The sequence below is a fragment of the Streptomyces erythrochromogenes genome (assembly GCF_036170895.1).
Taxonomy (GTDB): domain Bacteria; phylum Actinomycetota; class Actinomycetes; order Streptomycetales; family Streptomycetaceae; genus Streptomyces; species Streptomyces erythrochromogenes.
This window is the reverse complement of sequence record NZ_CP108036.1, coordinates 681,659-792,927: the sequence shown is the minus strand read 5'-3', so window position 1 is coordinate 792,927 and position 111,269 is coordinate 681,659. Positions and strand designations below refer to the sequence as shown.

At 73.0% G+C, this 111,269-nt stretch carries 110 protein-coding genes and 2 pseudogenes (2 of these 112 running past the window's edge); 61 read left to right on the top strand and 51 right to left on the bottom strand.

Annotated features, from left to right (window positions below):
- The 4 genes in view from OHA91_RS03820 to OHA91_RS03805 are tightly spaced (at most 1 nt apart) and all read right to left on the bottom strand, a layout consistent with a single transcriptional unit that may run on beyond the window.
- Positions 1-111 carry the start of an acetate--CoA ligase family protein gene (locus tag OHA91_RS03820; protein ID WP_328738578.1) on the bottom strand. It extends 1,974 nt beyond the left edge of the window, so only the first 111 of its 2,085 coding nucleotides appear in the window; the start codon lies at positions 109-111; its stop codon lies off the left edge, out of view.
- Between the two features lies 1 nt (position 112).
- Positions 113-304, bottom strand: a complete 192-nt coding sequence (locus tag OHA91_RS03815) for a ferredoxin (protein ID WP_136228079.1) — start codon at positions 302-304, stop codon at positions 113-115.
- Entirely contained in the window at positions 301-1,680 is a 1,380-nt protein-coding gene (locus OHA91_RS03810; protein ID WP_328738577.1) for an NADH-ubiquinone oxidoreductase-F iron-sulfur binding region domain-containing protein, read from the bottom strand. Before OHA91_RS03810 ends, OHA91_RS03815 begins: the two co-directional genes overlap by 4 nt.
- Complete coding sequence (locus OHA91_RS03805; RefSeq protein WP_328738576.1) at positions 1,677-2,093, bottom strand: hypothetical protein; 417 nt, start codon at positions 2,091-2,093, stop codon at positions 1,677-1,679. The genes OHA91_RS03810 and OHA91_RS03805 overlap by 4 nt, the downstream gene beginning before the upstream one ends.
- Positions 2,094-2,484: 391 nt before the next feature.
- Between OHA91_RS03805 and OHA91_RS03800 the strand changes: the two genes are divergently transcribed.
- The 7 genes from OHA91_RS03800 (at position 2,485) to OHA91_RS03770 (ending at position 10,870) form a co-directional block, all read left to right on the top strand.
- Positions 2,485-3,843, top strand: a complete 1,359-nt coding sequence (locus OHA91_RS03800) for an aromatic ring-hydroxylating oxygenase subunit alpha (RefSeq protein WP_328738575.1) — start codon at positions 2,485-2,487, stop codon at positions 3,841-3,843.
- Positions 3,844-4,105: 262 nt separating this feature from the next.
- Positions 4,106-5,236, top strand: coding sequence for a polyamine ABC transporter substrate-binding protein (locus tag OHA91_RS03795; RefSeq protein ID WP_328738574.1), 1,131 nt, complete (start codon positions 4,106-4,108; stop codon positions 5,234-5,236).
- Between the two features lie 33 nt (positions 5,237-5,269).
- The gene (locus OHA91_RS03790) at positions 5,270-6,058 is read left to right on the top strand and encodes an ABC transporter permease (protein ID WP_328738573.1); all 789 of its coding nucleotides are present in this window, start codon (positions 5,270-5,272) and stop codon (positions 6,056-6,058) included.
- Positions 6,055-6,978: an ABC transporter permease gene (locus tag OHA91_RS03785; protein ID WP_328738572.1), complete on the top strand. Its 924-nt coding sequence runs from the start codon at positions 6,055-6,057 to the stop codon at positions 6,976-6,978. Before OHA91_RS03790 ends, OHA91_RS03785 begins: the two co-directional genes overlap by 4 nt.
- A gap of 5 nt (positions 6,979-6,983) precedes the next feature.
- Positions 6,984-8,081, top strand: coding sequence for an ABC transporter ATP-binding protein (locus tag OHA91_RS03780; RefSeq protein ID WP_266495435.1), 1,098 nt, complete (start codon positions 6,984-6,986; stop codon positions 8,079-8,081).
- 25 nt (positions 8,082-8,106) lie between these two features.
- On the top strand, positions 8,107-9,441 hold the full coding sequence (locus OHA91_RS03775) for a flavin monoamine oxidase family protein (RefSeq protein WP_328738571.1): 1,335 nt from the start codon (positions 8,107-8,109) through the stop codon (positions 9,439-9,441).
- The gene (locus OHA91_RS03770) at positions 9,434-10,870 is read left to right on the top strand and encodes an aminobutyraldehyde dehydrogenase (protein ID WP_328738570.1); all 1,437 of its coding nucleotides are present in this window, start codon (positions 9,434-9,436) and stop codon (positions 10,868-10,870) included. Before OHA91_RS03775 ends, OHA91_RS03770 begins: the two co-directional genes overlap by 8 nt.
- 23 nt (positions 10,871-10,893) lie before the next feature.
- Here the strand turns inward: OHA91_RS03770 and OHA91_RS03765 are convergent, their stop codons facing one another.
- Positions 10,894-11,877 carry an aldo/keto reductase gene (locus tag OHA91_RS03765; RefSeq protein WP_328738569.1) on the bottom strand — a complete coding sequence of 328 codons (984 nt, stop codon included), beginning with the start codon at positions 11,875-11,877 and terminating at the stop codon, positions 10,894-10,896.
- A gap of 102 nt (positions 11,878-11,979) precedes the next feature.
- On the opposite strand from OHA91_RS03765, the gene OHA91_RS03760 reads away from it, so the two are divergent.
- Positions 11,980-12,561 (top strand): TetR family transcriptional regulator, encoded by a 582-nt coding sequence (locus tag OHA91_RS03760; protein ID WP_328738568.1) that lies wholly within the window; start codon positions 11,980-11,982, stop codon positions 12,559-12,561.
- Positions 12,562-13,046: 485 nt separating this feature from the next.
- Here the strand turns inward: OHA91_RS03760 and OHA91_RS03755 are convergent, their stop codons facing one another.
- A complete protein-coding gene (locus OHA91_RS03755) occupies positions 13,047-13,484 on the bottom strand; it encodes a hypothetical protein (RefSeq protein WP_266495448.1) in 438 nt (145 codons plus the stop codon).
- Between the two features lie 344 nt (positions 13,485-13,828).
- Here OHA91_RS03755 and OHA91_RS03750 point away from each other — a divergent pair, with 344 nt between their 5' ends.
- From OHA91_RS03750 to OHA91_RS03730, 5 genes are all read left to right on the top strand, one after another.
- Positions 13,829-15,241, top strand: a complete 1,413-nt coding sequence (locus tag OHA91_RS03750; protein WP_266495450.1) for a family 2B encapsulin nanocompartment shell protein — start codon at positions 13,829-13,831, stop codon at positions 15,239-15,241.
- A 94-nt stretch (positions 15,242-15,335) separates the two neighbouring features.
- A complete protein-coding gene (locus OHA91_RS03745; protein ID WP_266495452.1) occupies positions 15,336-16,715 on the top strand; it encodes a family 2 encapsulin nanocompartment cargo protein terpene cyclase in 1,380 nt (459 codons plus the stop codon).
- Positions 16,716-16,717: 2 nt separating this feature from the next.
- A complete protein-coding gene (locus OHA91_RS03740) occupies positions 16,718-17,614 on the top strand; it encodes a geranyl diphosphate 2-C-methyltransferase (protein WP_266495454.1) in 897 nt (298 codons plus the stop codon).
- A 218-nt stretch (positions 17,615-17,832) separates the two neighbouring features.
- Positions 17,833-18,771 (top strand): NAD-dependent epimerase/dehydratase family protein, encoded by a 939-nt coding sequence (locus tag OHA91_RS03735; protein ID WP_328738567.1) that lies wholly within the window; start codon positions 17,833-17,835, stop codon positions 18,769-18,771.
- Positions 18,772-18,827: 56 nt separating this feature from the next.
- Positions 18,828-22,124: an aminotransferase class I/II-fold pyridoxal phosphate-dependent enzyme gene (locus tag OHA91_RS03730; protein ID WP_408059225.1), complete on the top strand. Its 3,297-nt coding sequence runs from the start codon at positions 18,828-18,830 to the stop codon at positions 22,122-22,124.
- A gap of 10 nt (positions 22,125-22,134) precedes the next feature.
- Here the strand turns inward: OHA91_RS03730 and OHA91_RS03725 are convergent, their stop codons facing one another.
- The 13 genes from OHA91_RS03725 to OHA91_RS03665 all read right to left on the bottom strand — a co-directional run bounded on the left by OHA91_RS03725 (position 22,135) and on the right by OHA91_RS03665 (position 35,785).
- The gene (locus OHA91_RS03725) at positions 22,135-22,716 is read right to left on the bottom strand and encodes a toxin (RefSeq protein ID WP_328738565.1); all 582 of its coding nucleotides are present in this window, start codon (positions 22,714-22,716) and stop codon (positions 22,135-22,137) included.
- Positions 22,713-23,165, bottom strand: coding sequence for a helix-turn-helix domain-containing protein (locus OHA91_RS03720; protein ID WP_266495463.1), 453 nt, complete (start codon positions 23,163-23,165; stop codon positions 22,713-22,715). The genes OHA91_RS03725 and OHA91_RS03720 overlap by 4 nt, the downstream gene beginning before the upstream one ends.
- Positions 23,166-23,464: 299 nt before the next feature.
- A complete protein-coding gene (locus tag OHA91_RS03715; RefSeq protein WP_328738564.1) occupies positions 23,465-24,640 on the bottom strand; it encodes an MAB_1171c family putative transporter in 1,176 nt (391 codons plus the stop codon).
- Between the two features lies 1 nt (position 24,641).
- Positions 24,642-25,367, bottom strand: coding sequence for a TetR-like C-terminal domain-containing protein (locus tag OHA91_RS03710; protein WP_328738563.1), 726 nt, complete (start codon positions 25,365-25,367; stop codon positions 24,642-24,644).
- 263 nt (positions 25,368-25,630) lie between these two features.
- Positions 25,631-28,186 (bottom strand): discoidin domain-containing protein, encoded by a 2,556-nt coding sequence (locus OHA91_RS03705; protein WP_328738562.1) that lies wholly within the window; start codon positions 28,184-28,186, stop codon positions 25,631-25,633.
- 125 nt (positions 28,187-28,311) lie between these two features.
- Complete coding sequence (locus OHA91_RS03700; protein ID WP_266495472.1) at positions 28,312-29,964, bottom strand: carboxylesterase/lipase family protein; 1,653 nt, start codon at positions 29,962-29,964, stop codon at positions 28,312-28,314.
- A gap of 106 nt (positions 29,965-30,070) precedes the next feature.
- On the bottom strand, positions 30,071-32,455 hold the full coding sequence (locus OHA91_RS03695) for an excinuclease ABC subunit UvrA (RefSeq protein WP_328738561.1): 2,385 nt from the start codon (positions 32,453-32,455) through the stop codon (positions 30,071-30,073).
- Between the two features lie 85 nt (positions 32,456-32,540).
- Entirely contained in the window at positions 32,541-32,954 is a 414-nt protein-coding gene (locus OHA91_RS03690) for a VOC family protein (RefSeq protein WP_030027260.1), read from the bottom strand.
- A 10-nt stretch (positions 32,955-32,964) separates the two neighbouring features.
- Complete coding sequence (locus tag OHA91_RS03685) at positions 32,965-33,432, bottom strand: AraC family transcriptional regulator (protein ID WP_328738560.1); 468 nt, start codon at positions 33,430-33,432, stop codon at positions 32,965-32,967.
- A gap of 39 nt (positions 33,433-33,471) precedes the next feature.
- Positions 33,472-34,566: a carboxylate-amine ligase gene (locus OHA91_RS03680; RefSeq protein ID WP_266495482.1), complete on the bottom strand. Its 1,095-nt coding sequence runs from the start codon at positions 34,564-34,566 to the stop codon at positions 33,472-33,474.
- A gap of 54 nt (positions 34,567-34,620) precedes the next feature.
- Complete coding sequence (locus OHA91_RS03675) at positions 34,621-34,869, bottom strand: hypothetical protein (RefSeq protein WP_266495484.1); 249 nt, start codon at positions 34,867-34,869, stop codon at positions 34,621-34,623.
- 28 nt (positions 34,870-34,897) lie between these two features.
- Entirely contained in the window at positions 34,898-35,221 is a 324-nt protein-coding gene (locus OHA91_RS03670; RefSeq protein ID WP_266495487.1) for a plasmid stabilization protein, read from the bottom strand.
- 105 nt (positions 35,222-35,326) lie between these two features.
- The gene (locus OHA91_RS03665) at positions 35,327-35,785 is read right to left on the bottom strand and encodes a DUF5133 domain-containing protein (RefSeq protein WP_266495490.1); all 459 of its coding nucleotides are present in this window, start codon (positions 35,783-35,785) and stop codon (positions 35,327-35,329) included.
- A gap of 169 nt (positions 35,786-35,954) precedes the next feature.
- On the opposite strand from OHA91_RS03665, the gene OHA91_RS03660 reads away from it, so the two are divergent.
- The 4 genes from OHA91_RS03660 (at position 35,955) to OHA91_RS03645 (ending at position 38,706) form a co-directional block, all read left to right on the top strand.
- Positions 35,955-36,848, top strand: coding sequence for a YwqG family protein (locus tag OHA91_RS03660; protein WP_266495492.1), 894 nt, complete (start codon positions 35,955-35,957; stop codon positions 36,846-36,848).
- 42 nt (positions 36,849-36,890) lie between these two features.
- Entirely contained in the window at positions 36,891-37,397 is a 507-nt protein-coding gene (locus OHA91_RS03655; RefSeq protein ID WP_266495493.1) for a GNAT family N-acetyltransferase, read from the top strand.
- A gap of 310 nt (positions 37,398-37,707) precedes the next feature.
- Positions 37,708-38,133, top strand: coding sequence for a YjbQ family protein (locus OHA91_RS03650; protein WP_266495495.1), 426 nt, complete (start codon positions 37,708-37,710; stop codon positions 38,131-38,133).
- Positions 38,134-38,262: 129 nt separating this feature from the next.
- Positions 38,263-38,706 carry a hypothetical protein gene (locus tag OHA91_RS03645; RefSeq protein WP_266495497.1) on the top strand — a complete coding sequence of 148 codons (444 nt, stop codon included), beginning with the start codon at positions 38,263-38,265 and terminating at the stop codon, positions 38,704-38,706.
- A gap of 64 nt (positions 38,707-38,770) precedes the next feature.
- Here OHA91_RS03645 and OHA91_RS03640 read toward each other — a convergent pair whose 3' ends face one another.
- A complete protein-coding gene (locus tag OHA91_RS03640) occupies positions 38,771-39,148 on the bottom strand; it encodes a hypothetical protein (protein WP_266495498.1) in 378 nt (125 codons plus the stop codon).
- Positions 39,149-39,403: 255 nt separating this feature from the next.
- Between OHA91_RS03640 and OHA91_RS03635 the strand changes: the two genes are divergently transcribed.
- From OHA91_RS03635 to OHA91_RS03620, 4 genes are all read left to right on the top strand, one after another.
- Positions 39,404-40,282, top strand: a complete 879-nt coding sequence (locus tag OHA91_RS03635; protein ID WP_266495500.1) for a YhjD/YihY/BrkB family envelope integrity protein — start codon at positions 39,404-39,406, stop codon at positions 40,280-40,282.
- An 88-nt stretch (positions 40,283-40,370) separates the two neighbouring features.
- Positions 40,371-43,046 carry a LuxR C-terminal-related transcriptional regulator gene (locus tag OHA91_RS03630; protein ID WP_328738559.1) on the top strand — a complete coding sequence of 892 codons (2,676 nt, stop codon included), beginning with the start codon at positions 40,371-40,373 and terminating at the stop codon, positions 43,044-43,046.
- Between the two features lie 130 nt (positions 43,047-43,176).
- Positions 43,177-43,374 carry a hypothetical protein gene (locus OHA91_RS03625; RefSeq protein ID WP_030662027.1) on the top strand — a complete coding sequence of 66 codons (198 nt, stop codon included), beginning with the start codon at positions 43,177-43,179 and terminating at the stop codon, positions 43,372-43,374.
- A 124-nt stretch (positions 43,375-43,498) separates the two neighbouring features.
- Positions 43,499-43,957, top strand: coding sequence for a DUF7144 family membrane protein (locus OHA91_RS03620; protein ID WP_266495516.1), 459 nt, complete (start codon positions 43,499-43,501; stop codon positions 43,955-43,957).
- A 75-nt stretch (positions 43,958-44,032) separates the two neighbouring features.
- Here the strand turns inward: OHA91_RS03620 and OHA91_RS03615 are convergent, their stop codons facing one another.
- The 4 genes from OHA91_RS03615 to OHA91_RS03600 are packed head-to-tail and all read right to left on the bottom strand — an operon-like array spanning position 44,033 to position 49,891.
- A complete protein-coding gene (locus tag OHA91_RS03615) occupies positions 44,033-45,022 on the bottom strand; it encodes a hypothetical protein (protein ID WP_266495518.1) in 990 nt (329 codons plus the stop codon).
- Positions 45,019-47,025 (bottom strand): ferritin-like domain-containing protein, encoded by a 2,007-nt coding sequence (locus OHA91_RS03610; RefSeq protein ID WP_328738558.1) that lies wholly within the window; start codon positions 47,023-47,025, stop codon positions 45,019-45,021. Before OHA91_RS03610 ends, OHA91_RS03615 begins: the two co-directional genes overlap by 4 nt.
- An 11-nt stretch (positions 47,026-47,036) precedes the next feature.
- Positions 47,037-48,464 carry a radical SAM/SPASM domain-containing protein gene (locus OHA91_RS03605; protein WP_328738557.1) on the bottom strand — a complete coding sequence of 476 codons (1,428 nt, stop codon included), beginning with the start codon at positions 48,462-48,464 and terminating at the stop codon, positions 47,037-47,039.
- A complete protein-coding gene (locus OHA91_RS03600; protein ID WP_266495528.1) occupies positions 48,461-49,891 on the bottom strand; it encodes a hypothetical protein in 1,431 nt (476 codons plus the stop codon). Before OHA91_RS03600 ends, OHA91_RS03605 begins: the two co-directional genes overlap by 4 nt.
- A 532-nt stretch (positions 49,892-50,423) precedes the next feature.
- On the opposite strand from OHA91_RS03600, the gene OHA91_RS03595 reads away from it, so the two are divergent.
- The gene (locus tag OHA91_RS03595) at positions 50,424-50,663 is read left to right on the top strand and encodes a chaplin (protein ID WP_308288989.1); all 240 of its coding nucleotides are present in this window, start codon (positions 50,424-50,426) and stop codon (positions 50,661-50,663) included.
- A 66-nt stretch (positions 50,664-50,729) separates the two neighbouring features.
- On the opposite strand, the gene OHA91_RS03590 is transcribed toward OHA91_RS03595, so the two are convergent.
- Both OHA91_RS03590 and OHA91_RS03585 read right to left on the bottom strand, forming a co-directional pair.
- A complete protein-coding gene (locus tag OHA91_RS03590) occupies positions 50,730-51,476 on the bottom strand; it encodes a carbonic anhydrase (RefSeq protein ID WP_328738556.1) in 747 nt (248 codons plus the stop codon).
- Positions 51,477-51,596: 120 nt separating this feature from the next.
- Positions 51,597-51,920, bottom strand: coding sequence for a helix-turn-helix transcriptional regulator (locus OHA91_RS03585; protein WP_266495534.1), 324 nt, complete (start codon positions 51,918-51,920; stop codon positions 51,597-51,599).
- Positions 51,921-52,174: 254 nt separating this feature from the next.
- Between OHA91_RS03585 and OHA91_RS03580 the strand changes: the two genes are divergently transcribed.
- Positions 52,175-52,822: a hypothetical protein gene (locus tag OHA91_RS03580; protein WP_266495537.1), complete on the top strand. Its 648-nt coding sequence runs from the start codon at positions 52,175-52,177 to the stop codon at positions 52,820-52,822.
- A gap of 27 nt (positions 52,823-52,849) precedes the next feature.
- On the opposite strand, the gene OHA91_RS03575 is transcribed toward OHA91_RS03580, so the two are convergent.
- Positions 52,850-54,334: a cellulose binding domain-containing protein gene (locus OHA91_RS03575; protein ID WP_266495539.1), complete on the bottom strand. Its 1,485-nt coding sequence runs from the start codon at positions 54,332-54,334 to the stop codon at positions 52,850-52,852.
- A 227-nt stretch (positions 54,335-54,561) separates the two neighbouring features.
- Here OHA91_RS03575 and OHA91_RS03570 point away from each other — a divergent pair, with 227 nt between their 5' ends.
- Both OHA91_RS03570 and OHA91_RS03565 read left to right on the top strand, forming a co-directional pair.
- Positions 54,562-54,837 carry a hypothetical protein gene (locus tag OHA91_RS03570; protein ID WP_266495542.1) on the top strand — a complete coding sequence of 92 codons (276 nt, stop codon included), beginning with the start codon at positions 54,562-54,564 and terminating at the stop codon, positions 54,835-54,837.
- A gap of 177 nt (positions 54,838-55,014) precedes the next feature.
- A complete protein-coding gene (locus OHA91_RS03565) occupies positions 55,015-55,173 on the top strand; it encodes a hypothetical protein (protein ID WP_266495546.1) in 159 nt (52 codons plus the stop codon).
- 130 nt (positions 55,174-55,303) lie between these two features.
- On the opposite strand, the gene OHA91_RS03560 is transcribed toward OHA91_RS03565, so the two are convergent.
- The 3 genes from OHA91_RS03560 to OHA91_RS03550 all read right to left on the bottom strand — a co-directional run bounded on the left by OHA91_RS03560 (position 55,304) and on the right by OHA91_RS03550 (position 57,783).
- Positions 55,304-55,675, bottom strand: a complete 372-nt coding sequence (locus tag OHA91_RS03560) for a VOC family protein (RefSeq protein WP_266495547.1) — start codon at positions 55,673-55,675, stop codon at positions 55,304-55,306.
- Between the two features lie 46 nt (positions 55,676-55,721).
- Positions 55,722-56,843: a PP2C family protein-serine/threonine phosphatase gene (locus tag OHA91_RS03555; protein ID WP_266495550.1), complete on the bottom strand. Its 1,122-nt coding sequence runs from the start codon at positions 56,841-56,843 to the stop codon at positions 55,722-55,724.
- A gap of 118 nt (positions 56,844-56,961) precedes the next feature.
- Positions 56,962-57,783: a LysR substrate-binding domain-containing protein gene (locus tag OHA91_RS03550; RefSeq protein ID WP_266495551.1), complete on the bottom strand. Its 822-nt coding sequence runs from the start codon at positions 57,781-57,783 to the stop codon at positions 56,962-56,964.
- 58 nt (positions 57,784-57,841) lie between these two features.
- Here OHA91_RS03550 and OHA91_RS03545 point away from each other — a divergent pair, with 58 nt between their 5' ends.
- Positions 57,842-58,243 carry a DUF5997 family protein gene (locus OHA91_RS03545; RefSeq protein ID WP_266495552.1) on the top strand — a complete coding sequence of 134 codons (402 nt, stop codon included), beginning with the start codon at positions 57,842-57,844 and terminating at the stop codon, positions 58,241-58,243.
- Positions 58,244-58,346: 103 nt separating this feature from the next.
- On the opposite strand, the gene OHA91_RS03540 is transcribed toward OHA91_RS03545, so the two are convergent.
- Both OHA91_RS03540 and OHA91_RS03535 read right to left on the bottom strand, forming a co-directional pair.
- Entirely contained in the window at positions 58,347-58,922 is a 576-nt protein-coding gene (locus OHA91_RS03540; protein WP_266495553.1) for a YdeI/OmpD-associated family protein, read from the bottom strand.
- Between the two features lie 44 nt (positions 58,923-58,966).
- Positions 58,967-59,422 carry a DoxX family protein gene (locus tag OHA91_RS03535; RefSeq protein ID WP_136228123.1) on the bottom strand — a complete coding sequence of 152 codons (456 nt, stop codon included), beginning with the start codon at positions 59,420-59,422 and terminating at the stop codon, positions 58,967-58,969.
- A 400-nt stretch (positions 59,423-59,822) separates the two neighbouring features.
- Between OHA91_RS03535 and OHA91_RS03530 the strand changes: the two genes are divergently transcribed.
- The 5 genes from OHA91_RS03530 to OHA91_RS03510 all read left to right on the top strand — a co-directional run bounded on the left by OHA91_RS03530 (position 59,823) and on the right by OHA91_RS03510 (position 64,795).
- Entirely contained in the window at positions 59,823-60,791 is a 969-nt protein-coding gene (locus OHA91_RS03530; RefSeq protein ID WP_266495557.1) for a tellurite resistance/C4-dicarboxylate transporter family protein, read from the top strand.
- A 49-nt stretch (positions 60,792-60,840) separates the two neighbouring features.
- The gene (locus OHA91_RS03525) at positions 60,841-61,275 is read left to right on the top strand and encodes a VOC family protein (RefSeq protein WP_266495559.1); all 435 of its coding nucleotides are present in this window, start codon (positions 60,841-60,843) and stop codon (positions 61,273-61,275) included.
- Between the two features lie 88 nt (positions 61,276-61,363).
- Complete coding sequence (locus OHA91_RS03520) at positions 61,364-62,050, top strand: Rossmann-fold NAD(P)-binding domain-containing protein (RefSeq protein WP_266495562.1); 687 nt, start codon at positions 61,364-61,366, stop codon at positions 62,048-62,050.
- A 57-nt stretch (positions 62,051-62,107) separates the two neighbouring features.
- Positions 62,108-64,429 carry a phosphatase domain-containing protein gene (locus tag OHA91_RS03515; RefSeq protein WP_266495564.1) on the top strand — a complete coding sequence of 774 codons (2,322 nt, stop codon included), beginning with the start codon at positions 62,108-62,110 and terminating at the stop codon, positions 64,427-64,429.
- Positions 64,430-64,438: 9 nt separating this feature from the next.
- The gene (locus OHA91_RS03510; protein ID WP_266495567.1) at positions 64,439-64,795 is read left to right on the top strand and encodes an NYN domain-containing protein; all 357 of its coding nucleotides are present in this window, start codon (positions 64,439-64,441) and stop codon (positions 64,793-64,795) included.
- Between the two features lie 16 nt (positions 64,796-64,811).
- Here OHA91_RS03510 and OHA91_RS03505 read toward each other — a convergent pair whose 3' ends face one another.
- A complete protein-coding gene (locus tag OHA91_RS03505; RefSeq protein ID WP_328738555.1) occupies positions 64,812-65,354 on the bottom strand; it encodes an SH3 domain-containing protein in 543 nt (180 codons plus the stop codon).
- Positions 65,355-65,710: 356 nt separating this feature from the next.
- Here OHA91_RS03505 and OHA91_RS03500 point away from each other — a divergent pair, with 356 nt between their 5' ends.
- From OHA91_RS03500 to OHA91_RS03465, 8 genes and pseudogenes are all read left to right on the top strand, one after another.
- Positions 65,711-66,370 (top strand): sensor histidine kinase, encoded by a 660-nt coding sequence (locus OHA91_RS03500; RefSeq protein WP_266495573.1) that lies wholly within the window; start codon positions 65,711-65,713, stop codon positions 66,368-66,370.
- A 120-nt stretch (positions 66,371-66,490) separates the two neighbouring features.
- Positions 66,491-67,150, top strand: a complete 660-nt coding sequence (locus OHA91_RS03495) for a response regulator transcription factor (RefSeq protein WP_328738554.1) — start codon at positions 66,491-66,493, stop codon at positions 67,148-67,150.
- A 99-nt stretch (positions 67,151-67,249) separates the two neighbouring features.
- A complete protein-coding gene (locus tag OHA91_RS03490) occupies positions 67,250-67,624 on the top strand; it encodes a YbjQ family protein (RefSeq protein WP_030843377.1) in 375 nt (124 codons plus the stop codon).
- Positions 67,625-67,669: 45 nt separating this feature from the next.
- The gene (locus OHA91_RS03485; protein ID WP_328738553.1) at positions 67,670-68,299 is read left to right on the top strand and encodes a class I SAM-dependent methyltransferase; all 630 of its coding nucleotides are present in this window, start codon (positions 67,670-67,672) and stop codon (positions 68,297-68,299) included.
- 73 nt (positions 68,300-68,372) lie between these two features.
- Positions 68,373-69,395 (top strand): annotated as a pseudogene (locus OHA91_RS03480) (aminotransferase-like domain-containing protein); the annotation flags it as partial.
- 44 nt (positions 69,396-69,439) lie between these two features.
- The gene (locus tag OHA91_RS03475) at positions 69,440-69,895 is read left to right on the top strand and encodes an LPXTG cell wall anchor domain-containing protein (protein ID WP_266495591.1); all 456 of its coding nucleotides are present in this window, start codon (positions 69,440-69,442) and stop codon (positions 69,893-69,895) included.
- A gap of 8 nt (positions 69,896-69,903) precedes the next feature.
- A complete protein-coding gene (locus tag OHA91_RS03470) occupies positions 69,904-70,587 on the top strand; it encodes an RNA polymerase sigma factor (protein ID WP_266495594.1) in 684 nt (227 codons plus the stop codon).
- A complete protein-coding gene (locus OHA91_RS03465; RefSeq protein WP_328738552.1) occupies positions 70,584-71,099 on the top strand; it encodes a hypothetical protein in 516 nt (171 codons plus the stop codon). Before OHA91_RS03470 ends, OHA91_RS03465 begins: the two co-directional genes overlap by 4 nt.
- Positions 71,100-71,143: 44 nt before the next feature.
- Here OHA91_RS03465 and OHA91_RS03460 read toward each other — a convergent pair whose 3' ends face one another.
- Positions 71,144-71,599 (bottom strand): MarR family winged helix-turn-helix transcriptional regulator, encoded by a 456-nt coding sequence (locus OHA91_RS03460; protein ID WP_266495600.1) that lies wholly within the window; start codon positions 71,597-71,599, stop codon positions 71,144-71,146.
- A gap of 214 nt (positions 71,600-71,813) precedes the next feature.
- On the opposite strand from OHA91_RS03460, the gene OHA91_RS03455 reads away from it, so the two are divergent.
- The 3 genes from OHA91_RS03455 (at position 71,814) to OHA91_RS03445 (ending at position 75,194) form a co-directional block, all read left to right on the top strand.
- Positions 71,814-73,043 (top strand): MFS transporter, encoded by a 1,230-nt coding sequence (locus tag OHA91_RS03455; protein ID WP_328738551.1) that lies wholly within the window; start codon positions 71,814-71,816, stop codon positions 73,041-73,043.
- A 40-nt stretch (positions 73,044-73,083) separates the two neighbouring features.
- On the top strand, positions 73,084-73,512 hold the full coding sequence (locus OHA91_RS03450) for a GlcG/HbpS family heme-binding protein (RefSeq protein ID WP_328738550.1): 429 nt from the start codon (positions 73,084-73,086) through the stop codon (positions 73,510-73,512).
- 74 nt (positions 73,513-73,586) lie between these two features.
- On the top strand, positions 73,587-75,194 hold the full coding sequence (locus OHA91_RS03445; protein ID WP_328738549.1) for a beta-N-acetylhexosaminidase: 1,608 nt from the start codon (positions 73,587-73,589) through the stop codon (positions 75,192-75,194).
- A gap of 10 nt (positions 75,195-75,204) precedes the next feature.
- On the opposite strand, the gene OHA91_RS03440 is transcribed toward OHA91_RS03445, so the two are convergent.
- Together OHA91_RS03440 and OHA91_RS03435 are read right to left on the bottom strand one after the other, a co-directional pair.
- Complete coding sequence (locus tag OHA91_RS03440) at positions 75,205-75,507, bottom strand: DUF3040 domain-containing protein (RefSeq protein WP_266496910.1); 303 nt, start codon at positions 75,505-75,507, stop codon at positions 75,205-75,207.
- 113 nt (positions 75,508-75,620) lie between these two features.
- A complete protein-coding gene (locus OHA91_RS03435) occupies positions 75,621-76,445 on the bottom strand; it encodes an endonuclease I family protein (protein WP_266495610.1) in 825 nt (274 codons plus the stop codon).
- Between the two features lie 219 nt (positions 76,446-76,664).
- Between OHA91_RS03435 and OHA91_RS03430 the strand changes: the two genes are divergently transcribed.
- Positions 76,665-77,231: a DJ-1/PfpI family protein gene (locus OHA91_RS03430; protein WP_266495612.1), complete on the top strand. Its 567-nt coding sequence runs from the start codon at positions 76,665-76,667 to the stop codon at positions 77,229-77,231.
- Between the two features lie 76 nt (positions 77,232-77,307).
- Here the strand turns inward: OHA91_RS03430 and OHA91_RS03425 are convergent, their stop codons facing one another.
- Positions 77,308-78,120, bottom strand: coding sequence for a glutamate ABC transporter substrate-binding protein (locus tag OHA91_RS03425; protein WP_266495614.1), 813 nt, complete (start codon positions 78,118-78,120; stop codon positions 77,308-77,310).
- A 217-nt stretch (positions 78,121-78,337) separates the two neighbouring features.
- On the opposite strand from OHA91_RS03425, the gene OHA91_RS03420 reads away from it, so the two are divergent.
- Together OHA91_RS03420 and OHA91_RS03415 are read left to right on the top strand one after the other, a co-directional pair.
- Positions 78,338-79,453 carry a hypothetical protein gene (locus tag OHA91_RS03420; RefSeq protein ID WP_266495616.1) on the top strand — a complete coding sequence of 372 codons (1,116 nt, stop codon included), beginning with the start codon at positions 78,338-78,340 and terminating at the stop codon, positions 79,451-79,453.
- 154 nt (positions 79,454-79,607) lie between these two features.
- The gene (locus tag OHA91_RS03415; RefSeq protein ID WP_266495618.1) at positions 79,608-80,147 is read left to right on the top strand and encodes a TerD family protein; all 540 of its coding nucleotides are present in this window, start codon (positions 79,608-79,610) and stop codon (positions 80,145-80,147) included.
- A gap of 151 nt (positions 80,148-80,298) precedes the next feature.
- Here the strand turns inward: OHA91_RS03415 and OHA91_RS03410 are convergent, their stop codons facing one another.
- Positions 80,299-80,931 (bottom strand): TetR/AcrR family transcriptional regulator, encoded by a 633-nt coding sequence (locus OHA91_RS03410; RefSeq protein ID WP_328738548.1) that lies wholly within the window; start codon positions 80,929-80,931, stop codon positions 80,299-80,301.
- Positions 80,932-81,084: 153 nt separating this feature from the next.
- Between OHA91_RS03410 and OHA91_RS03405 the strand changes: the two genes are divergently transcribed.
- The 8 genes and pseudogenes from OHA91_RS03405 (at position 81,085) to OHA91_RS03370 (ending at position 91,172) form a co-directional block, all read left to right on the top strand.
- Positions 81,085-81,990, top strand: a complete 906-nt coding sequence (locus OHA91_RS03405; RefSeq protein WP_266495622.1) for a phosphatase PAP2 family protein — start codon at positions 81,085-81,087, stop codon at positions 81,988-81,990.
- The gene (locus tag OHA91_RS03400) at positions 81,987-82,886 is read left to right on the top strand and encodes a DMT family transporter (RefSeq protein ID WP_328738547.1); all 900 of its coding nucleotides are present in this window, start codon (positions 81,987-81,989) and stop codon (positions 82,884-82,886) included. The genes OHA91_RS03405 and OHA91_RS03400 overlap by 4 nt, the downstream gene beginning before the upstream one ends.
- 193 nt (positions 82,887-83,079) lie before the next feature.
- Complete coding sequence (gene rraA / locus OHA91_RS03395) at positions 83,080-83,559, top strand: ribonuclease E activity regulator RraA (RefSeq protein ID WP_266495628.1); 480 nt, start codon at positions 83,080-83,082, stop codon at positions 83,557-83,559.
- Between the two features lie 72 nt (positions 83,560-83,631).
- Positions 83,632-84,431, top strand: a pseudogene (locus OHA91_RS03390) (peptide-N4-asparagine amidase); the annotation flags it as partial.
- 692 nt (positions 84,432-85,123) lie between these two features.
- A complete protein-coding gene (locus OHA91_RS03385) occupies positions 85,124-85,981 on the top strand; it encodes a DUF1206 domain-containing protein (protein WP_266495631.1) in 858 nt (285 codons plus the stop codon).
- 984 nt (positions 85,982-86,965) lie between these two features.
- A complete protein-coding gene (locus OHA91_RS03380) occupies positions 86,966-89,299 on the top strand; it encodes an Orn/Lys/Arg family decarboxylase (protein WP_266495634.1) in 2,334 nt (777 codons plus the stop codon).
- Positions 89,300-89,999: 700 nt separating this feature from the next.
- Positions 90,000-90,590, top strand: coding sequence for a hypothetical protein (locus OHA91_RS03375; RefSeq protein ID WP_328738546.1), 591 nt, complete (start codon positions 90,000-90,002; stop codon positions 90,588-90,590).
- 204 nt (positions 90,591-90,794) lie between these two features.
- Positions 90,795-91,172 (top strand): hypothetical protein, encoded by a 378-nt coding sequence (locus OHA91_RS03370; RefSeq protein WP_328738545.1) that lies wholly within the window; start codon positions 90,795-90,797, stop codon positions 91,170-91,172.
- A 567-nt stretch (positions 91,173-91,739) separates the two neighbouring features.
- Here the strand turns inward: OHA91_RS03370 and OHA91_RS03365 are convergent.
- From OHA91_RS03365 to OHA91_RS03330, 8 genes are all read right to left on the bottom strand, one after another.
- Positions 91,740-92,000, bottom strand: a complete 261-nt coding sequence (locus tag OHA91_RS03365) for an isoamylase early set domain-containing protein (protein ID WP_328741064.1) — start codon at positions 91,998-92,000, stop codon at positions 91,740-91,742.
- 179 nt (positions 92,001-92,179) lie between these two features.
- A complete protein-coding gene (locus OHA91_RS03360; RefSeq protein WP_328738544.1) occupies positions 92,180-93,055 on the bottom strand; it encodes an IS5 family transposase in 876 nt (291 codons plus the stop codon).
- A gap of 903 nt (positions 93,056-93,958) precedes the next feature.
- Positions 93,959-95,653 (bottom strand): alkaline phosphatase D family protein, encoded by a 1,695-nt coding sequence (locus OHA91_RS03355; protein WP_328738543.1) that lies wholly within the window; start codon positions 95,651-95,653, stop codon positions 93,959-93,961.
- A gap of 267 nt (positions 95,654-95,920) precedes the next feature.
- The gene (locus OHA91_RS03350; RefSeq protein WP_328738542.1) at positions 95,921-96,118 is read right to left on the bottom strand and encodes a hypothetical protein; all 198 of its coding nucleotides are present in this window, start codon (positions 96,116-96,118) and stop codon (positions 95,921-95,923) included.
- Between the two features lie 442 nt (positions 96,119-96,560).
- Positions 96,561-96,941, bottom strand: a complete 381-nt coding sequence (locus tag OHA91_RS03345; protein ID WP_328738541.1) for a hypothetical protein — start codon at positions 96,939-96,941, stop codon at positions 96,561-96,563.
- Positions 96,942-97,098: 157 nt separating this feature from the next.
- Positions 97,099-97,401, bottom strand: a complete 303-nt coding sequence (locus tag OHA91_RS03340) for a hypothetical protein (protein WP_328738540.1) — start codon at positions 97,399-97,401, stop codon at positions 97,099-97,101.
- 79 nt (positions 97,402-97,480) lie between these two features.
- A complete protein-coding gene (locus tag OHA91_RS03335) occupies positions 97,481-97,747 on the bottom strand; it encodes a DUF4235 domain-containing protein (protein ID WP_328738539.1) in 267 nt (88 codons plus the stop codon).
- Entirely contained in the window at positions 97,744-98,208 is a 465-nt protein-coding gene (locus OHA91_RS03330) for a DUF3618 domain-containing protein (protein WP_266495658.1), read from the bottom strand. The genes OHA91_RS03335 and OHA91_RS03330 overlap by 4 nt, the downstream gene beginning before the upstream one ends.
- A 276-nt stretch (positions 98,209-98,484) precedes the next feature.
- Here OHA91_RS03330 and OHA91_RS03325 point away from each other — a divergent pair, with 276 nt between their 5' ends.
- Positions 98,485-98,769: a chaplin gene (locus OHA91_RS03325; RefSeq protein ID WP_266495661.1), complete on the top strand. Its 285-nt coding sequence runs from the start codon at positions 98,485-98,487 to the stop codon at positions 98,767-98,769.
- Between the two features lie 245 nt (positions 98,770-99,014).
- Here OHA91_RS03325 and OHA91_RS03320 read toward each other — a convergent pair whose 3' ends face one another.
- The gene (locus OHA91_RS03320; RefSeq protein ID WP_328741063.1) at positions 99,015-99,947 is read right to left on the bottom strand and encodes a tyrosine-type recombinase/integrase; all 933 of its coding nucleotides are present in this window, start codon (positions 99,945-99,947) and stop codon (positions 99,015-99,017) included.
- Positions 99,948-100,070: 123 nt separating this feature from the next.
- Here OHA91_RS03320 and OHA91_RS03315 point away from each other — a divergent pair, with 123 nt between their 5' ends.
- Together OHA91_RS03315 and OHA91_RS03310 are read left to right on the top strand one after the other, a co-directional pair.
- Positions 100,071-101,765, top strand: a complete 1,695-nt coding sequence (locus OHA91_RS03315; protein WP_328738538.1) for a serine/threonine-protein kinase — start codon at positions 100,071-100,073, stop codon at positions 101,763-101,765.
- Positions 101,766-101,835: 70 nt separating this feature from the next.
- On the top strand, positions 101,836-102,756 hold the full coding sequence (locus OHA91_RS03310) for a squalene/phytoene synthase family protein (protein WP_328738537.1): 921 nt from the start codon (positions 101,836-101,838) through the stop codon (positions 102,754-102,756).
- Here OHA91_RS03310 and OHA91_RS03305 read toward each other — a convergent pair.
- On the bottom strand, positions 102,753-103,496 hold the full coding sequence (locus tag OHA91_RS03305) for a LysM peptidoglycan-binding domain-containing protein (RefSeq protein ID WP_328738536.1): 744 nt from the start codon (positions 103,494-103,496) through the stop codon (positions 102,753-102,755). The two genes, OHA91_RS03310 and OHA91_RS03305, sit on opposite strands and share 4 nt — an antisense overlap.
- 415 nt (positions 103,497-103,911) lie before the next feature.
- Positions 103,912-104,895 carry a dihydrodipicolinate synthase family protein gene (locus tag OHA91_RS03300; protein WP_266495682.1) on the bottom strand — a complete coding sequence of 328 codons (984 nt, stop codon included), beginning with the start codon at positions 104,893-104,895 and terminating at the stop codon, positions 103,912-103,914.
- A 71-nt stretch (positions 104,896-104,966) separates the two neighbouring features.
- On the opposite strand from OHA91_RS03300, the gene OHA91_RS03295 reads away from it, so the two are divergent.
- The 3 genes from OHA91_RS03295 (at position 104,967) to OHA91_RS03285 (ending at position 108,659) form a co-directional block, all read left to right on the top strand.
- Positions 104,967-105,983 (top strand): LysR substrate-binding domain-containing protein, encoded by a 1,017-nt coding sequence (locus OHA91_RS03295; RefSeq protein WP_328738535.1) that lies wholly within the window; start codon positions 104,967-104,969, stop codon positions 105,981-105,983.
- Positions 105,984-106,056: 73 nt separating this feature from the next.
- Complete coding sequence (locus OHA91_RS03290) at positions 106,057-107,142, top strand: S-(hydroxymethyl)mycothiol dehydrogenase (RefSeq protein ID WP_328738534.1); 1,086 nt, start codon at positions 106,057-106,059, stop codon at positions 107,140-107,142.
- A gap of 212 nt (positions 107,143-107,354) precedes the next feature.
- On the top strand, positions 107,355-108,659 hold the full coding sequence (locus tag OHA91_RS03285; RefSeq protein WP_266496914.1) for an alpha/beta fold hydrolase: 1,305 nt from the start codon (positions 107,355-107,357) through the stop codon (positions 108,657-108,659).
- Between the two features lie 22 nt (positions 108,660-108,681).
- Here the strand turns inward: OHA91_RS03285 and OHA91_RS03280 are convergent, their stop codons facing one another.
- Positions 108,682-109,500: an MBL fold metallo-hydrolase gene (locus OHA91_RS03280; protein WP_328738533.1), complete on the bottom strand. Its 819-nt coding sequence runs from the start codon at positions 109,498-109,500 to the stop codon at positions 108,682-108,684.
- An 18-nt stretch (positions 109,501-109,518) separates the two neighbouring features.
- Between OHA91_RS03280 and OHA91_RS03275 the strand changes: the two genes are divergently transcribed.
- Both OHA91_RS03275 and OHA91_RS03270 read left to right on the top strand, forming a co-directional pair.
- Complete coding sequence (locus OHA91_RS03275; protein ID WP_328738532.1) at positions 109,519-110,283, top strand: PIG-L deacetylase family protein; 765 nt, start codon at positions 109,519-109,521, stop codon at positions 110,281-110,283.
- A 69-nt stretch (positions 110,284-110,352) separates the two neighbouring features.
- Positions 110,353-111,186: an enoyl-CoA hydratase/isomerase family protein gene (locus tag OHA91_RS03270; protein ID WP_328738531.1), complete on the top strand. Its 834-nt coding sequence runs from the start codon at positions 110,353-110,355 to the stop codon at positions 111,184-111,186.
- Between the two features lie 29 nt (positions 111,187-111,215).
- Here the strand turns inward: OHA91_RS03270 and OHA91_RS03265 are convergent, their stop codons facing one another.
- Positions 111,216-111,269 carry the final stretch of an SDR family oxidoreductase gene (locus tag OHA91_RS03265; RefSeq protein ID WP_328738530.1) on the bottom strand. It continues 888 nt past the right edge of the window, so 54 of the gene's 942 nt are visible here — the last part of the coding sequence; the start codon falls outside the window, past its right edge — the gene reads right to left on this strand; the stop codon is at positions 111,216-111,218.

Sequence of the window (111,269 nt, the reverse complement as noted above, 5' to 3'; positions counted from 1 at the left end):
TGCGCGCAGGGCCTGGGAGGCGACGGCGTGCCCGTACTTCGCCGGATCGTCGCTGGCGCCGACGACGGCGACTGAGGCGGGGTCGAAGAGGGGGGTCAGATCACGTCCCATGTCATCCCTCCACGCGGAGGGCGGAGTTGGGGCAGCTGTCGGCGCAGGCCCGGGCGGTGTCCTCGGCGCCGGGAGGGACGATGACGGCGATGACGTTCGCATAGCCCCATTCGTCGAGTTCGACCAGGTCGGGGGCGTGCTCCTGGCACAGTCCGTAGCCCTGGCAGCGGGTGGAGTCCAGCAGGAGTTTCACGGCGTTCCTTTCAGCGCGGGCAGCGCCGTCGGCAGGGGGACGGGCAGGCGTGCGGGAAGGGGTACGGGAGAGGCGCCCGTCGGAGGGCCCGCGACCTCCGGCACGGCGACGGTGAGGCGGTGGCGGCCCTCCGCGGGCGCGGCGGCCGCGCACACCGGGCACGGCGCGGCGAGATGGGCGCGGACGTGCCCGGGGAAGGCCCGGAGCAGGCTGCCCGCGATGCCGGCGGCGGCGTCGAGCAGCCCGCAGGCCCCGCGCCCGCGCAGGCCCCGCGACCAGCGGTCGAGGCGGTCTGCGGTGTCCGGGCCGGCGGTCCCGGCGGCGAGTGCGTGCAGGGCGTCGCCGACCGCCGAGGTGCCGGAGACGCACACCCCGCACTGCCGGGCGCTCTCGGCCGCGAGGTGGGCGGCCGCATCGGCGGCGCAGGCCACCGGGCACCCGCCGGGGGCGAGGAAGCGGATCGCGCCGCAGCCGAGGGCGGTGCCCGCGGCGGTGAGCGCGCCGGGTTCGAGGGGCAGGTCCAGTGCGCGGGCGTCGACGAGTCCGCCGAACAGTCCGCCCATCAGCGCCCCCGCCGCGTCGGGGACACCGTGCCGGGAGGCCAGGGTGCGCAGCGGGATCCCGTACGGGACTTCGGTGAGCACCGGCCCGGCCGGACCGCCGGAGAGCGTCACCAGGGTGCCGCGGGCGATGTCGAGGCGCAGGTCGGGCCGGGCGGCGGTGAGTGCGATCCGGGCGAGCGTCTCGACGTTGGAGACCAGGGTGGGGGCGCCGCCGACCCCCTGCTCGAACGGGCGGGGCGGCTTGGCGGCGGGGAGGGCCGGTCCGCCGTCGATCCGGCGGACCACAGCCGTCTCCTCGCCGGCGACGTACGTGTGGTCGGTCTCGACGACCTCGACCGGCAGCGGCGGCGGATGCTCGGCGAGGGCCCGGCGCACGCTCTCGCCCGCGGCCGGGTCGGAGAGGTAGACGAAGCCGCGGACCGCGCCGGTGACCGCGGCGGCGCGGGCGAGGCCGTCGAGGACCAGGTGCGGCCGGGCCCGCAGCAGCCAGCGGTCCTTGGCCGAGCCGGGTTCGCCCTCCTCGCCGTTGGCGACGACGACCGGACGGCCGCTGAGCTCGTCGCGGCCTCCGCGGTCGTCGCGGCAGCCGTTGTCGCGTACGGAGCGGAGTTTGACGGCGGCGGGGAAGCCGGCCCCGCCGCGGCCGCGCAGGTCGGAGGCGGCGAGGTGGGCGAGCAGTTCACCGGGGCCGGTGTGCGTGCCGTAGCCGCCCGCGGCGCGGTAGGCGTCGGCGCTCTCGCCGATGTCCGGAGCCGTCCCGAGGACGGTGCCCGGCGGCTGCGCCGCGGGGAGTCGGATCGTGGTCGTGGTCATCGGCTGCCTCCTGTCCGGGTGTGGGTGCGCAGGGCCCGTACGGCGCCCTCCAGCGCGGTGCGGTCCGTCGCGGTGCGGCCGTATCCCGGTCCGGGGAGGCCGATGAGCATGCGGTGGTGGTCGAGGACGACCTCGCCGGCGAGCAGGGCGGCGGCCCGGTCGCCGGTGCGGGACCCGGCGGCGACGCCGGTCACCAGGTCGGTGACCTCGGCGAGGTAGCGCAGCCAGCTGTGCCGGCTGCCGCGCAGGATCAGGCGCTCCACGCGGCGGCGCTCGGCGGGGGCCAGCTCTTCAGCCGTCCGCGGGGTGGCGGTGCCGGGCAATGAGGCGCGCAGGGCGGCGACCGCCGTGGGGAGTTCTCGCTCCGGTTCGGGGGTGAGCCCGAGCCAGTCCAGACGCCGACGACCGCTCATGCGTGCCTCCGGGGGTGGGATGCCGCCGTCGACCCGGCGCCCGGCCGGGAGCCCGGTCGGCGGGGGATCGGGGGATCGAGGGGTGCGGGCCCGGGCGGGGCCGGGACGGGCCGCCCGGTCTGCCTCCGCCCCGGTGAACAGGGCGAACGCGGAGCAGCGCCGGGCGGGCGACAGGAAAGCACGTTTGCTGACCGATCGGTCAGGCAAGAATCACGCTAGCTGACCGATCGGTCAGTGAACAAGTCTTGACCCGGCGGAAACAAGCCAGCAATCTGACTGTCCAATCGGTCAGCCCGGTCCCGGCTTCCGCCCGGACCGCCTGTCCACTGCTGGGTCGTCTCGACATCGAACGCCGATACCGATCGCCGCACGGCGGCACGGAGGAGTCACGATGCATTCCCGAGCTCCCGAAACACCGACGACGGGCCACACCGGCCGCTCCGCACCCCCCGGCCGCTCCGCACCCCCCGGCCGCTCCGCGCCCCCCGGCCCCTCCGCACCCCCCGGCCGCACCGACGACGCCGGCCGCACCGGCCCGCCGGGCCGGGCCGCCGCGCCCGCCCCCGGCACCCGGGCCCCCGAAACCCCGGCCCCCGGCACCGGGACCCCGGACACCCCGGCCCCCGAAATCCCGGCCTCCGACCCACCCGGCACCGCGCTCCCGGCGCGCTACTACACCGACCCCGCCATCGCCGCCGCCGAGAAACGGCACGTGTTCGGCGCGTCGTGGCAGCTCGTCTGCCACGAGTCCGACCTGCCGGACCCGGGATCCCGCCTCGCCGCCACCGTCGCGGACCGGGAGGTCGTGGTGGTCCGCACCGAGGACGGCGGCCTCGCCGCCCACCTCAACGTCTGCCGGCACCGCGGAACACGCCTGGTCACCAACCCCGAACCGGCCGGCAAGGCGATCCGCTGCCCCTACCACGGCTGGACGTACCGCCTCGACGGAAGCCTGGTCGGCGCCCCGGAAGCCCGGCAGATCCCCTGCCTCGACAAGCCGCGCCTCGGCCTGTTCCCGGCCCGCGTCGAGTCCTTCCTCGGCTTCGTCTTCGTCAACCTCGACCCCGGTGCCGTGCCGCTGGCGAAGAGCTGCGCGGGCCTCGCGGAGGCGGTCGGCCACTACGCCGGAGCCGACCTGGTCCCCGTCGGCCGGGCCCGAATCCACGACCTGGCCGGCGCCGAAGTGCAGCAGGCCAACTGGAAGGTGGCCGTCGACAACTACCTGGAGGGCTACCACGTCCCGGTGGCCCACCCCGGCCTGATGCGCCTGCTCGACTACCAGGGCTACACCTGCGAGATCGAGGAGTCCTACGCGCTGTTCGCCTCGCCGCTGCGCGACAAGCCGTCCTCGAACTGGGCCGAGCGCCTCTACCAGCGCATCGCCGCCCCCATGCCCGGCCTCGCCGAGGCCGACCGCCGCATCTGGCGGTACGCGGTCATCTACCCCAACACCCTCATCGACTTCTACCCCGACCACGTGCTGGCCTGGACGGCGCTGCCCACCGCGGTGGACCGCGTGGCCGTGCCCGGTGCGTTCTACACCCGCCGCGGCACCGGCCTGCGCACCCGGCTGGCCCGCCGCCTGAACATCCACATCGGCTGGATCACCAACGACGAGGACGCCGAGCTGGTCGCCCGCGTCCAGAAGGGGCTCTCCACACCCGGATTCGAGCCCGGACCCCTCTCGCGCCGCGAGTCGGCGGTGGGCTGGTTCGCCGGCCGCATCAGGTCCGACCTCGACACCCCCTAGACCGGGCCGGCCCGCGAATCCGGGCACGCCCGCCCTTCCGGCCGGCTTCGCCTCCGGCGCGCGATCGGCGGCACGGACGCCGCCCGCCGCCCGATCCGGCCCCGTGCCCACCGGCCGCACCGCCCCACCGCCCCACCGTCCGCACGGCGCCCGCGTACGGCCCGTACGACGACGGCACCGCCCGCACAGCGCCCCGCCCGACCGAGCCCCCCACCTCCCGCTCGTTCCCGCCGTCCCCCCGCGGCCCTACGGAGAGGACCCCATGTCCCCCGAGGCACTCCCCCCGACCAGACGCCAGTTCCTGCGCGTCGGCACCGCCGCCGCTCTCGCCCTCACGGCCGCCGGCTGCGGCTTCGCCTCCGAAGACGACCCGGCCGGCCGGGCCACCGCCGAAACCCCCGTCGACGCCAAGGTCGACGGCGACCTCGTCTACTTCAACTGGGCCGACTTCGTCGACCCGGCCGTCTTCGAAGGCTTCCAGAAGGAGTACGGCGTCAAGGTCGTCCAGTCGAACTACGACTCCATGGAGGGCATGGCCGCCAAGCTCAACGCCGGGAACCGCTACGACGTCATCTTCCCCACCGCGAAATGGGCGCAGCGCCTCGCGACCGGCGGCAGGCTGCGCAGGATCGACCACTCCAAACTGCGCAACGCCGAGCCGGTCTTCGGCGGGTACGGCTACTTCGCGGACCCCTGGTACGACCCGCGCTCGGCCCACACCGTGCCCTTCACCATGTACAAGACCGGCATCGGCTGGCGCCGGGACCGGCTCGGCGACCTGACGGGGTCCTGGCACGACCTGTGGAACGACAAGGCCAAGGGCAAGGTCTTCGTCCTCGACGACCGCGACGAGGTGCTCGGCCTGGGCGCGCTCAAGCTCGGCCTCGACCTCACCACCGGCGACCACGGCGATCTCGCCCGCGTCACCGACACCCTGCGCTCGCTCCGCCCCCGCCTGCGCGGATTCTCCAGCGACAGCTACAACAACCTGCTCAACGGCAACGCCGACATGACCCAGGCCTGGAGCGGCGACATGGCCGCCATGCTCGCCCAGGCCGAGGACCCGGCCGTCTTCGGGTTCGAAGTCGCCCGCGAGGGCGCCCCCGTCAACTCCGACTGCTACGCCATCCCCGCCAACGCGCAGCACCCCGGCACCGCGATGCTCTTCATCGACTACATGCTCCGCCCGGAGAACGTGAAGAAGAACATCGAGTACATCGGCTACCCGATGCCGGTCCGCGGCACCGAGGACACCTACGCCGCGCTCGTAGAGCCCTTCCCCCAGTGCCTGGTGACCGCAGACGACCTCAAGGCCGACCTCTTCTTCCGCAACGGCGACGCCCGGGCCGAACAGGCCCGCGACGCCGCCTGGACCGACGTGAAGGCCGGCTGACATGGCGCGTACGAACGGGACGCGGCCGCGGCTGTGGACCTGGCTCCTGCTCCCCGGCACCCTCTGGATGACCGGCTTCCTGGTCGCCTCCCTCCTCCTGGTGGCCACCCTCGCCCTCGGCACCACCGACCCCTCGGCAACCCGCGCTTCGGGTTCAACCCCGACAACCTCACCGCGCTCGCCGACCCGGCCTACCGCACCGTCCTGCTGCGCTCCCTCGGCTACGCGTTGATCACCTGTCTCATCTGCCTGGCCGTGGCCTACCCGGTCGCCTACGCCATCGCCCTGCGCGGCGGACGCTTCAAGAACCTGCTGATCGCCGCGATCGTCGTCCCGTTCTTCGCCAACTACCTGGTACGGATGTACGGCTGGTCCGTCGTCCTCTCCGACGACGGCACGAAGGTCCTCCAGACCGGCGCGGGGGTCGTCGCGGGACTCGTCTACGGCTTCGTCGTCTTCATGATCATCCCGCTGTACGCGGCGATGGAACGCATGGACACCTCGCTCATCGAGGCCGGCCGCGACCTCTACGGCGGCCCCCTGCGCACCTTCCTCTACGTCACCGTCCCCGCCACCCGACAGGGAGCGGCCGCCGGCTGCGTCCTCGTCTTCCTGCCCGCCATGGGCGACTTCGTCAGCGCCCAGCTCATGGGAGGACCCGACCAGATCATGATCGGCAACCTGATCCAGGACAAGTTCTTCCAGGGCCAGAACTGGCCGCTCGGCTCGGCCCTCACCATGCTCCTGATGGTCGTCCTGTTCCTCGGGATGCTCGGCTACCTGCGCCGCACCCGCAAGGACGAGGCGGAGGCGGCTCGATGAGCACCGGTAGCACGACGAGCACCCCGAGCACCGCGAACGCCCCGAGCACCGCGAACGCCCCGAGGGCCGCGAGCACTCCGAGTGCTCCGAAACGGCGGCGGCGCCGCCGCACGGCCGAGCGCAGGCCCCGCTTCGCCATCGCCGTCACCGCCGTCTTCTTCGCCCTCCTCTACCTCCCCGTCGGCGTCGTCGTCCTGTTCTCCTTCAACTCCCAGAAGTCCCTGACCGTCTTCGAGGACTTCAGCCTCCGCTGGTACACCGCGTTCCTCCAGGACGACGTCATCCTCGACTCGCTGGGCATGAGCCTGCAGGTCTCCCTCGTCGCCATGGCCGGCTCACTCGTCCTCGGCGTGGCCCTGGCCCTGGGCCTCGTACGCAGCCGGAGCCGCCTCCGCTCCTTCGCAGGCCTGGTCATGCTCGTCCCGCTCATCACCCCGGAGATCGTCACCGGCGTCGCGGCGATGCTCCTCTTCAAGGGCCTCGGCATCACCCTGTCCACCACCACCGTGATGCTCGCCGAGATCACCTTCTCCATCTCCTACGTGACGGTCATCCTCCGCTCCCGCATCGCCGCCCTGAACCCCGAGGTCGAGGAAGCCGCGATGGACCTCGGCGCCACCCGCCGGCAGGCACTGCGCCTGGTCACGCTGCCCGCACTGCTCCCCAGCATCCTCGCGTCCGCGGTACTGATCTTCGCCCTCGTCTTCGACGACTTCGTCCTCGCCTACTTCACCACCGGCGTCGACCCGCAGCCGCTGTCCGTGCGCATCTACTCGGCGATCCGGTTCGGCGTGCAGCCCACCATCAACGCCGTCGGCACCCTGATGCTCGCCGGATCCGTCGGCCTCATCGTCCTCGCCCTCGCCATACCGCGCCTGTTCGGACGCCGCGGCGGCCTCGACCTGCTCTCCGGGAAGTGACACCCATGCACCCGACCCCCGTGCACCCGACCCCCGCCGTCCGGCTCGACCACGTCAGCAAGCGGTACCCCGCCGCGGACGACGCCTACGCCGTGCACGACGTCGCACTCGACATCGCCCAGGGCGAGTTCTTCTCCCTCCTCGGCCCCTCCGGCTGCGGGAAGACCACCCTGCTGCGGATGATCGGCGGCTTCACCGACCCCACCGGGGGCAGCGTCCTGCTCGACGGCGAGGACGTCACCGGCCTGCCGCCCAACAAGCGCAACGTCAACACCGTCTTCCAGAGCTACGCCCTCTTCGACCACCTCTCGCTCGCCGACAACGTCGCCTTCGGCCTCAAGCGCAAGGGCGTCGGCCGCGCCGAGACACGCGAGCGGGTCACCGCCATGCTCGACCTCGTCCAGCTCGGACACCTCGCGGCCCGCAAGCCGCCCACCCTCTCCGGCGGCCAGAGGCAGCGCGTCGCCCTCGCCCGCGCCCTGGTCAACCGGCCCCAAGTGCTGCTGCTCGACGAGCCGCTGGCCGCCCTCGACCTCAAACTCCGCCGGCACATGCAGGTCGAGCTCAAGCAGATCCAGCGCGAGGTCGGCATCACCTTCGTCTTCGTCACCCACGACCAGGACGAGGCCCTCACCATGTCGGACCGGCTCGCCGTCATGAACGACGGCCGCGTCGAGCAGTGCGGAACCCCCGAGGACGTCTACGAGCGGCCCACCAGCAGCTTCACCGCCTCCTTCATGGGCACCTCCAACCTCGTCCCCGGCACCTACCGCTCCGGCCGCGTCGTCCTCGACGCCGGCCCCGAACTGCCCGTCGGCGACCGGCCGTCCGTCACCGACGGCAGCAGCGTGAGCCTGTCGATCCGCCCCGAGAAGATCTGGCTGTCCGACCTCGAACCCGACATGGCTCGGGTCGGCGGCGTCGTCCGGGAGACCGTCTACTGCGGCCCGACCACCACCTACCTCATCGAACTGGCTCCCGGCGTCACGGTGTCCGTACTGGAGCAGAACACCGTCCGCTCCCGCATGGAGGACCGCTGGAGCGGCGGCGAGCACGTCGAGATCGGCTGGAAGCCCGAACACTGCCTGGTCCTCGACCGATGACGGCCCCCGACCGGAGGAACACCCCATGAACCACGACGTCATCGTGCTCGGCGCCGGCCTGGCCGGCCTCGCCGCCGCACGCGACCTCGCCGCCGGCGGAGCCGACGTCCTCGTCGTCGAGGCCCGCGACCGGGTCGGCGGACGCGTCGAGCAGACCGAACTCCCCGACGGACGGCTGGTCCAGCTCGGCGGAGAGGTCGTCGGCCGCGCCCACACCGCGTACACGACCCTGGCGGCCGAACTCGGCCTCACCCTCGTCCCCAGCTACGTCGCCGAACCGGGCGCCCTCACCCGCGCCACCCCCGAAGGGGTCTGCGAGGGCGAGGCGCCCCACTGGTTCGGCCCCGGCGACGACACCTGCCACCGCAAGGTCACCGCCGCCTTCTGCGCCCTCGCCCGGACCGTCGACCCCGTCGACCCCTGGGCCCACCCCGACGCCGCCGCCCTCGACGGGTTCTCCGTCGGCGACTGGCTGCGCGCCGAGGGTGCGACCCCCGCCGTCGTCCGCCTCTGGGAGATCGGCCAGCTCGCCCTCGCCGACGGCTCCTACGAGCGCACCTCCCTGCTCGCCGCCCTGCGCAAGCACGCCGCCGTACCGGCCACCGGAACCGGCACCGGCCCGGACCACTACGACTACGAGGCCTGGGAGGGCCTGCGGGTGGCCGAGGGCTCCGCGACGGTCGCCCTGCGCATGGCAGCCGGCCTCGGCGGCCGGATCCGCACCGGCTCGCCCGTCGAGGCCGTCACGATCCGCCGCCCCGGCCACTGCACCGTACGGCTGACCGGCGGCGAGACCCTCACCGCCGGCGCGGTCGTCAGCGCCCTTCCCGTCGGCCCGCTCCGCTCGGTCACCGTCACCGGCGTCTCCGAGGAACGGCTCACCTCCCTGCACCGCCAACGCCACGCCCTCGCCGCCAAGTTCGTCGCCACCTACGCCCGGCCGTTCTGGCGGGACCGGGGCCGCAGCGGCCTCTCCGAATGCGAAGGGGTCCTCGGCAGCACCTGGCCGCAGAGCGACGGCGTCCTCTCCGCCCTCGTCCCGCCCGAGAGGCTCGCCGTCCTGCTCGGCACACCCACCGCGCTGCGCACCGGTGAACTCCTCGCCGACATCGCACGCCTCTACGGCGAAGAAGCGCACCGCCCGCTCGCCACCCACATCCGGATGTGGGGCACCGATCCGTGGACCCAGGGGTACGTCACCCAGTGGACACCCGGCGACGTCACGGCCGTCGGCCCCCGCCACGGCACCCATGAACCGCCCTTCTACGTCTGCGGATCCGACCAGTGGGTGGCCGGCTACATGGAGGGCGCCGTACGCACCGGACGCGCCGCGGCCCGAGAGGCGCTCCGCCGTGGCTGACACCGACACCGACACCGCCATCGTGCTCAACCACATCGCGGGCGCGGACCGGCCCGCCGCCGGCGGCGAGACGATGGAGCTGATCGACCCAGCCACCGGCCGGGTCCACCGCCGCGCCCCGCGCTCCGGCCGAGCCGACACCGACGCCGCCTGCGCGGCCGCCGCTGCGGCGTACGCGCACTGGTCCACGACCACCCCCGCCATACGGCAACGCGCCCTGCTCGGCATCGCCGACGCCATCGAGGAGCACGCCGAGGCCCTCGTCGCCGCCGAGACCGGCGACACGGGCAAACCGGCCCGCCTGTTCAGGACCGAGGAACTGCCCGCCATCGTCGACAGCGTCCGCTTCTTCGCGGGCGCCGCCCGCAACCTGCCGGGCGCCGCCGCCGGCGAGTACACCGAAGGCCGCACCTCCCTCCTGCGCCGCGAACCGGTCGGGGTCTGCGCCCAGATCACCCCGTGGAACTACCCGCTGATGATGGCCGTGTGGAAGATCGCCCCGGCGATCGCCGCGGGCAACACGACCGTGCTCAAGCCCGCCGACACCACACCCACGTCGACCGCGCTCCTCGCCCGCATCGCAGCCGGGCACCTGCCGCCCGGCGTGCTCAACGTGGTCTGCGGTGACCGCGACACTGGCCGCGATCTCGTCGCCCACCGCGACGTCGCGCTCGTCGCGGTCACCGGCAGCGTGCGGGCGGGCCGGCAGATCGCGGCGGCCGCGGCCGTCGACCTCAAACGCGTCCACCTGGAGCTCGGCGGGAACGCCCCGGTGCTCATCCACGACGACGTGGACGTCGAGGCCACCGCCGAAGCCCTCGCCGCCGTCGCCTACTACAACGCCGGCCAGGACTGCACCGCGCCCACCCGCTTCCTGGTGCACCACCGGATCCACGACGCGTTCCTGGCCGCCTTCGCGGAGCGGACGCGCGCCCTGCGCACCGGCGGCCCGGACGAGCCGGACGCCGACTTCGGCCCCCTCAACAACGCCGCGCAGCTGGCCTCGGTACGGGAGCTGCTCGGCCGGCTGCCGGACCGCGCCGAGATCCTCGCCGGCGGCGCCCACCTGCCGGGGCCCGGCTTCTTCCACGAGCCCACCCTCGTCGCGGGCGTGCGCCAGGGCGACGAGATCGTGCAGGAGGAGATCTTCGGTCCCGTCGTGACCGTCCAGTCCTTCACCGACGAGGAGGAGGCCCTGGAACTGGCCGACGGCGTCCGGCACGGACTCGCCGCCAGCGTGTGGACCACCGACCACGACCGGGCGATGCGGGCGACCCGGGCCCTGCACACCGGCATCGTCTGGGTGAACACCCACGGCACCACCGTCTCCGAGATGCCGCACGGCGGGGTCAAGGACTCGGGCTACGGCAGCGACCTGTCCATGGCGGGCCTCCTGGACTACACCCGGGTCAAGCACGTCATGCTGTGAGCCCGCCAGCACCCTCCGCCCGGTCAGCCGTTCAGGGAGGCCATCAGCTCGGGTGCGTAACGGTCGCCCGAGGCCACGCCGTGCGGTGCGACGGCGTCGATCGCGGCCAGTTCGGCCGGGGTGATCGTCACGCCGGTGGCGGCGAGGTTCTCCTCCAGGTAGGTGCGGCGCTTGGTGCCCGGGATGGGCACCGCGCCCTGGTGCAGGGTCCAGGCCAGGGCGAGCTGCGAGGGCGTCACGCCCTTCTCGGCGGCGAGCCGGCGGACCTGGTCCACGACGGCCAGGTTCCGCCGGAAGTTCTCGCCCTGGAAGCGCGGGTCGGTGCGGCGGAAGTCGTCCGCCGCGAAGTCGTCGGGGCTGGTGATGGCGCCGGAGAGGAACCCGCGGCCGAGCGGGGAGTAGGCGACGAGCCCGATCCCCAGTTCGCGGAGGGTGTCGAGGACGCCGTCGTGCTCGATGCCGCGCTCGAAGAGGCTGTACTCGGTCTGTACGGCGGCCAGCGGGTGCACGGCGTGGGCGCGGGCGATCGTGGCGGGGGAGACCTCGCACAGGCCGATGTGGCGGACCTTGCCGGCCTCGACCAGCCCGGCCAGCGCGCCCAGGCTCTCCTCGATCGGCACGTTCGGGTCGACGCGGTGCAGGTAGTAGAGGTCGATGTGGTCGGTGCCCAGGTGGCGCAGGGAGCGGTCGGCCGACCGGCGGATGTACTCGGGTGTTCCGTTGTGGCCGAGGAAAGCGCCCTCGTCGGTGAACTCGACCCCGGTCTTCGTGGCCACGACGGCGGCCTCGCGGCGCCCGGCCAGGGCCTTGCCGAGCAGCTGCTCGTTGCGGAAGGGCCCGTAGCCCTCGGCGGTGTCCAGAAGGGTGACGCCGAGCTCCAGGGCGCGGTCGATCGTGGCGAGGGACTCGGTCTCGTCGGTGGCGCCGTAGTGGGCGCTCATGCCCATCAGCCCGAGGCCCTCGGCCCCGACCTCGAGTCCCTGGCGGCCCAGTGCGCGCATCTCCATGGTGTGCTCCTCGAAAGAAAGTAACTAACCGGATAGATAGAGTCTGCGACGCGTCGGTGTCCGTTGTCAATAACCAGATAGTTACTTGCTAGGCTGCGGGCCATGGCACGGGATTCCAACGCGACCAAGGCGCGCCTGCTCGACGCGGCCTTCTCCGAGTTCGCGGCGTACGGCATCGCCGGTGCGCGCGTCGACCGCATCGCCGAGACCGCGCAGGCGAACAAGCGGCTCATCTACGTCTACTACGGCAACAAGGAGCAGCTCTTCGACGCCGTGCTCCAGCGGGCCCTGGAGACGGGATCGGAATCCGTCCCCTTCGACGCCGACGACCTGCCCGGCTACGCGGGAGCCGTCTTCGACCACCTCGTCGAGCGGCCCGAGCTGATGCGCCTCGTGCTGTGGAAGCAACTGGAACGCCCCGGGTCCACGGGGGCGGAAGCCGAGTCCTACGCGGGCAAGATCGCGGCCGTGCGGCAGGCGCAGGAAGCGGGCCGGATCGACGCGGGCATCGCCCCCGCGGACGTGCTGACGCTGGTCATCGGCCTGTCACAGGCCTGGTTCGGGGCGGTGGGCGGCCCGGCGGCGGGAGCCGAGGGCGCCGGCTGGGCCGCCGAGCGGCTCGCCGGCCACCGGGCGGCCGTGGTGGAGTCCGTACGCCGGATCACCGCGCCCCGGGCCGCCTGACGCCCGACGCCTGACCTCCGCCGTCAGCGGTGCGGTCCGGCGAACTCCGTCGGCGTCCGCTCGTACCGCCCGCCGAAGCCCACGCGGACGGCGTCTTTGAACGGGAACTCCGACGGGGCCCCTGCCACCGCTCTTCCGGCGCATGCCGTTCCACGTGCACGGTGGCCAGGCCGAAGGCCGGGGGCGGCCTGAGCCCGGGCGGCAGGCCGTCCGGCGGGAGCGTGGGCCCCGGCGTCCGGCCACCCCCCCCCGCGCAGCACCCGTACGGCCGGGCCTCCTCGGCACCGCGTGCACGGACCTTGGTGACGCCGCCGGTGCGGACCGCCGACGAGGCCGTGGCCGTACTGCGCAGGCCGCGTCCCCCGATCCCGCCGCCCGACCCCGCCGGCTACAGCGACTGCACCCCGTTCTAGGTCCTGTCGTCAAAGTAGCCGCGGGCCAGGCGGGACTTTGACGACAGGACCCAGGGGTGTCTTGGCCTGCGCTCAGCAGCCCGGTCGCGAGAGCAGTTCGGCCACCTGGCGGGCGGTCTTCTCGCCCGCCCGCTGCTTGATCAGGCCCTCCTTGGCGGCGCCGCGGACGCGGACCGCGGTGGCCTGCGGTCCGGCGCCCGTCAGCGTCACGGTGACCAGGACCGGGTTCATGTTGCCGAACCCGCCGCCGACGAGGGCCCGTACGACCCGGGCCCCGGCGGGGGGTTCCGCGCCCGCGGTCCGCACCGGGGTGCCCAGGCGCAGGAGGACGTCGGCCGCGCGGGCCGCGGCCTCGCTCGGCGACAGGCCGAGCGACAGCTCGACCTCGTGCACGTTCTTCTTCAGCCGCCGCGCCGCGAACGCCGCACCGCGGCGTCCGCCGGAGCCGCCGCCGGTGGCGCCCACCGCGCCCAGCGCCTGCGCCAGTATCAGGTCTTCGTCGTCCGTCACGGCGACAGCGTACGCGGTCACCCTGACACGGGCCCCGCGCGCTGAGCAGCGCGCTGACAACCTGCCTTGTGGGTGCGGAAGTTGACGGCCCTCAGCGGCCTTGGCGGAAAGTGCGCGGCACGTGTGTCCGAAACCGCCGAGGCAGTGGTCAAACACGCCTCAGCTCAAGATCACCGAATCGAGGTAATCCCTACCTCTTCCCAGGGGGGATCCGGTTCGCCGGCCGTTAGTGTGCTTCCGGATCTAGAGGGATTGCCCGGGTATTCACCCTATTTTTCTTCTTTCACTGGTGACGTGCACACGCATGCGCTGATCACCGCCCGCACGAAGGAGAGCCCTGCGCGATGACCGTGGACACCAGCCCAGAGGCGCAGCTGGAGCCGACCCAGCAGACCAGTCTGGGCACGGCGGCCGCCCGCAACCTTGCCACCACGACCAAGTCCGCCCCGCAGATGCAGGAGATCACCTCCCGGTGGCTGCTGAGGACGCTCCCCTGGGTGGAGACCAAGGGCGGCACCTACCGTGTCAACCGCCGCCTGACCTACACCGTCGGTGACGGCCGCATCGAGTTCGTCCAGGACGGGGCCGACGTCCGGGTGATCCCGCGCGAACTCGGCGAACTCGCCCTGCTGCGCGGCTTCGAGGACGAGCAGGTGCTGGTCACGCTCGCCGACCGGTGCGTCCAGCGCGACTTCCGCGCCGGCGAGGTGCTGGTCGAGCGCGGGGCCGCCGCCGATCGGATCCACCTGATCGCGCACGGCCGCATCAGCCAGACCTCGGTCGGCAAGTACGGCGACGCGATCGCCGTCGCGGTGCTGGCCGACGGCGACCGGTTCGGCGAGAACGCGCTGCTGGACGCCGACGCGACCGCCGACTACACGGCCACGGCCGAGACCTCCGGCACCCTGCTCACCCTCTCCCGCGCCGACTTCTCCGCCGTCCTCGACGCGGCACCGAACCTCCGGGCCCACGTCGAGCAGTTCGGCTCGCTCCCGCACCAGCGGCAGAACAAGCACGGCGAGGCCGAGATCGCCATGTCCGCCGGCCACACCGGCGAGGCCGCGCTCCCCGGCACCTTCGTCGACTACGAGCTCAAGCCGCGCGAGTACGAACTCTCCATCGCCCAGACCGTGCTCCGGGTCCACACGCGCGTCGCCGACCTTTACAACGGGCCGCACAACCAGACCGAGGAACAGCTCAGGCTCACCATCGAGGCGCTGCGCGAGCGCCAGGAGTACGAGCTCGTCAACAACAGGGAGTTCGGTCTCCTCCACAACGCCGACTTCAAGCAGCGCATCCAGACCCACTCCGGCCCGCCCACCCCGGACGACATGGACGAACTGCTCTGCCGCCGCCGCGGCACCAAGTTCTTCTTCGCCCACCCCAAGACCATCGCGGCGATCGGGCGCGAGTTCAACGCCCGCGGGCTCTACCCGGACCACGTCGACCTCGGCGGCCAGCAGGTGCCGGCCTGGCGCGGGGTCCCGATCCTGCCCTGCAGCAAGATCCCCATCAGCAAGGAGAACACCAGCTCCATCCTCGCGATGCGCACGGGCGAGGACAATCAGGGCGTCATCGGCCTGCACCAGACCGGGCTGCCGGAGGAGTACGAGCCGGGCCTGTCCGTGCGCTTCATGGGCATCAGCGAGCAGGCGATCATCTCGTACCTGGTCACCACCTACTACTCCGCCGCCATCCTGGTGCCCGACGCGCTCGGCGTGATGGAGAACGTCCAGATCGGCCGCCGGCGCGACTGACGGCCCGGCCGTCATCAGACCGGACCCTCCCGGGCCGGCCGAACGTGCCCGGGAGGGTCCGGCACAGCCCACCCCCATCACCTAGGAGCCACGGATGCCCGTTCCCGGGCCTTCCCCTGCGCAGTCGAGCCCGCCTGCCGCCGCGGCCCGCTTCGGGACCCACGGTCACGGCCGCGGTGCCGACGCCGTCACCGGAGGCAAGCCCGCGCTGCCGACCGGGCCGGCGCTGCCCTTCGGGCCGGCGGCCCGGCCCTCCCACCCCGCTTCCGCTCCCGAGGCATCGCCCGTACCGGTCGAAGGACCGGGTGGCGACGCGGTCGCCGAGCCGGTGCGGGAGGCCGCCGCCGCGACGGCGACACCGAACCCCGCCCTGGAGCGGATCATGCGCGGCCCCAGCGGCGTGGGCACGGAGGGGCTGTTCTTCACCCCGCGCCAGGCACTGCCCGCCGCGCCGCCGGCGGCCCCGGACGTGCCCGCGCCCCGGCCCGCGGCAGGGGGCAGGCCGATCCCCGGCCTCTACCACCACCCGGTCCCGGAGCCCGACCCCGCCCGCGTGGAGGAGGTCAGCCGCCGGATCAAGCGCTGGGCGGTGGACGAGGTGGAGGCTTACCCGCCGGAGTGGGAGGACCAGTTCGACGGCTTCTCCGTGGGCCGCTACATGGTCGCCTGCCACCCGGACGCCCCGACCGTCGACCACCTCATGATCGCCACCCGGCTGATGGTCGCCGAGAACGTGGTCGACGACTGCTACTGCGAGGACCACGGCGGTTCGCCGGTCGGACTAGGAGGAAGGCTTCTGCTGGCGCACACCGCACTGGACCCGGTCCACACGACCGCGGAGTACCAGTCGGAGTGGGCCCGGTCGCTCCTCTCGGACGCGCCGCGGCGCTCCTACCGCTCGGCCATGGAGTACTTCACCCGGGCGGCGACCCCGTCGCAGGCCGACCGGTACCGGCACGACATGGCCCGGCTGCACATGGGGTACCTCGCCGAGGCGGCCTGGGCCGAGACCGCGTACGTCCCGGAAGTCTCCGAGTACCTGGCGATGCGCCAGTTCAACAACTTCCGCCCCTGCCCCACCATCACAGACACCGTGGGCGGCTACGAACTCCCGGCCGATCTGCACGCCATGCCCGCCATGCAGCGGGTCATCGCACTGGCCGGCAACGCCACCACCATCTCCAACGACCTGTACTCGTACACGAAGGAACTCGACAGCCCCGGCCTGCACCTGAACCTGCCGGTGGTCATCGCAGCACGAGAGGGCCTCTCCGACAAGGAGGCCTACCTGAAGGCGATCGAGATCCACAACGACCTCATGCACGCCTTCGAGGCCGCGGCCGCGGAACTGGCCGTGTCCTGCCCCGATCCACGCGTGGTGCGCTTCCTGCGGGGCGTGGCCGTCTGGGTCGACGGCAACCACTACTGGCACCAGAGCAACACCTACCGCTACAGCCTGCCCGACTTCTGGTAAGGATGGATTTATCTGTGACCAGCACCGATTTCACCGTTGCCGCCCCCACTTCCGCCTTCATCCCCGCCCCGGCAACGCCCTACCAGGGCGACATCGCCCGCTACTGGGACCACGAGGCCCGGCCGGTGAACCTGCGCCTCGGGGATGTCGACGGTCTGTACCACCACCACTACGGCATCGGTGACGTCGACCACGCGGCCCTCGGGGACACCGAGGACAGCGCATACGAGAAGAAGCTCATCGCCGAGCTCCACCGCCTGGAGTCCGCGCAGGCGGACGTCCTGCTGCACCACCTCGGCTCCATCGGGCGCGACGACACGCTCGTGGACGCCGGCTGCGGCCGCGGCGGCTCGATGGTCATGGCCCACCAGCGGTTCGGATGCAAGGTCGAGGGTGTCACGCTGTCGGCCAAGCAGGCCGACTTCGCGAACCAGCGCGCCCGCGAGCTGGGCATCGAGGACTCCGTCCGCGCCCGCGTCTGCAACATGCTCAACACGCCGTTCGAGACCGGGCAGGCCGCCGCCTCCTGGAACAACGAGTCGAGCATGTACGTCGACCTGCACGACCTGTTCGCCGAGCACTCCCGCGTCCTCGCGGTCGGCGGCCGCTACGTGACCATCACCGGTTGCTGGAACCCGCGTTACGGCCAGCCCTCGAAGTGGGTCTCCCAGATCAACGCGCACTTCGAATGCAACATCCACTCCCGCCGGGAGTACATGCGGGCCATGGCCGACAACCGTCTCGTGCCGCAGGCCGTGATCGACCTGACCCCCGAGACCCTGCCCTACTGGGAGCTGCGCGCCACGTCCTCCCTCGTCACGGGCATCGAGGAGGCGTTCATCAACTCCTACAAGGACGGCTCCTTCCAGTACGTCCTGATCGCGGCCGACCGCGTCTGACGCCGGAGCGAGGGGGCCGGGCCCGTGACGACGGGTCCGGCCCTCGGCGTGCTGCCCCGGTCAGGTCCAGGCCAAACTCGCCGCGTGGCATCCCGACCGCCCTCCGTCCCCGTCCGCGGCGAGGGCCTTGCCGATCACCGGGCCGGTCCCGGTCCGGGATTGTCCTGTACCGGCCAAACTGACAAGAGATCGATCCGCTCTCGCGCTACTGTGCGCCCGTGAGTCTTCATGTGGTCGTGGGTTTCGGACCCGCAGGCGCCGCCACCGCCCGTTTGCTGGCAGAGCAGGGACATTCCGTACGGGTCGTCACCAGGGCGGGCAGAAGCCCGGAACCGGGGATCGAGCACATCGCTCTCGACGCGACGGACCGGGAGCAGTTGACCGCCGTCGCCCAGGGCGCGGCGGCGATCCACCACTGTGCCGCGCCGCCCTACCACCGCTGGGTGTGCGAGTGGCCCCCGCTCGTCGCCTCGGTCTGCGCCGCGGCCGAGGACACCGGCGCCGTCCTGGTCATGCTGGGCAACCTCTACGGCTACGGGCCGGTGGACGGCCCCATGACCGAGGAGCTGCCGCTCGCGGCGGCCGGCCCCAAGGGCCGCGTCCGCGCCGCCGCCTGGGAACAGGTGCGGACACTGAACGAGCAGGGCCGCATCAAGGCGGTCGAGGTGCGCGCCGGCGACTTCTTCGGTCCGGGCGTCACCGACGGCGGCCACCTCGCCGGACGGGTCGTACCGGCGCTGCTGCGCGGCAAGCCCGTCTCCGCACTGGGGGACCCGGACGCCCCGCACAGCTGGACCTACCTCCCCGACGTGGCCGCGGCGATGGCCGAGGTCGCGGGCGAGGAGCGGGCCTGGGGCCGTCCCTGGCACGTCCCGACCGAACCCGCCCGGTCCGTCCGGGAGATGGCCGACCGGCTCGCCGCGGAGGCCGGAACCGGGCCCGCGGTGGTGCGCAGGATCCCGCCCGCCGTACTGGGCCTCGCGGGGCTCTTCTCCCCGCTGCTGCGCGAACTGAAGGAGATCCGCTACCAGTTCGACCGTCCCTTCGTCGTCGATACGAGTGCCTACGAGGCGGCCTTCGCGGTGCGCGCCACTCCCGTCGACGAACAGGTCAAGGCCACCCTCGACTGGTGGCGTGCGCGACCGACCACCCGGTGAACTCCGTGACAGGGGCGCAAACCCCGGGGGAGCACGAGCCGATAGCCGTCGTGGGAATGGCCTGCCGGTTCCCCGGAGCCCGCAACCTGAACGAGTACTGGCGGCTGCTGACTGCCCCGCGGCCGCAGTTCTCCACCATCCCCGACTCGCGCTGGCGCAGCGCCGCCTTCCTCACCGGCGACTTCCGCGACACCTCGTCGACCTACACCGACACCATGGCGCTGCTGCCGGACGTGGGCCACTTCGACGCGGCGCACTACGGCATCCCGCCGCGCCGGGCCGCCGCGATGGACCCCCAGCACCGGCTGCTGATCGACCTGACCCGTGAGGCGATCCAGGACGCGGGGTGGGAGGCCGACGGCTTCGACCGCGAGGAGACCTCGGTGATCACGGCCCTCACCGAGAGCGGCTACCGCGAGCTCAGCACCATGCAGATACGGATGCGCCAGCTGGCCGGCGGCGAGTTCGGAACCCGGGCGACGGACCCCGGCTGGCAGGAGACCGTACGCGCCGTCCACGGGCTGCACGGCACGTCCGTGGCCGGACTCCTCCTCAACATGGGACCGAACACGATCAGCTCGGTCTTCGACCTGCACGGCGAGAGCTACGCACTGGACTCCGCTTGCTCCGGTGGACTCATGGCCGTCGCCAACGCGGTCCACGCGCTGCGCGCGGGCCGCTCCCGCGTCGCGATCGCCGGTGGCGCCCAGCTGATCCTCGCCCCGGACCTGCTGGTGGGGCTGTGCAGGATAGGCGCCATCTCGCGCAGCGGCCGATGCCTGCCCTTCGGCGCGGAAGCCGACGGTTTCGTCCTGGGGGAGGGCGCCGGAGTGCTGGTGCTGCGGCCCCTGGCCGACGCCCGGGCGGCCGGCGACCGCGTCTACGCGGTGATCCGCGGCGTGGGCACGGCCAACGACGGGACCGTGCAGGGCGGCATGCACCCCCAGGCGGGCGGCCAGCTCAGGGCCCTGCGCCGGGCCTACCGCGACGCGGGACTGCCCCCGGGCGCGGTGGGCTACCTGGAGGCGCACGGCACCGGAACCGCCGTCGGCGACCCCGTCGAGCTCGCGGTCCTGCGCGAACTGCGCGGTGAGGACGCCGCTCCCGCCCACCTCGGTGCGGTCAAGGCGGTCGTCGGGCACTCGCTCAACTCCGCGGGGCTGGCCGGACTCGTCAAGTCGGTCCTGGCCGTGCAGCGGGGGGTGATCCCACCGCAGCCGGACTTCGGCCTCGCCGACACCGCCGCCCTCGACGCAGCGCGGCTGACCGTGGCGACGACGCCGGTCACCTGGCCCGCGAGCGACCTGCCCCGCCGGGCGGGCGTGAGCGCCTTCGGATTCGGCGGTACCGGCGTCCACCTGGTCGTAGAGGAGCACGCCGCGCCACCGGTCCGCCCGGCACCGGTCGGGGAGCCCTACGAGCTGGTCCTCACCGCGCGCGACCGGGCCGGGCTGGTCCGGTACGCGCGGGACGTGGCGCGGACCATCGCCGAGGACGGGCCGCCGCCGGCCCGGGTGGCGGACACCCTGGCCCGCCGTGCTCCCCTGCGGGAGCGCCTCGCCCTGGTGGCGCGGGACGCCGCCGAGGCCGCCGCCCGGCTGACCGCGGCCGCCGCGGCGCTGGAGGCCGGGCATGCCGTGGAGTCCGCGCCGACGCCGGCCGGACCACCCTCCGCGGCGCGGCGCACACCCCCGTGCACCCTGCCGCCGAGTCCGCTCGCCCCGCGCCGCCACTGGGTCGTGGACGATGCGGCACGCGAGGTGGCGCAGCCGGCCCGGCCCGAACCCCCGACGCGGCGCGCAGGTGGCCGGGAAGCCGCGCCCACCCCGCCCGCACCCAGTGCCGCGCCCGGTGAGGACGCCGCGTCCATCGTGCTCGAAGAGGTGTCGCGGACCGGGGTGTTCCCCCTCGCGGACCTCGGCGAGGGCATGACGCTGGTGGCCGGTCTCGGCTTCGACTCCCTCATGCTCCAGGAACTGGCGGTCAACATCGGCAAGCGCGCGCCCGCCTTCCGCTCCGAGGACCTGTTCGCGCCCGGACTCACCGTCGGCGGGCTGATCGCACTGCTCGATCCGGGCCGTACCCGGCACGAGGCCCCCGGCCGGCCGGCCTCCCGCGCGGCGCGGGCGGCCGAGTGGAGCACCGCTGCCGCGAGCATCGACGACTTCCCGGAGGTCGCCCTCTTCGAGGAGCGCCTGGCCGCGGTCACCGCCGGCGGCGCCGACTTCCCGTACTTCCGCGTCCACGAGGGCACCATCCGCGACACCACGGTGATCGGCGACCGCTCGTACCTGTCCTTCGGCAGCTACAACTACCTGGGGATATCCGGCCATCCGGCGGTCAACGAAGCCGTGCACCGGGCCGTGGAGCGGTACGGGACCTCGGTCTCCGCCAGCCGCGCGCTCTCGGGCGAACGGGAACTGACGGTCCGTCTGGAACGCGCCCTGGCCGACTTCCTCGGCGTCGGGGACTGCCTCACGCTGGTCAGCGGCCATGCCACCAATGTCACGGCGATCGGGCACCTCGTCGGCGCGGGGGACCTCGTCCTGCACGACGCGCTGGCCCACGACAGCATCCTCCAGGGCTGCGCCCTGTCCGGGGCCGCGCGCAGACCCTTCGCCCACAACGACCGCGCCGACCTGGAGCACCTGCTGCGGATCAACCGGTCCCGGTTCCGCCGGGTGCTGATCGTCGTCGAGGGCGCCTACAGCATGGACGGCGACCTGGTCGACCTGCCCGCGGTGATCGGGCTGAAGAAGCGGTACGGAGCCCTGCTGATGGTCGACGAGGCCCACAGCATCGGCACGGTCGGCGAACACGGCCGGGGCGTGGGTGAGTTCTTCGGCGCCGACCGGACCGACGTGGACCTGTGGATGGGCACTCTCTCCAAGTCCTTCGCCAGTTGCGGCGGTTACCTCGGCGGCTCGGCCCGCATGGTGCGCTGGCTGCGGCACACCCTCCCGGGCTTCGTCTACAGCGTGGGACTGACCCCGGCCAACGCGGCCGCCGCCCTGGCCGCCACCGAGCTGATCACCGCGGAACCCCAGCGGGTGCGCACGCTCAGGCGCAACGCCGGACTGTTCCTCGGCCTGGCCGCGGCGGCCGGCCTGCCGACCGGCTCCAGCGCCGACACCCCCATCGTGCCGGTCGTCCTCGGCGACTCGGCGCGCACCCTGCGCGTCGCGGACCGGCTGTTCGCGCGCGGGGTCGTCGCCGATCCGATCTTCCATCCCGCCGTGGACGAGGGTCTGTCGAGGCTGCGGTTCTTCCTCACGAGCGAACACCGCGAGGACGACGTCCGCCGGGCGGTCGCCGTCCTGGCCGAGGAGGTGGCGGCGACCGCCGTGACCTGAGCGGGCCACTTCAGAAGAGCGTGCGTTCGATGCGGCTGAGCATGGCGCTCGTCCCGGGATCACCGGCGGATCCGGCCTCCCCGGAGGAGGCCGCGCCGTCCCGTCCCTCGGCGGTGCCGGCCATCCGCTGGGAGAGCAGGTAGGCGATGATCTCCGCCTCCTGCTCCTGCACGTCGTCGTAGGCGGCGCGCAGGAGCATGTCGCGCACGAGTTCGGGGTCGAGGTTGGGGAAGAGCAGGCGGGCGGCCGTCTCGTCCAGCCCGCCGGCCCCGCGATGGCAGCAGATGATGTGGCCCAGCTCGTGCAAGATGATGTGCTCCTGATGCGCGCTGGTGGTGTTGGCGTCGTAGAAGATGAGGTCCTCGTCGCGGGCGGCGACCCACATGCCGCACGGGTGGGACGAGGGCATCTGCATCGGGACCAGGATGATGGGGCGGCCCCGCGCTTCACCGAGGTGGCCGCACAGTTCGGCCACGTCGGTGGCCTTCGGCAGGTCGAGTTCGGCGATCCGCTCCGCACCGGCCTTCCGGAGCTTCTTGAGCTGGCTGCGGCGGTCCTGACCTGCCGACCGCTCCTTCCTGGCGCCCCTCATTCGGGGCCGGAGGGATCGCTCACCGGCGGGAGGCCCTGCAGCTGCCGGTACTGGTCCATGATGGCCGTGATGGCCTGGAGGTTCTCCTTCTTCATCCCGGCCGCCCGCATCGCCACGGCGCGGACCCCGGACTGCCGCAGCGCCTCGACGGCGGCGATCTCGCTGAGGACCGACTGGGCGACCTTGTCGTCGAAGAAGTACGCGACGGAGACCCCGAAGAAGCGGGCGAGGGCGGCGAGGAGGTCGGGTGAGGGATTGGAGCGCTTCCCCGTCCGCAGCTGCGACAAGTACACACCCCCGACCTTGAGTTCGGGATTGGCCCGCTTCAGCTCCTCCGCCACCTCGGCGTTGGTCCAGTGCTTGCCCTTCGGACGAACCGTCTTGAACAGGTCGTCGAGACGCACTGCGAGCAGGGGCCGGTCATCGCCCGCGGTCTCGGTCTCCGTCATGTGAACCTTCCTCCCGTCACCTCCTCGGTATAGCCCTTGGCTATACGTCAGTTTCCCAGAATAGCGGTCAGTTGACAATTGGCCGGGACTCCGCCAACGTTGGGTCTCGCCGATAGCTGTCAGCTAACGCGACTCACGGGGGAAACGGGGTCGGGTTGCTGCGGAAAATCGGACTGGCCCGGCCCTCGGGGGATGGGCCGGGCCAGTCCGGGCGGAAGCCACCCGTCCGGCCCGATGAAACACGGGGGAACGGGAGTGCCCGCCCGGTTTGACGGGGGATGCAAACCGGGCGGGAGCTCTCAACTCGCCTTGCTGAGCTTACTGTAGGCGGCGGCAACCTGGGTGAGCCAGGCAACTTCCGCCACGAAGTTGTCCGTGTCGCGGTCGTCGAAATCGCCGGCGTCCTTGCTGTGGTCGGGGACGATTCCGGTCCGCTTCGCCTGCAGAGCCTGTCTGATCTGCGCCGCTTCCGCGAACGCCTGCCGCAGCTCCTCGCCCGCCTTGCCGTTCGCCCCGCCGGCCGTCTGCCCGCCCGCGACGCCGGCCGCCTTCGTCTCCCGGTCGATGTAGGGGCGCAAGTCCCGCCATCCGTCCCGGATTTCCACCACCCGGCGGTGCAGGCGGTAGTTGAGGTCGGACACCGAGGACCCCGGGGGTTCCAGCGCGATGTCCGGCGAGGCCTCGTACAGGTCCCGCCACAGCGGGTGCAGCGCCCGGTAGGAGCGGTAGCTGCGGGACCACTCCGTGACCCGCGAGACGGGCGGCCCCCAGAGGGAGTTGATCAGGGCGAGGGAGAGGATCACGATCCCCGACGCGCTGAAGACGTTCGAGGCGAGCTTCCAGGCGCCGATGTCCACCCCGGCCGCCGCGGTCAGGATGTTGACCGTACGGGCCGTGCAGTAGAGGAACAGCACCACGGCGGCGACGGACAGCATCCGCAGGGCCTGCCGCAGCGAGGCGTTGTCCGTCATCCGGGCGTACGGGCCGCACTGGCGGTAGATCGTCACGCACGGGATCGCCTGGGACACGATGAAGACCAGGAGGTAGGTGAGGAGCAGCGGCCTGCTGGTGCCGTCGAAGTCGGAGGCGGGCCGGCCGGGGCCGTCCGCGAGGAAGAACAGGGCCGTCAGCAGCACGTCGAGGACGATGCCGGTGATCAGCCAGTACCGGGTCCCGCGGGCCGCCGCCTCGTCCGTGGCCGCCCACCGCAGCAGGATGATCTGCGCCGCGACGCAGAAGGCCACGGCGGCCAGGTGCATGATGAGGATGGCCAGGTTGCCCACTCCCAGGAAGCTTCCGCCGCCCATGGCGACGGCGCCCATGGTGAAGGTGAGGCACTGGAGCAGAAGGGTGGCGATCAGCGCGCGGTAGGCGCCGTCCCGCCAGTTGCGCCGGGCCTGCGAGAGGCGGTAGAAGAGCGCGGCGTAGGAGGAGAGCGCCGCTATCGCGAAACAGAGGGTCCTGATGGCGGTCACGTCAGCGGTCGCCCTCGCCCAGCGGGACGTCGAGTCCGACGGTTTCGGCCGCCACGGCGATGGCGGCGTCGAAGTAGACGGCCTCGTCCAGGACGCTGTCGTGCGTCCGGCTGAAGACCTGGAACACCAGCAGGCCGATCAGGCTGCTCCACAGGACGATGCCGCGTTCGACGATGTCCGAGAAGGGGGCGTCGGGCGCACCGCCGAAGAGCTCCAGGGCCTCCGGCCGCAGCAGCCCGCCGGGCAACGTCCGCCGGGGCGGGGTGAGTTCACCGGACTCCAGCGCCGAGCGCAGGATGCCGGCGAGGACCGCGGGGGTGCGCGAGGCGGGCGCGACGGTGTCCTGCGGGGCGTGGTAGCCCGGCACGGGCGATCCGTAGATCAGGGTGAACTCGGCGGGGTTGGCGAAGGACCACTGCCGCAGGGCCCGGGTCGCCGCGAGGAGCCGGGCGCCCGCCGGCGCACCGGCGTCGGCGGCGGCCCGGTCGGCCCGCTCCATCGCCGATCCGGAGGCGTCGTAGGCGTCGACGACCAGTGCGGTCAGCAGGTCGTCCCGGTGCGGGAAGGCGGACTCCACGGCGGTGACAGCCAGACCGCTGTCGCGGGCCACGACGTCGAGGGACAGGCCCGACGCCCCCAGTTTCACCAGGTGTTGGCGTGCGGTTGCCTTGACCACTGCGGGCAGTGCCACGTCGTCGTCGCTCGGGTTCGTCGGGGAAGCGTCCATGCCGGAACCGTACCCGCGGACGACCTCGCCGGCAGCCCGGTCGCCCGAACACCCGTGCCACCCGCTGTGATCCGGCCACGACGGGCCTGCGGAAGGCCGGTACGGATCACATGCCCGGTCGCGGCGGTGGTGAGCGGGTCGTCGGCCAGGACCGTGAGGTCGGCGCGGTGACCCACGAGCCGAGGCCCCGGGACGGGTGTCCCGGGGCCTCGGTGCCGGTGCGGCCGCCCGCCCCCACCGGGCCGGGGCGGCGCGCCCGCGGGTCAGGAAACGGTGACGAACTGCCCGATGCTCGGCACCCCTTGGGCGTCGAGCGCGAAGAGCATGTACGTCCCGGGCAGCACCACACCGGTGTCCGCGGGGATCGACACGGTGTACGCGCCCCCTCCCGCGGGCGTGGACACGAGCGGCACCCGCCGCTGGTCGTTGTCGGTGGAGTGGGTGGCGGCCGCGGCCCGCATCAGGACGAACGACGCCACGGACGACTCGGTGCTCACCGTCAGCTGCGTGCCGGGAGCCGCCCTCGGGGGCACGCCCCCGCTGATGACGGGCCGCGGCTTCGGCGAACCGTCCGCGTTGAGCAGGTAGGGCGGAGTGAAGACCGCACCGTCGGGATGGTTGGTCGCGCAGTCGCCGCACAGGCCGCCGCCACCGGAGAAGACCCGGCCGTCCGGCAACAGGTTCGCCACACTGTGGTAGTTGCGCGGGACGGCCATGGAGGCGAGCGGGGTGAAGCGGCCGGTCGCCGGGTCCCAGAGCTCGGGCGTCAGGACCGAGGTGGCGTCGCTGAACGGCACCGGATAGGCCTGGCCGCCGAAGACCGCCACCTTGCCGTCCGGCAGGACGACGCTGTTGCTGAACGCGCGGGGGTGCTCCATGTCCCCGGTCCGGGCCGCCTGGACCTGGCTGCCCGAGATGCCCACGGTGTACGCCCGCTGCGTGGCGGGGGAGTCCTGGTAGGCGGGCGAGCCGCCCAGCGTGACCAGCTTGCCGATGTCGTACGGTACGGCGTTGCCGGTCATGGCGTCCTGGCTGTCGGCCCGGGTGCCGGCCGGCGTGATGCCGCCCTGGCCGGTGGTGGAGATCCAGTTCATCTGCTTGCTCGGACCCAGCTGGAGGACCTTGCCGCCCGAAGTGGCGTGCAGCCACATGTGGTTGTCGGCGCGGTAGGGGCCGGCCGGATCGGCCGTCAGCGCCCGGGACGCGGGAACGCCCGGGAGCTTCCGCCAGGTGCGGGTGTCCGGCGACCAGACCTCACCGGCCTTGTCGGTGCTCGCGTCACCGCTCCAGGACCCGCCGAGGACGAAGGCCTCGCCCGTGGAGAGCAGCGTCATGGCCTGGTAGCCGCGGGCGATGTCCATGCTGGTGGTCGCGGACCAGGAGTCGGTGGCCGGGTCGTAGATGCTGGCCTTCTCCGCGTTGCTGCCGCCGGTGACCAGCACCCGGCCGTCGGCCAGCATGGCGATGCCGGGGCAGAACATGTCGTGGCCGGTGTTGTCGATGCGGCGCTGGGTGACCTTGCCCGTCTTCAGGTCGAGGATCGCCGTCTGGGTGTAGCCGTTGCTGCCGCCGAAGCGGTCGACGGCGTACGCGGACCACGCCAGCAGCTTGTCCCCGGGCAGGGCGGCGGTGGCCACCGGCACCAGCGGGAAGCCGATGATCCGGCCCCAGGACCCGTGCACGTCCGGGCTGGCCGGCCCGCTCAGGCGTATCTCGCCCGCCGAGGTCCACGGACCGCGGCCGCCGGCCTCACTCGTCACGGTGAGGCGTATGTACCGGGTGTGCTCGGCGCGGGTGAAGGTGGCGGTCTTGACGGTGTCGTCGTCGCGCCAGGTACCGGACGCCACCGCAGCGCCGAAGGAGATGCCGTCGGTGCTGGTCGCGACGGTGTATGAGCCCGCGCGCCCGTTGGGCCCGTCGCCGCGGGGGTGGTAGACGAGCGCGGAGACGACCGCGGTGCGGTGCATGTCGATGGTGATGCTGTGCGGCAGCGGAGCGGGTGTGCCGGACCACTTGCTGTGCCAGAGGGTGTTGGCGTTGCCGTCGAGGACGTTGGCGGCGCGGCCGTTCTCGCCGGTGGTCTCCTCGTCGCTCGCCGTGGCCGTCCACCCGGCCCGGGACAGGTCGACGGTCGAGGCGGGGGTGCCCGGGTCGCCCAGCAGGTTGATCTCGGCTGCGGAGGTCCAGGGCCCGCGGTTGCCGGCCTCGGTGACCGCCGTCAGCCGTACGAACCGGGTGCCCGTCGGGGCGAAGCCGAGGGTCTTGGCCGTGGCGTCGTCCGCGAGCGTGCCGGTCGCGACGGGCGTGCCCCAGTTCTGGCCGTCCGCGCTGACGCTGATGCCGTACTCTCCGACGCGCCCGTTCGGCCCGTTCGCGCGCGGCCGGTAGACGAGCGCGGAGACGACCGCGGTGCGGTGCATGTCGATGGTGATGGTGTGCGGCAGCGGAGCGGCGGTGGCGGTCCACTTGCTGTGCCAGAGGGTGTTGTTGTCGCCGTCGAGGACGTTGGCGGCGCGGCCGTTCTCGCCGGTGGTCTCCTCGTCGCTCGCCGTGGCCGTCCACCCGGCCCGGTCGAGGACGGGGGCCGCGGGCTCCATGGCGTTCGCCGGCGCGATGCCGTGGTGCGGCGACTGCACCGCCGCCTGCTGATCGGTGGGTACGGGCGCGGCCCGGGGTCCCGGGACGCGGCCGGCCGCCGCGGTGCTCGTGACCCCGAGCCACGGTGTCAGCCCGATCACCAGGGAGCCGAGGGCGAAGGCTATGAGCAGGTGGGAGCGGCGTAACAGGCGGGAAAGCGCGAGGGAGCGCCTGGACTGCAATCTGACCTCCTGGGGCGAACTGATGTGCCCCGTAGAACATAGTCAGCGCAGGGGCAACTCGTCCGGGAATAGGGAGAGTTGGCGGGAACCCGTGCGGCCGCCCCGGCGGGGGCGCCGGGGCGGCATCAGGAAAGGCCGTCCCAGAACGCGAGGCGGTGCTCCCGCCGGTAGTCGACGGGACCGATCCGCTGCGGTGCCAGGGACTGCGTGTACGGCCGGTCCACGCGGTGCGGCTGCCAGCCGGGCAGGCCGGCCCCCCGCGGCGCACCCGTACGGGCGAACGCCGCCCAGTAGCCGGTCATCGCGGCCGACAGCCGGCGCTGCGCCGGGGTGAACCGCGGCTCGGCGGCCTCGTCCTCGAACAGGTACGGGACGTCACCGGCGTGGAAGGCCCCGAACGCGAAGCCTCCCGGCAGCGGGAGGAACATCGGGGCGTCGCGGTCGGCGAACTCGTACGCGTACACGGGCACATGCGGCGCGAGCGCGTCGTGCTGGGCCTGCGTGCCGCGCGCCCACATCCGGTCGGTGACCACCGCGGCCCACGCCAGCGCTGGCGAGGCGAAGGAGCCCGGCGGGTACACGCCCCGCACCCGCGCGGCCGCCGCCGCGCCGAACGCCGTGCGCAGCGCACGGTCGTAGTCCGCCTCGGTGAAGGGCCGGCCGGCCGCGGCGTACGCCATCCCGACGAAGGTGCGGTGCTCGTCGCGGGTGGCGCCCGACAACACGGGCACCCGGTGGAAGCGCCCGGCCCGCAGGGCCGCGGGCGGCAGTTCGGGGAGGGTGGCGTTGCCGTACCCGAACGCCTGGAAGGCGTTCATCACGTACGGCACCTCCAGGATCCTGCGGACGGGCAGGGAGCGCAGGCAGGCGAGGGTGCGCTCCGGGCGGTCCCCACCGCAGCCCAGGGAGGAGGTCGTCGCCGTGGTGATGTCCTCCATCTCCCGCCCGGTCCGCCAGACGTACCACGGGTATTCCGGTACGCCCGGCCCCATCGCGCCCGCCGGCATGTCCATCACGCCCTCGCCGCTCGCCATGACCGCGCGGTGGAACAGGCCCGCGGAGGCGGGCGAAGCCAGGTGCCCGGCGACGGCCGACGCCCCGAAGGACACCCCCGCGACGGTGACGTTGCCCGGATCGCCGCCGAAGGCCCGCGCGTTCCTCCGTACCCAGGCCAGGGCCGCCCGCTGGTCCTGCAGGCCGAAGGTGCCGGAGCCCTCCAGCCCCGGCAGGGCCAGACCGCCGAAGACGCCGAGCCGGTAGTTGACGGTGACGACCACCAGGCCGCGCGCGGCCAGCCGGCGTCCGTCGAAGAAGGAGCCGCCGCCCACGGAGCCGTCCCCGTGGATCCAGACCAGTACGGGCGCGGCCCGCCGCCGGTCCGCCGCGGGCGGTGTGGTCACGTTCAGGACCAGGCAGTCCTCCTCCGTACTGGAGATCCGCGTGTACGGCGAGGGCACCTGCGGGCACAGCGGCCCCGGCGCGGTCGCGTCCCGCACCCCCTTCCACGGCGGTACGGGGCGGGGCGGAGCCCACCGGTGCCGCCCCTCGGGGGCACCCGCGTAGGGGATGCCCCGGAAGAGGAGGTGCGGGCCCGACCGCACACCGCGCACCGGCCCGGCGTCCGTGCGCACGGTCTCGCCGACCGGCGCCGGTCCCGGCCGCGGGGCGCAGCCCAGCGGCGCGGCCACCGAGGCGGCCAGCGCCGAGGCGCACGCCGCCGCCACGAGCGACCGGCGGGCGAGGTACAGGCGGGCAGGTCCGCGATGGGTCACCGTCACCCGGCAAGCCTTCCGCGCACCGCCCGGTCCCGCGCGCGTGCGCACCGTACGCGACCTGATCGGACGAGGGCTCCGCGGCCACCGGAGCCCGGAGCCCGCCCGCAGGTCAGGCGCCGACGTAGGCGGCGAGGTGCTCCCCGGTGAGGGTGGAACGGTCGGCGACGAGATCGGCGGGGGTGCCCTCGAAGACGATCCGGCCGCCGTCGTGGCCCGCGCCGGGGCCGAGGTCGACGATCCAGTCGGCGTGCGCCATGACGGCCTGGTGGTGCTCGATGACGATGACCGACTTGCCCGAGTCGACGAGCCGGTCGAGTAGGCCGAGGAGCTGTTCGACGTCGGCGAGGTGGAGTCCCGTGGTCGGCTCGTCGAGGACGTAGACCCCGCCCTTGTCGGACATGTGCGTGGCCAGCTTGAGCCGCTGCCGCTCGCCGCCGGACAGCGTCGTGAGGGGCTGGCCGAGGCTGACGTAGCCCAGCCCGACGTCGGAGAGCCGGTCGAGGATGCGGTGCGCGGCCGGCGTGGCCGCCTCACCGGAGCCGAAGAACTCCAGGGCCTCGGTCACCGGCATCGCGAGCACCTCGCTGATGTCGCGGCCCCCCAGGTGGTAGTCCAGCACCGACGCCTGGAACCGCTTCCCCTCGCAGTCCTCGCAGGTGGTCGCGACACCGGCCATCATCGCCAGGTCGGTGTAGACGACTCCCGCGCCGTTGCAGGTGGGACAGGCGCCCTCCGAGTTGGCGCTGAACAGCGCGGGCTTGACGCCGTGGGCCTTCGCGAAGGCCTTCCGGATCGGGTCGAGCAGACCCGTGTACGTCGCCGGGTTGCTGCGCCGGGACCCGCGGATCGCGCCCTGGTCGATCGACACGACGCCCTCGCCGGCCGGGATCGATCCGTGGATCAGCGAACTCTTCCCGGAGCCGGCGACCCCGGTGATGACGGTGAGGACGCCCAGCGGGATGTCGACGTCGACGTCGCGCAGGTTGTGCGTCGCGGCGCCGCGGATCTCCAGCCGGCCGGTGGGCTCGCGCACCGCCTTCTTCAGGGCCGCCCGGTCGTCGAAGTGCCGGCCGGTGACGGTGCCGCCCTTGCGCAGCCCGTCGACGGTGCCCTCGAAGCAGACGGTGCCGCCCGCCGTGCCGGCGCCGGGGCCGAGGTCGACGACGTGGTCGGCGATGGCGATCGTCTCCGGCTTGTGCTCCACCACGAGCACCGTGTTGCCCTTGTCCCGCAGCCGCTGCAGCAGGCCGTTCATGCGCTGGATGTCGTGCGGGTGCAGGCCGGTGGTGGGCTCGTCGAAGACGTACGTGGTGTCGGTGAGGGAGGACCCGAGGTGGCGGATCATCTTGACGCGCTGCGCCTCGCCGCCGGAGAGCGTGCCCGCGGGGCGGTCGAGGGAGAGGTAGCCGAGCCCGATCTCGACGAACGATTCGAGGGTGTGGTGGAGCGTGGTGAGCAGCGGTGCCACGGAGGGCTCGTCGAGGGAGTCGACCCATGCGGCCAGGTCGCTGATCTGCATCGCGCACGCGTCGGCGATGCTGACCTTCTTGATCTTCGACGACCGGGCCGCCTCGGTGAGCCGGGTGCCGTCGCAGTCGGGGCAGGTGGTGAAGGTGACCGCACGGTCCACGAACTCCCGGATGTGCGGCTGCATCGACTCGCGGTCCTTGGCGAGCATCGACTTCTGGATCCGCGGGATGAGTCCCTCGTAGGTCATGTTGATGCCCGCGATCTTCATCCTGACCGGCTCGCGGTGGAGGAAGTCGTGCAGCTCCCGCTTGGTGTACTTGCGGATCGGCTTGTCGGCGTCGTAGAGGCCCGACTCGCTGTAGAGCCGGTAGCTCCAGCCGCCCGGCTTGTATCCGGGGACGGTGAGGGCTCCGTCGTTCAGCGACCTGGAGTCGTCGTAGAGCTGGGTGAGGTCGAGGTCGGTGACCGAGCCCCGGCCCTCGCAGCGCGGGCACATGCCGCCGGTGATGCTGAAGGAGCGGCGCTCCTTCACGGTCTGGCCGCCGCGCTCCACGGTGACCGCCCCCGCTCCGCTGATGGAGGCGACGTTGAAGGAGAACGCCTTGGGCGAGCCGATGTAGGGCTTGCCGATCCGGCTGAACAGGATGCGCAGCATCGCGTTGGCATCCGTCGCGGTGCCGACCGTGGAGCGGGGGTCGCCGCCCATCCGCTGCTGGTCGACGATGATCGCGGTGGTCAGGCCGTCCAGCACGTCGACCTCGGGCCGCGCCAGCGTCGGCATGAAGCCCTGCACGAAGGCGCTGTACGTCTCGTTGATCAGCCGCTGCGACTCCGCGGCGATCGTGTCGAAGACCAGCGAGCTCTTGCCCGAGCCGGAGACCCCGGTGAACACCGTCAGCCGGCGCTTCGGGATCTCGATGCTCACGTCCTTGAGGTTGTTCACGCGGGCACCGTGCACGCGGATCAGGTCGTGACTGTCGGCAGCGTGCCGGCCGGGGGGCTGCGTGTTCTTCCTCGTGGCCATGCTTGACGTCTCTCCATCCATGGGGCGGGCCGGGGCCACGGTCACGCCGGTGACGCGACCGCGGCCCGTGAGGGGAAGGGGGTTCCTACTGCTTGCGGGGCTGGTTGAAGCGGAGCATGTTGCCGGCCGGGTCGCGGAACGCGCAGTCGCGGACACCGTACGGCTGGTCGATGGGCTCCTGCATGACCTCCCCGCCGGCCGCCCGGATGCGCTCGAAGGTGGCGTCGACGTCGTCGGTGGAGAAGATCACGCCGCGCAGCATGCCCTTCGCCAGCAGCTCGGCCATCGCCTGCCGGTCCGCGGCGGGAGCGCCGGGGTCGGCGAGCGGCGGTTCGAGGACGATCTCGACGTCCTGCGAGGGCGAGCCGACGGTCACCCAGCGCATGCCCTCGAACCCGACGTCGTTGCGCACCTCCAGGCCGAGGACGTCGCGGTAGAACGCGATCGCCTTGTCGTGGTCGTCGACTGCGATGAAGCACTGCGAGAGGTTGATGTTCATGGCTCCGACGCTACGAGGCGCCCGTCGATTTCGCTTCTCCATTCCTGACCGGATCCTTGATCGGTCCACCGGCCGCCTTCGGTTCACCGCCCCTGACCGGTCGCGTCATGTACTTGGCGACACACGCCGGGATGGCCTCGCCCGCCTCGTGCGCGCGGGCCCGGTACGCCCTGGGGCTCTCTCCGACCAGCTCGGTGAAACGCGAGCTGAAGGACCCGAGCGAGGTGCTCCCGACGGCGAAGCAGACCTCCGTCACGCTCATGTCGCCCCTGCGCAGCAGCGCCTTCGCGCGCTCGACGCGGCGGGTCATCAGATAGCTGTACGGGCTCTCCCCGAAGGCGGCGCGGAAGCTGCGGGAGAAGTGCCCCGGTGACATCAGGGCGACCTTCGCGAGCGCCGGAACGTCCAGGGGCTCCGCGTAGTCGCGGTCGATCACGTCCCGGGCACGGCGCAGCCTCACCAGGTCTTCCAGGGTCATGCGTACCAGCATCGCACGGTGCGAACCGCCGGCCCGGGCTCAGCCGGAGGGGGAGTCGCCCACGATCAGGTTCCTGAGGGCCGGCATGCCGCCCTCCCGCAGGGCGCGGCGCTGCCGGTCGGCAGGCGTCCCCTCCTGGAGGAGCCGGTGCACGAGCGACGCCACCTCGCGTTCGTCGCCGGACTCGGCCAGCGCGGGGGCGACGTGGGCGAGCAGGGAGTACAGCACGTCACCGCTGCTGCGGCAGCGCCCGTCGGGATCGACCAGCGTGGAGTTCAGGCCGCGCCGGGCCGCGTGCCAGTTGGCGGCCTGCAGCAGCTCCGGCCGGCACCGGGTCGGTGGGGCCCCGGCCTTCTCCTCGGCGAGGGCGACCGCGACCAGCGCCCGTACCAGGCCGGCCAGCATGACGGCGTCGTCGGCCCGCAACTGCACGTCCAGGCACCGCACCTCGACGGTCGGGAAGCGGTCGGAGAGCCGCGCCTGCCAGTACAGCTGGCCCCGGTCGGCGATCACCCCCGAAGCCACCAGGGCATCGATCCGCTGCTCGTAGTCGGCGAGCCCGTCGAAGTACGGGGGCGGGCCGCTGACCGGCCAGCGGCCGAAGACGATCGTGCGCCAGCTCGCGAAGCCGGTGTCCTTGCCGTCCCACAGGGGGGAGTTCGCCGACATGGCCAGCAGCGTCGGGAGCCAGACCCGGATGCGGTTCAGCACCGCGACACCGGTCTCCGGATCGGGCACCCCCACATGGACGTGCATGCCGTTGATCAGCTGCTCGTCCACCAGCTGCCGGGCCTGGCCCTCCATCCTCAGGTACCTCGGCTTGCGGGTGACCGGCACCGCCGAGGTGTCCCGCAGCGGTGCGGCCCCGGCCATGGCGACCCGGCAGCCGTGCTCCTCGGCGGCGGACGCGACCGCGTGCCGCAGCCGCAGCAGGTGCCCGCCCACCTCCTCCAGCTCCGTGCAGACGGGCGTGGCGACCTCGACCTGCGCCTGCAGCAGCTCGTCCTGGACCTCGCCGTCCTCGGCGAGGGGACCGAGGCCGGCCGCCCTGCGCACGTGCTCGGCCTCGGGGACCGGCAGCACCGTCACCGGGTCCACCAGGAGGTATTCCTCTTCGACGCCGAATGTGATCACCTGGTGCGGTTACCCCGGGATCGCCCTGATCATCCGCTGCCTGAGCCGACCGGCTCAGCGGTCGGCATCTTCCGGCGGAGGGCGCTCGCCCCGCGGGGGTTGCGGGCGTACCTGCTCCTCGCGCCCGGTGCCCGGCCGCTGCCGCTTCGCGGTGTGGGCGCCGGCCTCCCGGTCGTCCCCGCCGGCCCCACCCTGCCGGACGGCCTCGTCCGCCTCGCGGCGGGCCTCCCGGTCACCGCTCTCGCCCGGGGCCTGCGACGGGGTGGTCGGCCGCCGGCCGCGGCCCTGCCCTTGCTGTGTCATCGTGTCCTCCTCCGTCGGGGGGCCGGGCTCACTGGCCCAGCTTCCGCTTGAGCTCCGCCTTGTCCATCGAGGAACGGCCGCGGAGGTTCTTGCGCTTCGCCTCCGCGTAGAGCTGGTCGTAGGTGGGGCCCTGGGCTCCCTTGTGGGAGCGCTGTCCGCCGCGCTTGGCGGAGGACATGTCCTCCAGCGACGTCCTGCTCGCCGTCTTGGACTCGCCGGCCCTGGCGCGTTCCTTGTTCACGGTCCGCGCGGCGATCTCCTTCGCCTTCTTCGGGCTCTCGCCGCGCTCCTCGGCGCTCTCCTTGATGTGCTCGTACTGTCGTTCCCGCTTGGGGCTGGAACCGCGAGGCATGACGACTCCCTTGCTGGTGTGCGGACTCTCGGTAGGTCCGGCTCTCGGTACGTCCGGCGCCTACCCGTGACGGGAAGCCGCACACGGCCGGCCCCGGAGCGGCGGTCAGTCCGGCCCCGCCAGGTGCCGTTCGGCCGCCAGGACGGCCTCGTGGACGGTCGAGCGGCCCATCAGCACGCACAGGGTGTAGGCGACGTCGTCCATGGCGCTGCGTGCCGCCCCGTCGCCGGGGGCCCCGGCGAGCCGCTCCCGGGCCGCCCGGAACCGGGCCAGGACGTCCTCGGTCCGGGCCCGGCTGGGCAGCAGCCCCACGCCCCGCCCGCCCTCCGGCCCGGACCGGGGGCTCCGCAGCGCCTCGACCGCCCGCCGCAGAGCCCGTTCCCACGGGGCGGGTACGGGTTCCCCGCGCGCGCCCGCGACCACCGCGGCCGAGAACTCCCCCACCGGTACCCGCGCCAGCTCGGCGGCTGCGGCCAGCACGAGCCGCGCCTCACGGGTCCCGCAGGGTGCCAGGGCCATCACCATGCCCGTCGCCCACTCCACCGTCTGCTCGCCACGGAGCACCGGTACATGCCCTTCAGAGGACTGATGAATGCTTTGAGAGATCACCGATCATCCTTTCAACCGAAGGCTGTGCGAGCTGCGGGGGGAAGTATGAAAGGTATGCCCGCTCCGGTTGCCTTCCCACACCCGCAGAACGCACCCCGCGCCGCCGGCTTGTAGGTTCGGCCGCATGACCTTCACCACCCCGCCCCGGCCGCTCGATGCCGAGGCGTTCTTCCCCGGGCTGGCCGCCCACCGTGCGACGGCGACCAGGCTGCACCCCCGCGCCGGTGGTCCGACGGCGCGCGACAGCCACGTCGGCGGTCCGCTGCTGTGGCCGACCGGTGAGCCGTGGCCGGTGTGCGACGAGCCGCACCGGTACGGCGGGCCGTTGCTCGCGGTGGCCCAGCTGTACGCCCGGGACGTCCCGGACCTGGCCCCCGGGCCCGACGGCTGTGATCTGCTCCAGGTGTTCTGGTGCCCCTTCGACCTCCACGGGCCCACCGGGTACGGCATGCACGTGCGGCTGAGGTGGCGGCGGTCGGCCGAGGTCCGCGAGGTGCTGGCGCCGCAGCCGCAACCCGGGCGCGTCGGCTTCGACGGCTACGTGCCCGAGCCCTGCGTGCTGCATCCGGAGCAGGTCACCGAGTACCCGTACATCGAGCTGCTGACCGGCGAACTCGGCGAGCGCGTCCAGGAGTGGGAGGACGCGCAGGAGGAGGCCGCATACGAGGCCGAGGGCGGGGACGAAGGCGAGGAGGCCGCCGCCTGGCCGAGCTATCAGAGCGACCTGTCGGTCGCGCCGGGCTGGAAGGCCGGGGGGCACGCGGCGTGGAACGTCACCGGCCCCGGGCGCATGGACTGCCCGGGCTGCGGCCACGCGATGAGACTGCTGCTGACCGTCGACTCGTACGAGTGGCGCTCCGACAGCGAGAGCTGGCGCCCACGGCCCACCGGGGCCGGGGCCGGGGCCGGGGCCGACGCGAACCGGCCGACGGGGGTCGCCGTGGGCAACTTCGGCAAGCTCAACGTCTTCGCCTGCCCACAGGATCCGGCCCACCCCCACCGCTTCAGCGTGCAGTGAGCGGGCCTGTCCGGTCTCCGTCGGGGATGCCATGATCTCGTCATGAACGCGCACACCACGGCGGCCGTCGTCCACAGCCCGGGCGGCCTGCTCCGCGACCCGGATGCGCTGGCGGCCTTGTTGACGGACTACCACCTGAGCACGGAAGCGGAGAAGGGGCTGCCCGTCGTGGACGCGACCCGGCTGCCCGCGCGCTACCTGGCCGAGATCCGGGACCCGCGGACCGCCTTCGCGGACGACACCGTCTTCCTGGCCGTCGACGCCGGCGCACCGGCGGGGTGTCTCGTGGTGACCGCTCCGGACGCGGGGACCGCGGAGATCAAGCGGGTCTGGACCGACCCGGCCCGCCGGGGACGCGGCATCGCCTCCGCTCTGCTCCACGCGGCAATCGCCCACTGCGCCGACAGGGGAGTCGCCACCGTCCGCCTGTCCGTGTGGAGTTGGCGGACCCCCGCGATCGCCCTGTACGAACGGTCGGGCTTCCGGGTGACCGGCTCCTGGGACCCGCGCGAGGACCTGGTCTGCATGGAGTACCCGGCGGCGGCCTAGGCCCTGTCGTCAAAGTCCCGCCTGGCCCGCGGCCACCCGTTCGCGCGGGGCCGGAGGCCCGTCTCACGCATGGACGCAAGGGTCCCCGGGGCCGATGGCGAGCCGCTCGGCGACCGGCTCGGGGGCGGGGACTCCAACCCGGCTGTGCACCCCGGGCGTCGGCCCTGCCCCGCTCCCTCCTGTCGAGCCGGGACACGTTCCGTCCGACCCCGCCCGGGAGCGGGCCCGGTCCGGCCCGGACTCCCGCCCCATCCGCTGCGCAGCGGCCCGGTTGCGCCGTGGCGCAGCGGTGCGGCGGGAGGATGGCGCCATGGCCGACACCTTCGTATCGCGCACCATCGACGTGACGACCGGGGACCGGGAGACCGTCCACGACCTGACCTCCGCCTGCGCCGCCTTCCTCGGGGAGGTGGCACGCGGCCGGAGCGGACTGCTCAACATCTTCACGCCGCACGCGACCGCCGGGCTGGCCGTCATCGAGACGGGAGCGGGCAGCGACGACGACCTGCTGACCGCCCTGCAGTCCCTGTTGCCGCCCGACGACCGGTGGCGGCACCGGCACGGCTCCCCGGGCCACGGACGCGACCACGTCCTGCCCGCGATCGTCCCGCCCCACGCGACGCTTCCGGTGGTGGACGGGACGCTGGAGCTCGGAACCTGGCAGTCCGTCACCCTGGTGGACACCAACCGGGACAACCCCCGCCGTCAGGTCCGGCTGTCCTTCCTCGCCGGCTGACTCGGTCGCCGAGCGGGCGCAGGGGTGAAGACGTATCCATCATGACAGGTCAGAGCGGGTTTTCGTAGGATCAAGGGCACAGTCGATTGCCCTTGTTTGGGACCCTGTGCGGCTTTCAGAATCAGCGTCATGAATCACACGGCGCACATCAGTCACGACGCGGTACTCCGAGCCCGAGTCGCCCTCCTCGGTTCCCAGGCCCTGACCGTCCGTCAGGAGGTCGCCGCATACCGCGTGCTCGCCCAGGTGAGCCCGCTCGCGTACCTGCCCCTGCTGGCCCGGGCGCTGTGCACCTACAGCCGCCAGGAGTTCGCCGTCCAGCCCGGCACGGCCCTCGCCCTGCGGGCCGAGGCGGTCGCGGCCGCACGCCGGATGTACTCCCTGGAAGCCGGAAGGGTGCAGCTGCTCATAGTCGTGCTCAGGGCTTATCGACTGCAGTTGGCCGTCATGGGGCGTCAGGAGGAACTCGGGGCGGTGGAAAGGGAAATCGCCCTGCTGGACACCGGCCACCAGGCGGAACTCGGTCCGCTGGAACATGAGATCACCCTCCTGGACGGACCCCGGGGGCGGTAGAGGGGGACGGCGGATGCGGGAGGGCGGCGCAGGGCGCGACTGCGGTCCGGCCCCGCCCCGGCCCTCACCAGCGCCAGGTGAGGGTTCCGCCCTCCGCCACTCGCGCCCAGCGTTCGGCGGCACGGTCGAGCGCCGCGCACGCCAGGGCGACCTGCCGTTCGTCGAGCGGGCTCCGGCCCACGCCCCTGCCCTCCGTGCTCAGCCCGGACCAGACGCGGTAGGTCCAGGTGACGGACAGCTCGGCCCGCATCACCGCGTCGCCGCCGCGTCGCAGGATCTTCATCCCCGACCGGCGGTGGCGGGTCGGGGCCGTCGTCTCGAACCCCTCGAAGGTGGCGCCCCGCGCCATGGCCCCCCAGAACCCGTCGGTGATCCCGAGCGCGCTCTCGACCGCCGCGTGCACCAGGTCGTGGGGCATCGTCGAACCGGTCGCCTGGGACATCAGCCGAACGTCCGGTCCCCGCCGGTCACGGACTTCGAGATCGTGCCGGTTGTCCGGAAGCTTACGGAAGATGATCTCCATCGTTCCTTCTCTCAAGGGGCTCAGCCCGGATCGTAGGCGCGGAACCCCCGCGTCCGCGCTCCCTTTTCCCGTGCGGGCGGTCCTTCCGACGTGCCGGACGTCCTGGGCTGCCCCATCCTGCTCATGGAGGGCAATCGCAGGCGACAGGCGCCGTCCGCGGAAGGAGCCGTCACCGTGTCGGAACCGCGCGACAAGCCGCCCCGCTTCACCGTGCCGGCCTGGATGCGCAAGTACACGCCGTTCCTGGGCCGGATCCTCGAACAGTTCGCCCGCGTCAACCTGCTGGACTGCGCCACCCGCCTGGCCGCGCAGGCCTTCCTCGGAGCGATCCCCGCCATCTTCGTCATCGGGGCCCTCGCACCGGACTGGATGCGCAAGCAGCTCGTCTCCACCATCAGCGGCACCCTGGGCCTCACGGGCCCGGCACTGGACCAGGTCCGCTCGGTGGTGCACAACAGCGGCGAGGACACGGCGACCATCGCCAGCACCGGGGCGGTGGGCGTCGTGGTCACGCTGCTGTCCGCGACCGCCTGTAGCCGCGCCCTCCAACGGACCTGCGAGCGCGCGTGGCACCTGCCGAAGGCGGGCGCCCGGCTCGCGGCCTGGCGCTGGGTGGCCTGGCTGCTGGTCTGGCTGACGGCCCTGTTGTTCCAGGGGCCGATTCAGCAGGCGTTCGGGGCCGGCCGGGCCCTCGGCGCGGTCGTCTCCCTGATCAGCGGCATCCTGCTGTGGTGGTGGACCCAGCACCTCCTGCTCGGCGGCCGGGTGAGGTGGCTGCCCCTGCTGCCCGGCGCGGTCCTGGTCGCGGTCGGGCAGAGCGCGTTCAGCTGGGGTTCCACGTTCTACATGCCCCGTGCCCTGAACCACAGCCTCCAGCAGTTCGGCAGCCTCGGGCTGGTCTTCGTCATCCTGTCCTGGCTGATCATGTTCTTCGTCGTCGTCACCATGGGCGTCGCCCTGGGATACGTACTGGCCCACGAGCACCTGCTGGCCCAACGGCTGGGCACCGCCGACGACCCGAAGGAGCCGGCGGCGACCGCTGCCCCGCAGTGAGCGCGGACCCGACCGCACCCGACCGCACCTCACCCGTACCGGGTGACACAAGTGGTGATCACGACCGATCACGGCTTCAGTGGAGGCTGTGGCCCGACCGCAGTGCGACCCGATGCTCACGGCCCGGTTCACGGCACCGGCCGTGCCGAAGACCCTCGTCCACCGGCCCGAGCTGCTCAGACGTCTGACGGCCGGGGTGCAGGGCCCGCTCACCCTGATCAACGGTCCGGCCGGCTCGGGCAAGACGGTGCTCACCGCCCACTGGGCGGCGGCCGGCGGCCGCACGCCGCGGCCCCCCCTGTGGCTGACCGTCGAACCCGACGACGCGCCCGGCGTTTTCTGGGCGTACGTCCTGGAGGCCCTCCACCGGGGCGGGGTCGAGCTGCCCGCCGCCGTGGGCAGACCGACCCGCGCCGAAGGAGTGACCCAGTCCTTCCTGGTACGCCTCGCGGCGGGGCTGGCCGAGTCCGAGTCCGCACGGCCCGTGGTCCTGGTGCTCGACCAGTTCGACACGGCCCAGCCGCCCGCCATGACGGAGGGCCTGGACTTCGTACTCCGGCACGCCGCCGGAGGACTGCGCATCGTCCTCACCAGCCGGACGGACTCCCTGCTCCCACTGCACCGCTACCGGGCGGCCGGCGAGATCGCGGAGATCCGGCACGCCGACCTCAGGTTCACCGACGCGGACGCCGAGGCCCTGCTGGCCGAGCACAGGCTGGACATCTCACAGGACGGCATCCGGCTGCTCGTGCAACGGACCGAGGGATGGGCCGCGGGGGTGCGGCTGTGCGCCCTCGCGATGCAGCGCAGCCCCGACCCGGAGGCCTTCGTCCGCCAGTTCGCGGCCGACCGCACCACGATCGCCGACTACCTGCTCAAAGAGGTGCTCGACGCGCAGCCGCCAGCCACCCAGGACCTGCTGCTGCGCGTCAGCGTCACGGACCGTGTCCACCCCGACCTCGCGGACGCGCTGACCGGCCGCGACGACGCCGCCCGGACCCTCGCCGGGCTGGCCCGCGACAACGCCTTCCTGGAACAGGTCGACGCATCCGCCTGGTACCGGCTGCACCCCCTGTTCGCCGAGGTCCTGCGCGCACACCTGCGTCAGCGCCACCCCGGCCTGGAGCAGCAGCTGCACGGGCGGGCGGCGCGCTGGCTCGCCGGGACCGGCCGGCTGAACGAGGCCGTGGTCCAGGGAGCGGCCGCCGGTGACTGGCCGTTCGCCGCGGGACGGCTCGTCGACGGCCTGGCGATCGGCCGGCTGTTCACCGGCCTGGAGGCGGAGCAGCTGAACCGGGCCTTCGCACCCCTGCCGGCCGACGCGCCGGGCGCGGCGCCCGCACTGGTCGGCGCCGCCGCCCGGCTCGTCGTACAGGACCTTCCCGGCTACGAGGAGGCGGTGCGGCGCGCGGACTCCCACCTGGGTCCCGGCTCCGGTGCGGCCGCCAGGTTCAGCCGGGCCTTCCTCGGCGTGCTCGCCGGGCGCGCGACCGGCGACCCCGCGGCCACCGAACGGGCGGCGGCCGACGCCGAGCGACTGCTCGGAGAACTGCCGGCCCCGCTGGTCGCCGCGCACCCCGAGCTCCGCGCCCTGCTCCTCGCGGCCCTCGGCGCGGTGAGGCTCGGCGCCGGACGGCTCGACGGCGCGCAGAGCGCCCTCACCGCGGCCGTCGACGCCTGCGCCGAGCACGCGACGGAGCCGGGAACGGAGCCCGGAACGCAGTTCCCGCTCTGCGACGCGCTCGGCTCGCTGGCCCTCGCCGAGCTGCTGCGGGGCCGGCTGCGCCAGGCTGCCGAGCACGCCCGCGCGTCCCTCGTCGTTGCCGAGCGGTCGGCGCTCCCGCCCGAGCGCCGGTCCGGTACGGGGCACCTGGTCCTGGCGGGCGTCGCCGTCGAGCAGGACGACCTGGCAGCCGCCCGCTCCCACCTGGACCTGGCGACCGCGACCGCCACCGCGGCCGCCGGCCCCCGCCCCGAACCCGCAGCAGCGGTCCAGGCGGCCGTCATCGGCGCCCGGATCGCTGCCGCGGAGGGCGACGGCGAGGCCGCGCTCGCCGTTCTCGCGCGCCTGCGCACGGCAGGTACGGCGCCGACGGCGGGGCCGCCCTCCGCGTGGGCGGCGGACGCGCTGGCCGTGGCCGAATCGGCCGCGCACCTGGCGCGAGGCGACGCCGAGGCGGCCCTGAGGGTCCTCGATGCCGCACCCTCCGGGCGGCCCGAACACGCGCTGGCCCGCGCCCGGGCCCTCCTGGCGGCCGGCCGCACCGAGCCGGCCGCGCGTGAGCTGGCGGGCCTGCCCGCGGACGGCGGCCTCGCCGCGCCGGTACGGGTGGGGGCGCGCCTGCTCGGGGCGGAGATCGCCGCGGCCGACGGCCGCACCGGCGAGGCGCAGCGGAAGCTGGCCGAGGCCGTGGACCTCGCCCGGCCCGAGGACCTGCGCCGGTCCTTCGCCGAGAGCGGGCCCTGGGTACGCCGGAACCTGCGCGAGCCCTCCCGGCCTGCACCGCGCCACGACCGTCCGGCCGACGGGCCGACCGGACCGACCGCGCCGGACGGGCTGCCGCCCGTGGTGGAGGCGCTCAGCGCACGGGAGACCGAGGTGCTGCGCCAGGCCGCCCGGATGCTGTCCACCGAGGAGATCGCGGCCGAGCTGTACGTGTCGGCCAACACGGTCAAGACCCACCTGAAGAGCATCTACCGCAAGCTCTGCGTCACCCGGCGCAGCGACGCCGTCCACCGCGCCCAGGGCCTCGGCCTGCTCTAGGTCCTGTCCGGTGCGGCGCGGCCGGCCCTCTCGCCCGTACCGGGCGATGCCGGACAGCGGATCCGGCCCGACCATGGCAAGGCAAGGCAAGGCACCTGAAGTCTTCCTTCGGAGAGAAGTGAGTGCTCTCATGCGCTACGAGTTCCGCATCTCGGGCGTCGTGCCGGACACACTCGCCGCGAACTTCCCCGAGCTCGACCGGATCCCGGTCCGGGAGCAGACGCTCCTCCTCGGCATCGTGGCGGACGAGGCACACCTGTACGGGCTCCTCACACGCTTCCAGTCCCTGGGCCTGCGGGTGCTCGAAATGCGCCAGGTACCCGCCTGACGCCGCGCCCGCTCCGCGACCCGGAAGGGAGGACCACCCGCTTCGGGTGATCACGAGAAGCCGTCGGCCGGACGACACTGGGAGGTGTGTCCGGCGCGGTACCGCCAACTGTGAGGTGAGTTCGATGGGCCAGTCGACACCGACCGGGGGAAATTGGAATACCGGCCCCGCGCCGGGCACCGCACCGCTGTCCAGCGGTGGCGACGGAACCGGAGGAGCGGTCGGCACGTTCTTCGCCGCGGTCCTCCTCGTCGTGACCGGATGCCTCGCGATCTTCCAGGGCATCGCGGCCATAGCCGAGGACGACGTGTACGCGCGCCTCGGCAGCTACGTCTTCGAATTCGACCTGACGGCCTGGGGCTGGATCCACCTCATCGTCGGACTCGTCGTCGTCCTGACCGGAGTGGGCCTGTTCCTCGGCTCGAACGTCGCCAGGGGCGCGGGCATCGCCCTCGCCAGCCTCAGCATCATCGTGAACTTCCTGTGGCTGCCGTACCAGCCGTGGTGGTCGATCATCATCATCGCGATCGACGTGTTCATCATCTGGTCCCTGTGCACGAGTTGGTCGCACAAGCCCGCGTGACGCGGTGGGCAGGCGGGCACCCGGTCCGATCGGATGCGGACCGGGTGCCGCCGTGTGCGCGGTCTCGACCGGGGCTCAGTACCCCGCCGCGCCGCGCAGTGCGCCGCGCGTGGCGTCGATCTCGTCCCGCCAGGCGCCGGAGCCGAAGGCCGCCGCGTACAGCCGCAGGCAGGTGGCCAGATGGTCGAGGTAGGCCGCGCGCAGGCGCTTCGTGTAGTGGGCGCACAGAGCGCTCGCGGACGTGCCGGCCGCGGCCGCGTCGATCACCGCCGCGGCGAGGATCGCCGTACGCAGCGCCTGGGCGGTGCCCGTGCCGCTGAGGGGGTCCTGGCGCAGAGCGCCCGCCCCGACGACCACCAGCCCGCCGCGGCCCGCAGCGGGCGGGACCGCCGGGGCGAGGCGGACCCGCGGCGCCGCGTCCAGGGCCACCGCCGTACGGGGCGCACCGCGCAGCCGGGTCGCGAGGGCGGACTCGGCCAGCAGCCGTGCGAGCAGCCCGGCCGGATCCTCGGCCGGGCCGGGCACCATCGCCTGCACGAGGCAGTCGCCCCGGCCGAGCGGCGTCAGGTGGAGCCAGCCCAGCCCGGTGCAGGCCAGCCGGGCCGTGTCCTGGTCGCGCGGGCGCCGTACGGGGGCGGTGCCGGTCAGCAGCCGTCTGCGTCCGGCCTGTTCATGAGCGGCCCGCCCGCCCGGGGCGGCCGTCACCGTCCACTGCGCCGGCTCCCCGGACAGGTCCCCGGCGCCCAGCCGCTCCCGCATCCGGGCGGCCAGCACCGCACCGTCCACCGCCCGCCCGGGCTGCGGGAACCGGGCCGCTGACGGCCCGGCCCCCCAGCGCGCGTGGCGGTGGGTGAGCGGCCAGCCGCCCTCCAGCAGCCCGCCGCCCCAGAGCGAGCCCACCAGCTCCAGGGTGGGTTCGGTCAGCAGGAGGGGCCGCGGTCCGGCCCCGGCCGCCCCCGCGGGCGGCCGGGGCGGAGCCAGCCGGACCCGGTGGCCCCGGTCGGCGAGCAGCCGCGCGCAGGTGAGCTCCGCCAGCCCCGAGCCGGCGATCTCGACGAGGGTCACCCGCCGCCACCGGGCAGGCCCGACGGGGCGGGCGTGCGCTGCGGCATGCCCCCGTCGAGCCGGGCGAGGAGCGCGATCAGCGATTCGGTGTCGCTCTGATGGCGGATCGCCATCTCCCGGACCGCTCGGTTGCCGAGGGCGTCGATCGCCTCGCGTGCCCGGGCCGCGGCCGCCGAGGCCGCTCGGATGAACTGGCCGTCGGCCCATGGGGCTTCGGCGACGGCGGACGCGGCCGGCCGCGTCCGGAGCATGGGCGGCAGGGTGAACAGGGGGCCGACGCCGCGCGCCGCGAGCTCGTGGTTGGTCTCGTGCATGTTCTGCATCACGATGCGACTGCGCCGCATCAGCTCACCGCCGGCCGTGTCGCGCCGTGCGAAGGATGCCTGGAGCGTCCCCATCAGCAGCTCGTAGTACTCGTCGCTGCGCCGGCGCAGCTCCAGGTCCGTCTCGTCCGTGGTCTCGGTGGCGAGTGGACGCAGGAACTGCTGCTCGGTCAGGCCGGCCAAGTGGCCCTGGACGGCGCGGAACCGGTGCCAGTGGTCGTTGCCCTCGTCGATGATGAGCTTGATCAGGTGGGTGAGCCGGTCGGCGTCGTGGAACCGGTCGCTGTGTTTGACCAGAGCCGCGTGCAGTTCGACGTACATGCCGTCAACGGTGCTCGGGTCGTCGGGGTCCGCGCTCGAACTCTGGCTGGGGGCCTCGACGTCGACGAACCACTGCAGCCGTTGCAGCGTGAGGCGCTCCAGACCGAACCGGTGCACCTTCTCGCGCTTGATCTCCTCCGCACGGTCGAGCACCGGTCGCCGTCCGAGCATGTCGAGCGCCTCGTTGACCCACCGCAGGTGCCGCATCTCGTCGACCGCGACCGAGAACACCTCCTGACCTGCCGCGTGGGCGCGGCGGGTGAGCTCGTCGGCGCTTGCGGGCAGCCGCATCGGGGCGTTCAGCGAGTAGTGCGCGTACAGGTACTCCACGCAGAGCGCGTGCTCCACCCCCGCCAGTTCCGTCAGCTTGTCCGCCACCTGGCCGGGCGTCATTTCGTCGGCCCCGCCGCTCCGGCCGGCGCGCACGGCCCGGGGAGCGGGCGCGCGCTCCGCGGGGTCCGGGTCGCGCTGTTCGCGGTCGTCGAGGACGACGGGGAGGACGTTCCAGTCACGCACGAGGTCGCCGTAGGTCAGCTCGAGATCCGATCGCTGCCCCCCGATGTCGCTCGTCTTGTCGGGTGCGGGCGGGTCGCTGCGGTCCCTGCGCAGGAAGTTGACCTCCGGGACGGTCCCGTCCGCGCTGCTGGTCACGTCCGGCTTGGAGGCCGCCCAGTAGTAGCAGCCGCAGTCGCGGAAGTCGTACTGCCACGGTGCGCACAGGCTGCGGGTGAGCTCACCGGGCCGGTACGCCGCGGGCTCGATCACCCCGTCGTCGTCCAGGTACCGGGCTCTGTCCGCCACCAACAGGGCGGCTTCCACCTCGCCGTTCCCACTGCGCTGCACGTAGCCGGTGTTGTTCAGCCGCGGATCGTTGAGGTCGAGCGGCTCGCCGGGCGGAGGGCCGGGGAAGTTGCGGTCGGGCAGCGGCCCGATCAGTACCGCGATCCGCCCCGGCAGCAGGTCGTGGACGTGGCGCCAGACGTCCAGGCCGTCCATCCCGGTGCAGTCCACCGTTGCGGCCCGTGCCTCGGTCTGGTCCACGGTGGTACGCCCGCACAGGGCCCGTACGTACAGGGGACGGCGGTCGTCGCTCACGTCGGTGTCGGCCAGCCCGTCCGGGGGCGGGGGGCCGCCGGCCACGGACAGGACCCGGGCGCCGTCGGCGCGGTGGAAGTCGACCCGCAGTCCGGGGAAGAACGCCGTGTCCAGGTTGCGCTGGTCGAATTCCAGCCCCGGGAAGCAGTTGTCGACGCCGCTCTCGGGACGGCTGCCGGACGGGTTGCCGCGGACCTGGTAGTCGGCGCGGGCGGTGAGGTTGCGGGGGAAGAACTTCCCGGCGGGGGGTGGGAGGTCGGGCATGGACGGCTCCTTCAGACGAGGCCGGTGGCGCCGGCGGTCGTGGCGGCGGGCTCCGGGGGGAGCCGGAAGAACTCGGGCGAGGCCTGGGACAGTTCGACGTAGGCCCGCAGGCAGAAGGCCAGCCAGCCGCGGATGTAGTCGCAGCCGGGCCGGCCGCGCCGGCTCACCTCGTGGTAGCAGCCGCCGCCGCACAGGTACCGGGCCCAGCAGGAGCGGCACGGCTCCGCCCGGTCGACGTGCCCCGCCGCCAGATGGCGCTGCCGGGCCTCCCGGTCCGGTCCGTCGGCGACCGAACCCATCGCGAAGGCCGGATCGTCGACGAGCCGGTGGCAGGCGTACAGGCCGCCCTCGGCGGAAGCGCTCAGGTACCCGGCGCCGGCGCCGCACGGGTACGGACGATGGGTGCCCCGGTGCAGTTCCCGCAGGGCGGTCAGGAAGTTCCCGAAGGGGTAGCTCCGGCCCGCCGACAGCTCGGCCAGGGCGCGCTCCCCGCACTCGACCATCTGTTCCAGGAAGCCGTCGAAGGTCCGCGCGGTGATCTCGTACGCCGGGTCGGGCGCGCTGACCACGGCGGCGAAGCCGACCTCGTCGAAGCCGAGCCCGATGCCGTGGTCCAGGACGTCCAGCAGGCGGCCGGTACGCGGGGTCACGCTGACCCGGGCGGACAGGCGGCGGGGGCGGCCGTGCCGGGCGAGCACCTCCAGACCCGCCCGCAACCGGTCGTACGCGCTCGCGCCGCCCGGAGCGCGCCGCAGCGCGTCGTGTCCGGCCCGGTCCCCGTCCAGACTGACGGTGACCGTGAACGGGTGCGCGGCGAACAACCGGGCGTCCTCGGGCCGCACGGTGGTCAGATTGGTGGTGACGGAGAACCGGACCGGGTGGCCGGTCCGGGCCCCGGCCCGCGTCGCGTACCCGACCACGTCGTGGACCAGGTCCCGGGCGAGCAGCGGCTCGCCGCCCATGAAGCCGACCACCACGTCCGCCCCGGGAGCCGCCTCCGCCAGCAGCCGGTCGACCGCCGCGTGGGCGGTGTGGCGCGGCATGGAGCGGGCGGATCCGCCGAACCGTCCCTCGTCGGCGTAGCAGTGCCCGCAGCTCAGGTTGCACGCCTGCATCACGTTGAGGGAGAGCGAGGCCAGCGGGGGCGGCTCGGCGGGCGTGCCGTCGATCCGGGGCCGCGACCACAGCGGAAGGTCCAGATCGCGGGCGAGGTCCGGGAGCGAGGCGTCCGGCGCGGCCGTCCACCGCTCCACCCGGGCGGCGAGGGGCTCGGGCAGGTCGTACACGCGGCTGCCGTCCGCCACGAACAGGTGGGCGCCGTGGGCGCTGCGGAAGACCTTGGCCTCGGCGGAAGGGGGCGGCGGCCCGGGGGCCGGCGCGGCGGGCCCCTCCGGTGGCGGATCCGGGGGCCGCCGTCCGATCTGGAGCAGTACGGTCATGATTCCGGCTCCGTGTCCTCGCGCAGCTTCTCCGCCCAGCGCACCAGGAGGTCGTACTGCCGGCGTGTCAGATGCATCGGATACGCGTCGGATCCGCGCATGTTGCTGGGCATCTGCCGGGTGTAGAACCGCGGTGAGTCCAGCGTGACGCTCCCCGATCCGCCGGACCGGGCGGGCGCGCGGACCTGCTCGCGGATCAGGTCGGGATCTTCGCGGATCATGTCCTCCAGCACCTCCAGGGCCGGGAAGCGGCGGTGGCGGCGCCGGCCCCGCTCGGTGAGCCCGAGCAACAGGCCGAGCAGCGGCTCGGGGGGATCGAAGGTCAGGGCGCGGGCGTCGGCAGGGGCCAGGTTCAGCAAGCGGGCCAGGTACGCGTTCTCCGCGGTGGACCGCTCGTTCTGGACGTCCACGTTGACCGCGCCCATCGTTTCCAGGACCCGCTCGAACAGGTCGCGCACCTCCTGGGCGGTCTGCTTCTCGTCCTCCACGTAGTCGGGCCGGTGCACGTCCGCGCGCTGCACGCGGTCGGCCAGCCCGTCGGCCAGGGACACGAACGGCCTGCGGTCGGGGGAGAAGCGGGGCGGGGCGGCCACGATCCGCGCGGTGGCCGTCAGCCCGGCGGCCGGGAGTGCGACGGTCACCGTGCCGTCGCACACGTCGTCGACGAGGCCGACGCTGCGCCACCCGTTCTCGGCGCCCGCGAAGAGCAGACCGGGAGCGGTCCGGATGTCGGCGCTGCCGACCCTGAAGCCGCACCAGGCCGCGTCGGGATTGAGGATCAAACACTCGGCCGGAGGTTCGTAGCCGGTGTCGGGATCGAGGCCACGGGGGCCGTAGACGGCGCCCACCGCCGGGGTGAACCGCAGCCGCAGCTCGGGCAGCTCGGCATTGGGCGCGGGCAGTTGAACGGAACCGAGCGGCAGGATTTCACCGGCCGGGACGAGGGGCTGCTGTGCGTCCTGTGGCGACCGGCCTTCCAGGACGTGCCGCCGGTGGTCGTCGCCGGTCAGGTCGACCCGGGCCTCGATCCGGTCACCGGCCTGCTGGGTGATGTGGTGTGCTTTGAGGTTCGCGACGGAGACTTCCCACCGGACGTCCTCCAGACGCAGCCCGGAGCGCGTGAGCACCTGTTCGGTCACGGGGCCGGTGCCGGACTCCCCGTCGATGGTCCATTCGCCGTGCACCTCGAAGTAGGGGCACACCGGCCGCCAGCCGATGTCGTCCTTGAACTGCACGCGTTGTGAAGGGCGCTCGCTGAGTCCGCCGTCCTCGTCGAGGTCCAGCGTCAGATCCGGAAGGACGGTGGTCTTGCCGGTGCCGCGCGGTGTGAGGTCGCTCGGTCCGTAGCGGTAGTTGTCGCACGGCACGGGGGAGGGGCCCAGACGGGCGAAGGCGAGGGGTGGCTGGATCCAGAGTCGTTCGATCACCGGCATCTCCTTGTGATCGGTACGGAGGGGAGGGAGCACGGCGCGACATGACAGCGCTGCGTAATCAAAAGTACAGCACTGGTGACTTTGAGTCACCATCCGGCGCGTTCGGGAGCGGCGCCGCCGGCCGCGGCCCGTGCTCGCGACGGCGCCCGGGTTCCGCTCCCGGGTGCTGGACTGCGCCGTCGCTCGCGGGCTCGGCCAAGTGGCCCATGTGGAAGCGGAGTTCGTGTCGGATCCGCTGATCCGGCGACGGCCCGGCCGGCCCCAAGGGGTGGGGGGATGTCCCGGTCTCCGGGGCAGAGGCCCGAACTGGTGTGTTCGAACAGGAAATTCGAGCCGGTGCCGCAGGCGCGTCGCCCCCGCGCCGCGCCGCGGATACCTCCAAACGGAGGCCGCGGGGGCACCTCTTCGAGCGAACGGGGCCGTCCGGGCTTCGGTCGGCGGTGGTCGGCTGCCGAAGAAGGAGGGGCGGCCCCCCTCGGGGCCGTGCGGTGCTCCGGCACCGTCGTGCACGACAAGGAGATTCCACGTGTCGCGTGTTTGGAAGAGTGCGGGCCTCGCCCTGGTGATGGGCCTGGCGGTCATCGGCGGTGCGTCCTCGGCCTCGGCGGACTCCGTCGCGGAGGGCTACGCGGTCGGCTCGCCGGGCGTCCTCTCGGGCAACGTCGTCCAGATCCCGATCCACATTCCGATCAACGTGTGCGGGAACAGCGTCAATGTGATCGGCGCGCTCAACCCGGCCGCCGGCAACATCTGCATCAACACCTGAGGGTCGTAGCGCCGAGCCCGTCCCGGTCGGACCTCCGGCCGGGACGGGCCGTACGTCCGGTCCGCGTCAGGACAGGGTGCGTACCCGCTGGTCGCGCAGTTCGTAGCGGGCTGCGACGACGGCCAGTCCACCCGTCGCCACCTTCCCCGCGAGGTCGGGCTCCGCGGCCAGTCGTCGGCGGACGCCGAGCACGTGCGCGTTGATCGTCGCGTCGACCCGGGCGTCACCCTCCTGGCCCCGGTCTATGGACGGTCGGATCTGCTCCGCCAGGTACTGGACGTGGGCGGGGAGCGGCTCGCCCGTCTCGTCCGCGTGGACCGCCGCGGCCACGGCCCCGCAGGACTGGTGGGCCAGTACGAGCACCAGCGGTACGTGCAGCTCCAGCACCCCGTACGCGATGCTCCCGAGCACGGCCTCGTCCAGCACCTCGCCCGCCGACCGGACGGTCAGCAGATCTCCCAGCCCCTGGTCGAAGACCAGTTCGGGCGACACGCGCGAGTCGACGCAGCCCAGCACGACCGCGAACGGGTGCTGGCCCTGGACGAGCCGGCGGCGCAGGGACGCGGACTCGTGCGGGTGTTCCTGGTGCCGGGTCCGCCAGCGGTGGTTGCCGGCGGCCAGCCGGCGCAGCGCCTGCTCGGGCGTGGTGACGGGTTCGGTGCTCTCGGCCTCCCGTGAGGCGGCGGAAGCGGGAGCGGCCGAACCGAGTGCCAGACCCGCGCCGGCAGCGGTGGCCGTACCGGCGACGGCGGTGCGCAGCAGGGCGCGTCGACTCTGCGCCGCTGCTGGGGGAGTTCGCGGGTTCGAAAACATGGGCGGACCCTAACCCGGGCCGTGTGCGCGGTAGTTGTTCCGGCGGACACAATGGCGCGATCGCTCGCGAGCCGGGCCGGATGGGGGCGGGATCCTCTCACCCTGCGGGCGGCGTCCGTCTCACGAGGCTCTCGGGGCGGCTTCCGGGCGGGTGCCGCGGAGAGCCCGCCGGGCGTCGAGGCGCCGCGCCGCGACCTGCGCCGCCGCCATGCGCCGCGCCTCCGCAGCCAGCGCCCCTTCCCCTTCTCCGGTCAGGCGGTAGTACCGGCGCAGCCGCCCGCGGTGCACCTCGTCGTGGTCCGGTTCGATGAGGCCTTCGGCCGATAGCCGGTCCAGTACCCCGTACAGCGTGCCGAGCCGCGGCAGGACCTCGCCCTCGCACAGGGTTCCGGCCTCCTGTGCGATGTCCCAGCCGAAGCCGCCCCGTTCTCCGGGTCGCCGCACCGCCGGACCGGGCGGGAGGAGTCGGGAACCAGCATGGGAGCAGCTCCTTCTCAGGAGGCGGAAAGGGCAGGAAGCGGGACGAAACGGCCCGCAATCAGGGTCCCAGCGGCCGGGTCCGCGTGGCCATCGGCATCTCGGCCGACCGCCCGCGGCCGAACGGACGGTCCGGGGGACCGCGCCGCCGCGGCTGACCCTCGTGCGGCGTCGAGCCATGGGCGTGCGAGGCTTGCCCGACACCCGGAAGGAGATCACAGATGCACACGCCGAGCCGGCCCGAAGACCTCGACCACCCCGAGCAGTTGTGGGCCAGGGCGGTGATCATGGCCATGGTCGACGCCGCCTGCTCCACCCGCACGGAGTTCGCCCTCGACGAGGACGGCCTGTGGTGCCACAGCACGGGCGGCGACGGCTGGTGGCGCCTCAGCGTGTTCGACGAAGGACGCGCGGTGTTCTGCGGACAGGACCCCGACGGCAGCCACACGCACGTCGGCGGTGAGCAGATCGACTTCCTGGCGGGCGGGCCCGACTGGCTGCCCTGGGACCTCCTGCGGGACGACGCCGCCGGCAACATGTTCGGCTTCGTCTACTGGTGGGAGAACGGCGCCTGGCACCGCATCCCGTACCCGCAGGAGGTGCGCGAGGACGGGCTGGAGGGAGCCGCGCCCTGGGTCGGCTCGCACGAGGAGTTCCTCGGGCTGACGGCTTCCTCCTTCGACGTCCCCTACGTGCACGAGCGGGCCCTCACCGAGACCGTCGACCGGTTCGCGGCACTCGTACGGGAGGGCAAGGCCGACGCCGACGCGGTGACGGCGCTGCTGACCGCGCCCGGCGCCGAAGGCCGCCCCGCGCCGCGCGTCGACGTGGCGCTCGGCATTGCCACCCGCGCGGGCATCCTGGCCTGATCCGGCCGAAGCCGGCCAGGGCGTCCGCTACTTGAGGGCGGCGAACGCCCTGGTGAAGGCCAGCGGCTGCTGGAGGATCGAACTGCACGTGGCGTCCGCGTGGTTGACGGCTCCGGCCGCGCACTGCTTGTCACGCGTGGAGGACCACATCGCCAGCCTGCCGATCCCCTTCGACGCCGCGAACTCCACGAGCTGCGTCGCGTCCGCGACGGTGAAGATCTCGCTGGTCACGTCGTTGACGCCGATCATCGGCGTGACGGCCACGGCCTTCCACGCCGCGGCGTCGGAGAGCCCGAGCACCCCCTTGATCTGGGCCTGGGTGGCCGTCGCGGCCTGGATCGCGTACTGCCCCATGTCCCCGCTGTACGCGGGACCGTAGTCCATCGCCATGATGTTGACGGCGTCGACGCGGACGCCGTTCTTCCGGGCGTCGGCCAGCAGCGCCACGCCCGGCTGGGTCAGGCCCTCGGGCATCACGGGCAGGGTGAAGGCCACGTCGAGGCCCGGGTGGGCCTTCTGGAGCTTGGCGATGGCCTGCGCGCGGCGGGCGTTGGCGGCCGTGTCCGGCAGGGCCGCGCCCTCGATGTCGAAGTCGACCTTGGTGAGTCGGTAGTGGTCGACGACCTTTGCGTAGGCGGCGGCGAGGTCGTCCACGGTGGCGCAGTTCAGGGCGAGTTCGTGCCCGGCGGCTCCGCCGAAGGACACCCGGACGTCGCCGCCCTTGGCGCGCAGCGCGCCGATCTGCGCGGCGACCTTGTCGTTCGCGAGATCGGTGACGCCGCCCCACTTCGGTGCGCAGCTTCCGCCGGAGGTGATGAAGGCCAGGTGGAACTCCTTCACGCCGGTCTGCGCGGCGGTGTCCAGCAGGTCGTACGCGGGGTACAGCGAGGTGTCCACGTACGGGGCGAAGCGCGCCCCGCCGCCGACGGGGGCGGGGGCGGTCGCCGTGGGGGAGGGCGACGCGGTCCGGGTCGGCGCGGCGGAGGTGGGTGACGCGGTCGGGGCCGTGGTCGGAGCCGCGGTGGCGGTGGGACGGGCGGTGGGGCGCCCGCTCGGCTGGGCCGTCGCGCCCTGGTCCACGGAGCACTTCACCCCGTTGATGCGGCAGCCGGTCGGGTCGCCCGGCGCCCCGGAGCCGCTCGCGACGAAGCCGACGGTGACGGAGGCGCCGGCCGCCAGCTGCCCGTTCCAGCTCGCGGGCTTCACGGTGACGCGCTGCCCGGCGGCGGTGTGGGTGCCGTTCCAGAGCGAGTCGATCTTCGTGCCCGGCGGCAGGTCGAACTCCAGCGTCCAGCCCGACTGCGCCTGCCCGGTGCTGTTGGTGATGACGTACTGCCCGGTGTAACCACCGCTCCAGGAGCTGGACTTCGTGTAGACGGCGCCGACGGAGCCGGCGTGGGCGGTCCCGGTGAGCGCGAAGGCCGCACCGCCGATCACCGCCGCCGCCACGATCGCGCCCGTGACCCTCGCCGTACGACTCGTCCTGCGCCGGTGACCGACTGTGCTGCCCATCGCGTGCCTGCCTCTGTGTTACTGGGGAGTTGGGGTTGCGGCAGCACGCTAGCCGCACCGAAACGGACATTCGTTCGTTTCGGTGCGGCCCTGATGAGCCTTAGGTTCCGCTTAAGGCAGGGGAAAGCGGGACATCAGGAAGCGGCGGCCGGCTCGCGGTGTGGGGTGGTGCCGTCGGTCGTACGGTGGAAGGGGGCACGGAAACGACCGCGGGCGAGGTGTGTTCCATGCGAAGGCCCATCCGAACCGCCGGGGTCCTCACCGGCCTGGTCCTCACGCTCGGCGGCATCGTCGCCGCCGCTCCGACCGCTCCGGCGGACATCCCCGCCTGCACGCAGATGGCCGCGCAATCCGGCACGGAGACCACCGACGCCGTCACGGCCGCCTGCCGGCGCGGCGTGGTGGGAGACCTCCAGGGCTGCGTGATCGGCCTCACCGAAGCCGGAGTCCCGGGCGGCGCCGCGAGCGGCGCCTGCCGCCTCGCGGCCCACGAACCGCGCTAGCGGCGCGGGGTAAGCAGGGCGAGCGGCAACGGCGTTGTGGCGCTGGCTTGTACCCTCGGCGGGGGAGGACTTCCCATCGTGACCACACGCCGGCGCTGAGTGCGGGGGGCGGCGTTCCGGGGGATCTGTACTCCACCTCCTCGGCCGTCGGCACGTGCAGGGCAACTCGGTGGAGACATGGCGGAGTACACGGACACATCACTGAGTCTGGGCGTCCTGGCCGTGGCGGGTTCGGCGCTGGTGCTCCGGCTGGTGTCGCTGCCGCTGCTGCCACGGGCCCAGCAGGCCGGACCCGAGCCGGCCGCACCGACGGCGCGGCCCTCGTCGAGCTCCTGACGGCGCACCAGGAGCCGCGGACCCCGCTGCCCGATCCGCGCGCGGTCCGGGACCAGACCACCCAGGGCTGGCGCACGCTCGCCCTCTGATCCGCGGCCCGGCCCGGCCCGGCTCCCCCACCCCGGCCGAATCAGCCGTGGGTCGCGTCGATCACGCAGAAGCGGTTGCCCTCAGGGTCCGCCAGCACCACGAAGTCCGGGTCCTGCGGGTACGAGTCCCAGTCCACGTGCCGGGCCCCCAGCGCCACCAGGCGCGCCACCTCCGCCGCCTGCTGGGCCGCGTCCGCCGCGTACAGGTCGAGGTGGACGCGGGGGCGTTCCTGAACGGGCGTGGTGCTGCGCCCGAGCGCCAGTCCGGGCCCGCCGCCGTCGGCCGGGACCAGGACGGTCCAGCCGTCGTCCACCTCGCCGTCGCGCGGTACGTAACCCAGCGCCCCGGACCAGAATTCCGCGGCCCGCCGCACGTCCGCGGCGCCCATGACGATCGTTCCGATGGTCAGCATGATCCGATTCTGGCAAACCCCGGCCGGTCAGGTCGTCTCCGGTGGATCAGGGCTGCGCAGGCCCCGCGGGCCCCGCGGGGCGCTCGACCGCGACCATCGCGGCGTCGTCGTCGAGGGTGTTCCCGGCCGCGTGCGCGAGCAGGTCCTCGCACAGGTGGTCCAGCAGCGCCTGCGGGTGCATGCCGGTCCACGCGGCGGCGCGCTCCGCGAGGGGGTAGAAGGTGCCCGCCCGGTCGCGCGCCTCCAGGACGCCGTCCGTGTACAGGAGCAGGACGTCACCGGGCCCGAAGGCAAAGGTCTGGGCGGTGACCGCCCCGGCCACGAGCCCGGCGAGACCCAGCGGCGGCGCGGACCGGGCCACCTCGAGCCCCACGGCTCCGCCGTCCCGGAGCAGGACCAGCGGCGGCGGATGCCCGCAGCTGACCAGGCGCAGCACCGGTTCGTCGTCCGGGATCTCCAGCACGGCCGCGGTCACGAAGCTCTCGCCCTCGTCCCCGCCGTCCAGGTCCGCGGAGACCGCGGCCTCCAGGTAGTCCACCAGGCCGGAGAGCTCGGCCTCCTGGTGGGCGGAGGCCCGGAAGGCGCCGAGCACGAGCGCGGCGTCCCCGACCGCCTCGAGGCCCTTGCCGCGGACATCGCCGATGATCAGCCGCGTCCCCGTGGCCGTACGGGCGGCCGCGTACAGGTCGCCGCCGATCTGGGCCTCCGCCGCCGCGGCCAGGTACACCGACGCGACGCCCAGCGGGCCGATCCGGTCGCGCAGCGGCCGCAGGACCACCTGCTGGGCGGTCTCGGCCACCGTGCGCAGCTGCACCACCTCCTTCTCGTGCACCTCCCGCAGGTGGGCGAAGAAGGTCACGAAGACCGAGATCATGACGAGCGCGATGATCTGGAAGGTGTGGTTCAGGTCGGTCAGGGTGGTGCGCGTCACCGAGACGATCACCTGGGCCAGCACGGCCACCAGACCCACGAACCCCGTCATCCGGGGCCCCGCGAACGAAGCCGTCATGGCCGGTGCGGCGGCCAGGAACGGCCCGAGGTGCACCTCTGGCGGAGCGAGGACGTCGACCACCGTCACGACGGCGATGAGCACGAACGGGGCCGCCAGCTGGGCGTGGCTCAGCTGCCGGGACCGGTGGTGACGCGTGAGCGGCGGCCGGAGATCCATCCCACCTGCATACACCGCGAAGCGATCGTGGTCCCCGAAGCCAGGCCGTCGGTGGACCGGCCGGTCCACCGACGGTTCAGTCGGCCCGCCCCCCGGCGAGGGCCTCCGCGCCCCGGTCCTACGGACGCCGGCGGGGCTTGCCGCCCTTGGCTCCGCCGCTGCCCTTGGCCCCGCCGGAGCCACCGCGCGGATTCTTCCCCGCCGACTTCCCGGACGCGGGCTTTCCGGCTCCGGACCCGCGCCGGGCACCGGCGCCGCCGCCCTTGCCCGTACCCGTGGCCTTCTCCGACGGCTTGCGCTTCGCCTTCGGCTGCGCAGGCGTCGGCTGACGGCCCCGCGTGCTGTTCACCGTCCGGCCGCGGACGATCCCGATGAACTCCTCCACCAGATCGGGAGTGGGCTCCTCCTGCGGCCACGACAGCGCGACCCGCGACGTGGGCGCGTCCGAGACCGGCCGGTAGGTGAGGTCCCTGCGGTGGTGCAGACGGGCCAGGGACTGGGGTACGACGAGTACGCCCACGCCCGCCGCCACCAGCTCGATCGCGTCCGCCGTCGTGGCGGGCCGCTCGATCGCGGGCTGTCCCGGCAGCTCGTCCCAGGCGAGGGTGTCGTCGAGGGGATGCCACACGACCTCGTCGGCGAGGTCCGCGGTGGTGACCTCCTCGGCCGCCGCCACGAGATGGTCCTTGGGGACGACGACCACGGTGGTCTCGGTGTAGAGGGGGATCGCGCTGAGGTCCGTACGGTCCACCGGGAGCCGGACGAATCCCGCGTCGGCGTCACCGGCGCGCAGGACGCCGAACACCTCGGCGGAGGAAACCTGGGAGAGGGTCAGCGGGACGTCGGGCAGCCGCTCGTTCCAGATCCGTACCCACTTGGCAGGGGTCACGCCCGGGACATAAGCGAGCCGAAACGCATGGGGTACTTCCGAGCCTGTCACCCCGCAAGGTTACCGGGCGTGGTCGGAACCCGTGCACACGCTCGATACCCTTGACCCCATGACGTCGCACCAGAACACCCAGACGATGAAGCCCGCGACCGCGGCGAAGAAGCTGGGCGTGTACCTCGAGGCCACCCCCGCAGAGTTCCAGGAGGGTGTCGTCTCGCGCAGTGAATTGAGTGCGCTCCAGGCCGACCCGCCCGAGTGGCTCCAGGAGCTGCGCCGCAACGGTCCGCACCCCCGCCCGGTGGTCGCCTCCAAGCTGGGCGTCTCCATCGCGGGCCTCGCCCGTGGCGGAGTCACCGAGCCCCTCACCACCGAACAGATCGAAGCGCTGAAGCAGGAGTCCCCCGAGTGGCTCCAGCGGGAGCGGGCCACCCAGGCCGACGTCCGCAAGGAAGCGGTGCGGATCAAGGAGCGCAACGCGGAGCGGGCCGAGAAGCGCAACCAGGAGTCCTGACCCGCCGCGGTCCGGATTTCCTCGGATTCCCGTCAGGCCCGGCCTCCCCTCGCGGGGGAGGCCGGGCCTGACGCCTTGTCCCGGGCCGGGCAGGCGCACCGGATCACTGCGGAGGGTCACCGGCCAGCAGGCGCACGGCCCGCTCCAGCCGGGTCTGCCTGGTCTCCGGCGTCAGCGCCTGGAGCAGGGGCAGGGCCACCAGGTAGCGCCCGGTCCGGTCCAGCGCCTCGAAGGCCGCACGGGCCTCGGGGCGCGCTTCGAGTGCCGCCTCGAGGTCCTGCGGCACCCCCGCGGTCCGCTGCGAGGCGTAGGCGGCGACCCAGCGGCCGTCCGCCTGCGCCCTGCGGACCTCGGCGAGCCCCGGTTCACGCATCCGGCCCGCGGCGGTCAGCGCCGCCACCTTGTCCACGTTGACCTGGGACCACAGGCTCCTCGGCCGGCGGGGCACGTACTTCTGCAGGTAGTGGAGCTCGTCGAGAGAGCGGCGCTGCCCGGAGATCCAGCCGTAGCAGAGCCCGATGTCGACGAGTTCGTCATCGGTGACCGACGGGATGCCGGACTTCTTCTTCGCGAGCTTGATCCACACCCCTTCCTGGCGCGTGTGGTGCTCGGCGAGCCAGCTCTCGAACGCCTCGGCGTCCTCGAAGCCGACGATCTCCACCCCGTTGAGTTCGTCCATGCGCGACAGGCTATCGGCCGCCCATCTGTCGCAGAATCGATTCCTTAGGCGGTCACGGTCTCCGGGCGGGACTCGTCGCGGTGCCCGGAGGAGGGCGAGGTGCGCGACGCGAACAGGGAGTCCAGCGCGAGCGCGCCGGGTCCGGTGAACACCAGGAGCAGGAAGGCCCAGCAGAACATCGCGGAGGCCTCGCCGCCGTTCTGCAGCGGCCAGAGCGCACCGGGCTGATGCACCGTGAAGTACGCGTACGCCATGGATCCGGAGGCGACGAAGGCGGCCGCGCGGGTGCCCAGGCCCAGGAGGACCAGGGCGCCGGCGACCAGCTGGATGGCGGCCGCGTACCAGCCGGGCCAGGTGCCGGCCGCGACGGTGCCGCCGCCGTGGGCGCCGCCGAGGACGCCGAAGAGGGAGGCCGCCCCGTGCGAGGCGAACAGCAGGCCCGTGACGATCCGGAACAGGCCGACGGCGTAGGGCTGGGCGTGGTCGAGACGTGCGTTCATGGGGGGAGGCTCCTTCGGTCGGGGACGGGTCCCGAAGTCGTGCCGAACGTGCTTGAGCGCGAGCGAGCCACAGGTTAGGTAGCCCTAACAGGCGTGACAAGCGCGAGTTCCGGCCACCGCGGACGACGACGGCGACGGCGACGACGCGTACGAAGGCGAAGGCGAAGGCGAAGGCGAAGGCGAGGGCAAGGACGCGGAGGGGGACGCCGACGAGGGGGACCCGCCGGTCCGTTCCCCTGTGACGGACCGGCAGGTCTTCGTCCCACCCCGAGCCTAGGACCGGGCCGCATCCCGCCCTGTGCATCGCGCGCACGTTCCGTTGATCTTCCGCGCAAGAGGTTTGGGCACCGGTCGGCCCAGCCCGCTGGCGGCCCGCCGACCCGTGGGGTCCGCTGGAGACGTGAGCATCCTCCCTGGCCCGGGCTGGTGGGCCGGTCTCCCGCCGGCGGCGGGAGCCGCCGTCATGGCCACGGGCATCATCTCCGTAGCCCTGCACATGACGGGACACGAGACCTCGTCGCTGGTCGCCCTGGTCATCGCCGTCGCCCTGTGGCTCGTACTCGCCGTCGACTTCACGGCCCGGCTCGTGGGCGACCACGGGCGGTTCCGTGCCGAGGCCGACACCCCGGCCGCCCTGACGGCCGTCGCCGCGACCACCGTCATCGGCACCCGGCTCTCCCTCCTCGGCTGGCAGACCGCGGCCGCCGCCCTGCTCGCACTGGCCGCGGTGCTCTGGCCCGGTCTCCTGTTCAACGTCGTACGGCACTGGCGCCGGCGCATGCCCGGAGGTGCCTTCCTCGGCTGCGTGGCCACACAGGGGCTCGCGGTGCTCGCTGCCGTCCTCGCGGCCGCCTGCCACCAGGACTGGCCGGCCCGGGCGGCGCTGGCCGCCTTCTGCCTCGGGCTGCTGCTGTACGTGGCCGCCCTCTTCAGGTTCGACCTGCGCGAGGTGGTCGGCGGTGCGGGCGACCACTGGGTGGCGGGCGGGGCGCTCTCCATCTCCGCCCTGGCCGGCTCCAAGCTCACCGCGTCCCCCGTATGGTCGGGTTCGGCGCACGCGGCCCTGCGTACCGTCACGCTCGTCACGCTCGCCCTGTCCCTCGTCTGGTACGTCGTCCTCTTGGCCGCCGAGCTGCGCCACCCCCGGCCGCGCTACGACATCCGGCGCTGGGCCACCGTCTTCCCCCTCGGTATGACGGCCACCGCCTGCCTCTCCGTCGCCGGACCGGCCGGCATCGCCTGGCTGGTGCCGCTGGGGGAGTTCCTGCTCTGGATCGCCGTGGTGGCCTGGGTGGTCACCGTCGCCGTTCTCGTCTCCTCCCACGCCGCCGCCCGGCGCCCGCCCCACCGGGGCGGCCCGCCGGCGTGACGGCGCCCTTCCTGTGGCGCGGCCTGCGCCCGGTCAGTAGGGTCCCGGCATGGCGTACACGTTCCAGGTGACCATCGACTCGCCCGACCCGCACCCGCTCGCCGACTGGTGGGCCGACGCCCTCGGCTGGGAAGTGGAGCCCAGCGACGAGCCGTTCATCCGCGGCCTGATCGCGGCGGGGCACGCGACCGAGGACGACACCACCACCCACCGCGGCATCCTCGTCTGGAAGTCGGGCGCGGCGATCCGCCACCCCGAGGGCCTGGCAGGCGCGCCGCGCATCCTCTTCCAGCTCGTCCAGGAGCCCAAGACCGTCAAGAACCGGGTGCACCTCGACGTCCGCACCGGTGACGACGACCCGAAGGAGCTGGTCGAGCGCCTCGTCGCCAAGGGGGCGAAGCACCTCCACGAGGGCCGCCAGGGCCCCAGCACGTGGACGACCCTCGCCGACCCCCAGGGCAACGAACTCTGCGTCTCCCACTGACCCGTACGAGGCTCCGCCGGGTCCCACGGCGCAGCCCGCCCCGCCCGCCCCCGCGCGCCGAGGTCCGACAGCCCCTACGCTTCCACGGGTGAACGTCATCCTCTTCGGCGCGACCGGGATGCTCGGCCGGGGCGTCCTGCGCGAATGCCTGCGCGACGACTCGGTCGACAGCGTCCTGGCCATCGGGCGCTCCCCGCTCGGAGTCACCCACCCCAAGCTGCGCGAGCGGGTGCAGGACGACCCGTCCGACCTGTCCGCCGCCGGGGTCGACCCGGCCGCCTACGACGCCTGCTTCTTCTGCCTGGGCGCCTCCTCCGTCGGCATGAAGGAGGAGGACTACCGGCGCGTCACCCACGGCCTGACCCTCGCGGTCGCCCGGCCGCTCGCAGCGGCCAACCCGGGCATGACCTTCGTCTACGTCTCCGGGGAGGGCACGGACAGCACCGGACGGGGCCGTTCCATGTGGGCCCGCGTCAAGGGGAAGACCGAGAACGACCTGCTGGAACTCCCCTTCCGCGCCTACATGTTCCGCCCCGGCATCGTCCAGCCGGTACGCGGGGTCCCGTCCAGGACCCGGCTCTACCGCGTCCTCTACGCCGTCACCGCACCGCTGGTCCCGCTGCTGCGGCGGTTCGCGCCGGACCTCGTCATCACCTCCGAGGCCTTCGGCCGCGCCATGATCGCCGTCGCCACTCCCGGCACCGAGGTGCCCGGCCACATCCTGCGGCCCGCTGACATCAACCGCCTGGGAGGCGCCCCGACCAGGCATAATTGAGTACCGGGCACACCCTCCCGCAGGCGAGAATGAGCCATCTCAAACCGGGAGGACCCCATGAGCCAGGAGACCCTGACTCTGCATGACCTGCTGCCCGCCCAGGCGCTGGCGGACTCGATCGACGCCGGGTACGTGACCCGAAAGTCGCACCCCGAGCTGCCGCTGTCCATCTACACGTACACGCGGACGGCCCAGTACGAGCGCGTCTGGGACGAGGTCACCACGCGCTGCCGCGGTCTCGTCGCCGACGACGAGACCGGCGCGATCGTCGCCCTGCCGCTGCCGAAGTTCTTCAACGTCGGCGAGCACGAGTCCGGCCAGCCGTACGCCCCGGCCCTCCCCGACGAGCCGTTCGAGGTGTACGACAAGGTCGACGGCAGCCTCGCGATCGTCTTCCACTACGCGGGCCGCTGGCGGGTCGCCTCCAAGGGGTCCTTCATCAGCGCCCAGGCCACCTGGGCACAGCGCCGGCTCGACGGCGCGGACACCGCGGCCCTGCACCCGGGCACCACCTACCTCGCGGAGATCCTCTACCCGCAGAACCGCATCGTCGTCGACTACGGCGACCGGCGCGACCTCGTCCTCCTCGCGGCCTTCCGCACGGACGGCACCGAGGTCCCGCTCGCCGAGGCCGCGACCCACTGGGACGGGATCGGTTCCGTCGTCACGGTGTGGCCCGCCATGCCCCTCGACGAGCTGCTCGCACTGGCCGAGTCCAACACCCTGCCCGGTGGATCCGCCGCCAACGGCATGGACGCGGAGGGCTTCGTCCTGCGCTTCGCCTCCGGCGTGCGCGCCAAGGCCAAGCTGTCCGAGTACGTACGGCTCCACAAGGTGCTCACCGGCGTGACCGCGCGGGACATCTGGCGCGGCCACGGCGTCCAGCGCTTCGCCGGCCTGCCCGCCAAGCAGCTCGCCCAGGGCCTGAACTGCACCGTCGCCGACATCGACGCCTGGGGCGGAAAGCCGCTCGACGCCCTGCTGGAGCAGGTGCCCGACGAGTTCGACCACTGGGTGCGCGGGGTCATCGCCGGCCTGGAGCAGGCCGCCGCCCGCCACGAGCGGGCGATCGACGAGGCCTACGCGGGCCTCGCACACCTGACCGCCGACCGGGGGGCCTTCGCCCGCGCGGTCGCGCAGCTGCCCGACCGCGCCGTCCGGCCCGCGATGTTCATGCGGCTCGACGGCCGGCCGACCGACCTCACGACCTGGCGCCAGGTCCGGCCGGACGCCGCCGACCCGTACATCACCGACGAGGAGAACAGGACCGTGTCCGAGGAGGACGACCGGACCGCGCCCGCGACCGAGCAGACGCCCGCGACCGAGCGGACGCCCGCGACCGAGCGGACGCCCGCCGCCGCGCCCGCCCGCGCCCCGCAGCCGGCGCCACGGATCCCGGCGCCGGCGGCGGACCGGCCCGACCGTCCCGCGGAGCGGGAGGCACCGCTGCCCGTCGTCCACGTCATGACGGGTCTGCCGGCCTCCGGCAAGACGACGGCCGCGCGCGCACTCCAGGCCGAGGCCGGCGGCCGCATGCGCCGCGTCAACCTCGACGACCTTCGGGCCATGCTCGACCTGCCGGACCCCGGGCGGGGCCGCAGCTTCGCCCACGAGCAGACGGTCCTGGCGATCCAGGACGCGGCCGTCCGCGCGGCCGTCGACGGCGGTTTCGACGTGGTCGTCGACAACACCCACCTGACCAAGAACATCCCGAAGCGGCTGAAGGCGGCAGTCGGCGGTCTCGCGACCTTCGTCGTGCACGACTTCACCGACGTCCCGCTGGAGGAGTGCCTGCGCCGGGACGCCGCCCGCGAACGCCAGGTCGGCGAGGAGGTCATCCGCATCCTGGACGAGAAGCACCGCAAGGCCCGCAAGGGCGGCTGGCGGCTGACGGCGGAGTGGATGAACGGGACTTCGGGCGCGGTGGCCGCGCCGCCCGTGACGCCGTACGTCCCCGACCCGGCGCTGCCGGCGGCGGTGATGTGCGACATCGACGGCACGCTCGCACTGACCGGCGACCGGGGTCCGTACGACTTCACGCGCTGCGAGCTCGACCTGCTCAACGAGCCGGTGCGGCACGCGCTGGACGCCTTCCGGCGCGCGGACGGCGACGTCATCGTGCTCCTGTCGGGCCGCAGCGAGGAGCACCGGCAGCAGACCGAGTCCTGGCTGCGCCGCCACCAGGTGCCGTACGACGAGCTCTGGATGCGCGCGAAGGGGGACACGCGCCGCGACGACGTGGTCAAGGCGGAGCTGTTCGACGCGCACGTGCGCCATCGCTACGCGGTGCGGGTGTCGCTGGACGACCGCGACCGGGTCGTCGCCATCTGGCGCCGCATGGGCCTGCCCACCTGGCAGGTCAACTACGGCGACTTCTAGAGCGCCCGTGTGAGGAACGTGCTGATCGTCGATGCCGCGAACGTCGTCGGCTCGGTGCCGGACGGCTGGTGGCGAGACCGGCGCGGCGCGGCCGAACGGTTGCGCGACCGGCTGGCCGCCCGGGACGACGGCGAGGAGATCGTCCTCGTCGTCGAAGGCGCCGCCCGCGGCGTCGGGTCCGTGCCCGGCGTACGGGTCGAGGAGGCGCCCGGCAGCGGTGACGACCTGATCGTGGAGCTGGCCGCGGCCAGTGTGCACGACGGCTGCTCCGTGGTCGTGGTCACGGCCGACCGCGAACTGCGCGAACGGGTCCGGGCGCACGGTGCGCGGTGCGTGGGACCGCGTGCCGTACGCCCGGTGGGCTGACCGTGCCGACCAGGGGTCAGCGGCAGTACTTCACCTCGGAGAGGTTCTTGACGTAGCGGGCGGAGACCCACTGCTCCTTCTCGTAGGCCTTCGCGCGGTTCGGCTCCTGGCGCTCCTCGCGGTCTTGGCGCTCCTCGCGATCTTGGCGCTCCTCGCGATCCTCGCGCTCCTCGCGGTCCTCGCGGTCCTCGCGGTCCTCACGGCCGGAGCCGTTCTCCCAGTCCTCGCGCTCGACGTGCAGGCGGTACCAGATGCGGTTCCCGTCGACCTTCTCACCGTACTTCTTGCACTCGATCTCGACCTTGCTGTTCGGCTTCACGTAGCCGATCGCGCGGGAATCGGTGGTCGGCTTGCTGCGGACCTTCAGCGGCCCCTTGGAGACGACCTTGCCGAACGCGTACTTCTCGTACGGGTACTCGCCCGGCTGCGCGGACGCGGGCACCTCGCCGACGATGATCTCCTGCGGGCCCTCGTCCGCGACGGCGGCGCCCACCCCGACCAGACCGAGAACCAGGCTTCCTGCGGCGAGAGCGAGGATGGTTCTGGTGGGCTTCAGCATGAGCCGACTCCTCTGTGAAGACGTCCGACCGGCCGCTGCACGCGGCGCGGGATGGCAACAGGCGGTTGCCACGGACGACTATGACGAGGACGGGACGCACAACCCCGATGACTCACCGGCTTTTAGCCCGATATGACCAATCTGTCCACTGGAGTGCGGCGACCGTGCCCGCCCCCGTACGGGCACGGCCGCGCAGCGGGGCCCCGGGGGGACGGGGCCGCTGCCGGCCGTGCGGCCGGCAGAGCAGCAATGTACGGCCGCGACGCATCGGGCCGCGCCCATCCAAGGGTTGAGACCGGCCTACCACGCCGGGTGGGGACGCTATACAACCAGGGTGGTACTCAAGGGGGGTTGACGTGCGATTCGCCAGACATCCGGCGGCGCTCCGGGTCCGCACCGCGCTTCCGGTCGCCGCCGAGATCGTGTACGCCGTCGGCTCGCTCTGGATCTCGGCGGCCATGCTGCGCAACTGGCCCGATCCGAACGGGTACTGGCGGGACACGGACCCCCTCGCCTACGCCCTGCTCGCCGCGGTCTACCTGCCGCTCGCGCTGCGCCGCCGCTTCCCCGTCGCCATCCTGGTGAGCACCGGGATCTGCGTCGCCACCTACTTCACGCTCGGCTACTACCACGTCGTCGCCGGGCTGGTCCTGCGCGACGGGGACACGGCGCCCGCCGCGGAGTCCGCCGCCCCGGTCGCCGGGTTCGCGCGCCTGGACGAGCTGGCCGAACGGGTCGCGGATGCGGGGGTGCCCGTCGACGTACGCGTCACGGGGACGGCGTACGAGCTGCCGGCCGGGATCGACCTGTGCGCCTACCGCGTGGTCCAGGAGGCCCTCACGAACGTGATCAAGCACGCGCCCGGGGCGCGCACCACCGTCCGCGTCCACTACGGGGAGGACGAGGTCCGCGTACGCGTCGAGAACGCGGGGAGCGGACGGTCCGCCGGGCGCCCCTCGGCGGGCCCGGCGCCGGCCGCCGGCGCGGCCGCCGTGAAAGGGGCCGGTCAGGGGTGATCGGCATGCGCGAGCGGGCGACGATCTACCGGGGCGCGGTGACAGCCGGACCCGCCCCCGGGGGCGGCTTCGAGGTCGGCCTGCGTGTCCCCGTGCCGCGACCGGGAGGGGAAGACGCGGATGCCGTCCGTACTCGTCGTCGATGACCAGTTCCTGATCCGGTCCGGCCTCGTCGCCCTGCTGAACGCCGCCCCCGGCTACGAGATCGCGGGCGAGGCGGCCGACGGCGAGGAGGCCGTCCGGCTCGCCGCCGAGACCCGGCCCGACGTCGTCCTCATGGACATCCGCATGCCCGGCACCGACGGCATCACCGCCACCCGGCGCATCCTCGCCGACGTCGGGGACCGTGCGGACGGCGGGCCCAAGGTCCTCGTCCTGACCACCTTCGACTCCGACGAGTACGTCTTCCACGCCCTGCGGGCCGGCGCCAGCGGCTTCCTCGTCAAGGACACCCCGCCCGAACGGCTCCTCGCCGCCATCGCCACCGTGCACGCCGGTGAGATGCTGTTCAGCCCCGGGGCCCTGCGCGGACTGATCGACACCTACGCCGTCCCGGCGCCCGCCCGCACCCCGCACGCCGGCCTGGACGCGCTGACCCCGCGCGAGCGCGAGGTGCTCGCCCTGGTCGGCGCCGGACTGTCCAACACCGACATCGCGGGGCGGCTCGTCCTCAGCGCGGCCACCGTCAAGACCCACGTACACCGCTGCATGAGCAAGCTCGCCCTCTCCAGCCGCGCCCAGGCCGTCGTCGTCGCCCACGAGTTCGGCATGGTGCCGTGACCCGCAATGCCCACCGGGTCACGGCACCGGCCGCCCGAATGCCCTGTTCACGGTGCTTCCCGGATGCGGTCGCGGGCGGGCGGCGCAAGAGTGGGTCCCATGGGTATCGATGACTACGGCGGCGGAGCCGGCGCGCACGAGAGCGGCGTCCTCGTCGTGACGACCAACGACGTCCCCGGCTACCGGGTCGAGCGCGTCATCGGCGAGGTCTTCGGCCTCACCGTGCGCTCCCGCCACCTGGGCAGCCAGATCGGCGCCGGACTCAAGTCGATGATCGGCGGCGAGCTGAAGGGCCTCACCAAGACCCTGGTGCAGACCCGGAACCAGGCCATGGACCGGCTCGTCGAACAGGCCAAGGCGCGCGGCGCGAACGCCGTGCTGATGATGCGCTTCGACGTCACCGACGCCGCCGACGTCGGGACCGAGGTCTGCGCCTACGGAACGGCCGTCGTCCTCGTCCCCGCCTCCACCTGACCGTCCCTGTACGGTGGTTGCTCCGGAGGCGAAGGGGGCGGCCCGATGAGTCGGCGCAAGTCAGCGGCAGAGGTGTTCGACGCTCTGGGGGAGCGCTACGAGGAGCTGTTCGGGCAGGTCCCGGGCCAGATCGAGGCGCTCGAATGGCTCACCGCCCGGCTGCCCGCGGGAGCCCACGTACTGGACGTGGGCAGCGGTACCGGACGGCCCACCGCCGAGGCACTGGTCCGCGCCGGCTGCGACGTGACCGGCATCGACGTATCGCCGGCCATGGTCGCCCTGGCCCGCACCAGGGTCCCGGCAGCCCGCTTCGAACAGGCCGACGTGCGCACCTACACGCCGCCGACCGGCGGCTTCGACGCCGTGTGCTCCTTCTTCCCGCTGCTGGTCATGGACCAGCCGGAGGTCGCGGCCGCACTGGACCGGATGGCCTCGTGGACCGCTCCCGGCGGGTACTTCGTGATGGCCACGGTGCCGGGGGACATCCGGGGCCTGGACATCGAGTGGATGGGCCACGAGGTCACCGTCAGCAGCCTCTCCACGGAGGACCACCTGGCCAGGCTCGCCGACCGGGGCCTGGAGGTACTGCACCACCACACCGCGACGTTCCACCCCGCGGACGACCTGGCGGGCCCCGAGGAGCACCTGTTCTGCTACGCCCGGCGCAGGCCCTGACCCGCTCCGGAGGCGGCCGGGGGCCCTCAAGGGGCGGTGCGCGCCCGGTCGTCGCCGGTCACCCGGCCGGTACGGCGCGCCCGCGCTGCGGGAGGCCGTCGTCGGCTGGCTGGCCCGCAACCGCGGGATCCGCGCCGACCCGGACGAGGTGGTGATCGTCGCGGGTGTCGCCCAGGCCCTGGGGCTGCTCGCGCAGGTCCTGCGCGAAGAGGGCGTGCACCGGATCGCGGTCGAGGATCCCGGCTCGCTCGGCGCCCGCCAGCAGCTCGAGTACGGGCGGATGGAGACGGTCCCCGTCCGCGTGGACGAGGCAGGGCTGGACGTGGCGGGGCTGCGGGAGAGCGGGGCCGGCGCCGTCCTGCTCACCCCCGCGCACCAGTTCCCCACCGGCGTCGTCCTCGACGGCGAACGCCGCCGGGACCTGCTCGCCTGGGCGGCCGGGGGAGGGCTGGTCATCGAGGACGACTACGACGCCGAACACCGCTACGACCGTGCGCCCGTCCCCGCGCTCCGCGCCCTGGTGCCCGAGGGGGTCTGCTACGCCGGAAGCGTGTCCAAGCTCCTCGCGCCCGCGCTGCGCCTGGGCTGGCTGCTGGTCCCGCCGCGCCTGCGCGACGCCGTGACCGCCGCCAAACGCTACGCGGACCTCGGCAATCCGGTCCTCGCCCAGCTGGTCCTCGCCCGGCTCATGGACTCGGGCGAGCTGGAGCGGCACCTGCGCTTCGTCCGGCGCCGCCACCGCCGCCGCCGCGACGCCATGCTCCGGGCCGTCGCCGAGCGCCTCCCGGGGGCCCGCGTGCACGGAGCCGCCGCCGGCCTGCACCTGATGGTCACCTTCGACGGCGCCGGATTCGACGACACCGACCTGGCCTCGGCGGCCCTCGACCTCGGGGTCAAGACCCACCCGCTGTCCTGGCACCGCCACCGGCCCGGCCCGCCGGGCCTGATCCTCGGCTACGCGGCGGGCACCGCGGGGGAGATCGAGGACGGCATCGCCACCCTGGGCACGGCCCTGAGCGGCCTGCCGTACGGCGAGGGGAAAGTTTTTCCGCGTCGGCGGCAACCTCCCGGAGGGTCGCGCGTCGTGCGGGGGTGAAGGGGCGCAGTCCCGCGCCCCCGACCCGACCGTGGAGAACCACCGTGAAGAACCTGAAGCGTGTCCCCCTGGCCGTCCGCCGCACGGCTTTGGCCGCAGCCGCCGCAGGGACGGCCGTCGCCCTGGCCGGCCCGGCGTACGCCGCGAGCGGCAGCTCGGCCGCGCCCTCCCCGTCGGTCAGCGTCCCGGCCAGTGCCTCGCCCAGCGCGGGCGGCCCCAGGCCCTCCCCCTCGGTCAGCACCCCTTCGGCCACCGGCAAGGACGCGAACAGCGCGTCTCCCAGCGCCGCCCCCAGTGCCTCCCCGAGCGCCGCTGGCGGCGGTGCCAAGCCCAGCGCGTCCACCTCGTCGCCCGCCGCGGCCCCCGAGGCCGGCGAGGGCGCCGAGCTCGCGCATACTGGCTCCTCGGCGACGACCGTCGCGATGGGGGCGGGGGCGACCGGTCTGGTCCTGGCCGGCGCCGGAACCCTCTACGCCGTGCGGCGCCGCGCGAACAGCTGAGGAACCCCGTGCACCAACTCGCACCACCCGTCGGCCCCCTCACGCCCGGCCTCGGCCGGGCGTGGCGGGGCCTGTGGTCGTGGCTGCGCCGCGAGCGCTCCACCGCCCCACGGGTCTCCCCCCGGCCGTACGGTCCGGCGTACGGCTCCTCGTACGGGGCGTCCCACGCCCCCGCCCACGACCACACGGGCGACGGGGACCCGGGACCGCCCACCGTCACCGAGCTCTACCACGCGCACCGGCTGGGCCTGGTCCGGCTGGCGGTGCTGCTCGTCGACGACCTCGCCACCGCCGAGGACGTGGTCCAGGACGCCTTCACCGCCCTGTACCGGCGCCACGGGGAGCAGATCACCGAGGTCGACAACGCCCTCGGCTACCTGCGCACCTCGGTCGTCAACACCGCGCGCTCCGTCCTGCGCCGCAGGCGCACCGCACGGGCCTGGACCCCGCCGCCGGCGGTCGACCTACCGTCCGCCGAGGACCACGTGGTCCTGGACGAGGCGCACCGCGAGGTGCTCGCCGCCCTGGCCCGGCTGACACCCCGCCGTCGGCAGGTCCTCGTGCTGCGGTACTGGGCCGACCTCAGCGAGGCGGAGATCGCGACCACGCTGGGCATCAGCCGGGGCGCGGTGAAGTCCAACGCGAGCCGCGGCCTGGACGCGCTGGAACGGAATCTGGAGGGACGGATATGACGCCCGACGGCGAACGCCCCGGCGAACACCCGGGCGAGCGCCCCGTGGAGCGCAGGCTGCGGCAGGCGCTCGACGCGCGCGCCGACAGCATCGACGTCCGCCGGCTGCGCCCGGCGAGCCCGCCCGGGGGGCGGGCCGGACGGCGGCCGATGGAGCGGCTGCGGCGGTTCGCGCTGCCGCTCGCGGGTCTGGCGGCGGCCGCGGCCGCCGGGATCGGGTACCTGCTGTTCGCCCCGGACGCCGAGCCCGGCCCTCAGCTGCCCGCCACCCCGCCGCGGGTGACGACTCCGAGCCCGTCGACCGGGGCTCCGCCGTCACCCTCGCCGAGCAGGCCGGGCCCTACCCCGAGCGGGGACACGTCGCAGGGCCCGTCCGGATCCCCTGCGCCCACCCGGTCGGCGGGCCCGACGGCTCAGGCGTCCCCGCAGCGGCCGTCGGTGACGCCGTCGCACGGCTCGTCCGGCACGCCGGGCGCGGCCGTCACCTCGTCCCCGCCGTCCCCCGGGCGGTAGGCGCCAGGCGGTGGGCCCAGGGGGTGTCTCGGCGAAGACACCCCCTACGGCCTGCGGAGGTTCTCCACGGCCGCCACCAGGGGAGCCAGTTCCGGATTGCCCGCGGCCTCGTCCAGGGCCTCGCGCAGGGCGGCGTCGTTCGTGGGGCGGGCGGCGGCCAGCAGGGCCAGGCCGGACCCGCTGACGTCGGTGTAGATGCCGCGCCGGTCCGTGTCGCAGATGTAGCGGTTGAGCAGGCCGCGGTCCTCCAGCCTGCTGACCAGCCGGGTCGTCGCGCTCTGGCTGAGCACCACCGAATCGGCGACCTGGTGCATGCGCAGGTGTCCGCCCGGCCCGTCGTGCTGCCGACTGAGGACGTCGAGCAGCGAGTACTCGCGCACGCTGAGGCCGTGGCCGGCCTGCAGGGCCCGTTCGATGTGCGCCTCGATCCGGCCGTGCAGGAGCGAGAGGGCGCACCAGCCCTGGGAGAGGGCGGTCAGCGCGCTGTCCGTGGCCGTCATGGGCTCCTCCATCGAAGCATCGAAGCATGCCGTGCGGGGCGTGCCGTGCGGGCGTGTGACCACCCGACCACCCCAGGATATGCCACCCCTGCAATAGCCCGCGCTTGCAAATAACCCGCGTCTGCAATTAATGTGGACGCACGTAAACGGCGGCAGCATCGATGAGCGCAGGCCGCACCCGCACCACCACCTCCCCCCTGAAGGGCACCTCCCCATGCCTCTCGCACTTCTCGCCCTCGCCGTCGGGGCCTTCGGGATCGGCACCACCGAATTCGTCATCATGGGCCTGCTCCCCGAGGTAGCCGCCGACTACGGCGTCTCGATCCCCACCGCGGGCTTCCTGGTCACCGGCTACGCCCTCGGCGTCGTCCTCGGCGCCCCGCTCATGACCGTGCTCGGCACCCGCATCCCCCGCAAGCGCATGCTGATGCTGCTCATGGGCTTCTTCATCGCCGGAAACGTGCTCTCGGCACTCGCCCCCGCCTTCGGCCTCATGCTCACCGGCCGCGTCGTCGCCTCGCTCGCCCACGGAGCCTTCTTCGGCATCGGCGCCGTCGTCGCCGCCGAACTCGTCGCCCCCGAGAAGAAGGCAGGCGCGATCGCCATGATGTTCACCGGCCTGACCGTGGCCAACGTCGTCGGCGTGCCCCTCGGCACCCTCGTCGGGCAGACCCTCGGCTGGCGGGTCACGTTCCTGATCGTCGCCGCGCTCGGCGTCGCCGGCCTGCTCGGCATCGCCCGCCTCGTGCCCGAGCTGCCCCGCCCCGAGGGCGGGGTGCGCATCCGCAGCGAACTCGCCGCCTTCCGCAACGTCCAGGTGCTGCTCGCGATGGCCATGACCGTCCTCGGCTTCGGCGGCGTCTTCGCAGCGATCACCTACATCACGCCGATGATGACCGAAGTCGCCGGATTCGCGGACTCCTCCGTCACCTGGCTCCTCGTCCTCTTCGGCCTCGGCATGGTCGCCGGCAACCTCATCGGCGGCCGCTACGCCGACCGCGCGCTGATGCCCATGCTCTATGTGGCGCTGGGCGCCCTCGCCGTCACCCTCGCCGTCTTCACCCTCACCGCCCACACCAAGGCCGGCGCCGCCGTCACCGTCGTACTGATCGGCGCCCTCGGCTTCGCGACCGTGCCCCCGCTCCAGAAGCGCGTCCTCGACCAGGCCGCCGGCGCGCCCACCCTGGCCTCCGCCGTCAACATCGGCGCCTTCAACCTCGGCAACGCCCTCGCCGCCTGGCTCGGCGGGCTCGTGATCGCCGCCGGCCTCGGCTGGACCGCCCCCAACTGGGTCGGTGCCGCGCTCGCCGCATCGGCCCTGGTGCTGGCCCTCGTGTCGGGCGCACTGGAACGCCGTACGGCCGGACGCACCGCCCCCGGCGGCCGCGTGGTCGCCGCCGCCGCGGCCCGCGAGGCGACCGCCGCCGCACCCGCCGGCCACTGATCCACCCCTCCCCGTACACCCCCCGCAAGGAGAAACCGGCATGTCCACCGCCACCCGCACCGCCGTCGCGCCCCTGATCACCGAGGACGCCGAGCTGCTCGTCGCCGCCGCCCGGACCGCCGCCGAGGCGGCCGGAGCCGCGGTCAGCGTCACCGTCCTCGACGCCGGCGGCCACCTGCTCGCCTTCCGGCGCGACGACCGCGCCGTCCTGATCTCCGGCGAGACCAGCACCCGCAAGGCCTACACGGCCCTCCAGCTGGACGCGCCCACCGCCGACCTCGTCGACGCCGTCCGGCCCGAGGGCCCCTTCCACACGCTCCCCACCGCCCTCGACCGTCCCCTGCTGTTCATCGCGGGCGGGCTGCCCGTCCACCGCGACGGCCGGCTCATCGGCGCCGTGGGCGTCGGCGGCGGCGCACCCGACCAGGACCACGCCTTCGCCACCGCGGCGCTCGACGCCCTGCTCTGAGACCGCCGGGTCGCGCGCCCGTGTCCCCCGTGCCAGGTTGGTACGGGGGACACGGCTGCATGATGCGGAAACCGATGAAGTGCAGGAGGGTCCACGCGATCGCGACGGCAGGTGTCGCCGCGATGGTCGCCCTTGCCCTTCCTGGGTGCACGGCCGCATCCGACGAGGTACGCGCCCCCAGCCCCACCGCCCAGGGCGCCGCCGGCACGACGACCGCCCCGGCCGCAGCCCCCACCCCGCCGGCTCCGTCACCGACCTACGCCCTGTCCACCGCCCCGCGCACCATCCCGGCCGTGCGCGAACACGAGGCGGCCCGCGGCCCCGGCTGGAAACCCGCCCCCGACGCCCGCGTGGTCGTCGCGCAGGGCGACACGGCCGCGCTCTCCGACGAGGCCCGACTGCTCGCCGGGGAACTGGGCATCAAGTACGGCGAGTCGGCGGCGCCGCGCGCCGGCGACGTGGAGCTCTCCGTCGAGGGCGCGGGCAACCCCGAGTCGTACACCCTCACCGTCAAGGACGGCCGCGTACGCATCAACGGCCCCGACGAGGCCGGGGTCTTCTACGGCACCCGCACCCTCAAGCAGGCCGTGCGCGCCTCCGGCTCGGCGCCCGAGGGAACCGTGCGCGACGCCCCGGCCAAGCCGCAGCGCGGCCTCAACCTCGACATAGCGCGCAAGCACTTCACGCCCGAGTGGATAAAGAGCCGGCTGCGCGAGATGGCGGACCTCAAACTCAACCAGCTCGGCCTGCACTTCTCCGACGACCAGGCCTTCCGGATCCAGTCCGACAGCCACCCCGAGATCGTCTCCACCCCGCACCTCACCAAGGCGCAGGTACGCGACATCACGGCGCTCGCCTCCCGGCTGCACATCACGGTGGTTCCGGAGATCGACTCGCCCGGACACCTCGGCGCGGTGCTGCGCGCCCACCCCGACCTGCAACTGCGCGACGTGAACGGCAGGGCCGTCAAGGGCGCGGTGGACATATCCAACCCGGCCTCGGCCAAGCTGATCGACGACCTGCTGCGCGAGTACCGGCCGCTCTTCCCCGGCGGAGCCTGGCACCTGGGCGCCGACGAGTACCAGGCGCTGGTCGTCCGCGACCCGCAGGCGTCCTTCCCCCAGCTCGCCCGCGCGGCGCAGCAGCGCTACGGGCCCTCGGCGCGCGTGCAGGACCTGGCCACGGGGTGGCTGAACGACCGCGCCGACGTGGTCCGCCCGTCCGGCAAGGCGCTCAAGGCGTGGAACGACGGGTTCTTCGCCGGCGGGGTCGCCGGCGCCGCCAAGGACATCCAGGTCGAGTACTGGACCGGCAAGGAGATCGGCGCCCGCCCGCCGCTGGAGTACCTGCGCGAGGGCCGCAAGCTCGTGAACCTCAACGACGAGTACCTGTACTACGTGCTCGGCGAGCCGAACCAGTTCACCTACCCCACCGGCCGGCGCATCTACGAGCAGTGGACCCCGCTGGTCCTGCGCGGCACCACCCCCGTGCCGGCCTCCTACGACGGCCAGATCCTCGGCGGGCGCCTCGCCGTCTGGGCCGACCTGTCCGGCGCGCAGACCCAGGACCAGGTGGCGGCGGGCATCCGCATGCCGCTGGCAGCGCTGTCGCAGAAGGTGTGGGACGCGCGGACGCCGCAGCTGCCCTGGTCCGAATTCCAGGCCCTCGCCGGCCGGCTCTGAGTCCGTTCGTTCATTCTTCCGGGCGTCTGGGGATCCGTCTGCGGCGGTGGGCCCACTCGACGGCCGGCGGCAGGGCTGTGACCACCGTCAGGGTCCAGGCGGCGGCGCAGGCCCAGAGCAGCGGCTCGGAGACGGTGACCGAAGCCGCGACGAACAACGCTGTCGTCGCGGCTCCCCACACCCCAGCCCAGGTGGCACGGCGTCGTCGGCGCCCCGACCGCAGCATCCGGTCGAGGGCACGGTCACCCTTGAGTTCTGCCTCGATCGCGGAGAGGGCGCGCTGTTCGCGATCGGAGAGGCCGGCTCCGTCCATCACGACGTACCTCCGTGGGCTGCCGCCGTCGGGCGCGGTCCGCAGCCTCTGGCCTGCGAATACCCGGCCTGACGCGCGTCAACCCCCGGAGGCCGCCGAGCTGCCCTCCGGCGTCACCAGATGGAGTCGACCCACTCCGGGTGGTCGATGAACGGGTTGCGGTTGTGCTGGTACACGTCGAATATGACCTGGTTGCGGCGCTGCTCGAAGGCGTCCGGCGGGTCCATCAGGTTCCACTGCTTCAGCAGGCTGATCCGGCCGAAGAGCGGGGCGGAGCCGTTGTTGACCACGTCGTTCAGCTCCAGGTTCGCGAAGCCGTCGCCGCCGTCGTAGCGGACGGCCATGTAGAGCAGCATGCGGGCCACGTCGCCCTTGACCGCGTCGCGGGGCTCGAAGGAGTCGGCGTCGGTCAGGCTGCCCGGGGCCTCGCTCACCGGGCTGCCGCCCTTGTCGAAGTCCTTGTTGCCGCGGGTGCTGTTGACGGTGACGTCCTCGGGCCGCAGGTGGTGCAGGTCGGTGCCCGGGCCGGTGGCCGTGCCGAAGTCACCGTGGCTCTTGGCCCAGACGTGCTCGCGGTTCCAGTCGTTGGCGCCGCCGCCGTTCGACGACTTCGACTGCGAGCGGCCGGAGTAGAGCAGGATGACGTTGTTCGGGTTCGCCGGGTCCTGGTCGGTCGCCTTCAGGGCGTTCCACACCCCGTCGTAGCTGACCTTGGACTGCGACTTGACGATGTCGTGCAGGGCCGCCTTCAGCGCGGCACCGGTCTTGCCCTCGGCGGGCGCGTAGTACGCGTCGTACGAGGCGGCCGCGGCGGGGGCGGCCCCGGGGGTCCGGGGCGCGGCCGTGCCCTGCTGGCCGGCGGACGCGGCCGCCGGTACGGCGACCAGGGCGACGGCGGCGAGGCCGGCCGCCCAGGGGGTCAGGCGCGAGATTCTCATCGGGTGGGGGGGTACCTCTCCGTACGCACCGTCCCCGCCCGGGGAATTGGCGGGGGATCAGGTGGCAGGGAAGAGGATTGCATTGTCATGTGCCCATCAGGCAAAAAACATGTGTCCGGGACGTGGAAGCCCGGGTGTGCGCCCCGATGGCCGCGGGCAGGGTAGCGGTGGCCCCGGCGGGGCCGGCCCGACCGTGAACAGACCCATCTGGAGCAGCCCATGGCAGTGAAGATCCTCATCGTGACCGGCGACGCGGCCGAGTCGCTGGAGGTGCTGTATCCGTACCAGCGTCTGCGCGAGGAGGGGTACGAAGTCCACATCGCGGCACCGCAGGTGAAGAAGCTGCGCTTCGTGGTCCACGACTTCGAGGACGGTTTCGACACCTACACCGAGAAGCCCGGCTACACCTGGCCTGCCGACCTGGCCTTCGCGGACGTGGTGACGGAGGACTACGCGGCCCTGGTCGTCCCGGGCGGCCGGGCCCCCGAGTACCTGCGCAACGACCCCGAGGTGCGGCGGATCCTGGCCGCCTTCGCGGAAGCCGACAAGCCGATCGCGCAGATCTGCCACGGCCCGCTCATCACCGCCGCAGCCGGGGGCCTGGCCGGCCGCCGGGTGACCGCGTACCCGGCGCTGGAGCTGGACATGAAGGCCGCGGGGGCGGAGTTCGAGGACTCCGAGACGGTGGTCGACGGCACCCTGGTCTCGGCCAGGGCCTGGCCCGACCACTCCGGCTGGATGAGGGAGTTCCTGACCGTGCTGCGCGGCAAGGCCCCAGTGGTCTGACCCTGACCCGGCGCCGGAACGCAACGGTGGCCGTGACCCAGGCGGAGAGGGGTCACGGCCACCCGTGCGACGGGCGTCAGCTGCCGGTGGTGATCGCCGGAGCCGGCTCGTACTTGTAGCCCGCGCCGAAGTTCTTCTTCACTGCCGCTTCCCAGGAGCCGTCCTGGACCATTTTCTTCAGAGCGTCGTTGATCTTGCCCTGAAGTTCCTTCTCGCCCTTCTTGACACCGATGCCGTAGTTCTCGTTGCTGAGGCTCTGGCCCGTCAGCTTGAACTTGCCCTCGTTGCCCTTGCGTGCGGCGTACCCGGCCAGGATCGCGTTGTCGGTCGTCATGGCGTCGACGCGGCCCTCCTGCAGGGCGACGAGGCAGTCCGAGTAGCCGCTGAGCTCCAGCAGCGCCGCCTTGGGGGCGAGGTTCTTCTTGAGGTTCTCGGCGGAGGTGGAGCCGGTCACCGAGCACATCGTCTTCGAATTGAGGTCCTCGGCCTTGGTGATCGAGGTGTCGTTGGCGCGGGTCAGCAGATCTTGGTGGGCCACGAAGTACGGGCCGGCGAAATCGACCTTCTCCTTGCGCTTCTCGTTGATCGAGTAGCTCGCGACGACGAACTCGACCTCGTTGTACTGGAGCAGCAGTTCGCGGTCGTTGCTCAAGACCTGCTTGAACTCGATCTGATCCGGCTTGTAGCCGAGCTCCTTGGCCACATACGTGGCGACGTCCACGTCGAAGCCGGTGAACGTACCGCCGGTCTCCCGCATGCCGATGCCCGGCTGGTCGAACTTGATGCCGATGGGAAGGGTCCCCTTGTCCTCTTCTCCACCACCGCACCCGGAGGCGGTCAGGGCGAGGGCGATCACTGCGGCGACCGCGCCGGCCTGGGGAACCTTCATGCTTGCACTCTTTCCTGGGGGAACGCGGGACGCGTCACCGGGATCGCCGGGCGTGTGGAACCGCGGGAACGTACGACACGTCGACACATGTGTACGAGGAAGCTAGGAAGAGGGCGGCCGTAGCGTCACTACATTTGAGCGAAACTTGAGGATAACGATCCGGCTCTACCGTAACTTCTTCGGCAAAACCGGGTCTGAACAGCAGAAAGGGGCGGGTGTGGGAACAGGTTCGGTACGGGTGGACGGAAATGCGCTGCATGTGGGAGAAGGGGTGCAGATCCGGTTCATACGGACCTTGCGCCTGCCCGAATCCGGAACGCATTCACTGCCGCCGGGGCTGGGGGAATTCCCGCTGCGCAGGGTCGAGGACCACCCCGACACGGTTCCGCCGGAGTGGCTGGCGAAGGGCGGCGTGATGCTGCCCGTCCACCTGCGCGAGGCGATGTGGCTGAGCTTCGGCGGGACCCGGACGCCCACCGCGCTCCAGGTCGGCGTCGGCAAGGTGTGCGCCGTCTCCGGCGAGCGGTGGAGCGGCCGCCTGGCGCGCACCCCGCAGAACTACGTGGTGCTTCCCCGGCAGCCCTGGCTTGACGGGATCAACTCCGGGAACGGCACGGTGCGCCAGTTCGTCGCGGTGCCGCTGGGGCTGGGCGCCACGGTCGAGGGGCAGGTCACCGGGGAGGAGACCACCGGCGGCGTGCAGCTCCAGGCGTTCCCGCTGGGCCGCGAGGCGCTGGCGCAGTGGCACCGGGCCGAACGGGCGCGGCTGACCCCGCCCCCGCCGCCGGCCGGGGGCGAGGGGCTCTACGGGGCTCCGCCCGTCCAGGCGCCCATGGGCGGGGGCTTCGGCGGCCCGGTGCCCGCGCCGATGATGGCTCCGCCCGCACCGGGCGCGGCGCCCCGCGGCGCCCGCCCGGGCGGCGGCCGGTCGGGCCCGCCGGCGGCTCCCGCGATGGGGCTCGGCGTCGGCGGCAGCATGCACCAGGAGGTCTACCGGGACGAGCGCCCGCTGTCCGACTGGGCCGAGGAGCCGGGCGCGCGGATCTTCGTGCACCTGGTGACCCCGCCCGCGTGGCGCCGCATCACCGGGGAGGACGCTCCGCCCTCGCCCGTCGACCGGGCCGCCTACACCAAGGCCGGGCTGCCCTGGTTCGACTACTACGACGATTCGGCCGCCGATCTGGCGCCGACCGACACCCTGAGCGGGGTGAAGCCGGTGGGGGAGTGGCTCGGCGACGACCACACCCCGTGGGCGGAGCCCGCCCCGGGCCAGGTCAAACCGCTGGGCAACGCCCCGAGGCCGGGCAAACCCGTACAGGACGGCGACTGGTAGCCGGCCGGCGCGGGCGGCCCGGCGGTCGGGCCGGGCGCGCGGCGCCCGGTGTCCGATCCGGCCCGACTGGCCGGGAACGTGCGGTCGTTCGGGCCGGGAGGGGAGGCCCGTGGGATCATGGGCGGGCAATACCCGCAGACGAAGGGGGAGTTCGGTGAACGGTGTACGCAAAGGACTGGCCAAGGTGGAGGTCGCGCTGCGGTGGGACCCCAGCCCGGCCGGCACTCCCGCGAACGACCTCGACATCGTCGCCGCGGTCTACGGGGCCGCGGATCCGCACGGGACGCCCGTCCAGCTCGTGCACTTCGGCAGCCGGTCGCCGGACGGAACCATCACCCTCAACCGGGACAGCCATACCGGCCAGGGCTTCGGCTTCGACGAGGTGATGACCGTCGAACTGCACAGGATGTCCCCGGACAAGGGCCGTGTGGTGATCGGCGTGGTCATCCAGAACACCGGGGGCGGCGCGGGCGGCGCGAAGACCTTCGCCGATGTCGCGGGCACGGGGTTCCGGATCCGGGAGGGTCACACCGACCTCGCCCAGGGCGACTTCGCGGGCGTGCCGGGCGCCACGGCGGCCACCGTCGCCGAGTTCACCCGGGACGCCTCGGGCGCCTGGTCGTTCGACGTACGGCTGGAGGGCTTCGAAGCCGACCCGGAGGAGTTCACCCGGGCCATGGGCGGGATCCGCTGAATGCGGCGCAAACCGGCGCGGGGCCGCTCAGAGCGGGCGGCGGCCACTCGGGTGAGTGGCCGCCGCCCGGTCCGGGTGGCGCGCTGCCGCCGTCCCCACGAGGCAGCGCGGGCGGGGCGTCGTCCGGTCACCGGGACGACGGCCCGCCGGTTCAGGGGGCCTGGCCGGCCGTCGGGCGGACGGGGCGGCCGGGCGCGAGACCCAGGGACGGGAGCATGACGGCCTCCACGAACCGGATCAGGTAGTCGGCGTCCGCGTACTGTCCTTCCAGCACCGGCCGGATGCGGAGCACGCCCATCAGCTGGGCCGGCAGGAACTCCACGGCGGGATGGTCCGCGGTGATCTCGCCGCGGGCCACGGCCCGCTCCACCATCGCGTCGAAGGCGGCCAGTTCGGGGTCGACCAGGGCCTCGCGCAGGGCGGCCTGGAGTGCCTCGTCACTGAGTACGGCGTGCCCGAGGGCCTGCGTCAGGCGGGTGTCCCGGCCCGAGGTGCCGGCCGCGATCCGGGCCGCCTCGCGCAGGTCGCCCGCCAGGGTGCCCGTGTCCACCGCGGCGAGGGTGCCCCGCCGGGCGGAGCGCAGGGCGGCGGCCACCAGCTGGGGCTTGGTCTTCCACTGCCGGTAGAGCGTGGACTTGCCGCAGCTGGCGCGGGCGGCGACGCCCTCCATCGTCAGGGCCTCGTAGCCGTGCTCGCGCAGCTGGTCCAGGACGGCGTCGTAGAACTCCTGCTCCCGCTCCGGGGTGATCTTGGAGCGGCGCGCGGGGGTCGGCGTCGACGTCATGGGCTGCGGCTCTCCTCGGGGGCGCCTCGGCTACTGGTTCCGCCGTGAAGTGTACGGGAACGCGACCGTATCGGTACACCAGCGTATCGATACGCCAATGTATCGATACACTGGCGTGTCGCTGTGCGCGCAACAGAGAAGAGAGACCGGGGGATGACCGCCCACACCACGCCTGCCGGGCCGGCAGCCGGACCGAGAGCAGCACGCCGGCGCCTCATACGCGAGCTGCTGCTCGTCGCGGGCTTCTTCACCGTCTACAAGGCGGGACGGCTGCTCTCGACCGACCGCACCGGCGAGGCCTTCCGCAACGCGGACCGGATCTGGGACGCCGAGCGCCTCCTGCACCTGCCCGGCGAGGGCGCGGTGCAGCGGCTGCTGCTCCACGGGGACGCCCTCGTGACCACCGCGAACACCTACTACGCGGCCGTCCACTTCCCCGCCACCGCGCTCTTCCTGATCTGGCTCTACATCCGCCGTCCCGCGCACTACCTGTGGACCCGCCGGGTGCTCGCCGTGCTCACCGGAGCCGCGCTCGTCCTGCACCTCGCCTACCCCCTGGCGCCCCCGCGGATGCTCCCCGCCGCCCGGCTCATCGACACCGGCCAGGTCTACGGGCCCACGGTCTACCGAGCCGCGCCGGACGCCGACACCCTGGCCAACCAGTTCGCCGCGATGCCCTCCCTGCACTTCGGCTGGGCGCTGATGCTCGCGATCGGCGTGATCGTCGCGACCCGTGGCGGGAGGGGCGCGAAGGGCGGCAAGGGCTCGCCCTGGCGGCTGCTGTGGCTGCTGCACCCGCTGGTGACGCTCCTGGTGATAGTCGGCACCGCCAACCACTACTGGCTCGACGCGGTCGTCGCCGCCGCCCTGCTCGGGCTCGCCCTGCTGGTGGTGCCGCGGCCGCGCGCGGGCGACCGGGACGACACGGGCGCGGGCAGGGACACGGGCACGGACAGCGAGGCGGGCACAGGCGCGGACGTCGGCGCCGGCGCGGAGGGCGCGGTACGCGGACTGCCGCGCCAGAAGAGCACCGCCGCGGCCGTGGGAGCGGGAAAGTGAACGACACCGCCCTCGCCGTCGGGATCTGCCTCGCCTCGGCCGTGACCTACGCGGCCGGCGCCGTCGCCCAGGAGCGACTCGCCCGCGCCGGCGTCGCGCGCAGCGCCGGGGCGCTGCTGGGCTCCGGCGTCTGGTGGTGGTCGGCCGGACTGAACGCGGCCGCGGCCCTGCTGCACGCGGCGGCCCTGCGGTACGGGCCCCTCACCCTGGTGCAGCCGCTCGGCGCGCTCACCCTGGTGGCCGCCGTGCCGATGGGGGCGCGCCGGGCCGGACGCCGCGTCGCGGCCACCGAATGGCGCGGCACCCTCGCGACCGTCGCCGGGCTCGGCCTGCTGCTGCTCCCCGCCTCCGGGCCGGCCCCCGACGACACCCTCACGCTGGCCGAGGCGCTGGCCGTCTCCGGGGCGACCGCGGCCGCCATCCTGCTCCTGACCGCGGTCAAGGACCCGGGCGCGGGCCTGCGGCACGCCACGGCCTCCGGGCTGGCCTCCGCCGTGGCCTCCGCGCTGACGCAGACCGTGGCCGTCGTCGGCGGCCGCGGCGTATCCCTGCTGAGCGTGCGGGTCGTCGCCGTGGCCCTGCTCGTCGTGGTGTTCGCGGTCGGCGGGATGCTCCTGTCGCAGCGGGCCTACCGGGGCGGCGGGCTCGGCGCCCCGCTCGCCGTGGTGAACCTGGCCAATCCCCTCGCCGCGGCCGCCATCGGCGCGGTCCTGCTCGGCGAACGACTCCAGGGCGGGCCGACGGGGCTGCTGCTGGCGGGGGCCGGAGCACTCGTGGCGGCGTGGGGCGTGGTCCTGCTGACCCGCGCGCCGGCCGCCCCGACGGGCGCCCCGGCGGCCCGGGTGCCGTCCGCCGCGCCCGAACTGGCCGTACCCGGGGGACGGGTGCCCGTCTGATCCCGGGGACCGCGCGGCGCCATGCTGAAACGTTCCGCCTGTCGACGATCCCCGGCACGCCACCGTCCGGCCCGTCGGATTCCGGCCGTTGTCCGGGCCTCCCGCCCCACCCCGGCCGCCGCCGGAGCCGGGCCCACTACCCTGGCCGCACGGCGCGACGTACGAGAACGAGCAGCGAGGAACCGGTACCGACATGAGCATCACCCCCGTCCCCACCGCCGACCTGTACGACGAGCACGGCGAAGCCCTCGACATCTGCACCACCGGCTTCCGGCAGTTCGGCGGCCGCCGGCTCTTCGCCGGCCCCGTGCGGACCGTCCGCTGTCACGAGGACAACGCCCTGCTGCGCGAACTCCTCCACACCCCGGGCGAGGGCGCCGTCCTCGTCGTGGACGGCGGCGGCTCGCCGCGCACCGCCCTGGTCGGCGACCTCATCGCCGGAGCGGCCGAACGCAACGGCTGGGCGGGCCTGATCATCAACGGCTCGGTCCGCGACAGCGTCGCCCTCGGAGGCCTCGACCTCGGCGTGCAGGCCCTGGGCACCGTCCCCCGCAAGAGCGGCAAGACCGGCGCCGGCGCCGTGGACGAGCCCGTCACCATCGGCGAGGTCACCTTCCGCGTCGGGGACACCGTCCACGCGGACGACGACGGCGTGGTCGTCCTGCGCGGCTGACGACGAGAACCGGCCCGGTCCGGCCCACCGGCCCTGGCCACCGCCCGGCGCACCGGGTTTCACTGCCGGTCCATGAGACGACACAGGATCACGGGCCTGCTCGGCGCGATCGCGCTGGCCGCCGGCACCCTGGCCGCCGCGGGACCCGCGCACGGCCTGCCCCGGGCCGACCCGCCGCCCGCCGAGTTCGGCACCGACTGGCACGACCCCCTCACCGCCGCGCCGCCCGTCGCGCGGCCCGCGACCCGGTCCTGCCAGGTGGGCCTCGCCGAGGCGCAGTTCCGCGACTTCACCCCCTACCGCGGCGACTACGCGCCCCCCACCGACTGCGGTGCGGCCGACTGGGCGGCGGTGGTGCTCCGCCTCGAAGGCAAGGTCAAGGGCCGCCAGTACGACCGCCTGGGCCACCTCTCCCTGGGCGGCGTGGAGATCCTGCGCACCTCGACGCCCCAGCCCTCGCCCGACGGCATCACCTGGGCCGTCGAGAAGGACGTCACCCGCTACCGCGACGCCCTCGCCCGCCCGCAGCCCGTCGAGATGCTCATCGGCAACGTCGTGAACGAGACCTACACCGGCGTCATCGACGTCAAGGTGACCCTCACCTTCTACGCCGCCGAAGGGCGCACCCCCGCTCCCGACGCCCCCGACCGGGTCCTGCCCCTCACGACCCCGACGGTCACCACGCCCCGCAACACCGAACGGCTGCTGGCCGAGGTGTACGCCACCGGCTCCGGCGGCGGCTGCGAGGAGTACTGGTACATGACCACCCCCGCCGGAGCCCCGTACTCCTGGTCGACGGGCGGCTCGCCGGCATCGCCGCGCTCTTCCCCACCGTCTGGACCGGCGGCTGGTCCAACCCGTTCCTCTGGTACGGGTTGGGGAAAAACGTTCCCGCAGGTGAAAGGCTCGCAGCAGGCGCAGTCGGGCACTGATCGGGCACATGGGCGCACCGGGTGCTCGCCGAAGTGATATTTGCAGGGCCGAAGCCGATCAGCTGAGTCGTCATTGCCCGATAGCCTGGCACAACCGGAGCCACCACCACCCCTCCCGCGGGCTACTGCCGCCAGAGCGCTCTGGTCACCGGGCCTCGCCCGCGCACGCCTTATCGGCGCGGACTGCGCCCGACCATAGCCGCGGCCGGCCAGCACCGCGCAGCACGACCACAGAGTTCGGCATCCTGTGTGAAACGCGGGTGCTGGCGTTGACGCCCGACGCTGACACCGCCCCTTCCACGAGAACCCGTCCCGTGGATCCCCTTCCCGCGTCAGCAGGCACTGTGCTCTCCGGGCCGGCGGGGCTACCGGTGCACGCGAGCGTGCCGCTTCGCCGGCCTGTCGTGCAGGCAGTGACCTGCAGCGGGGGGCGTCTGGGAAGTCGATGATGGGGAACCGTCCCGACACGGCGAGTGTCCCGTCGCGCGAGTGCAGCCGCGTGCCCTGCCCGAGCAGAGTTCACCCAATGACATGACCCCTATCACCTGGAAGCGACGGACTGCGCTGGTCGGGTGCGCTGCGTGGTGCCATGGTGGGGTTAGCAGCTGTTCGCGCACCGGGAGGTGTCGGGTATGGCGACCGAGAAGGATGCCGCCCAGGCCAAGACCCGGGGGCAGCGTGTGGCCGACAGCCGCGCCATGGAGGTTGCCTCCCGGGTCGGGCTCTGCGCGCGGGGAGTGATCTACGTTCTGGTCGGGCTCCTCGCCGTGCGGATCGGTTTCGGCGGCGGCAGTGACAAGGAGGCCGACCGGTCCGGGGCCGTGCGGACCATCGGTGAGCAGTCGTACGGCCAGGTGCTGCTGTGGGCGCTGGTGGTGGGGCTGGCGGCGATGGCGCTGTGGCGCTTTTCCGAAGCCGCCTTCGGGCAGGCGACGGAAGGTGGTGACAAGTGGACCCGGCGCCTGGGCTCCCTGGGGCTGGCCGTCTTCTACCTGGTGATCTGTGTCGGCGTGGTGCAGACCGCGCTGGTCGGCGGGTCCGGCGGGGTCCGCGGCGGTGACGAGTCGTCGAAGGACTACACCGCGCGCGTGCTGGAATGGCCCTATGGCCGGGTACTCGTCGGCGTGTTCGGGGCCGTGCTGGCCATCGTGGGCGTGGTGATCGTGGTGCGCAGCCTGATGCGGAAGTTCGAGAAGAACCTCCGTACGGAGCGGATGAGCCGGACGACGCGGCGTATCGTCGCGGCGCTGGGCATCATCGGCGGCGTGGCGTGCGGAGTGGTCGCGGTGGCGACCGGCCTGTTCATTCTCCTGGCCGCGGTGCGCTTCGACGCCAGCGAGGCAAAGGGCCTGGACGAGACGCTGCGCTCGTTCGCCGATACGCCAGCCGGGCCGGTGCTGCTGATCGCCGCGGCGGTCGGCCTTCTGATGTTCGGCCTGTACTCGTTCTGCGAGGCCCGCTGGCGTAAAGCCCCTGAACACGACGCTTAGCCAGAGCAGCCGATCAACCGCGATGCCGGCTGACCGCCCTGATCGCGCCGCCCCCGCCCCCGCCCGCACCCTGCCCACCGCCCAGTGCACCCCGGGCCCCGGGGGGATCAGTCACGACATCCCTGGGACCAGGACCGGGCGTCGAGCGCGTCCCTCGGCCACCGGGGCCCGGTCGGCCACCGCTTTGAAGCCGTTCAGGATGCGCGTTCAGCCTTGTGTGCGTTCGACCCGGACCGGGCCGTGCGTGGCGTCGGCGCTCTGGAGGTCACCGCGGCGGCCATGCTCGCCACGTCGGCGGTGACCGGCTCCCTGCTCGGCGGCTCCGGCCTCACGAGGGTGCTGGTCACCGTGGCGGTCTGGATGGTGCTGTGGGCTTCGGTCGTGGCCTTCCGCCGGTTCTGGCGGTCGTACCGGGGCGCGTGGGTGATCCTGTCCGAGCCGGCTCGCTGGTGCCGGGCTTTCGGAGTCCTGGTCCTCGCCGTGTTCCTCACTGGCATCGTCCGGAACGCACCCGCCTCCTCCTCCATCGCCCTCCTGTCTGCGACGGAGTCCAGCGGAGTCTGGCAGATCTTGGGGAGCGGTCGCCGAGGGTTACCTTCGCGGTGGTGTGGAGCGTTGTGGGCTGGAGTGACAACTGCCCGGGCCCAAGCCGCATGGATGTGTTCAACATTCGTGGTCCAGGCCCGCCTGGGCCTGCGCCCTCGGGTGACAGCGCGGACCGCTGCCCCCGGTCGGCTGCGGCGATGCGCCGCGGAGTTTCAGGGTCGTGGAAGAGGCCCCGGCGGCGCCCGACCCGGATAACGGATATCGGACAACCAGACCTGCGCGAGCCGTCATTCGCTCGGCCTTAGGTCTGCGGAACGCGGGGCGCCCTGTCGTGCGCCCCCGCCGAACGGGTGAGGGGCGCCGGATTTCGACCCGGTCCGTGGTGTTTGAACTCGATGCTTGGCGGGTCGGGATGGGTTGACGCACGTGGAGAGTGTCATGGCAAACGGTAGTGTCCTGCTGGCTTTGCGCGAGGACCCGTTGGGCCGGGGTGTCGGCGGTGACCAACTGCGCCGGATCGGCAAGGAGTTGGAGAATCGCGGCCTGGAGGTGCGGTGGGCGCGGACCGTCGAGGCGGCGTGCGCCGCCCTGCGTACGGAGGCGGGCCTGTCGGCTGCGGTCGTCGCCTGGGACCTGCCGTCCGAGACCGGTGAGGACAGCGACGGCCGGGGAGCGGCCGTCTTGCGTCAGATCACCCGCCGGTTCACGGCCCTGCCCGTCTTCGTCGTCATGAGCGAGGAATCGGACCACGGCCTGGACCGCCTTCCCCTGTGGGTGGCGGAGACCGCCGTCGGATACATCTGGCCGCTGGAGGACACGCCGTCCTTCATCGCGGGCCGGGTCTTCAACGCCGCCCGGGAGTACGGCGACTCCGTCCTGCCCCCGTTCTTCAAAGCGCTGCGCCGGTTCGACGACGCCCATGAATACTCCTGGCACACGCCGGCGCACTCGGGCGGCGTAGCCTTCTTGAAGTCGCCTGTCGGCCGGGCCTTCTTCGACTACTACGGTGAGCGGCTCTTCCGCACCGACCTGTCGATCTCGGTGGAGGAACTGGGTTCCCTCTTCGAGCACAGCGGCCCCATCGGGGAAGCCGAGCGCAATGCCGCCCGCATCTTCGGCGCCGACCGGACGTACTTCGTGCTCCACGGCGACTCCACCGCGGACCGTATGGTCGGCCACTACTGCGTCACCGCCGACGAGATCGCCCTCGTGGACCGCAACTGCCACAAGTCGGTGCTGCACGGCCTGGTCATCTCGGGTGCGCGTCCGGTCTACCTCGTCCCTACCCGCAACGGATACGGGCTGGCCGGACCGCTCCCTGCGCGCGAGACGGCGCCCGCCGCGGTCGCCGCCCGGATCGCCGCCCACCCCCTGACTCCGGGAGCAGTGTCCCCCGAGGCCCAGTACGCGGTGATCACGAACTCGACGTACGACGGCCTGTGCTACGACACCGTGCAGACGGCGCGCGCCCTGGCTCCCAGTACGCCCCGTCTGCACTTCGACGAGGCCTGGTTCGCCTACGCGCGCTTCTCCCCGCTGTACGCGGGCCGGTACGGCATGGCCGTGGGTCCGGACACCTTCGAGGGTGACGAGCGTCCCACGGTCTTCGCGACCCAGTCGACGCACAAGCTGCTGGCCGCCCTGTCGCAGAGCGCCATGGTCCACGTGAAGTCCTCACCCCGAGCGCCGGTCGAGCACCACCGGTTCAACGAGACGTTCATGATGCACGGCACCACCTCGGCGCTGTACCCGGTGATCGCCTCGCTGGACGTGGCCGCGGCGATGATGGACGGACCGCAGGGGGAGTGGCTGGTGAACGAGGCGGTGACCGAGGCCGTGCGGTTCCGGCAGGCCCTCGTCCGTACCGGGCGCCGGATCGCGGAGGCCGGGGACCGGCTGCCGTGGTTCTTCGGCGTCTGGCAGCCCGACACCGTCACCGACCCGGCCGACGGAACCAGCGTCGCTTTCGCAGACGCCTCCCCGGCACTCCTGGCCTCCGATCCCCGCTGCTGGGAGCTCGTCCCGGAGGCGGACTGGCACGGCTTCAAGGGACTCAGCGAGGGCCAGTGTCTCCTGGACCCCATCAAGGTGACGCTGACCTGCCCCGGCGTCAACGCGCGCGGTGAGGCGGACTCCTGGGGCATCCCCGCCCGCATCCTCACCGCGTACCTGGCCGGCCGCGGCATCGTCGTGGAGAAGACCGACACCTACACCACCCTCGTCCTGTTCTCCATGGGCATCACCAAGGGCAAGTGGGGCACCCTGATGGACGCACTCATGGACTTCAAGGCCCTCCATGACGCCGACACCCCGCTGCGCCAAGTACTGCCGGACCTCGTCGAACGCTACCCGCAGCGTTACAGCGGCACGACCCTGCGCGGTCTCTGCCAGGACATGCACGAACACCTCACCCGGGCGGAACTGATCGACGCCCTGGACACCGCCTTCCAGCAGCTGCCGGAACCCGTCGCCCCGCCCCAGGCGTGCTACCGGCAGCTGATCCGGGGCGGCACCGAACGGCTCCCCCTCGCCCAGGCCGCCGGCCGGGTGGCCGCGGCCATGGTGACCGTGACTCCCCCGGGGATCCCCGTCCTGATGCCCGGAGAAGCGCTCGGCGCATTCAACGGCCCGGTCCTGCGCTACCTGTCCGCGCTGGAGGCGTTCGACCGGGCCTTCCCCGGATTCCACAGCGAGGCCCACGGTGTCACCATCGATGCCGACACCGGGGACTACCTCATCGAATGCGTACGCCTGGGCATCCAGATGACGTGAGCCTCACGTCGTGTCGTCCTCTGGCCCGGGCAGTTCGAGTAGCGCTCTCCGCCAGTCGGCGGAGTCACCGGCCACTGCCAAAATTCATCAATGATCCGGGCCTGACACACACCCGGCCCTGGCCCCCTTCCGGGTGTTCCCGGTGCCTTGGCGGCGTTCGCCACCAAGGCACCGGGAACGCGGGCCCGCCCTCCCAACGGGACGGGGCGATGCCCGGAAGGCTCGGGCCCCGGGCTTCCCAGCCGCCGGGGCCTTGCCACCGGACAGACGGGTACCGAACCGCAGGACCACAACTTCAGTTCGGGTGCGTGCCCTGGCGAGGTTCGGGCCCTGTACACCCGGGCCCGATCGATCCAAGCCCCGGGCCCCAGCCTGGGCGGACCGACCTTCCACGCCAAACGGTCAGCTCGCCTTCCACACCCTCTCCGATGCCCGTTGGTCAGGAGGGCGCAGGTGGCGTCGACCGCGGGGATGAGCGTGGCACGCCCCAAAGCCGAGCCCGACCCGCCGCTGGCCGGCAAGCGCGTGGCAGCCAGTCGGCGGCGAAGTCGGCCTCCGCCATCCGCGGAACCGTCCTCGGGGCCGGGCGTACGTGCGCGCGGCCGTTCGGGCCAGCCGCACTGGCACGGACAGGCTCGCGGGGTGACGGTGGCGGGAGTGCCCGCGGCCTGTCGGCACTTCCACGCGCGAGGAGTCACCCATGTCGGAACGCAACACCGTCCTGCGCAGCCTCCACGACGTGGGTCTGGCCGCCTGGTTCGGAGGATCCCTGATGGGCGCTGTCGGCCTCAACGGCGCCGCGAAGGCCCAGGGCAACAGCTGGGAGGAAGGTGCCAGGATCGCCAGCACAGGGTGGGCGATGTGGGTGCCCGTGGGCGCCGCCGCGATCGGCGTGCATCTCGTCGGCTCCACCGGCCTGCTCGCGGCCAACGCCACACGGGTGGTCACCCAGCAGGGCGTCGCCGCCTCCACCATCGCCAAGACCGTCCTGACCGGCGCCGCACTGGCCGCAACCGCCTACACCCGCGTCCTCGGCAAGACGATCGAACTCGCCTCCTCCGGCAACCCCCAGGACGCCGAGAAGGCCGAACACATCCCCGTCGACACCGGACAGGCCGAGCGCCGCCTGTCCTACGCCCAGTGGGCCGTGCCGGCCCTGACCTGCGGGCTGATCGTCCTCAACGCCGTCCACAGCGAGCAACAACGCCCCGCCCAGCAGCTCTACGGAATGTTGCGACGCGCCCGCACCCTGGCCCCCTACGTGGTGCGCCACTGGAGCCCCACGCACTGAGACGCCCGACCGCACCTGCGCCCTGACAACGGATCACCAAGGTCGATGCGGCGATTGCGGCCTGGACGAACGAGGCGTTTCACCGCCGTCGGCCTGCGCGGTTTCAGCTCGCCGAGGTTGCCCTGTTCCCAGGACGCTCGAGGGTCGAGACCATTCGCGCCGGGCGTGCTTGCGGTGCCGCCGTGCCTACCTGAGGGGCCTGAGGTGGAAACGTTTCCGTTCGACAGCTGGGCGGGCCGGTGGGCGGTCCATGCCCGGAGCGTGTCGCACGGCGAGGTGGTGGCCGCTCTGCTGGTGGATCTCGCTGCTGATCCACGCGGGGTGTACCTCGCTCCGTCGGTTGCCTTCCCGCTGGCTCCTGCGGCCCGGGCCCTGGGGGTGCCGGCCGTCCTGGTGCGTACGGCACTGCACCAGCTCTCGGAAGCCGGCCTGGTCCGTATCGGCACCGAGGACGACCACGAGGACGGGCCCCGGGTGAGGGTGACCCTCCTTCCACCGTTCCCGGAGGTCACCGCGGGCGCGGACTCCCTCGCGCCGTCTCCCGCCGACCGGCGCGAGGCGGACGATACCGTCGGCTCATGAGCACGGGCGCCATGCTCCTCCAGCGACACGCCGATTCGCAGATCGGGGGCGGGAGGAGGCGCGGCCCCGGCCCTCTTTCGGCCCGCAGCTGCTGGCCCGGCGTGGTGTTCCGACTGCCGAGCCCTGCGGCGCAGCGGCTCAACGGGGGCTTGGCCTGTGGGAGGTACGCATGGAGTCGCCGAGGGTGGCGGTGAGGCCCGAGCCGGACGGCGTGTGGGTGGTCGTCTGCACCGGTGAGTTCCAACCTGGACGCGACGGGGAAGCTGGCGGCCGCCTGTGATCACGACGCCGCTGGGGCGCGCCTCCTGGTGGTCGACGTCGCCGGGGTGACGTTTGCCGACTCGTCGTTCCTGAACGTCCCCATCCGGCTGAACAACGGCCGCTCCCTGGCCCTGGCCGGGCCGCTGCCGCACCAGCCGCAGCGGCTGCTGGAGATCACGGGGGCGCTGGGGCTGTCACGTTGCGCGACGGCCGGACACCGACAGCCGGCTCCTGAGACGGCGACTGGCCTTCAGGCCGGGGCCAGTCGTCATGGGCTGGTCCCGTGGATGCCCGAGGCCGCGCGCGTCAGGTGTGGATGCGGCTGTTGGGGCCGTCCTGGTCGTCGGCGGTGTCGTCGTTGAACCAGTGGCCGCCGGCGGCGAGGTAACGGAAGGAGTGGGTGCTGTCCTTGGGAAGTTCGACGGTGACGGCCCGGTTGCCGTCCTTGCGCGGGGTGAGGGCGTGAACGCCGGGGCGCCAGTCGTTGAAGTCGCCGACGACGCTGACCTCGGCCGCGGGGGTGTCGGCGGGCAGGACGAAGGTGACCTTGGCGGAGTTCTTGCGCAGGGCGGAAGGTCTCGGACCATCGCGCGGAGGTGCTGGCCGGCCTGGAGACGCTGCGGGCGCTGGCCGAACGGATGGCACCTGGCGACCGCTCCGATGCCGCGCACGGGCGCGGTGACCGTCCCCGAGTGCACAGGAGTATGTACTTCAGGGGCGGCCCTTATGGGTCTTGAAGACCCTGGTCACAGCCATTCGTTGATGGTTGCGACCAGGACCGTTGCCTCGTAGCGGACGGCGAGCTTGTCGTAGCGCGTGGCGACAGCGCGGTGTCTCTTGAGGCGGTTGATGCCGCACTCGACCGCGTGGCGCTGGCGGTAGTCGGCCGGGTCGAAATGCGGCGGCCGGCCCCCGCGGGAGCCGAGCTTCTGGCGGTTGCGTGCCTGGTCGGCCTTGTCCGGGATGGTGCAGCGGATCCCACGGCGGCGCAGGTAGGAACGGTTTTTGCGGGAGGCGTACGCCTTGTCTGCGCGGACCCGATCGGGGCGGACGCGTGGCCGGCCCGGCCCGATGCGGGGCACGCGGACCTTCTCCAGCACGGGTTCGAACTGCGGCGAGTCCCCGCGCTGTCCTGCCGTGATCACGATCGACATGGGCTTCTGGCCCTGCTCGACGGCCAAGTGGAGCTTGGTGGTGAACCCGCCGTGCGAGCGCCCCAGCCCGTGATCACAAGGCTCGGTGAAGATGCCGCCCGGTGGTTCCTTCTGCAGGTCGCCCTGCTTGCGGGCCCCGGCCGCGTGCTGATGGGCGCGGCAGACCGTGGAGTCGACGCTCAGGTCCCACGTGATCGCACCCTTCGCCTCGGCCAGGGACTGGAGGCGGGTGAGGATCCGGTGCCAGGTGCCGTCCCGCTGCCACCGGCGGAATAGGTCGTAGACCCGGTTCCACGGTCCGTATTCGACCGGGATATCCCGCCATGGAACACCGGTTCGGACCCGGAACCGTATGCCGTCGATCAACTGGCGTCGAGGCCAGACGGGCGGCCTCCCCGCCCTGATGCCCTTCGGCAACAGCGGCTCCAGCGCCGCCCACTGCTCGTCCGTGAGATTTCCCCGCCCCATGACGTGTGATCATTCACAGCCCAAGATCCACTTTCGATACACGGCCTAACGGACCCGTGCTCCACGTCGGGCATGAGCTGGGCCCGATGACGTCGCCGTACCGGCCACCGGGTCACCCACCCGCCACACCCGGCACGACCCAGGCACCCCCGCGTGTGACAGTCCAGATGGGAAGACCGGACGACAGGTTGCCCCATGCAGGCAGGGCCCGGCTACCCGGTAGCCACACCGGCCGGGCCCTGCGCCACTCGGAGAGCGGCAGCGGGCCAGCTGTGCGCCGGCTCGTCGTCACAGCCCCACCCCGCCCGCCCCGGAGCTTGACTCAGCAGGGCCCTTTGGCCGTATCCACGCGCCATACATGCCTGGCCGGGGGAGGCTGTCGGGTGCCAGGCCCGAAGCGGCGGTCAAGGAGGCCATCCCCGAGGGGTTCTCACCCCGCCCTTCGAGCCGATGCTCGCCCAGGCCGCCGAGTACGTTCCTGGCTCCGGCGTCCTGGCGAGCGGCTTCGCGGCAGAGCAGAAGTTCGACGGCCACCGCCCGATCCTCTTCGCCGGTCTCAGCGGCCGGCTGCTCTGCAGACCCGGCTCGGCTCCCTGGTTCAGGACCGCTTCCCCGACCTTTCACGGCCGCCGAGCAACCAACTCCCCGAGGGCCTGGTCCTCGACGGCGAGCTCGTCGTCGGGCACACCACAGCCGGACGGCTGTCCTTCGAAGCCCTCCAACGCCGGCCCGCCAGCGGGAGGGGTACCGACGGAGGCCGGCTGGCGGTGGCGGGACCGAGACGGTCCCGTGCTTGGCCTGCAGCCTCCCGAACATCTCGCGAAGCTTGGACTCGCTGTTGGCGGCGGGGCGGCCTCACTGCGGGGCCTCCAATAAGGTCATGAGGGACCTTCCGGTGGGGCGTCAGCTTCCGTCCGTCAGACTGCGGTCGAGGACGCCGACGAGCCGTGCTCCCGCGCGGTCGGTCCCGCGGCGCCCCCGCTTGGCACCCGGCGAGGCCCTCTCCAGCCGCAGCCGCGCCGTACGTCCGCGCAGTGTCAGCGTCATCAACTGGTTGCCGAACCACGGTCCGCCGGTGCGCCCCCACCGGACCGCCGGTCTCGCGACCCGTCCGTGGCGGGCGAGGAGATGTCCGATCCCCTTGGCGAACCGACTCCAGCCGAAACGGAATCCCACCCGTATGGCTGCGGGCACAGAGTTGTGCAGGGGTGAGCAGGTGAACTGGAAGACACGGGAGCGCGGCTGCCGCCCGGTGGTCCAGACAGGCTCCGCCACATACGCGTGGTGCACGTCCCCGGAGAGCACGCACACGGTTGCCGGGGCGGCATCGGCCCTCCCCACCTCGGCGACCGTCTTCGTCAGCCTTTCGAACGAGGTAGTGAACGCCGCCCAGTGCTCCAGGTCCGCCCGCCGGCGCAGCCACTCACCGAAGCGCGCCCAGCGCGGACCGCGTTCGCCCCGGCAGAGCGCCGCGTGCCAGCCCTCCGCGAAGTGGACCATCGGGGGCAGCAGCCACGGGAGCGAGGTCCCGATCAGCAGGTGGTCGACGCCGCCGGGGTTGTCGAACGCCTGCGTCCGCAGCCAGGCTGCCTCCTCGGCGTCCAGCATCGCCCGGTGCTGCTCCTCCAGCACCCGCGCGGCCCGGGTGTCGACCATCAGGAGCCGGGTGCGGCCGAAGTCCCTGCGGTAGCTCCAGCGCACCGTCGCCGGGTCGGCGTCGGCGCGTTCGGCAAACGCGCGCAGCACCTCCGTGCCGTCGTCGGCCGCCAGTACCGCCGCGTACAGCTGGTCCTCGGCGAGCTCGGCGGGGGAGAGGTTCCCGAGGTGCTGGTAGACCCAGTACGACATCAGGCCGCTGGTGATCCGCTCGTGCCACCAGGGCGTTGCCCGCATGTCGGCTACCCAGGCGGCGCTGGTGTTCCAGTCGTCGATGACGTCGTGGTCGTCGAAGATCATGCAGCTGGGTACGGTCGAAAGCAGCCAGCGCAGTTCGGGGTCCCCCCAGGACTCGTCGTAGAGGTGGGTGTACTCCTCGTAGTCGGCGACCTGGTCCGGCGGGGCTGCCAAGCCGGTGCCAGCGGCTCGCCGATGCCGAGCGATCCAGGCCCTGGTGTCGGCGGACGTCTCGTCCGCGTACACCTGGTCGCCGAGGAGGAGGAGAACGTCCGGACGCTCGGCCTCCGGGTCGGCGGCGAGCCGGGCGGAGAGGGTGTCGAGGACATCGGGGCCCACCGGATCGGACTCGCCCACAGCCGGCGCCGCCCACCGGCACGAGCCGAAGGCGACCACCGCGCCCGTCGCCGGGACCGGCGGAGTGTGGATGGTGCTGGGCGGCTGGGGCGAGTCCGGGAGGGGCCACACCCGCTCGCCGTCGAGCAGCACCTCGTACGCTGTGGCAGACCCAGGGGTGAGTCCGGTCACGACCACCAGTGCGTAGTGGTGGCCGGCGACGCGGAACGTGGGCGCCGAACCACCGCCGCCGCCCGGGCACCGGACCTCTGCCGTGCACGCCTGGTCGGTCTCGACCCACACCGTCGCACTCGTGCCCGACTCCCAGTCCACGTGTCGCAGGAGCGGGCCCAGTCTCAGACCGGCCATCGCAAGTCTCCTTCCGAGCTCCGCCCGGTACGGACGGCCGCTCCGTACAGTACTGAACGGTGGCGGAAACGGCGCCGTTGTGCTGCCCCGCCACCCCGCGTCGGACTTGCCGGACACGGGAGCAGCGGGTCGGCAGCGACGGACCGCGCGTCGGGGGGCCCGGTACGGCGTAGGGCGGGCCTGTCCGAGCCGTCGGCGGCGTGACAGAGCCCCGGCGGGTGACTACGGGCCCGGCCGGGGCTCTGCGCGCGTGGGTACCGCTTTCGCTCAGACGCCCTCGTCGCGCTCGCGCTCGCCCTGGAGTTTGTCTTCCTCGCGGCGCCGCTTGATCTCTGCGGGGCGCTGGCCGCCGCGGGAGGGGGCGCCGGGCTCGGGGTGGACCGGGTTCTGGCCGGGCCGCTGGGGTCGCTGCTGTTCCTCGCGGCCCTTGCCCGGCTCCTGACGCTTGTCCTGCTGACCGCCCATGACGGCGACTCCTCGATGCGTGGGATGCTGATTTCTTCTATCAAGCTCACACGAAACATCACATTGCGCACATTTTCTGCCACGGAAGGTGGCGGGAGGTGGTGTTTCCGGGCGGGGCGCTGAGGTGTCGGTATGCGGGACGCGGGTCCGGTGCCGAAGATGAGCGCAACCCACCCGCCCGCGCCGTCAGGAGCCGCTCCCCATGCTGGAGCGCACGCTGCGCAACGACCGCGCCGACGTCGCCTTCATCCTTCCCGCCGACACCCCGCCCGGGGGATGTCAGCGGGCTGGCGATTTCAACGACTGGCAGCCCGGCGAGGCCCGCTTGAGGCGTGCCGTGACAGGTCGGAGAACTCACCGTCCCGTCAGCAGGCATGAGCCTTCCGGGCTGCCGTGGCGTCGCGGAGGGGGATTTCGGCCGATGGCGGCCCGTCACCCGTGCTCACGGGCCGGTGTCGTCCGCCTCGGGCTCGGGTGGGCCGGCGGGAGACGGTGCGAGGGAGTCCGCGCCCGCGGTGACCTCCGGGAACGGTGGAAGGAGGGTCACTCTCACCCGCGGCCCGTCCTCGTGGTCGTCCTCGGTGCCGAGGCGGACCAGGCCGGCTTCCGAGAGCTGGTGCAGGGCCGTACGCACGAGGACGGCCGGTACCCCGAGGGCCCGGGCGGCGGGGGCCAGCGGGAAGGCGACCGATGGAGAGAGGTACACGCCGCGCGGGTCAGCGGCGAGATCCATCAGGAGCCCGGCGACCACCTCGCCGTGCGACACGCTTTTGGCGTGGACCGCCCAGCGAAGGGCCCAGCTGTCGAACGGAAACGTTTCCACCCGGGCTCCTCAGTCAGCACGGTTGGCACCAGAGGCACGCTTGGCACGAATGGTCTCCTCGATACTCGACGCGTCTCCGCCGCCGGGCAACCCTGGCGGGCCGAACCGGGCAACCGGGCGGCGGCAGGGGAAGTCCCCTGCGGCAGCGCGGTTGGTTCTACCCGTGACGGCGCTCGTCGTCGCGTTGAGGGTAGAGAAACTTGAGCTTGTTCCAGTACTGCTCGAGGTGGGCGTCGGTTTCCCGCAGGGCGGGCCCCATGAACGAGGTGTGCGGGGCGGCCACGCGGTCGTCCGCAGTGCCGGCGGCGGCCGGTGGGGGTGCTGTGCGTCGCCAGGGGGCTTTGGCAGCGCTTGCTCCGTGTGCGTCGTGGGCCGCGCGGGTTGCCCGCCAGCGGGCGAGCAGCATGGCGGTGGTGAGAGCGGCGGCGGTGATGGCGGGCAGCCGGTGGTGCGCGGCCACGACATTCCTCCATGGTTTCGGGCTGCAGGGTCTGGGGTGTCAGCCCTCGAGCTCTGGGCCGGCACCGCCGTTGGAGGGTTCAGCCGGGCCAGGTGCCGGTCAGGCGCCTGGTCGTGGCGGATCCTGCCCGGTAGACGGCGGCCTTGACGACGGCGAAGATCGCACCTTGCAGGCCTGCTGCGGACAGGACCTCCTGCCAGGTGCGGTTCTCGTCGGTGGCGTCAAGGGCATCGTCGTCGTGGCCGATCATCTTCCACGCCTGTTTGAAGGCCACGCCGGCGACCATGCCGCCCTCGGCGCCCAGGGCCAGGCCGACCGGCTTGTAGACGATCTTGGCGGCCTTCACCGGTGCCTCCGGCTACGGCGCAGAAGCAGGAAGACGGCAAGCGCGGCAGCCGCGCCGATCAGCGGGGTGCGGTTGGCCCGCACCATGGTCGCGGCCGTCGCGGCTTTCTTGCGGACCGGGTCCGGGGTCTTCTCGGCGGCGAGGTGTCCGGCCCGGGTCGCGGTGTCGCGTACCTGCGCCGCGGCGTGGGCTGCCTTGTCGAGGACCGGATCGGGAGTCTTGTCCTTCACCAACTGAGCGGCCTGCCCTGCCTTCTCCCGGAGCCGGCCGGTGACATGCGTGGTCTTCTCGGCGGCCTGCTCCTTGATCTCGGCCACCCTCTCCTTGGCCTGCGCCTTCACGTCGGCCTTGGCCGCGAGCGCCTCAACGGTCTGGCCGAGTTCCTGGCGGGTGTGCTCGACCTGCTCACGCAGCTCTTCGGGGGTAGGTGCGGATTCATCGCCCTGAGGCTGATCGGTCATGGTGTGCCTTCTCCTTGATCTCGGCCACATCGGCCCTGACGCGTCGACGGCCTGCTCGGGTGCGGGGGCCGATGGCTGCACGATGGCGGCCCACGGCCTCGCTCCTGTGTTGCCGCGCCGGTCAGCGGGCCCGACGGCTCGGGCGGTCGCGGTCTGGGTCCTGAGCGGACGCTCCTCGAGCTCACCGGTTCGGCCCATCGTCCGTGACGGGCGGGCGCATTCGGCCGTTGTGGGGAACGTCGTCCGTACCCCCAGAGTGAGTTCAAGGAGATCTTGATGTTCCGTTTCGCCAAGGCCGTAGCCGTTACCGCCGCCACTGGTGCCGTCCTTGCAGGCGGGGCCGGCATGGCCGCCGCCGACGCCACGGCAGAGGGCGCTGCCATCGGCTCCCCGGGTGTCCTGTCCGGCAACGTCGTCCAGGTGCCCATCCACATCCCGGTCAACCTCTGCGGCAACACCGTCAACATCGTCGGGCTCCTCAACCCGGCCTTCGGCAACACCTGCATCAACGCCAGCGGCTCGGACGGGCACCACAAGGCCGACCACCACGGCAAGAACTGACAGCAGCAAGTCCTGGACCCGGCGCGCTCGTCGCGCCGGCACATCCAGCGCCGTCATCTGAACCAGCCGCAGCGCACAGCCCGGTGTAGAACGGCCTCCCCTCATCCTCCTAGGGGAGGCCGTTCTCATGAAGGGGCCAGCTCGTGCAGCCAGCCGAGCCAGGCCACGGGGGAGCGGGTTCCGCTCTTCCCGGTCCCGTGCCGGACCTCGGTCGCGTGGGGCGGCCCGGTGCAGTTGAGACATGATCATGCCACCGTCATGAAGTTGCCCATGGCCTCCAGTCCCCGGCCGCCGACGTCGGGGATGAAATGCGCGTAGGTCTCCAGCACGGTCTCCACGGTGTCGCCCATGTACTCCGCCACCGTCACCGGCGTCTCGCCTGCGCCGAGCTGAACCGAGGCGTAGGTGTGCCGCAAAGCGTGGAATGTGAACGGCTCCGTGCCCTTCCAAGCATCCCGAGGCGTCCCGTCGGCCCGGTTTAGCCGCTTCACCAGCCCGGCTTCCTCCAGAGCCGGATTCCAGTTGTCGGTCCGGAAGATGTTGCTGGTGATCGGGTTGCCGTACGCCGTAGTGGTGAGCAACCGGACCGTCACCTGCTGCCTCTGCTCCCATGCCATGGTGGGTTCGCTCGCGTCGACCCAGGGCAGCGTCACCTCTACGGATGGGAATTCCTCCATGTGGGCGAGCAGGGCCTCCTCCAACTCCGTCGGCACGGGAAGACGGCGGGTCTTGTCCCTCTTCGGCAGCTTGAACCAGTGCCGCGCCCCGATGCTCTGGAGCTGCCGGTCGACATACAGCCAGCCGTCCCGCAGATCGTCGGGGCTCCATGCGAACGCCTCGCCGGGGCGCAGGCCAGCGGCGACGCCGAGATCAGCGAGGGCGCGGTACCGCGGGTGGAGGGCCACACGTACATCCCGGAACACCGACGGGCCCCACGCCTCCTTGTTCGTCGGTGGCCTTTTCGGCGGTCGAGCAGAATCCAGCCCCCGGCAGGGATTGAGGGGGATGCGGTAGGCGCACAGCTTGATCTGGAGGTGGGCGGCGGTTTCCGATGCGCCGAGCCCGGCCTGGCGGGCGGCGTGCAGGGCCATGGCGAGCTCGCCGTACACGCCGAGCTGGAGCTGGTGGGCGGCGCCGTTGCCGACCCGGACGGGGGCGGAGTCCTCATAGCCGGGCAGCCAGTCCAGTTCGGTCTCTCCGAGCCCGGCGGATGCTACGACCGCACGGTCGCCACCGCCCAGGGCACGGTCACGGTGGACCGCCGACGCTGCTGACGGTGGCGGCGCCTACGATGATCCGCCATGGACACGAGTGAGGCCGGCAGACAGCTGATCGACGGGCGCTTCGAACTGGTCGCGCCCCTGGGCAGCGGCGGCATGGGTACCGTTTGGCGGGCGCGCGACATCGCCCTGCACCGCGAGGTGGCGCTCAAGGAGGTGCGGCCGCCGGACCCGGCGACCGCCGCCGCCCAGCCCGGCCTCGCCGACCAGATGCGCGAACGCGCCGTCCGCGAGGCGCGCGCCCTCGCCCGTCTCGCCCACCCCCACGTCGTGACCATCCACCACATCGTCGAGCCCGCCGAGGGCACGGACGGCCACCCGTGGATCGTCATGGAGATGGTGCGGGGCGGCTCCCTGCACGACCGTCTGGAGTCCGGACCCATGCCGCCCGCCGAGGTGGCGCGGCTCGGCCTCGACGTGCTGTCCGCGCTGCGCGCCGCGCACGCCGAGGGGATCCTCCACCGCGACGTGAAGCCCGCCAACGTGCTGCTGCGCCCCGACGGGTCGGCCGTGCTGACCGACTTCGGCATCGCCGCGCTGCACGACTCCACCGGACTGACCGCGACCGGCGTGCTGATCGGCTCCCCGGAGTACATCGCACCCGAGCGGGTCCGCGGCGAGGAGGGGCTGGCCGCCTCCGACCTGTGGTCGCTCGGCATGCTCCTCTACGTGGCCGCGGAGGGGACCAACCCGCTGCGCCGGGCCACCAGCCTGGCCACGGTCGTCGCCGTGCTCGACGAGCCGATCCCCGCGCCGGTGCGCTCCGGCGCGCTGGGGCCCGTACTGGACCGGCTCCTCGTGCGGGACCCGGCCGCCCGCCCCGACGGAGCACAGCTGGAACGACTGCTCCGGGACGCGAGCGCCGCTCTCGGTTCCGGTGCCGGTGCCGCGCCCGTTGCCGCGCCGCCGGTCGCCTCCCCGGTCGCCTCCCCGGTCGTGCCGGGCCCGTACGGGCAGTTCGGTCCCTACGCGCCGACGCCCGCCGGCACCCCGCACACCCCGCCGCCGTACGGCTCGGGAGCCTCCCCGTACGCGGCCGCCACCAGGCCCGTGCCGGTGGCGTCCGCGCCGCGCCGGCGTCCGGCCCTGATCGGTGCCGCGCTCACCGCGGTGCTGGCGGCAGGCATGTTCGGCATCGTCCAACTGCTGCCCGACGGGAACTCCGGCGACGACAAGGCGAAGGGCGGCGCCGCCACCGCCTCCGCCACCCCGCCCGTGCGGGAGGCCTCCTCGGCCCCCGCCCCGAGGGCGAGCGCGCAGAAGGCGGACGCGCCCCGCGGCAGCATGATGACGCCGGGGAACGTCCGCACCGCGCTGGAGGCGTTCAAGAAGCAGGCGGGCACGACCACCTTCGTCGACATGACCCTCTACGACGGCTACATCCTCGCCTCCATCCCCACGGCCGCCGGCGCCGAGACCGTCGACTCCTGGCAGTACCGGGACGGCGTGGCCAGCCGCACCGGCCCGGACGGCACGGTCGAGGAGGGGGAGCCGCTGATCGACATGGCCGCGGTCAACTGGGACACGCTGCCCGGCCTGCTGGAGCAGGCCAAGAAGGAGCTGAAGGTCGAGAAGCCGACCTCGCGCCACGTCATCATCGACCCCTGGATGATGGACCGGACGCCCTCCATCCGCACCTACCTCAGCGACGAGTACGGGCGCGGCGGCTACGTCCTCTGGGGCATCGACGGCAGCCTCAGGAAGGTCTACGGCTGAGCCCCGGCCCCTGAGCCCGCTTGCCCGTACCGTCCCCCACCCAGGCGTACACCGAGGAGCCCGACCCACCATGCCCAGCTGGCGCACCACCCTCACGGCGGCCGGGATATCCGGCACCCGGCTGCGGGACGACTACACGCAGGCCGCCCGCCGGGTGCTCCGTCGCGAACCCGCGCCGTACCTGGCCCTGCGACTGCTCGCCGCGCCGCCCCTGGTACCGGCCCTCGCAGCCGGTCTCGCCTTCATGAACCTCGTCGACGACGTGGCCGAGACCGGCACCCCGCAGCAACGGGCCTCCGGCCTCGCCGCGTTGACCGAGCGCGTCGAGGCCGCCCTGAAGTCCGGGGACAGCCCCGACCCCGTGCTGCGGGCCTACGCCCACGCCGTGGACTCCCGGGGCCTGCCCGAGCACTGGGTGGCCCGCTTCCTCGCGGGCGCCGCCACGGCGGAGGCCGCCTTCGACGGCTTCGCCGACGAGGCGGACTTCCAGGCCTACCTCGACGCGTACGCCTGGCCCGGGGTGCTGGTCTTCACCGGCCTGCAGTACCAGGGCGGCCCGGATCCCGAACAGGCCGCCGGCTGGCGCCGGTTCGTAGACGCAGCCCAGCGCGTCGACTTCCTCGCCGACCTCCACGGCGATCTGGCCGACGGGCGGCTCTGCATCCCCCGAGCCCGCCTCGACGAGCACTCCGTGACCCGGGCCGACCTGGAAGCGGCCCGTGACACCCCTGCCGTACGGGCCCTCCTCGCCGCCGAGACCCGGCGCGCCCGCGCGGCCCTCGACGCGACCCACGGCTTCCTCGACCTCGCAGAGCCCGGCCTGCGCCCCGTCATCGCCACCATGTCGGACCTCATGGCGCACCAGCTGGCGGCCGTCGAGCGGGTCGGCGCCGGCGCGCTGCGCCGCGACGTCGGCTACGGACTCACGGCGCCCCTGCGGATCCTGCTGCGCGCCGCGGCGGCCGGTCGGGGCCGCTCCCGCAGCCGCTAGTAGGCGCCGTTGACGTTGTCGATGGAGCCGTAGCGGGCGGCCGCGTAGTTGCAGGCCGCGGTGATGTTGGCCACCGGGTCGTAGGAGTCCAGCGAAGTGCCGGGCACGTGGTAGGCCTTGAAGGTCGGGTCGATGACCTGGAGCAGACCCTTGGAGGGGATTCCGTTCCGGGCGTTGATGTCCCACAGGTTGATCGCCTTGGGGTTGCCCGAGGACTCCCGCATCACGTTGCGGTGAATTCCGTTGTAGCTTCCGGGAATACCGTGCTTGGCCATCACGTCGAGGGACTCGCGGATCCACCCGTCGAGATTGTTCGCGTAGGAGGAAGCCGGCTTGGCGGCGGTCTTCGCCGCGGACTTGGCGGCCGTGGCGGCCTTCTCCTGGGCGCCGAGGGTCAGTTTGGTACCGGGCCGGATGACCGACGGGTTGTCGCCGACCACCGCGCGGTTCGCCTCGTAGAGCTGCTTCCATCCGCCACTGACGGAGTGGTCCGCGGCGATCTCCGAAAGGGTGTCGCCGACGACCACGGAATACGTGGTGGGAGGGGCTGCCGCCACGTTCACCACGGTGGCCGCGGTGACGGTCGTCACCGCTGCTGCCGGGGCGCTGGTGCCTACCGCTCCTGCGGTGGTCGCGCTGATCAGCGGGAGCGTGAGAGCCGCGCCGCCTGTGCCTGCGAGGGCCAGTTTGCGGGTGATCGGGTTCTGCTTCGGCCGGCGGTGCTTACCCTTTGCAGGCATGGCGGAATTCCTCACGTGGGGGGACGGGAGACCCGGGTGGCGGGGCCGTATTCGGCCGCCCGTCACCTGGAGTGAGGTGACCGTAGGTGAGCCCGCCGGGCGGGAACAAGCCCCGAATTCCACCGATAGATCGACATCTCGCAAACCATCCCGAAAATGACCTTGTGGCCATCTCGACGAAAAGGCCGATTCCCTTTCCGGGAAAAGGGAATCGGCCTCTTGCGGGAAATGATGTTGACGTGTTCCGCGTGACTGACATCACGGTTTCAGGGGCAGGTCGGCCCCTCGGGGTCAATAGGGGCAAGTCCGGCCCCTGACGGGCTCATTCGGGCGACTCGTGCGTAGGGGGTAAATCGCCCATCCGGGAGTCTTTCCGGCGTCGATTTCCCCCTCCGGCGTTCATTTCCCCCGAGGCCTATTCGGCGAGGGGCTCCTCGAGCGCCGCCAGCCGCTCCAGGACGGCCGTCACCGCCGCCTTGGAGGCCGGGAGCAGGGGGAGCCGGACGTCGGGGGACGGGATGCGGCCCTGGGCGTGGAGCACACCCTTGACCACGGCCGGATTGGGCTCGGCGAAAGCCGCCGCCGAAAGCCCGGCCAGGGCGTGCCCCAGCGCCCGGGCGCGCACCACGTCCCCCGCCCGCCAGGCCGCGGCGAGTTCCGCGAACCGCTCCGTCGCCAGGTGGGCCGAGGCGAGGACCCCGCCCGACGCGCCCATGGCGAGCATCGGCGACACGTACACGTCGTCCCCGGCCAGCACGTGGAAGCCGGCGGGCCGGTCGCCGAGCAGCTCCACCGCGTCCTGGTCGACGCTGCCGGTGGAGTACTTCACCCCGGCGACCCGGGGGAGCGAACCGAGGGCCCGCAGCGCGGCGGCGTCCAGCGGCTGCCCCGTGCGGTGCGGGATGTGATAGACGACCAGCGGTACGGGGCTCACCTCGGCCAGCCGCCCGAAGTGCGCCAACACCCCTGCGGCCGAAGGCCGTACGAACGAGGGGACGGTGACCAGTGCCGCCCCCGCCTGCGGCCACCGGGCCAGCGCGGCCAGCGAGGCCTCCGCGGCCCGGGTGCCGACCGCGCCCGCGCCGACGGTCAGCATCGCGCCGCGCTCCCGGCAGACCCGGGCGCACACCCCGGTGACGAGATCGCGCTCCGCCTCGTCGAGGCAGGCCGTCTCCCCGGTGGTGCCGAGGGCGACGATCCCGGTGGCGCCCCGGTCGAGCACCTCGTGGGCGAGCGCCTCCAGGGCCTCGGCGGCGATCTCCCCGGTGCGTGTGAACGGGGTGACGAGCGGTACGTGGATGCCGTCGAGCGGGACCGGCCGCGGGATGTCCCCTGCGACGTCCTCTGCGATGTCCTCTGTGGTGTTCCGCTTCGTGTCCTGTGCCATGTCCTGTGCCATGTCCACGAGCCTGACCCGCCCCGAGCGCCGAATCCAGTTCACGTTTCTTAGGCAACACGTAAGCTGAGCCGATGCTCGACGTACGGCGCCTGCGCCTGCTGCGCGAACTCGCCCGCCGCGGCACGATCGCCGCCGTGGCCGAGGCCCTCTCCTTCAGCCCTTCGGCGGTGTCCCAGCAGCTCGGCGTACTGGAACGGGAGGCCGGGCTGCCCCTGCTGGAGCGCACCGGGCGGCGGGTCCGGCTCACCGCGGCCGGGCAGAACCTGGTCCGGCACGCCGAGGCAGTCCTGGAACGGCTGGAGCAGGCGGACGCCGACCTCGCCGAAGCCCGCGGAGGCCTCGCCGGAGCCCTGCGGATCGGCGCCTTCCCCACCGCCACCCGCGCCATCGTCCCGGCCGCCCTGGTGGCCCTCGCCCGCCGCCACCCGGGTCTGGAGCCGATGGTCTGCGAGACCGACCCGGCGGCGGTCGCCCATGCGCTGCGGGCCGGGGACCTGGACGTCGCCCTGGTCCACTCGTACGACTTCGTACCCGCCGAGCGCGAGCCGGGGCTGACCACCGAGCCCCTGTACGGCGAGGCGATGTACCTGGCCGAGCCCGCCGGGGGAACGCCCGAGGCACCTGGGGCACCTGGGGCACCCGGAGCGGCCGGGACACCTGGGCCGGAGGCCGGCCGTCCGCCCGCCGGGGACCTCCCGCAGCCGCCCCCGGGGCCAGACCAGGACGCGGTCCTGCGCGCACACGCCCGATCGCCCTGGATCACCGCCACGCCGGGCACCCTCTGCCACACCATGACCACGAGGGCCTGCCAGGCGGCCGGCTTCACGCCCCGGGTGCGCCACCAGGTGGACGAGTTCGCCACCGTGCTCGCGCTGGTCGCCGCGGGCCAGGGCGTGGCCGTCGTACCCCAGCTCGGGGTCGCGGGGCCCGCGGACCCGGCCGTGCGCCTCACCCGGCTGGTGATGCAGCGGCGCACCGGCCTCGCCTTCCGCAGCGGAGCGGGCACCCACCCGGCCGTGGCCGCCTTCGGCGCGGCGCTCCGCGCCGCCGTACCACCGGATCTGGCCGGGTCGCGCGCCGAAGCGTGACACAACTCCCTTACCGGGTGCCGTCCGTGTACGTTCGTTGATCCAGACCGAACCGATCAGAACGGGGTACGACGTGACGCATCGCGTACGAGGGGTCATCGCCCGGAGCAAGGGCGCACCGGTGGAGACGACGACGATCCTCGTGCCCGACCCGGGGCCGGGCGAGGCACTCGTCCGGGTGCAGGCCTGCGGGGTCTGCCACACCGACCTGCACTACCGCGAAGGCGGGATCAACGACGAGTTCCCCTTCCTGCTCGGCCACGAGGCCGCCGGAATCGTCGAGTCCGTCGGGCCCGACGTCACCTCCGTGGCACCGGGCGACTTCGTCGTCCTCAACTGGCGCGCGGTGTGCGGCACCTGTCGTGCCTGCAAGCGCGGACGCCCCTGGTACTGCTTCGCCACGCACAACGCCACCCAGCCCATGACGCTGGAGGACGGCACCCCGCTCTCCCCGGCCCTCGGGATCGGCGCCTTCGCCGAGAAGACCCTGGTCGCGGCCGGCCAGTGCACCAAGGTGGACCCGGCCGCCTCCCCGGCCGCAGCCGGACTCCTCGGCTGCGGCGTGATGGCAGGCCTCGGCGCAGCCCTCAACACCGGGAACGTCGGACGGGGCGACTCCGTCGCCGTCATCGGCTGCGGGGGAGTGGGCAGCGCGGCCGTGGCCGGCGCCAGGCTGGCGGGCGCCTCGCGGATCATCGCGGTGGACCTGGACGACCGGAAGCTGGAATGGGCGCGCGGCCTCGGCGCCACGCACACCGTCAACGGCCGCACCGAGGACGTCGTCAAGGCCGTCCAGGCCCTGACCGGCGGCAACGGCGCCGACGTCGTCATCGACGCCGTGGGCCGCCCCGAGACCTACCAGCAGGCCTTCTACGCGCGCGACCTCGCCGGGACGGTGGTCCTGGTCGGCGTGCCGACCCCGGAGATGAAGCTCGAACTCCCGCTCCTGGACGTCTTCGGCCGCGGCGGCGCCCTGAAGTCCTCCTGGTACGGCGACTGCCTGCCCGAGCGCGACTTCCCCCTGCTGATCGACCTCTACCTGCAGGGCCGGCTCGACCTGGACGCGTTCGTCTCCGAGACCATCCCGCTCGACGGGGTCGAGGAGGCCTTCGCCCGGATGGAGCGCGGCGAGGTCCTCCGCTCGGTCGTCGAGTTCTGACCCGGCCCCGTCAGCCTGTCAGCCCCGCCACCGCCTTCCGTGCGCCGCGGTCCGCCGCGGCCGCACGGAAGGCCGGCAAGGGTAAGGCCCCACAGCACCCTGTGCCCCGGACACGGCCTAGACTCGGGCGGACCGCCGCCGTGCCGGCCCGTGCCTCACCCGGCCGCGGCGCGGCACTCCGTACCTCGTATCCCTGGGGGCCGTCCGTGACCATCGTCCACAGCTACCGCCAGCCCGGCACGGTCCTCACCGACCACCGGTTCTCCGTCCCCCTGGACCACGCGCGCCCGGACGGCGAGCGGATCGAGCTGTACGGCCGAGAGGTGGTCGCCACCGGCAAGGACCCGGAGACCCTGCCCTGGCTGCTGTACCTGGAGGGCGGCCCGGGCTTCGGCGCCCGCCGCTTCGTCGGCCGGCAGGCCTGGCTGGAGCGGGCCCTGCAGGACTACCGGGTACTGCTGCTGGACCAGCGCGGCACCGGCCGGTCCACTCCGGTGAACCGGCAGACGCTGCCCCTGCGCGGCACCCCCGCCCAGCAGGCCGAACACCTCGCCCACTTCCGCGCCGACTCCATCGTGCGCGACGCCGAGGCGATCCGCCCCGGTCTCACGGGCGGCGCGCCCTGGACCGTACTCGGCCAGAGCTTCGGCGGCTTCTGCACGGTCCGGTACCTCTCCAGCGCGCCCGAGGGCCTCACCGCCGCCCTGATCACCGGCGGCCTCCCGTCGCTGACCGCCACCGCCGACGAGGTCTACCGGGCCGCCTACCCGCGCATCGAGCGCAAGAACGCGGCCCACTACGCCCGTTACCCGATGGACGCCGAGCGGGCCCGCCGGATCGCCGCACACCTCGCGGAACAGCCGGCCGAACTCCCCGGCGGCCACGTCCTGACCGTCGAGGCCTTCCAGTCCCTCGGCATCCTCCTCGGCGGCGGCGACGGCAGCCACCAGCTCCACTACCTGCTGGAGGACGCCTTCGTCCCCACCTCCACCGGGCCGGCCCTCTCCGACGCCTTCCTGGAAGGCGCCCGCGGCCTCCTCTCCTTCGCCGGACACCCCCTCTACGCGCTGGTCCACGAGGCGATCTACGCCCAGGACCCGGCCGCGCCCACGGCCTGGGCCGCCGACCGCGTCCGGGCGGAACACCCCCGCTTCGACGCCCGCAAGGCCCTCACGGGCGACGAGCCCCTGCTCTTCACCGGCGAGACCATCCACCCCTGGCACTTCACCACCGACCCGGCCCTCGCCCCGCTGCGCGAGACCGCCGACCTGCTGGCCGCCCGTACGGGCTGGCAGCCGCTCTACGACCCGGAACGGCTGGCGGCCAACGAGGTTCCGGTGGCGGCCGCGGTCTACCACGACGACATGTACGTGGACGTGGAGGACTCGCTGCGCACGGCCCGCGCCATCCGGGGCCTGCGGACCTGGGTGACGGACGAGTTCGAGCACGACGGCCTGCGCGCGGGCGGACCCCGCGTACTGGACCGGCTGCTGGCCCTCGTACGCGACGAGGCGTGACCGGCCGGGCCGGTACCCGCATTCAGCGGGGCCGGCCCGGCTCCGCGTTGTCCGGCGGCTCCACGAAGGCACGGGTGAGGTGGGCCGTGGCCAGCAGGGCTCCGCTCTCGGCCGCCCGCGCCAGCAGGCCCTCGCGGGAGGCGCGCGCGGCGGCCCGGTCGCGCTCGTGCGAGTACGGCACCGCCGGATTGCCCAACTGCACCGCGTGCACCAGCACGTCACCGGTGACCAGCACGTCCCGGCCCGCCGGGCCCTGTTCCACCAGCACCGACTGGTGGCCCGGGGTGTGTCCCGGCGTCGGCAGCAGGGTGATCCCCGTCCCCAGCCGGTGCGTCCCGTCCACCTCGTGCAGCTGTCCGGTCTCCCGCAGCGGAGCCACCGTCCACTCCCACACCGGGTCGGCCCGGTCGAGGGCCGCGACCTCCGCCCGCTGGACGACGTGGCGCGCGCAGGGGAAGAACGATTCCCCGCCGGGGCCCGAGGTCCAGCCCGCGTGGTCCTCGTGCAGATGGGTCAGGACCACCGTCTCCACGTCGGCCGGCGCGATGCCGGCGGCCGCGAGGGCTGCGGGCAGCCGCCCGGGCACCGGCGCCCACCCGGCGGCGGGCCCGTCCGCCGGCCCGACCCCCGCGTCCACCAGCACCCACCGGCCCCCCGGCCGCGCGATCGCGAAACAGCGGAAGTCCAGTCGCCAGGTACCGCCGGGACCGGCCGCGCCGGGATCCAGCAGCGCCGCGCGCGCCCAGTCGGCCTCGTCCGCGCCGGGGAACGCCGTACGGGCGGGCTCGAAGAACGTTCCGCCGGCATCCAGAAGAGCCACTACCAGTCCGTGACGGTCCATTCGCCTATTGTGCGACGCATGACCGAACAACGCGATCAGCAGGCCCCCTTGGAGCCCATGCCCACCGACTGGCACCGCGCCCTCGCCGTCGTCGCCCACCCGGACGACCTGGAGTACGGGTGCGCGGCCGCCATCGCGGACTGGACGGACGGCGGCAGGGAGGTGGTCTACCTCCTGGCCACCCGCGGCGAGGCGGGCATCGACTCCCTCGCCCCCGCCGACTGCGCCCCGCTGCGCGAGGCGGAGCAGCGCGCGAGCGCCGCCGTGGTCGGGGTGTCCGCGGTGGAGTTCCTCGACCACCGCGACGGGATCGTCGAGTACGGGCTCGGCCTGCGCCGGGACATCGCGGCGGCCATCCGCCGGCACCGCCCCGAGCTGGTCATCACCCTCAACCACCGCGACACCTGGGGCGGGGAGCAGGGCGGCGGCTACTGGAACACCCCCGACCACAAGGCCGTCGGCCGGGCCACCCTGGACGCGGCCGCCGACGCGGGCAACCGGTGGATCTTCCCGGAGCTCATCTCCGAGAAGGGCCTGGAGCCGTGGAACAGGGTCCGCTGGGTGGCGGTGGCCGGGACCAGCACTCCCACGCACGCGGCCGACGCCGGTCCGGGCCTGGAGCGGTCGGTGCTGTCCCTGATGGAGCACAAGGCCTACATCGAGGCGCTGACGGACCAGGATCCCGAGGAGTACGTCCGTACCTTCCTCACCGGCAACGCCGAGCGGGTGGCGGCGCGGTTCGGCGGCCGCCCGGCGGTCGCGTTCGAGGTCTTCCCCCGCTGACCCTCCCACCCCTAGCCTGACGGTCCATCAGATATCGGGCGGCTGCCGGGGTCGGGGGTGCGGGACAAGGTGATCGACACCATCTCCACGGAGATCGCGGAGGGCGAGGAGCGGATCCGCCTGGAGGTCGCGGACGGCATCGCGGTCCTCACCCTCTGCCGCCCGGACAAACTCAACGGCTGGAGCTGGGAGTCCAGCCGCCAGCTCGGTCTGCTCGCGGACCGGATCCGCTTCGACCCCTCGGTGCGGGCCGTGCTGCTGCGGGCCGAGGGCCGGGCCTTCTGTGCGGGCATCGACGTGAGCGCCCCGGGCGGCGGCATCACCGGCGGATCCGCCGCCGAACGCACCCGCAACTACTACGAGGGCATCCGCTGGGTCCACGAGCGCTTCGCGGTCCTCGCCCGGCTCCCGCAGCCGGTGGTGGCCGCCGTCCAGGGCTACTGCCTCGGCTTCGGCTTCGAGCTGGCGCTGATGGCCGACATCCGAGTGGCGGCGCGGGACGCCGTCTTCGCCCTCCCCGAGGCCCGGCTGGGCGTGGCGGTCGACGCGGGCGGCGACCTGCGCATCGCCCGCGAGGCGGGCGCGGGCTGGGCGAAGTTCCTGGCCCTCACGGGCCGCCGCATCGACGCGGCCACCGCCGAACGGCTGGGACTGGTCCAACTCCTCGTCGAGCCGGATGAACTGGCGGCGGCCTCCCGCGCCCTGGCGGCGGAGATCGCCGCCAACGCCCCCCTCGCGGTCCAGGGCATCAAGCGCGCGGTCGACGCCTACGCCGACGCCGCTCTCCCCGCGGCCCTCGACCGGGTGGCGATGACCGCGGCCCTCACCCTCGCCTCGGACGACGCCCGCGAGGGCTACGGCGCCAAGGCGGAGCGCCGTCCGCCCCGCTTCACCGGGGGCTGACCGTCCGCGACCGCCGCGCCCGTGGAGCCCTACGTGGCGGCCGCAGGCGGAGCCGTCGGGTGGGGTTCGCCCGGTCCGGCGGG

Excerpts from the sequence above, each read along its gene's own strand:
- OHA91_RS03810 (WP_328738577.1), bottom strand. The coding sequence starts at position 1,680 with ATGACCACGACCACGATCCGACTCCCCGCGGCGCAGCCGCCGGGCACC.
- OHA91_RS03805 (WP_328738576.1), bottom strand. The coding sequence starts at position 2,093 with ATGAGCGGTCGTCGGCGTCTGGACTGGCTCGGGCTCACCCCCGAACCG.
- OHA91_RS03800 (WP_328738575.1), top strand. The coding sequence starts at position 2,485 with ATGCATTCCCGAGCTCCCGAAACACCGACGACGGGCCACACCGGCCGC.
- OHA91_RS03795 (WP_328738574.1), top strand. The coding sequence starts at position 4,106 with ATGTCCCCCGAGGCACTCCCCCCGACCAGACGCCAGTTCCTGCGCGTC.
- OHA91_RS03785 (WP_328738572.1), top strand. The coding sequence starts at position 6,055 with ATGAGCACCGGTAGCACGACGAGCACCCCGAGCACCGCGAACGCCCCG.
- OHA91_RS03780 (WP_266495435.1), top strand. The coding sequence starts at position 6,984 with ATGCACCCGACCCCCGTGCACCCGACCCCCGCCGTCCGGCTCGACCAC.
- OHA91_RS03775 (WP_328738571.1), top strand. The coding sequence starts at position 8,107 with ATGAACCACGACGTCATCGTGCTCGGCGCCGGCCTGGCCGGCCTCGCC.
- OHA91_RS03765 (WP_328738569.1), bottom strand. The coding sequence starts at position 11,877 with ATGGAGATGCGCGCACTGGGCCGCCAGGGACTCGAGGTCGGGGCCGAG.
- OHA91_RS03760 (WP_328738568.1), top strand. The coding sequence starts at position 11,980 with ATGGCACGGGATTCCAACGCGACCAAGGCGCGCCTGCTCGACGCGGCC.
- OHA91_RS03750 (WP_266495450.1), top strand. The coding sequence starts at position 13,829 with ATGACCGTGGACACCAGCCCAGAGGCGCAGCTGGAGCCGACCCAGCAG.
- OHA91_RS03745 (WP_266495452.1), top strand. The coding sequence starts at position 15,336 with ATGCCCGTTCCCGGGCCTTCCCCTGCGCAGTCGAGCCCGCCTGCCGCC.
- OHA91_RS03740 (WP_266495454.1), top strand. The coding sequence starts at position 16,718 with ATGGATTTATCTGTGACCAGCACCGATTTCACCGTTGCCGCCCCCACT.
- OHA91_RS03730 (WP_408059225.1), top strand. The coding sequence starts at position 18,828 with ATGGCCTGCCGGTTCCCCGGAGCCCGCAACCTGAACGAGTACTGGCGG.
- OHA91_RS03725 (WP_328738565.1), bottom strand. The coding sequence starts at position 22,716 with ATGAGGGGCGCCAGGAAGGAGCGGTCGGCAGGTCAGGACCGCCGCAGC.
- OHA91_RS03720 (WP_266495463.1), bottom strand. The coding sequence starts at position 23,165 with ATGACGGAGACCGAGACCGCGGGCGATGACCGGCCCCTGCTCGCAGTG.
- OHA91_RS03710 (WP_328738563.1), bottom strand. The coding sequence starts at position 25,367 with ATGGACGCTTCCCCGACGAACCCGAGCGACGACGACGTGGCACTGCCC.
- OHA91_RS03695 (WP_328738561.1), bottom strand. The coding sequence starts at position 32,455 with ATGGCCACGAGGAAGAACACGCAGCCCCCCGGCCGGCACGCTGCCGAC.
- OHA91_RS03690 (WP_030027260.1), bottom strand. The coding sequence starts at position 32,954 with ATGAACATCAACCTCTCGCAGTGCTTCATCGCAGTCGACGACCACGAC.
- OHA91_RS03685 (WP_328738560.1), bottom strand. The coding sequence starts at position 33,432 with ATGACCCTGGAAGACCTGGTGAGGCTGCGCCGTGCCCGGGACGTGATC.
- OHA91_RS03675 (WP_266495484.1), bottom strand. The coding sequence starts at position 34,869 with ATGACACAGCAAGGGCAGGGCCGCGGCCGGCGGCCGACCACCCCGTCG.
- OHA91_RS03670 (WP_266495487.1), bottom strand. The coding sequence starts at position 35,221 with ATGCCTCGCGGTTCCAGCCCCAAGCGGGAACGACAGTACGAGCACATC.
- OHA91_RS03660 (WP_266495492.1), top strand. The coding sequence starts at position 35,955 with ATGACCTTCACCACCCCGCCCCGGCCGCTCGATGCCGAGGCGTTCTTC.
- OHA91_RS03655 (WP_266495493.1), top strand. The coding sequence starts at position 36,891 with ATGAACGCGCACACCACGGCGGCCGTCGTCCACAGCCCGGGCGGCCTG.
- OHA91_RS03650 (WP_266495495.1), top strand. The coding sequence starts at position 37,708 with ATGGCCGACACCTTCGTATCGCGCACCATCGACGTGACGACCGGGGAC.
- OHA91_RS03645 (WP_266495497.1), top strand. The coding sequence starts at position 38,263 with ATGAATCACACGGCGCACATCAGTCACGACGCGGTACTCCGAGCCCGA.
- OHA91_RS03640 (WP_266495498.1), bottom strand. The coding sequence starts at position 39,148 with ATGTCCCAGGCGACCGGTTCGACGATGCCCCACGACCTGGTGCACGCG.
- OHA91_RS03625 (WP_030662027.1), top strand. The coding sequence starts at position 43,177 with ATGCGCTACGAGTTCCGCATCTCGGGCGTCGTGCCGGACACACTCGCC.
- OHA91_RS03620 (WP_266495516.1), top strand. The coding sequence starts at position 43,499 with ATGGGCCAGTCGACACCGACCGGGGGAAATTGGAATACCGGCCCCGCG.
- OHA91_RS03610 (WP_328738558.1), bottom strand. The coding sequence starts at position 47,025 with ATGCCCGACCTCCCACCCCCCGCCGGGAAGTTCTTCCCCCGCAACCTC.
- OHA91_RS03605 (WP_328738557.1), bottom strand. The coding sequence starts at position 48,464 with ATGACCGTACTGCTCCAGATCGGACGGCGGCCCCCGGATCCGCCACCG.
- OHA91_RS03590 (WP_328738556.1), bottom strand. The coding sequence starts at position 51,476 with ATGTTTTCGAACCCGCGAACTCCCCCAGCAGCGGCGCAGAGTCGACGC.
- OHA91_RS03580 (WP_266495537.1), top strand. The coding sequence starts at position 52,175 with ATGCACACGCCGAGCCGGCCCGAAGACCTCGACCACCCCGAGCAGTTG.
- OHA91_RS03575 (WP_266495539.1), bottom strand. The coding sequence starts at position 54,334 with ATGGGCAGCACAGTCGGTCACCGGCGCAGGACGAGTCGTACGGCGAGG.
- OHA91_RS03570 (WP_266495542.1), top strand. The coding sequence starts at position 54,562 with ATGCGAAGGCCCATCCGAACCGCCGGGGTCCTCACCGGCCTGGTCCTC.
- OHA91_RS03565 (WP_266495546.1), top strand. The coding sequence starts at position 55,015 with ATGGCGGAGTACACGGACACATCACTGAGTCTGGGCGTCCTGGCCGTG.
- OHA91_RS03560 (WP_266495547.1), bottom strand. The coding sequence starts at position 55,675 with ATGCTGACCATCGGAACGATCGTCATGGGCGCCGCGGACGTGCGGCGG.
- OHA91_RS03555 (WP_266495550.1), bottom strand. The coding sequence starts at position 56,843 with ATGGATCTCCGGCCGCCGCTCACGCGTCACCACCGGTCCCGGCAGCTG.
- OHA91_RS03545 (WP_266495552.1), top strand. The coding sequence starts at position 57,842 with ATGACGTCGCACCAGAACACCCAGACGATGAAGCCCGCGACCGCGGCG.
- OHA91_RS03540 (WP_266495553.1), bottom strand. The coding sequence starts at position 58,922 with ATGGACGAACTCAACGGGGTGGAGATCGTCGGCTTCGAGGACGCCGAG.
- OHA91_RS03535 (WP_136228123.1), bottom strand. The coding sequence starts at position 59,422 with ATGAACGCACGTCTCGACCACGCCCAGCCCTACGCCGTCGGCCTGTTC.
- OHA91_RS03525 (WP_266495559.1), top strand. The coding sequence starts at position 60,841 with ATGGCGTACACGTTCCAGGTGACCATCGACTCGCCCGACCCGCACCCG.
- OHA91_RS03515 (WP_266495564.1), top strand. The coding sequence starts at position 62,108 with ATGAGCCAGGAGACCCTGACTCTGCATGACCTGCTGCCCGCCCAGGCG.
- OHA91_RS03505 (WP_328738555.1), bottom strand. The coding sequence starts at position 65,354 with ATGCTGAAGCCCACCAGAACCATCCTCGCTCTCGCCGCAGGAAGCCTG.
- OHA91_RS03495 (WP_328738554.1), top strand. The coding sequence starts at position 66,491 with ATGCCGTCCGTACTCGTCGTCGATGACCAGTTCCTGATCCGGTCCGGC.
- OHA91_RS03490 (WP_030843377.1), top strand. The coding sequence starts at position 67,250 with ATGGGTATCGATGACTACGGCGGCGGAGCCGGCGCGCACGAGAGCGGC.
- OHA91_RS03485 (WP_328738553.1), top strand. The coding sequence starts at position 67,670 with ATGAGTCGGCGCAAGTCAGCGGCAGAGGTGTTCGACGCTCTGGGGGAG.
- OHA91_RS03465 (WP_328738552.1), top strand. The coding sequence starts at position 70,584 with ATGACGCCCGACGGCGAACGCCCCGGCGAACACCCGGGCGAGCGCCCC.
- OHA91_RS03460 (WP_266495600.1), bottom strand. The coding sequence starts at position 71,599 with ATGACGGCCACGGACAGCGCGCTGACCGCCCTCTCCCAGGGCTGGTGC.
- OHA91_RS03455 (WP_328738551.1), top strand. The coding sequence starts at position 71,814 with ATGCCTCTCGCACTTCTCGCCCTCGCCGTCGGGGCCTTCGGGATCGGC.
- OHA91_RS03450 (WP_328738550.1), top strand. The coding sequence starts at position 73,084 with ATGTCCACCGCCACCCGCACCGCCGTCGCGCCCCTGATCACCGAGGAC.
- OHA91_RS03445 (WP_328738549.1), top strand. The coding sequence starts at position 73,587 with ATGAAGTGCAGGAGGGTCCACGCGATCGCGACGGCAGGTGTCGCCGCG.
- OHA91_RS03440 (WP_266496910.1), bottom strand. The coding sequence starts at position 75,507 with ATGGACGGAGCCGGCCTCTCCGATCGCGAACAGCGCGCCCTCTCCGCG.
- OHA91_RS03435 (WP_266495610.1), bottom strand. The coding sequence starts at position 76,445 with ATGAGAATCTCGCGCCTGACCCCCTGGGCGGCCGGCCTCGCCGCCGTC.
- OHA91_RS03430 (WP_266495612.1), top strand. The coding sequence starts at position 76,665 with ATGGCAGTGAAGATCCTCATCGTGACCGGCGACGCGGCCGAGTCGCTG.
- OHA91_RS03425 (WP_266495614.1), bottom strand. The coding sequence starts at position 78,120 with ATGAAGGTTCCCCAGGCCGGCGCGGTCGCCGCAGTGATCGCCCTCGCC.
- OHA91_RS03410 (WP_328738548.1), bottom strand. The coding sequence starts at position 80,931 with ATGACGTCGACGCCGACCCCCGCGCGCCGCTCCAAGATCACCCCGGAG.
- OHA91_RS03405 (WP_266495622.1), top strand. The coding sequence starts at position 81,085 with ATGACCGCCCACACCACGCCTGCCGGGCCGGCAGCCGGACCGAGAGCA.
- rraA (WP_266495628.1), top strand. The coding sequence starts at position 83,080 with ATGAGCATCACCCCCGTCCCCACCGCCGACCTGTACGACGAGCACGGC.
- OHA91_RS03385 (WP_266495631.1), top strand. The coding sequence starts at position 85,124 with ATGGCGACCGAGAAGGATGCCGCCCAGGCCAAGACCCGGGGGCAGCGT.
- OHA91_RS03380 (WP_266495634.1), top strand. The coding sequence starts at position 86,966 with ATGGCAAACGGTAGTGTCCTGCTGGCTTTGCGCGAGGACCCGTTGGGC.
- OHA91_RS03375 (WP_328738546.1), top strand. The coding sequence starts at position 90,000 with ATGTCGGAACGCAACACCGTCCTGCGCAGCCTCCACGACGTGGGTCTG.
- OHA91_RS03360 (WP_328738544.1), bottom strand. The coding sequence starts at position 93,055 with ATGGGGCGGGGAAATCTCACGGACGAGCAGTGGGCGGCGCTGGAGCCG.
- OHA91_RS03355 (WP_328738543.1), bottom strand. The coding sequence starts at position 95,653 with ATGGCCGGTCTGAGACTGGGCCCGCTCCTGCGACACGTGGACTGGGAG.
- OHA91_RS03350 (WP_328738542.1), bottom strand. The coding sequence starts at position 96,118 with ATGGGCGGTCAGCAGGACAAGCGTCAGGAGCCGGGCAAGGGCCGCGAG.
- OHA91_RS03330 (WP_266495658.1), bottom strand. The coding sequence starts at position 98,208 with ATGACCGATCAGCCTCAGGGCGATGAATCCGCACCTACCCCCGAAGAG.
- OHA91_RS03325 (WP_266495661.1), top strand. The coding sequence starts at position 98,485 with ATGTTCCGTTTCGCCAAGGCCGTAGCCGTTACCGCCGCCACTGGTGCC.
- OHA91_RS03315 (WP_328738538.1), top strand. The coding sequence starts at position 100,071 with ATGGACACGAGTGAGGCCGGCAGACAGCTGATCGACGGGCGCTTCGAA.
- OHA91_RS03310 (WP_328738537.1), top strand. The coding sequence starts at position 101,836 with ATGCCCAGCTGGCGCACCACCCTCACGGCGGCCGGGATATCCGGCACC.
- OHA91_RS03305 (WP_328738536.1), bottom strand. The coding sequence starts at position 103,496 with ATGCCTGCAAAGGGTAAGCACCGCCGGCCGAAGCAGAACCCGATCACC.
- OHA91_RS03300 (WP_266495682.1), bottom strand. The coding sequence starts at position 104,895 with ATGGCACAGGACATGGCACAGGACACGAAGCGGAACACCACAGAGGAC.
- OHA91_RS03295 (WP_328738535.1), top strand. The coding sequence starts at position 104,967 with ATGCTCGACGTACGGCGCCTGCGCCTGCTGCGCGAACTCGCCCGCCGC.
- OHA91_RS03280 (WP_328738533.1), bottom strand. The coding sequence starts at position 109,500 with ATGGACCGTCACGGACTGGTAGTGGCTCTTCTGGATGCCGGCGGAACG.
- OHA91_RS03275 (WP_328738532.1), top strand. The coding sequence starts at position 109,519 with ATGACCGAACAACGCGATCAGCAGGCCCCCTTGGAGCCCATGCCCACC.